This is a genomic window from Saccharopolyspora antiqui, from assembly GCF_052246905.1.
Classification (GTDB): domain Bacteria; phylum Actinomycetota; class Actinomycetes; order Mycobacteriales; family Pseudonocardiaceae; genus Saccharopolyspora.
On sequence record NZ_JBQQBO010000015.1, the window covers coordinates 56,456 to 171,798 of the forward strand.

Consider the following 115,343-nt stretch of genomic DNA (forward strand, 5'->3'; position numbering starts at 1 on the left):
GTTTCGGCCGCCGTCGATCCCATCGGCCACTTCGACGGTCCGGTCATCGGCCAGACCCGCCCGGCGCACGGCGCGTTGCCAACCGGCGCGCCGGTCGTCGCCGGAACCCGACCCGGCCGGCCAGCCCACGAAGGCGATCCGCTCGTGCCCACGTTGGATGAGGTGGTCGGTGGCGAGCTCGGTCCCGGTGGCGCCGTCGACGTCCACCCATGCGTGGTCTTCCCTCGCGCCCCAAGGTCTTCCGAACGTGACGAACGGGAGCTTGTGCTCCCGCAGCCACTGGGTTCGGGCATCGCCGTGGTGTGTTCCCGTGAGCACGAACGCGTCGACGCCCACGGTGTCGACCAGTTCGCCGTACGCCCGGACCTCCGCGTCGTCATCAGGTGCGGTGAACAGCATGATGTGGTGGTCGTGTTCTTCTGCCGTCGCCGTCAGGGAATGCAGGAACCGGTCGAGCACGACACCGCTGATCCCGTCGCCGATGGCCTCGATGCGCAGGCCGATGACCTGCGAACGGTGGGTGCGCAGCTGACGCGCGGCGCGATGCGGGCGGTAGCCCTGCTGCTCGATGACCGCCCGCACCCGATTCCGCGTCTCCGGGTTGACCAGTTCGGGCGCGTTGAGCACGTTCGACACGGTCTGCCGCGATACCTTCGCCTGCTTGGCCACCGAGTTCAGCGTCGCCCGAGCCGAACTGTCTGCAGTCACCGCTTTTCTCCTCGTGATCAGGCTTGATCGTTCAAAGAAAAAACGATTTTGAACGTTCAAGGCGGCGTGTAGCGTGACCTGTTGAACCCGCCGCCGTCAAGACCCGGATCGAAACTTGACAGCGGGATGGTTTGAACGATCAAATCCGCTGGCGCCGTCTCGGTCGGGCGTCGGGGCGCGAGTTGTTTCGAACAAGGGAGTCTCGACACATGGCCGCACGGCAACCCCTCCTGCACGATCTCGCCGTAGCGCTGCGCACACCCACCGTCGCCCTGTCCGGAGTGGACGGACAGATCCGGGACATCGGTACGCAAGGCGTGCTTTTCGCGGATGTTCGCGTGCTCAGCCGTGCTGTCCTGACCGTTGCGGGAGACGAGCCGGAACCGATCGGCCATGACGCGATCGACGCCGCGAGCGAGCGGTTCACCGCGCTGCTGCGCGGCCCCTGGGATGTCGGAGCGGACCCGACCGCATGGCTTCACCGGCATCGCACGGTGGCTCCGGACGGGGTGTCCGAGACGCTGGAGGTGGTCAGCCGGGCCGAGCGCCCGGTGCAATGCACGCTCACCCTGTCGCTGGCGGCGGACCTGGCGCCGATCGAGGTGATCAAGTCGGGCAACCGGCACGATCCGCTAGCGCCCCGCATCGAAGGGGACTGCTTGGTCTGGGAAACCGGCGGTGTGCTGATCAGGCTGGCCGCCCCGGACGGCGAGTTCGAGCTGCTTTCCGACGGCACCGCCGCCGTCCGGTGGACGGTGGATCTTGCGGGCCCGGGGATGCGGCGCTGCGACTGGACGTTGACGGTGCAGGATTCCGGCGTCGTCGTGCATCCCGCACGGCAAATGTTGCCGCATCCGCGCAAGGTCCGCGCCGGGGACTGGCGGTTGGCCGAACTGGTGCGCCGCTCGGTGGACGATCTCAACGGACTCCTCGCTCGCCACGGCGACGACGCGTTCGCGGCAGCCGGGGCGCCGTGGTACCTGACGCTGTTCGGGCGGGATTCGATCTGGGCCGCGCGGTTGCTGCTTCCGCTGGGTGTCGATCTCGCCGCTGGAACACTGCGAGCGCTGGCCCGATTGCAGGGCACGAAGCTGGATCCCGAGACGGGCGAGGCGCCGGGCAAGATCCCGCACGAACTCCGCCGAAGCGCATTCGAACTCGGCACCGCCAAGTCGCTCCCACCGCTTTACTACGGCACGATCGACGCCACCCCGCTGTGGATCTGCCTGCTGCACGACGCCTGGCGATGGGGCATGCCGGACTCCGAAGTGGCGGCGCTGCTACCGAACCTGCTTGCCGCACTCGACTGGATCCGCGACCACTCCGACATCGACGGCGACGGATTCGCCGAGTACATCGACGAGTCCGGCCGCGGGTTGGCCAACCAGGGCTGGAAGGATTCCTGGGACGCGATCCGATTCTCCGGCGGGGACAGGGCGGATCCCCCGGTCGCCCTGGTCGAGGTGCAGGGCTACCTGCACGAGGCGGCCTGCCGCGGCGGCGACCTGCTTGAGGCGTTCGGCCGCGACGGCGCGCACGACTGGCACCGGTTCGCTGCGGAGCTGGCCGAGAAGTTCCGCGCCGAGTTCTGGGTCTCCGACCAGGCCGGGCCGTATCCGGCGCTCGCGCTGGACGGCGGCAAGAAACCCGTCGACGCGCTCACCAGCAATATCGGGCACCTGCTGGGCACCGGACTGCTGGACGAGACCGAAAGCCAGCAGATCGGACGGCGGCTGCTCGGCTCCGACATGGCAGGCGGTTTCGGCCTGCGCACCATGTCCGACGCGGCCGGTGGGTACTCCCCGCTGAGCTACCACTGCGGTTCGGTGTGGCCGCACGACACCGCGATCGCCATCCTCGGGTTGACCCGCTCCGGGCAACGGGACCGGGCCGCGGAACTCGGCCGCCAACTGCTGCACGCTGGCGCAGGTTTCGGCTGGCGGCTGCCGGAACTGTTCTCCGGCTACGGCACCCAGGACACCGGCACTCCCATGCCGTACCCGGCGGCCTGCCGCCCCCAGGCGTGGTCGTCGGCGGCCGCGATCGCGGTGCTGCAAGCCTTTCTCGGCCTGGAGGTCGACGTGCCCGCCCGGCGGATCGTCATCCGCCCACCGCACCCGAGCCCCGTCGGTGCCCTGGACGTCGAAGGCCTCGTCGTCGCCGGTGCCCCGCTGGACATCTCGATCGACGCCGAAGGCAACGTGCGCCACGTCCGCGCTCCAGAGGGCTTCCACGTGATCACGGATTCCCCGGCGTCCTGATTTCAAGCCGCGAGGTGGGTTTCGTCTGGGGAGTTGGGGGAAGACTTCCGTCCGGTAGAAACGCCGCGGCTGGTGGCCTTCGCGGGTGGGTGCGACGTGCACATGGCCAAGCCGACCAAAGTTTCGATCGTGCGTCGGAGTTTCTGTTGCGGCATGTGGGGTATCCGAGGCGGTGATGGTTTCCGACTGGGGGGATGGTGACCACGATGAGGAAATGCGCTGCGGCAGCGTTCGGTGGCGCGGCCGTGGTGGCGGCGTTGGCTGTGCCCGGCGTTGCCACCGCATCGGCTGAGCAGGACAACTCCTTCATGGCGCAGGTCGCGCAGGTGAATCTGGCGGAGATCACCATAGGCAAGCTGGCACTGCAGAAGGCCACCACGCCGCAGGTGCGGTCGTTGGCGCAGGAAACGCTGGCCGACCACCAGAACGCGCAGAGCGACCTCGAACAGTTGGCGGGGCAGAAGGGCGTGACGCTGCCGTCGTCGCCGAACGAGCAGCAGCAGAACATCGGGAGCCAGCTCGAAAGCGCGTCCGGCGCCATGTTCGACACCATCTACCTGCAGGCGCAGATCGCCGGACACCAGGAGGCGAGCGCGCTCACGCGGACCGAAATCGACTCCGGTGGTGACCCTGACGTGCAGGACTACGCGAAGGGCTTTCTCCCGGTGGTCCTCAAGCACCTCAGCGATGCCGAGGCCGATGCGAACGCCCTCGGGATTCCGCCGAAGGGGGTCAACTCGGGTTCCGGAGGCCTGGCGGAGCGGGCGCAGTCCCACGCCGCCGACCTCATCGTGATGGCGGGTGGTCTGGCGATGGCCGTGGGTGCCGGTGCGGTGCTGCTGCGTCGGCACCGGCGGTCCGGGTGAGATCACGGCGACGCGGGGCGCTGGTGACTCTGCTGGTGCTTGGCCTGGCGATGGTGGCAGCGGGGGTTGGCCGCGCTCTGGTCAGCGGTCCCGCCCTGCCGAACATCGGAACCATCCCGCCCGCCCATTCCGGAAGCCCTCCCGCATCCGCTTCGGCGCAGGAAGCGGTGTCCCCGAGCGAGGTGCCGCAGCGGGTGCGGCTGCCGACATTGGGGGTCGACGCGCCGGTACAACCGGTGTTGTCCGGATCGGACCAGCAGCTGGGCGTGCCCGAATCGCCCTTCGAGGTCGGCTGGTGGAGCGCGGGCGCGGCACCGAGTTCTCGGCGCGGCACCGTCGTGCTGGACGGGCACGTCGACACGCGCAGCGCTGGCCCGGGTGCCTTGTTCCGAGTGGCTGATCTTCAACTGGGTGATCCCCTCGAAGTCACCGCCACGCACGGCACGACGCGATACCGGGTCGCGGCATTGCGCAGCTATCCCAAGGCATCCCTGCCAGCGGAGCTGTTCGACCGCACCGGCCATCGCCGCCTGGTGCTGATCACCTGTGGAGGCCCCTTCAACGACAGCACCCAGGAATACGACGACAACATCGTCGCCTACGCCGTCCCGACATAAGCGACGAGCACGTGCGCCGCGTGCCGGTCGGGTAGTAGCTTCGAATGAGGCCGTTCTTGACGCTGGTTGCGCCCCGGCGATCACTCCACTGTGGCAGGAGCGGACATCGCGGGGATCCGAACAGCCAGGAACAATCGCAGTCCTTTTCGCCGAGCCGCTGGATGACGGGGACGGCCCGTATCCTCCTTTTCTGGCGAGGCTCGGTATTCATCGAGGCGCGTCGCGCAACGGTGTCGGCAGGGGTGCGGTGATGTGGGTGGAACCGCCCGCAGGCCGTGTGCGACACTCGACCTTTCGGCGAAGAAGTACGTTGAACGGTAAAAAGCCCCTTGCCGAGATGGAAGTACGCGCCGTCACCGCCGCTGATGCGCACCTCCACGATGACCGTCGGCGCCGTCCACAAAGCACGACATCGCCTCGAAAACGACGATGAGCCCTGGATTCGTCAGCCGCGCATCGTCCCCCTCCACTGCGAACGGTGCGCATTTCGGGCCCGCCCATCGTCGCCCCCGGCAGCCAGAGCCGCGACTCGCTAGCTGGCTGCTCCGAGGTAGCGACGGGAGTGTGCGAGGACTCGGTGTATGCCGTCCTCCAGCGCATCGGCGTGGAGTTGGGGGAGGGTGCGGAGCAGGAGTCGGCTCAGGACGTCTCCCGGCGGCAGCTGCACTGCGTAGGTGGCGCCGAGTTCGCTCATCAGCCGGGTCGCGTCGTGCCACTGCACCGGCCGCGCCACGGCGCGGCCGAGGTCGTCGAGAACCGCGTCGCTGTCGGCGCGAACGCATCGGCCACCGGTGTTGGTCAGGTACGCGGCCCGCTGCGGACGACGTGGCAGACGGGCCAAGTGCTCGGCGAGGCGGATGGCGGTGCGTTCCTGGAGGGGGCAGTGCGAAGCGACGGTCACGTCGATGTGCTGCACGCGCCCGCCCCCGGCATCGCGCACGGCCGGTTCGGCTCGGCGGAGTGCGGTGCTGGTGCCGCTGACGACGATCTGGTCCTGGGCGTTGATATTGGCGATCCACAGTGGATCGTCGTGGGTGCTGACCTGTTCGGTCAGCGAGCGGACGGTGGGCAGGCGCAGCCCGATGATGGCGGCCATGCCCCAGCGGCCGTCCGCGCACACCTCCCGCATGAGATCGCCGCGCAGCCGCACAGCGGTGAGTGCTTCGGGGAGGGTGAGCACGCCCGCGGTGACGGCGGCGGCGAAGGCGCCAACGGAGTGCCCGGCGACGAATTCCGGCGACAGACCGTGGTCGTCGGTGAGGGCTCGGGCGGCGGCAACTCCGGAGAGCAGCAGTGCCAGTTGGGTGTCGGTGCTCGAACGCAGCGCTTTTTCGGTGTCGAGCCGGTCGAGATCGATGTGGTCGCCCGCGTCGGCGAGGGTACTTCGAACGGCGGGGCTGTCCGGTAGGGCGTGCAGCATTCCGGGACGCTGCGATCCCTGTCCGGGGAAGAGCAGCGCCAAACTCATGTCAAGGTCTCCGTCCACACCAGCCGAGGGCCGTTCGGGGTGCGCAGGAGCACCCGGTCGGCGCCGGACAAGAGCTCGGCGAGCGCGACGGCACCCCAAGGCGCGTCGAGTTGGCAGTCGACCCGGACGGACGGGTCTTGCAGCGACGCTTGGACGGCCGCCAGTTCGGCCAGCGGTGGTGGGTGCTCGACCCGCAGCACGATGTCCAGGTCGCTGTCGCGCGTGATGGTGGGCAGCCCGGTTGCCAGCTCGAAGCCCACGCTGCCACCGGGGCCCCAGCGCAAGCCCGTCCTGTCGAGGCACGGCCGTATCGCGTGCAGTGCGCGGACCGCAGGTAACTCCGCGCGCAGCGCGTGCGCGCGAGCGGTCAGCGCTTCGGGCGGGAGCACTGCGGCCACGGCGTCGAGCGGGACGTCCAGAGCGAACCGTTGTGCCCGATGCGGGCCGCGCACACCCACCGCGACACGGCCTTCTGCCGCGAGTGCGCGGCGGGCCACGACCCAGGGGGTCCGGCACAGGGCCAGCACCACCCACCTCGGGGCGGTCACCGGGTTGACCGGCCGGTTCAGCCGGAGCAGGTCGTGCGGGCGAATCATGTGTTCGACCACTGCTGGCCGAGCCGATCCCGGGCTGTTCGAGAGGCGGCGCGGGTGCGCACGGCCGCTGGCGAGTCGAGCCTGGTGGACAGGTCGCTCGGCCCGCGGCGGGCTCGGTCGACGGCGGCGGCGACGGCGTCCCGAACCGTGCTGGCGTCCTTGGTCGTGGGGGCGTCCGCGTCGTCCACGGACAGGAGTCCGTCGCAGAAGCCCAACCCCGCCCAGTCCCGCACGTCGTAACTCAGCGGGGCGATCTTCTTGGCGAGTTCGTCGAGTTCCTCGACGGTGCGCATGGTGATGCGCGCGGCGGCGGGTTTGTGCATGGCGTGGATCTCCACCTGCGGATCGTCCAGGGCCAGGATCTGCTGGGCTTGCAACCCGTGGGCGAGGAATCCGCCGGAGAGCGCGGTCCCGACCACGACGGCCACCACGGGGTGGCCGACGGTGCGTGCGGTCCAGTAGGCGTCCACGGTCGTGGCGATGGCCTGGTGCAATCCGGCCATTTCCTCGATCCGCCCGTATGCCTGGCTGGCCAGGTCGACCACGGCCACGATCGCCCGGCGCCGCTCGGCGTCGGAATCCTCGCGCACCACCTCGCGGATCGTCCGAGCCAGCGCCAGGCATTCGGTCAAGCCGACCTCACCGCGCCGCGCCCGGTAGAAGGGATTGTCCGGATCTGGCACGACGCACAGGTGCACGGCGTCGGCGGTGTCTGCGCGCAGCACCGATGGGATGACCGCGACGGGATCGGCGTCGGCAACAGTGCGGAGCCACGTGCGGCCGCGGCTGGGGGGCGAGGTGGATTTCGTCCTGGTGGAAGGCGATTCGGTCCCGGTGCGCAGGGGCGCGTAGTCCTGGCCCCACGAGGCCCGCAGGTCGCCCGGTGCGGGAGGGTGTGCGGGGTCGAGGGTGGCCAGCCGGGTGGCGAGCACGTCGAGCCGTTCGCTGCGGTGCGTTCCCGGCTCGCGCGGGCCAGCGGCTACGGCCGCGCGCACGGCATCGCGAATCGCGTTGGCGTCATCCGGAACCAGGGTGTCGGCCAGGCCGAGGGCGCGGCGCTGTTCGCCGCCGTCCACGGCCCAGATCAGCGCCCGGTCGGAGGAGTCGAACTCCGCTATTCCGGCCTCCTGCTCGATCACGGCCGGTCCGTTGAGCCCGATCCGCGCCTGCGGGGTGACGATCAGGTGGGTGCACAGTCCGGTGGCGATGCTGACCCCGCCGAAGGAACCGACCTCGCCAGCGACGACGCCGACGACCGGAGCCAACGGGCGCAGTTCGAGCAGCGCGGAGCAGATCTCCGCCACCGCGTTCAACCCCAGGTTGGCCTCTTGCAGCCGAACTCCGCCGGTTTCCAACAGCAGCAAGGCGGCTGTCGGCGCCCCGGATCGGGAGTCGGCCGCGGCCAGCCGCAGGGCCTGGCTGATCTTGGCGCCAGCGACTTCACCGGTGCCGCCGCCCTGGAAGCCCTGCTCGATCGAGGCGATGACCACTGCGGCTCCATCCACCGCGCCGCGCGCGATGACAACACCGTCGTCGGCCTGCGGCACGATGCCCTGGGGTTGCAGCCAGGGGGACTCGATGCGGTCGAAGGGTCCGCAAAGCACTCGCATCGACCCGGTGTCCAGCAGCGCCTCGGCGCGGGCGCGCGCATCGAGTTCGAGGAAGCTGCGGCGCTGGAGCAGCGACTGCCAGCGGGATTCGGCGAGCGTGGTGGGGGTGATCATGCCGGTTCGCCTCCGGTCGAGTTGTCGGTCCTCGTGGCGGACTCCGCCGCCTGCCGCAGCCGCAGCGCGACCACACCCGGTGTGGCGCCGAAGTCGTTGAGCTCCCACCGCCCGAGCAGGGAAGTCCGGGCGAAGAAGCGCTCCAGCACGGCCTGCCAGAGCACCTCGAAGCCGTCGATGCTGGTGCGGACCCGCACCTCGGCCTGCCCACCCGGCTCGGCCTCCGGCGCGGGCAGGTCCAGCAGGATCTCCAGGTCACCGGAGGCGACCACGCCGACGTGGACGCGCCGCAGGGGTACCCGATCAGCGGGAAATCGGTAGGTCAGGATCTGCATGGCGATCGGGGTGTCCTTTCTCGACGGGCAACGAATCGAGGAACACGGCCGCGGACAACAGATCGGCGCTGCCCCCGGGCGAGAGCCGTCGGGTTCGGGCGAGCCGGTCGAGTGCGGCCAGCCGCAGCCGACCGGCGACTGTGCCGCAGCCCCCGGCGGCGAGCACACCGGCCGCCGCGCCGCGGATCGCGGCCAACCCGCGCGGGCCACCTCGGTGCAACAGGCACGTGTCCTCCAGCGACGCCATCACCGCCAACAGTGCGTCCAGGCGGGCCGACGCCTCGTCCGCGCCACGGGCCCGAGCGCGCCGCAGGGCGGGCAGGGCATGGTCGGTGACGTGCGGGAACTCGGCCCGAGCCTCACCCGCTGCGCCGACGGCGCCGTAGCACTGCCGGGCCCGAGCCCCGTGCGAGAGCGGCCGGAGCGATTCCGGCGGCAGTCGATGATCGGGCAGCCGGGCCAGCTCCGCCGCGGCACCAACCGCTTCCCGCGATCCGGGCCCCTGCGCTATTCCGGCGCTGAGCAGACCCAACGCCCACAGCGCACCGCGGTGGGTGTTGACGCCGCCGGTTACCGCCAGCATCCGGCGTTCCCCGTCCCGGCCGATCGCGCCGAGCTCGGCGCGCAGTTCGAGCCCCAGGGGCAACGTCGTGGCGACCTCCGCGCATCGTTGGAACGCCACGCGCAGCGCCTCGGCCGAGTGGATCAGCAGGTCCAGCGTCATGTCGCGGTGCGCTCCGCCACCACGACGATCGGTCAAACCGGGCTTCGGCGTGAGTTCGGCTTCGGCTCGCAGCGCTGCGACGGCGAACTCGGCGATGCGCCGGGGTGCGAGCCGAGCCCGCACGCGGGTGGCCGTTGACATCCGGGTCACCAATCCCGGAACTGGGCTGGCGGTTCGTACAGCCCACCGGACCAGGCCACCAGGTCATCGATGCTGCGGGCCGCCAGCAGGGTCCGTTGGGCCAAGCCGACCTCGACACCGAGATCCTCGGGTAAGGCGACCAGGCCGTCCTTGCGCAGTTGCTCGACCTGGTCCGCGGTCATTCGCCGACCGACCGACGTGACCCCGGCGACCGCCGCGAGCGCATCCCGGCGATCGGCCAGCGAGTGGGCTTTGTAGAGGTAGGCCACGCCCTCTTCGGTCACCACGTGCGTCACATCATCGCCATAGATCATCACCGGTGCGACGGGCATCCCGGCGTGCTCGCCCACCTCGACGGCGTCCAACGTCTCCAGGAACGTGGGAGTCGCTCCGGTGCGGAAGGTCTGGGCGATCTGGACCACCAGCTTGCGGCCGCGCAGGGCAGGAGACTCGCCGTGCAGCATGCTCAACCACGCGCGAGAAGGGTGGCGTCGACCGTGCGGATCGTGCCCCATGTTGGGTGCACCACCGAATCCGCTCAGCCGCCCGTCGGTGACCGTCGAGGAGTTGGCGTCGCCGTCGATCTGCAACGACGACCCGATGAACATGTCGATCGCGTACTGCCCGGCCAGCTGGCACAGCACCCGGTTGGAACGCAGCGACCCGTCCTGGCCGGTGAAGAACACGTCCGGCCGGGCGGCGGTGTACCGCTCCATGCCAGCCTCGCCGCCGAAGGAATGCACCGACTCCACCCACCCGGACTCGATCGCCGGGATCAGCGTCGGATGCGGGTTGAGCGTCCAATGCCGCGCGATCTTGCCTTTGAGCCCGAGCCGCTGCCCGTAGGTGGGCAGGATCAACTCGATGGCAGCGGTGTCGAAGCCGATCCCGTGGTTCAGCGAAACCACCTGGTGCCGCTCGTAAATCCCGCGCACCGCCAGCATCGCCTGGAGGATCTCCAGATCACCGATGTGCCTGGGATCCCGGGTGAACAACGGTTCCAGCGCGAAGGGCCGGTCCGCGGCGACCACCAGGTCCACCCAGTCCCCGGGGATGTCCACCCGGGGCAGTTCGGCTGGGTTGACGATCTCATCGGCCTGCACCAGCACCACCCCGTCCCGGAATGCCGTCGCTTCGGCGATCGTCGGGGTGTCCTCGGTGTTCGCCCCGGTGTAGAGGTTGCCCAACCGATCAGCCTTGGCCGCGCACAGCAGCGCCACCTGCGGAGCGAGGTCGACGAACATGCGCGCGTACAGCTCGACGTAGGTGTGGATCGCGCCGACCGTGACCGTCCCGTCGGTCACCATCTGCGCCATCCGCACGCTCTGCGGACCGGCGAAGGCCAGATCCAGCTTGGCGGCGATACCGCGCTCGAAAAGGTCGAGGTGCTCCGGCCGGGACACGGACGAGATCAACATGTGCAACCCGTTGACGCGTTCCGGATCGCAGGTGGCCAACGTCCGCGAGAGGAAGTCGGCCTGCTTCTGGTTGTCCCCTTCCAACGCCACGCGATCACCCGGCCGCAACAGGGCCTGCAGAACATCCCGAAGACGTCCCTCAACGACAACCTTGCCCGAGGTCAACGCTTCCACTGCAGCGAGCCTGTCCCGCTTCGCCGCACGCCGCCGATCCCACACCCCAGAGCAAGTGCCCGCAGTCGCGCCCATAATCCCCCCACACCAACCAGCGCGCCGACACCAAGCGGCGACTGCACCCAGTCCCGGCTCCAGAGCCTGTCCTCGAACCTGGCCCGTACAACAACGGGTGGCGGCCCTGCGGGAGTTGCTGTCGCCGTCTCGCTGGTGGAATCCCCGACATCGAGCAGGCCCAAACACCACGTCGAGGGCTGCCCCCGCAGGAGAGCCGGTGGGCAGAGCCCGAGAACCCGCGCCGGTGCCAGCCGCGCAAGTGGGCCAAGCGGCTGCGCCGAGAGAAAGAAGAAGATCAAAGACACCCGACCAAGCAGCTCTGCTCCGACAACCGATCGACGGGCTGAGGGCCTCGCGATGGCCGAGCGAGATCCGAGGAGGTCAAGCCTGGCGCCCCCGGTGGGGCTCGTGCTGCATCTACACGAACCCGTACCCGCCGTGAGCTGCTGGTCTCCGCCAGCGTTGACGTTGTGCGCAACCGTCGCGGTTCGGGTGGTGGTTCCCGATGAACCCGAACGAGCTTGTCGAAGGTCTGTCCGCCTTGCAGGCTGATGGCCTGGTCTGAGTGGTGTGCGAAGCGAACGACCTGCACGTCCCGGGTTGCCGCAGTGCCTGTCGGCCGCTCGGTTACATATGTACTTGGCAGGTACTCGATTCCTTGGAAGAAGAGCCCGTTTCGCGCAATCGGCGCATGGATGTACCTGACAAATCGTCGAATTTTGCTTGTTCCGGAGCTTCATGATGGATCAGTAGAGCTTTTCAATATAAACCAAGTAGAATTGCGAAAGAGATCAGGATGTGGATTTCTTCGCAATACGGACCGCATTTCCGAAGCCGTTCAGCTGTCGACGACTAGGTTCTCCCGCGGCTTGGAGCAGCAGAGGAGGATTTTGTCGGCTGCGATCTCGCGGGGGCGGATGCCGCCGTTGTGGTGCATGTCGACTGAGCCTTTGAGCAGGGTGGTCTTACAGGTGCCGCACATGCCCTGCCGACAGGAGGAGGGGAGGGTGATGCCGGACAGCGAAGCGGCGTCCAGGATCGGGGTGTCGGAGTCGCATTCGACGGTCCGCCCGGTGCGGGCGAATTCCACTGTGAATGTTCCCACGTCGTCCATTTTGGGCACGCTCTGCGTTGGGACGTCGAGGGTGAAGCTCTCCTGGTGGTAGCGGTTCCTGGGCAGTCCGGCTTCGGTGAGCATCAGCCGCACGGCGCTCATGTAGCCGGATGGTCCGCAGGTGAACACTTCGCGCTCTGGAAAGTCGGGAGCGATTTGCCGCAGCATCTCCGGTGTCAGGCGGCCGTGGTAGCCGCCCCACTGTTCACTCGGACTGTCGTCCTCGCAGACGTGGACGACCCTGATGTTCTGGCAGGTCGCCGCGATGAGTTCGAGTTCCTGTCGGAAGATGATGTCGTCGGGCGTGCGGGCGCTGTGCACGAAGACGACGTCGGTGGGGTGCGCCAGGTCGTGCAGTGTCCTGGTCATCGACATCAAGGGCGTGATACCGCTGCCGCCGGAGAGGAAGAGGTATTTGGTGGCCGGGTGCCGGGCGATCGAGAACGTGCCGAGCGGGCCGCGTGCGCGCAGCGTGTGCCCGGGTGCCAGGTGATCGTGCAGCCAGTTCGAGACCACTCCGTGCGGTATCCGCTTCACGGTGATCGCGGCGACGTGCGGGCGTGACGGTGGGGACGAGATCGTGTAGCACCGTTCGATCTCGCACCCGTCGATGTCGAGCGTGACCGTGAGGTGTTGGCCGGGATCGTGGCGGAATACGCGGGGTTCGACGGGTTCGAGGACGAACGTTTTCACGTCGGCGGTGGTGTTCTGGGTCTGCTTGCAGACCAGGACACCGTCTTGCCATTCGCGCTGGATCGCCCAGGATCGGTTCATTGGTGCAGGTGCTCCCAGAGACGAGTGATGTACCAGTTGCAGAAGGCCTCGACCTGGTACTCGGTCGGGGCGTACGGGCCCGGCACGTAGGCCGGGCTGGCGACCCCTTGCTGTGCGCGGGCGACGAGGTCCGCGTCCTGCTCGTTCGTGGCCGTCCAGACCTTGGTCAGCGAGTTCAGGTCGTAGTCCACCCCGTCCTCCGCGTCCGGGTGGACGAGCCACGTGGTGCGCAGCAGCGTCTTGTCCGCGGCGATCGGGAACACGGAGAAGGTGATGGCGTGATCGCTGAGGAAGTGGAACCACGCGTTGGGTTGCAGGTGCAGGGAGAGGTGCCCGAGCCGCGCTGTCGGGAAGTCAGCCAGCAGGCGTTGGCACGCGGCCGTGCCGTCCGGGGTGAAGGATTCGCCAGCGAGGTCGAGCGGTTCGCGTTCAATTCGGAACCCGGTCGGTCGGGTGTCCAACTCCTCGATGGTCTCGTACGGGAGGCCGAGTGCCTCGTACGTTTCTCGCACTTCCGCTTCGACCCGGCGATACCGGTCGTACGCCGGGCGCAGCGGTGTCGGGAGGTTGTCGTCGGTGTAGCCGTAGGTCGGGAAGAACGAGCGCACCAGTTCTGGGTGGCCGTCGCAGTGGTAGCACTCCCGGTTGTTCTCCATCGTCAGCTTCCAGTTGCAGTCCTCGACGAGATCGACCCGCGCGGCCACCTTTGCCTCGTGCAGCCGGTGCGGGAGCAGGTATGGCTCGATGCGGGCCGCGACCTCGGTGAAGTCGGCGGGCGGTTCCTCGGCGAGGCAGACGAAGACGAGCCCGGCGACGCCGCGCACGTGAACGGCCTTGAGGCCGAAGCAGGTGGGATCGAAGCCGCTGTCCTGGGACGGTGCGTGCAACAGGCTGCCGTCGGTCCGGTAAGTCCATTTGTGGTAGCCGCAGACGATGTTGCCGACCGAGCCGCGCTCCTGCGGCAGGATGCGAGCGCCGCGGTGGCGGCACACGTTGTGCAGCGCCGCGAGATTCCCGTCGTCGTCGCGTACCACGATGATCGAGTACGGTCCGATCGCCGCGGTGATGTAGTCGCCCGGTTCGGGAAGTTCCCCTTCTGCTGCCACGAAGATCCAGTGCTGGGCCCAGATCGCGTCGATATCGAGGTCGAAGAACTCCCGGCTGGTGTAGAACGGTGCTTCCAGGCTGCGGCCAGCGACCCGCCGGGCGACCAGGTGGCTGATGCCGGAAGTGGCTGCGAGCACGGTCATTTCGCTTCCCTCCGCTGATCAGATCGGCAGGCACAGCCGTAGGGCGTCGAATGTGGCGGCGTGGATGTTGCGGCTTGTCACGGCATCGCCGATGCGGAACAGCTGGAAACGCCCTTCGGGATGGCGGACGATTCGCTGCGGCTTGAGCGCCAACAGGGCGCGATGGTCGACCTCGCCAAGGTTGGTCGAGCTGGGAATCAGGGCGCGGTAGAGCTCGTCATTGGGCAGCGTCCCGTGCTCCACGACCACCTGGTCCACGACCCGCTCGATCTCCGAATCGGCGTAGTCACTGCACAAAGTCGCCGTCAGATAAGCGTTTTCGGCGCGTCGCACAGACCGCAGTCGGTATGCCAACGTGACGTTCACCCCGTGCTCGGCGAGGACCTTCAGGTAAGCCGGGGAGTTCATGCTGCCGACATCCGGGGCGAGTGTCCGCTCCGGTGTCACGTACTCGACCGATGCCCCACCTCGGGCGAGCACCTCCACCGCATCCATACCCGGGTAGGCGCCGTTGTCGTCGTAGACCAACACAGACCCCCGGGGCCGCACCGCGCCGGTGAGCACGTCCCACGTGTCGACCACTAGGTCGCCGCCCCCGGCGAGGAACGTCAGGTTGGGCATGCCGCCTGTGGCGATGACGACGACGTCGGGAAGCTCGGCGAGGATGTCCGCTGGCTCGGCGAGCACCCCGCATCGCAGGTCGACACCGTGCCGCTTGCACTCGTCGACTCTCCAGTCGACGATCCCGAGCAGGTCACGTCGGCGGGGATTCGAGGCGGCGATGCGCACTTGGCCGCCGGGCGCGTCGCTGGCTTCGAACACGACGACCTCGTGCCCCCGTTCACCGAGCACGCGTGCCGCTTCGAGCCCGGCAGGACCGGCGCCGACGATCACGGTTTTCTTCCGGACGGCCGCTGGCGTGATGGTGTGCGGTAGCCATTGCTCCCGACCGGTGGCGGGATTGTGGATGCATTTGGTGTCGCCGGAGTCGTAGATCGCGTCCAGGCAGTAGCTCGCTCCGACGCAGGGACGGATGCGGTCCTCCTCGCCAGCGGCGACTTTGGCGACCAGGTGCGGGTCGGCGATCTGGGCGCGGGTCATGCCGACGAGGTCGAGCAGGCCTTCCCGAACGGCGTGCCGGGCGGTGGCGACGTCGGCGATGCGAGCGGCGTGCATCACCGGGACGTCCAGTCGACGCTTGATCTCGGCCGTGAATTCGAGGAACGGCGCTGCCGGTGTCCCCATCGACGGAATCGCCTTCGCCAGGGTCGCGTCGCTTTCGATCGACCCCCGGATGGTGCTGACGAAGTCGATGCCGTCGTCGATGAAGCACCGTGCCGCGACCAGCGCCTCGTCGAAGGTCAACCCGCCGGGACGGTCCTCATCCATCATCATGCGGATGCCGACGATGAACTCCGGACCGACCGCGTCCCGGATCGCCCGGATCACCCGGCGCGGGAACGCCATGCGGTTCTCCAGGCTCCCGCCGAGCTCGTCGTGTCGCTGGTTGGTCGTTGGGGACAGGAAGCTGTCCAGGAAGTGCCCGTAGGACTGGATCTCGATGCCGTCGAGGTGACCGGCCTGGCACCGGGCGGCCGCGTCGGCGTAGTCCCGCACGATCCGGTCCAGATCCCAGTGCTCGGCTTCTTTCGGGAACGCGCGGTGCGCGGGTTCGCGCAGCGGGGACGCGGACAGCACCGGCAGCCAGTCACCGGAGTAGTTGCTGGTGCGGCGGCCCAGGTGGGTGATTTGGGACATCACGGCGGCGCCCTCGGCGTGGACATCGTCGGCGAGTCGGCGCAGCCACGGCACCACGTCATCGCGGTAGAGCAGCAGGTTGCCGAACGACGGCGGGCTGTCCGGTGAGACGACCGCCGAGCCACCGATCATGGTCAGCCCGACCCCGCCGCGCGCCTTTTCGAGGTGGTAGAGCCGGTAGCGGTCCTGCGGCAGGCCGTCGTCGGCGAACGCGGGCTCGTGCGACGTGCTGACCACGCGGTTGCGCAAGGTGAGATGTTTGATGGTGAACGGCTGAAGCAGCGGATCCGTTGTGCGCATACCGCTCCTCAAGAAGTCGTGGGGGGCTGCGGGCGACACCACCCAGAGTGCGGCCCCCGCTCCTTGCAGGGCAATCAAACGTTCATGCAGAAAACCGTGCAAAATTGTTGCATGATTGACAGTCGACTCCGGGTGCTCCAGCTGGTGGCCAAGCACGGCACCGTCACCGCCGCTGCGCAGGCGCTGCACTACACGCCTTCGGCGGTCTCGTACCAGCTCCGCCAGCTCTCAGCGGAGCTCGGCGTGGAGCTGGTGGTGCCGCAGGGCCGGAGGATCCGACTGACGTCGGCCGCTCGCGCGTTGTTGCGCCACGCGGAGTTGCTTTACGCGCAGTGGGAGCGTGCGCAGGTGGAGCTGGCGGCGCTGGCCGACGAACCCGGCGGGTCGTTCACGCTGTGCGGTTTCTCGACCGCCGCAACGCATCTCCTGCCCCCGGCCGCTGCGGAACTGCGCGACAGCTTCCCGAACCTGACCGTGCGACTGATCGAAGCCGAGCCCACCCGCTGCTTCGACTTGCTGCTGGCCGGGGACGCCGACCTGGCGTTGGTGATCGTCACGGCCGACACCCCACCTCTATCGGACCAGCGGTTCGACCAGCAGCCGCTGCTCGACGACCCGCTCGACTTGGTCACGCCCACCGGGCATCCATTGACCGAACGCCCGACCGTGACCCTCGCCGACGCCGCGAACGAACCCTGGATCCTCGGCAGCCCGGGCAGCACCTACCACCACCTCGTGATCACCGCATGCATGGCCGCCGGATTCTCCCCCAACATCGCGCACTACGCCGACGAATGGGACACCGGCACGGCGTTCGTCGCGCACGGATTCGGCGTAATCCTCGTCCCCCGGCTGGCCCGGCTGCACAGCCGCTGGCCGGTCGCGCGCATCCCGCTGCGCGGCGAACCCGCACCAGCCCGCCGAATCCTCGCCGCCACACGCATGGGCGCCCGAGAGAGCCCCACCATCTCCCGCGTCCGCCAAACGATCACCACGACCGCAGCCCACCTCCTCCCCACCACGGACACCTAGTGATGGGTGACCGTCCATGATCAGGTGGATCTTGCGGTCGAGATGGCGAACCAGCCGGTTGAACGTCTCCTGACGTCGTTGCGGCGGCCGTTCTCGACCTGCCTCTACAGCCAGTCGTGTTCGCGTGCGTATCGCGCCGCCGCGTGGCGGGTTCGGGTCTGGGTCTTCTGCATCGCGTTCGAGAGGTAGTTGCGCACCGTGCCCTGCGCGAGGTGGAGTTGGGTGGCGATGTCGGCGACCGAGTAGCCATCGCCGGTTGCTCGCAGCACGTCGATCTCCCGGTCGGTGAGCGGGCAGTCGTCGACGACGGCGAGCGCGGAGACATCCGGGTCGACCCATCGCTTGCCCTCGTGCAGAGTTCTGATTACCGAAGCGATGTGCGCCGGTTCCGCCGACTTGCTGACGAAGCCCTGCACCCCGAGTTTCAGGGCTTTGCGGAGCACGCCGGGCCTGGCATGGCGGGTCAGCATGAGGATCGCCTGGTCCGGCAGCGCCCGGCGGATCTCCGAGACAGCACCGAGTCCGTCCACACCGGGCATCTCCAGATCGATGACGAGCACGTCGGGCCGGTGCCGCTGCGTGGCCTGCACGGCCGCCTCGCCATCCGCCGCTTCGGCGAGCACGGTGATCTCCCCCTCAAGGGGGAGCAACGCCGCCAGCGCCTTGCGGAGGAGGGCTTCGTCGTCGGCGAGCACCACGGTGGTCATCGGTCGTCCTTCCACGCTTTCAGCGGTCAGTCTCCGAACGGCGGTGCGGGAATGCCGCGGCCGTCAGGAAACGCCCGTCCTTCTGCTCCACCGTCAGTTCGCCTCCGCTGCCCGCAACTCGTTCCTTGAGGGCGGAAAGCCCACCGAGCTCGGGAAGTCCACTGCGCTCAGGAAGTGGAGCCTCTCGCACGCCGTCGTTGACGATGGTGATGCCCGTCTGCGAGAGGGTGATCCGCACCTGCTCGGCTTGGGCGTGCCGCAGGATGTTGGTCGTCGTCTCCCTGAGGACCTGGCCGAGCAGCTCGCCTGCGCGCGGGTCGACCTCGGCCTCGCGGTCGATGCGCACGTGGATCCCGGCGGCTTCGAAGAGGTTCTTCGCGTTCTCCAGCTCCGCGGAGAGGTTGAGCCGCCGCTGTGCGTAGGCGAGCTCCTTGGTCTGCGCGATGGTGTCGCCGACCAAGTCGTGGATCTCCCGCAATTCCTGCTCCACTCGTTCGATGTCGCTGTGCACCAGCTTCTGGGCCAGCGCGATCTTCAGCTTCACCACGTGGAGCGTGTGGCCCTGGATATCGTGCAGATCGCTGGCGAAACGCACCCGCTCACGTATGACGGCGAGCTCCGCGTCGCGTTCTCGTGCCTCCTCCAGCTCCGCCACGAGGTCGTAGAACCCCTGGTTGGGGAACATCAAACCGGTCACCACCACGGTGACGCCCGTGGGGATGAGGACGTATGCGAGCAGAACTGCGGGGACGTTCTCCTGCGTTACCAGCAGCCTCGCCGCGCCCACCGCGGCGACGAAGACGCTCAGCCCCACGGCTGCCACGCCTCGGTGGCGCGGCAACCGGGGGATGATGTGCGGGCCCACGATGGAGATGCCGTAGAACGCCGTCCCGGTACCTGCCACCAGCGCTCCGAAGACCCACACCGCCGCAGTGATGACCAGGCAGGGGAGTGCGACGCGGAAGAGGTCGCCCGCTGCCCACCGCGCGAAGGCCACCAGGGCCGCCACCACGCCGAGGCTCAGGACTACCGCGTCCCGCCAGGTATGGGCATCGATCGCCACCAGCACCGCTCCGACGACGGCGAGCAGCGGGAGCAGCGTGATGAGATTGAGCCTGCTCAGCCGTCCCCTCGTCGCCTCGGTGTACTCGGGCACCCTGCGCGCCTCGCCCCGGGACCGCCTCACTAGCCCTCTGCCCGCTGGGTTTTCGGGCTGAGCAGCGCGCTCGTGGCGGTGCGCAGAATGCGCAGGGGCGGGGTGTCCATGTGGCTCTCCGGGGTCGAACAGCAGGGTCTGCGCGTCCAGTATTCGCCAGGCTCCGCGACGCCACCAGTGACACTGCGTCATGACTTCACCTGCAGGAACGTCATGGTGAGGTCATGACGTGGCCGCACTGGTGGATGAGCGCGGCGACGGCTGAGATCAGCGTGGTTTCTGATTTTGCCCGGAGCAGCCCGACCAGAAGCGATGCAGCGCCTACCCAAGCGCCGCATGTCGATTGTGGACTGCTTTGGCAGCCTAGGAGGAGCACACGTGCGGAAAACCGTTTTAGCCGTTCTCGTCGCCGCAGTGGTGGCGTCGTTGACCCCGGCGGGGGTGTCGCTGGCGACGACCCCGGACACCCTGAACTGGGGCAAGTGCCCGGCGGACGTCCCCGGTGCCGGTCTTGAGTGCGCGACGCTCGACGTTCCGCTGGACTACCGCGACCCCGACGGGCAGACGATCGAGATCGCGGTCTCGCGCCTTTCGAGCACGAACCCGGAACAGCGCCGAGGCGTGCTGCTGACCAACACCGGCGGGCCGGGCGGGGTGGGCCTGAACTTCCCGGCCACCCTGCGGGACAACGGGCTGCCGCAGAGCGTGCTGGACAGCTACGACGTGATCGGGATGGACCCGCGCGGGGTCGGCCACAGCACGCCGGTGACCTGCGACCTGCCAGCGGAGTACTGGACCAACATCCCGGAGTTCGCGCTGAACGCCGACGATGTCGCCAAGCGGGCCGCAACCGTGAAGAACGCCGCCGAGCGGTGCGGCTCGTCTGCGTCGGCGCCGGTTCTGCCGCACATCACCACGGCGAACACCGCGCGCGATATGGACCGGGTCCGGGAGGCGCTGGGCGAGTCGAAGGTGTCGTACTTCGGCATCTCCTACGGCACCTACCTCGGTTCGGTGTACACGACGTTGTTCCCGCACCGCAGTGATCGGATCATGCTCGACAGCGCGACAGGCCCCGGCGGCTGGGACGCCGCGTTCTCGCGGATGTTCGGCCGGGGCCTTGAGGACCGGCTCCCGGACTTCGCGGAGTTCGCCGCCGCGCATCCGGAGTACGGCCTGGGGGAGACGCCGGAGCAGGTGCGGGCGAAGTACTTCGACCTCGCCGCACGGCTGGACGCGAAACCGAGCCCGGAAGGCTTCGACGGCAAGCTGTTCCGCCACATCACGTTCGCCGAGCTCTACTACGACAGGAGAATGCCGGTCCTGGCCGAGCTCTGGCGTGCGCTCGACACCGGCAACCCGGTGCCGACGCCGCCGTCCGGTGCCGCCGAACAAGCGCCCGGCGCCGCCGAACAACCCGCGGACAACTACCTGGCCAGCCAACTGCACGTGATCTGCAACGACTCCGACTGGCCGGAAGCGGTCGCGACCTACCAGCGCAACGTGGCGATCGACCGGATCCGCCACCCGATGTTCGGCGCGGCCGGGGCCAACATCACGCCGTGCGCGTTCTGGCCGTCCGAACCCACCGAACCCCAGGTGGAGATCACCGACCGCGGCCCGTCGAACGTGCTCATCCTGCAGAACCTCCGCGACCCGGCCACGCCGCTGGTCGGCGCCCAGGAACTGCGCAAGGCCTTCGGCGACCGGGCCCGGATGGTGACCGCCGACCAGGGCGGTCACCTGGCATACCTGTACCTGGACAACCAGTGCGCCAACGACATCGTGACGAACTTCCTGGTCACCGGGCAGCGCCCACGGCACGACTTCGCCTGCGGGCAGGCCTGACCCGGCGAAAGCGCCGAAGTAGCCGAGCACCTGCCTCGGGGATCTGCGCCCCAGCGGATTCCCGGAGCCAGGAACAACCACCGGGAGAAGAAAGACATCTCACGGTGGTTAGAAGTCAAGCGGCGGCTGTGAGAGGGGGTGGAAACGCGTGATGTTCGTCGAAGAGCTGACCGGTCTGGAGGCAGTGGTGGAGTTGGCCGAGGAATTTGTTGAACAGGTGCCGTTGGGCTTGGTGGTTCCAGTCTCCGGCGGCGCGGCGGGTGTCGAAGTGGCGGCGTGCGCCGGGGCTGGCCTTCAGGGAGGCCAGTGCCCAGATGCTGCCGACGGCGGCCAGGCGCCGGTTTTTGATGTGTCGTTGTATGACCACGGTTTTCTTGCCGCTGGCGCGGGTGATGGGCGCCGATCCGGCGTAAGCCTTGAGGCCGCGTGCGTCGGGGAAGCGGGCGCGGTCGTCTCCGATCTCGGCGAGCACCCGGGCGCCAGCCAGCAACCCCAGCCCGGGGAAGCTGGTGATGATCGCGGCGTCTGGGTGCTGCTCACAATGGGCTCGGGTGGCTTCCGCGAGCTGGTCAGCGGCGGTGTAGGCGGCGGTGAACTGGGCCAGCAGGGCGGCGAGTTGGGTGCCCATGGCCGCTTCGACCACGCCCGGCTGGCGCAACTGCTCGGCGCGGAAGATCGTGCGCAGTCGCTAAGCAGTTCCAGCAGACGGGCGAAACCGGCCGCATCATCGGTGATGCGGGCCTTAGCCACGACTGTGCCGACCTCGTCAACGATCGCGGCATCGTGGGTGCGTTCTCCCCAGTCGATACCGCAGAACAGGCTCACCACGTCATAGTTCCTTTGCTGTCACTGGGGAAACGCCCAAGCGGGGTCACGCAGCGCCCTAATCGCGGGACTCGCAGGTCCGTCATCTCACTAGCCGTCCGTGACTCCAGCGCACCGCAGGAACCCCGTGCTATCGAAGAGCTCACGGGCTCGGGAAACATCGGGAGGTCACCTCCTGCGGTGGACTCAAGCAACGCACATTCCAACACCACCGACCGGCCGGTCCACTGGCAGGCGCGCCGTTCTTTCTTAAGACGTCGAAGCGTCTGGGAGAACACAGGCGTCACCCGCCGGTGGACCAACCGCAACCAGCCGCCGCATCGGTCTTTCTGAAGACGTCACACGTCCGGAAACACCGCAAGAGCATCAACGCACGGCTGGAAGATCAACAACTAACCCAACTACCCGATTAGGGAGAACATGCAGAGCGAAATGTTGATCGTCGAGGATCTGATGCTGCTGATGCTCGACGACGAGACGGGGAGCATCGCCGGAGCTGGCACCCTGCACTACGCCCTCGGCGGCGCTGTGCTCGTCGAACTCGCGCTCGGCGGCAGGATCGAGACCGACGGGAGCCGCCCGGGGCTCAACGGTCCCAAGGTCCTCGCGGTTGGGGATGGTCCACTCCCGGACCCCCTGCTCCAGTCCGCCTACGAGAAGGTCGCCCAGCGACCCCAGCGCGTCCAGCCTCTCCTCCTCGGCATCGGCGGCGGCCTCTGGAAACCTGTGATCGACCGACTTGTCGAGCGCTGCCTCATTCGTCGCGAGAGCAAGCGGGTGCTGCGCGTGTTCCGCACGACCAGGTTGCCAGCCGACGACACGCGGCACGAGGCAGAACTTCGGCGGAAGATTCGCGCCGTGCTGGAAGACGGCGAGCGTCCCGACGCCCGCACCGCGGCGGTGATCGCGCTGCTCTCCTCAAGCGGCACCCTGCCGACTCTCCGGCCAGCCCTCCCGTGGTCCGCCGAGGTCCGCAAGCGCGCGAAGGAGCTTGAGAACGGCAGCTGGGGGGCCGTCGCCGTGAACACTGCGGTGACCCGAACCGCTGCGGCGATCGCCGCAGCGAGTACCGCCGTCAGCGTCTCCGTGATCACGACAACCACCTAGCCCGGGGTTGCGAACGCGGGAAAACGCGGTCCGCCACCGCGAGTGTGGCGATGTGCGTCGACTTCGGTCTGCCACTCGGAGAACTGACGCCCGGTCAGCCTTTTCAGGAGATGCGGGATGTTGTTCGCCGGAACCCCCACCCAATGCATTCCCAGCACTGCCAGCAAGTCCGAGGCTTCCTGGGACGACCAGCCCGCCTTTCTCGGGTTGATTCTGGTGGTAGGAGGTGTGTCGTTTCATCGTGGCATGAATGCGTTTGGGCGCCTTCGATGTTCGTGTCGTGCGAGGTGTGGCGTCGATAGTTTCGCGTTGCTCGGTGGGACCGAACCTAGATCACCAAATACCGAAAGATCATTAACCGATACAAGGTTCACAGATCACTTGTGGGAGATCGGCGTGTGGCGCCGGACCGTTCGTTTCCGCTGTTGCTGATGGTGGTGCGGATTCCTCATCGCGCCTTTTCCTGATCAAGGGCTTGGTGCGAGCGATTGCCGTGCTGGCCCGTGCCCACCAGGACGCGATCTGGCGCCGCCCCGCGCCTCCAACGAGCTGCGCTTCCTGCCGCGTGAATGCTTCCGTTCCTCGACGCTTTCGCGTCGATCTTCACTCCAGCCACACCAGTCTCAATCCTGCCAACTCAATATCCGTGCGCACGAATCAACATCACTGGGCCAGCGGCGGGATTCTGGCCATGCATTCCCCAGCAACACGGGTAAATTCTGTCTCCTTAAACACAGTCCGCCAGGGATTACCGATTGGATCGCGGCGGTTGAGACGGCTACGAGATCGGCATGCGGGTCTCGTGGCCCTAATGATCCAACTCAATGAGGTGCAGTTCCGATTCACAAGATCAATCGTGTTCTGGTGGCCGGAGCGCTGTCGCTCCCGCTCGCACTCGGGATCGCCGGTGTGGCCTCCGCCGAGGCTCAGGACAGCAACATCAGCGCCGAGAGTCAGGCATCCGCCCAGGTCAACGGGGGCGGCTCGGCAGAGGCCAGCAGCCAGGCCTCGGCCCAGGTGGACGGCCGGGGCTCGGCATCGGCCAGCAGCCAGGCCTCGGTGCGGGTCCAGGACCGCGACGGTCGCTGGAACGACAAGGGGCACAACGGATTCTGGGGAAGCGACCAGTACTGGGGTCGCTTCCACGAGCACCAGGGCTACTGGTGGTGGTTCCTGCCCCAGCACCACAAGTGATCGGCGGCGTGCACATCGCTCGCTGATCCTGGGGTATTGACGCGTGGTGGGTTCTCGCCCGGCAGCGAGAACCCACCACCACGTGGCTTCTCTCACCTGATTTCCTGGCCGATGCGACTCATCCGCACTCCCGGCAGCCAGACGACGAGCACAAAACGATCCAGCACGACGAGGTGTTATACGGATGCACAACATCAACCGCATTCTCACGGCGGGAGCAGCGTCGTTTCCAGTTGCCCTCGCCAGCCTGGCAACCATGTTCCTCAGAACACGCAAACCTGCACCGAAAGCCAAGCACCGGCGTGAGCCTGAGACCAGGTTTTGGCGCGCCAGGAAGGTCCGCAAGAACATGCGTGCCGTCGGCACGGCGGACCTTCGAAGTGGTATGAGTCAGCCTGGCGCGACAGCGATTCGCCATGCCAGCAACGATCCACTCGGTACGACTGACGTGGCGAGTCGTCGGCCTTCAAGATCAATTACGACGTTCTGATGACAAGAGCGTGCGGCGGGACGCTACCCTTCTTGGCTGCCCGACGGTTAAGCATAGTGCCCGACATGCTGCTAGACTGTCGGGCATGGCAGATGCGTCGGTACGGCCGCGCGAAACGGACAAGGGCCACCACGGGAGCCGCCGTCGCGGCCGTCGGGGCGGGGACGACATCCAATCCGTGACCATGCGGGAGCTGGGCAAGCTCACCGCGGAACAGGTTGACGGACTGGAGCACCCAGTGCCGGTGACGAGCAACGGTCTTCCGGTCGCCTGGCTCGTACCCCTCACGCCCGGTGAACGTCGCCGCGCCGAGATGATCGCAGAGGGGCGTCTGCGTCCGGGACGTCCCCAGGGACTTGAGGGATGGTCGCCGCTGCCGCAGGTCGCGGAGGGTCCGACGCTGTCGGAGCTGCTTCTGGAGATGCGTGAGCAGGAACGTGCATGATCTACCTGGATTCGTGCGCGCTGGTGAAGCTCATCATCGCGGAGAAGGAGACCGAAGCACTTGAGCGTCGCTTGGACGGTCAGCATTCCGCGATCGTCACGTCGGAGCTGGCGGTCACTGAAATCGTGCGCGTGGTGCGTCGTTCCTGCTACGACTCACAGCGCCAACTTCACGTTGATCAGAAAGTGCTGGATGAGCGCCTGACGGCTGCGGGCGAGCTTCTTGACCGCATCGACCGCATCGTTGTCGACACGGATACGTTGCTTCGCGCTGGCATGTACGCAGACGATCCGCACTTGGGGTCGTTGGACGCGATCCACCTCGTCTGCGCGCTCGAAATCGGTCCGGAACTGAAATCATTCATCACTTACGACAGAACCATGGCACGTGCGGCAACGCGTGAAGGCCTTCCCCTGGAACAACCCAGTTGAGCAGAAATCCCTGGGCATTCGATCGCATGGGCTGATTCGTGTCTGTCACTGATCGCTCCGGCCTGGACGGATCACCGCCCTACACACGTAGATCAGACCGGTTGCGTCCTATATGGACCCTTGGTCTGCAAAGTCATACGCCGACGTGCTCGGGCACCGGATGGTGTACGTCGAGGAGGGCGAGGGCGCGCCCATCGTTCTCCTGCACGGGAACCCGACCTCGTCCTACATCTGGCGCACCGTCATCCCCGCCCTGGACGGCCTGGGCCGCCACCACTAGCGGCCAGCGAATCTTCCGGTAGCGCCCCGATCCCGGGCCTGCTCGATGACCTCTGTCCGGTCAATCTCCGCATAGGAAGCCAAATCCGCCCGGAGGGAGGCTGGCGTACACCCAGCGCGACGAACCACCTTTGGCGATCGCTGGAGGCAGCCAGAACCGCTGATACCCGGCTTGTGTGCGATCCAACGGGACCTTCGAACACGGTCAACGCCGCCTGCTCGGACAACCGCAGTCCGGTGCGCACCATCAGGTCACAGAAGCTGGTGTTTCGCGCAGCCCACCGGCCGCGAAACCGCGGGTCCGGCAGCCCTTCCGGGGTTGAACCAGGTTCTGCCAGAGGTGAAACCGGTCAGCGACCTGGATCGCCTGCGGCGCGCCCTGACGAGCGCCCTCGCCGTACCCGCCCGCGCGGTCACGGCAGATGGCCTTCACTTCGGAATGCTCGCGTGACCAGGCCGCCAACACCTCGCCGTCACGACCGTCAACATCGGCGACGACCGCCGCGACCACCGGGCGCTGGAGCACCGCGACCGCCGCAACCGGCCGCTGTCGGTCGGGACGTTGTCTCCACCGACGGGCGCTTCTACGCCTGCTGCGCCACCGGCTGCGGGTGCACCACACCCCGGTATGTCACCTCGGTGACGCACCGGGGGTGCAGAGCGCTGGTCGTGGCGGGCCGCGACCTCGGCACGCGGACCGGCTACGGGGTCTGCACCTCGGTGGCGCCCGACCAGTGCACCGGCAGGGCCGGGTTGCCCGCCGAGGACCCGCCGTCGACCCGGAGGACCGCGCCGGTGATCCAGTCCGCTTGCTCCGAGGCCAAGAAGAACACCGCCGAGGCGACGTCCGGCGGCTGGCCGATCCGGCCGAGCGCGTTGCCGGACACGGCCGCCGCGTACTCCTCGGTGATCGGGTTGACCTCCTGGCTGCTGCCGGCCACGAACCCCGGCGACACCGCGTTGACGCGGATCCCGTGCGCGCCGAGCTCCACCGCGCAGGACTTGGTGAGCATCTCCAGGGCCGCCTTGGAGGTCGCGTAGTGCGCCGCGCCAGGGCGCGCCCGGATCGCCGCGCCGGAGGCGATGTTGACGACGCTCGGGCGCCGGCCCGCCGCCACGGCCAGCCGGGCCAGCGCGACCGTGGCCAGCATCGGGGCCCTGGTGTTGATCGCCATCACGTTGTCCCACATGGCCGCGGTCAGGTCGAGCAGCGGGGTGGCCGGCCAGATGCCCGCGGCGTTGACCAGCACGTCCACCGGGCCGCCAGTTTCCCACGCCCGCTCGACGAAGCGGTGTGCGTCGTTTTCCCGCAGGTCCGCCACAATCGCTTGGGCGCCCGGGATGTCGGCCAGGGCGGCGACCAGCGGCTCGGCGCGGGTGTCCGCCCCGGTGATCCGGTCGCCCGCCTCGGCGAAGCGGCGCGCGATCGCGCTTCCCAGTCCGCCGGCGGCGCCCGTCACCAGCACATGACGAGACATCACAATCCTCCTAGTGTCGCGGCCTCAGCCTGTGATCCAGGTGCGGGCCGCTCACGCGACGGCCCGGTCCAGTTCGTCCAGGTTCTCCGGCGACATCGGCCGCCGCCCGTCCTCCAGCTCGCCGATCATCCGTATCACCGCCGACACCCCTGGGCAGGCCAGCCCGTGCTCCTCGGCCAGCCGGAACATCGGGGCGAACATCGCGGGCACCTCGGTCTTGCGGCGCCGGACCGCGATGTCGCGCCAGATCCCGGTCCGATCCTTGGGCTGGGTGCGCAGCCACGCGCAGAACCGGTCCAGCGCGGCGTAGGTCGCCTCCTGGCTGGCCGAGGGAGCGAAGGCGTCGGACTCCCATGCGTCGAAGGGCTCCGGTGTGACGCCGAGCGCGGCGGCGACGGCGTAGACCTCGCGGGCCAGCGCCACCGCGAGCGCGCGGTGCTCGGAGATCGTCTGATAGATCGGCTGGTCGACGGTCGCGCTGGCCGCGCCGATCGCGCTGTAGGCCTGCTTGGACCACAGGTGCCCGGCGACGTTCGTGCTCGCCTTCGCCGGGCCCCAGGCCTGCAGGTCCGCCACGATCTGCCGGACCCGGGGGCCGATCGTCCCGTCCAGCTCGCCTACCACCAGCGCGCCAGGGCCGCCGTCGGCGATCACCCCGGGCTCGACCAGGTCCGCGAACAGGTTCACGAACGCCGAGATCGTGCGTTCCGGGCCGATGGCGGCGGCGATCTCCGCCTCGCACAGCCCGTTCTGCAGGCTCACCACGAAGCCGTCCGGGGTCAGCCGCGGCCTGATCCAGTCCACCGCCGTGCCGGTCGCCTGCGCCTTGACGGCCAGGATCACCCGCCCCAGCGGGCCGTCGAACTCCGCCGGGGTCACGGCCCGCAGCCGCTGCGTCTCGACCCGGCCGTCAGGCCGGCGGATCGACAGGCCCCGCTGGGAGATCGCGTCGACGTGCGTGGTGTCGGTGTCCACCAGCAGCACCTCGTGGCCGACTTTGGCGAGGTGGAACGCGATCGTGCCGCCGATGGCGCCGCCGCCGACAATCGTGTAGATCATTGCAACTTTCCTTCCGCCCCGGGCCGTTGCGGCAGCGCACCGCCGCGGATCAGTCGTTCGAGGACCGTTACCGCCACCGGCAGCACCGATTCGTCCACATCGAACACACGGGAGTGCGGCGGGCCGGGGCTGTCCGAGCCGACGACCGCGTACCCGGCGACGCCGCCGGCCTCCTGCACCGCGAGCATCAGCAGGCTGGCGTCGTCGCTGGCGCCGAGCGGGTGCTCCGGCACCACCGTGGCCATGCCCTCGGCGGCCGCGGTCATCGCCGCCGCCACGGCCTCGTCCGTGCGCGCCACCTGCGCCCAGCCGGTGCGCAGCAGCTCGCTTTCCACCTCGTGCATCGCCGCGGCGGTCCGCACCACCAGCTCAGCGCGCCGCGTCAGCTCCGCCGCAACCTCGGGGGAGTCGGCCCGGGTCTCATAGGCGAGCTCCGCGTTCTCGGCGATCACGTTGGTGGCCGTGCCCGCGTGCAGCATCCCGACGTTGACCCGGGTGACCGTGCCGGCGAAGGGCGGCAGCGCGTGCAGGTTCACCGCGGCCGTCGCGGCGGCCAGCAGCGCGCTGCGGCCCTGTTCCGGAGCCTTGGCGGCGTGCGCGGCGCGGCCCCGGAAGCGCACCAGGTGCTTGTCGGTGGCGATCAGCTCGGTGGCCGACGGCGCGATGTAGCCGCTGGGCAGCCCGAACGCCAGGTGCACCGCGAGCAGCGCGTCGACCCCCGAGCAGACGCCCGCGCGCACCATCGGCTCCGCGCCCCGCACGCCCTCCTCCGCCGGCTGGAACAGCAGCCGCACCCGGCCAGGGAAGTCCCGATCGGACAGCGCCGAGGCCAGGGCCAGCCCGATCGCCACGTGCCCGTCGTGCCCGCAGGCGTGCATCACGCCGGGGTGCCGCGACGAGAAGCCGAGCCGGGTCGGTCTGTGACCGTCCTGTATGGACTCCAGGATCGGCAGCGCGTCCATGTCGCAACGCAGCGCGACGGTCGGGCCGGGGTGGTTGCCAGCGAGTTCGGCCACCACCGCGGTGTTGCCCCCGCGGAGCTGCTGCACCAGCGGGCTCGGCACGCCCTCCTCAAGCGCCCGCTGCTCGGCAGCGTCCAGCACCTGGGCGTCCGGAAGGCCCGGCAGATCGGTGATGTCGAAAACGTCGCGGCCGCAGCGGGCCGTCCAGCCGAGCCGCTCCAACGCGGTCAGCACCAGCGCGGCGGTGCGGATCTCGGTGAAGCCGAGCTCCGGGTGCGCGTGCAGGTCCCGCCGCACCGCGACCACGTCGTCCACATCGGATATACCGTCCAGATAGGACGGACGCGGGGTCGGGCTCATTGCGGTAGGTCCGGTCCGCTGGTGGCGAACTCCTGCCGCGCGGCCGCGAACAGCCCCGGGTCGGCGAGCAGGTCCGCGCCGGTGCAGGCCAGCGCGGTGGCCATGGCCAGCATCGCGGCCTGGGCCCTCGGGGTCGCCACGGCCTCGGCCATCGCGATCGAGTGCGTCGGGGTGCCAGTGTCCATCACCTGCAAATAGGGATGGATCGCCGGGAGCACGAGGCTGACGTTGCCGATGTCGGAGGATCCGGTGCCGCCGCGCAGGATCGGCTGTTCCACGGCGACCCCCTGGTTGCGCAGGTGCTCGGCGACCCGCTCGGCGATCACGTGGTTGTTCTTGCGTTCGGCGTAGACGACGCCGCGCGCGATCCGCACGGAGGTTCCGGTCGCGCTGGCCGCGGCGCGCGCCACCGCCTCCACCCGCTCGGTCAGGTCGCCCAGCACGTCGCTGGTCAACGCGCGGACCATGAACTCCGCCCTGGTGTAGGCCGGGATCACGTTGGCCGCCTCGCCGCCGTGCGTGATGATCCCGTGCATCCGGCTGGTTTCCGGGATGAACTGGCGCAGCGAGTCCACCCCGGTGAAGAACTGGAGCACCGCCGCGAGCGCGCTGCGGCCCTCCTGCGGGGCGGCCGCGGCGTGCGTGGCCACGCCGTCGAACTCCAGCACGATCTTGCGGGACGCGGTGGCGTGCCGGATCGGCATCGTGCGGTCGCCGGGGTGGAACATCAGCGCCGCGTCGATGCCCTCGAACACGCCGGCCTCCAGCAGCAGGACCTTGCCGCCGGCCCCCTCTTCCCCCGGCGTGCCGATGCAGGCGATGGTGCCGGGAAGTTCCGGCGCGGCGCGGCGCAACGCCAGCGCGGCACCGAGGCCGCCGGCCGCGATCAGGTTGTGCCCGCACCCGTGCCCGATCCCCGGCAGCGCGTCGTACTCGCACAGGAAGGCGATCGTCGGGGCGCCTTCGCCCGCCGTGCCGCGAAACGCCGTCTTCAGACCGCCGAGCTCGTTGGTCACGGCGAAACCGTTGTCCGCCAACAGGGTGCTCAGCCGCCGCGCGGCGTACTCCTCCTCCAGCGCGAGTTCGGGGTTGGCATGCAGGTCGAGGCTCAGCCCAACCAGGGTGTCCGACAGTGCCGAGATCTCCTCGGCGATGCGCGCGTGGACCTCGCTACTCGCGCCGGTCACGGATCCTCCTCCTCGTGTGTGAACCTGCTACCGCAGCACGGATTCCAGTACCCGGGCGGCGTTGGCACCGAGCACCTTGGCGATGTCCGCGTCGGACCAGCCGCGCCGCACCAGCCAGCCGGCCGCGTTGCGGGGCGCCTCCGCCGGGTTTTCCATACCGGCCACGTAGTCCGGCAGCGTGAGCCGCTCGTAGCCGGGAACCGGCTGCGGCGACCACCCGGCAGCGGAGTAGAGCTGGGTGTGGTCGCCGAAGAAGGTGTCCGGGCCGAGCCCGACGTGGTCGACGCCGACGAGTTCGGCGACGTACTCCACGTGCGCCATCACCGCGTCGAGGTCGTGGGCGGTGTCGGCGGACACCCTGGTCGACCCGGGCGCGGCCTCGATGCCGATCACGCCGCCGGTGTCGGCCACCGCGCGCAGCACGTCGTCCGGCTTCATCCGGGCGCTCGGCCACAGCGCGCGGGCCCCGGCGTGGCTGATCACCACCGGCGCGGTGCTCAGCGCCGCTGCCTCGATGCTTGTCCGGTCGCCGACGTGCGACAGGTCCACCAGCATGTGCAGCTCGTTCAGCACGGCCACTGCTCGGCGCCCGAGCTCGGTCAGCCCGCCGTCGGTGCTCTGCCCGAGGCCGCCGCCGAGGGCGTTGCCGGTGTTGTAGACCAGCCCGGCCGAGCGGAACCCGGCCCGGTGCAGCTCCTCGATGCCAGCGAGGTCGGTGCCGATGCTGCCGAGGTCCTCAAGCGCCAGCAGCACGGCGGACCCCTCGCCGCGCACGGCCGGCGCCAGGCTCTCCGCCCCGGACAGCTCCGGGCCCAACAGCTGCGGCCGCATGGCCGCCGCCCAGGACAGCAGGCGGCGCTGGTCCGGCTCGGCCAGCGCGCTCGCCAGCACGACGTTCAGTCCGGACCGGACGATGGCGTCGCCGCCGAACACGTCGGCACACTGTCCACTGTGTTGTTGCCAGGTCTCGGCGGTGAGCGGGTCGGGCAGGCGGATCGGGTGGTCGTGCAGCGAGATCACCGTGCCCGCCAGCAGGCGCTCAACGCGTTGCGACTGCGCGGAGTCCAGCTCCATCGGGTATTCGGGAAGCCGCCCGCTGTCGGCGGCGAGCGTCACAGTTCCGCCTCTCCGCGATTTGCAGTGGTGGTCGCGTTCCACTCGATCTCCCGTTTCGTGGTTTCTGGTGGCTGGTTTACGTCACGGTCCCCTGAGGTGCGGTTGAGGAGGACCGGAGTTGACACCTCCCGTTTCGCGGTTTCTGGGGGTTGGTTTGCGTCACGGTCCCCTGGGGTGCGGTTGAGGAGGACTGGGGTTGACACAGGGCTACTCATGCCCGCATCTCCACATCGTCGGTGTCGACCTTCTTGGTTTCCTTCATGAAGTAGAAGAACAACCCGGTCACCAGCGCGCACACGCTCACGTACAGCGGAACCGCCCAGAGATTGCCCTTGGAACCGAAGAACTGCATGACGTTCGGCGCGGTGCCGCCGAAGATGGCGTTGGAGATGGCGTACGGGAAGGCGATGCCGATCGTGCGCACCTGCGGCGGGAACAGCTCGGCGAACACGGTGGCCAGATTGGAGTGGTTCAGCGACAGGAACGCCATGCCGATGACCGAGACCAGCAGGACGCTGCCGAAGCTGCCGCCCATCGTCAGCAGCAGCGGGAAAGGCAGGATCACGAAGGCGGTCGCGTAGACCAGCATGGTCGGCCTGCGCCCGAACCGGTCGGACAGCAGCGCGGCGAACGGCAGGACCACTACGAAGAACGCCAGCGCGATCGTGTTCGCCAGCTGCGCGTCCGCCTTGTCCGCGCCGACCGTGAGCACCGCGTACGTCGGCAGGTAGGTCAGCCACATGTAGGTGATCACCGAGCCGGCGATCGAGATGCCGAACACGAACCAGGCGCCGCGGCGGTGGCCGGCGGACATCGAGCGGAACGGCGTGGCCTCCCGGCGGCCGGTGCGCTCAAGCATCTTGAACGTCTCCGGCTCGGCCATCCTGCGGCGGATGTACATGCCGATCAGTCCGATGACGGCGCCAATCGCGAACGGGATCCGCCAGCCCCAGGCTGCGAGCTGGTTGCTGTCCAGCACCTGCGTCAGCACGGTCGCGCTCAGCGAGGCGAGCAGGATGCCCAACGACACCGAGACCTGCTGGAAGGAGCCGGCGAACGCGCGGCGGTTCGGCTTGGCCCATTCCACCAGGAACGACGCCGAGGTACCGAACTCGCCGCCGGTCGAGAAGCCCTGCAGCAGCCGGCCGATCACCAGCAGCACCGGTGCGAGCCAACCGATCGTCGCGTAGTTGGGCGAGATCGCCAGCAACAGCGAGCCGCCGGCCATGAGCAGGATGGTCAGCGTCATCCCATGCCGGCGACCGTGCCGGTCCGCGTAGATGCCCAGCACCGCCGCGCCGACCGGGCGCATGAAGAAGCTGATCGCGAACACCAGCAGCGTGAGCAGCGCGGCGGAGCTGCCGCTGCCGGGGAAGAACTGGCTGGCGAAGTAGGGGGTGAAGAAGCCGTAGATCGACCAGTCGAACCACTCGACGAAGTTGCCGATGGTGCCAACGACCAGGGCGCGGCCGGTGCCCGCACCCGCACTCGCTGCCGGAGTTCCGGGTGTGGCCGTGCTGGAGGAGGTCATGATCTGCTCCGCCGGGAGAGGTACCGAGCAGCCGATCCGCTCGGTATGACGCGGAGTAGTTCAGACTGAGCAACGGCGAACAGGCAATGTTTGACGGATATGTGCAAGGATCTATCAATGCATGGCACTACTTTGATGGGCAATGTTTCCGATGGATGACCTGGACCGGCTCGTCGTCGCGGCGCTGATCGCGAATCCGAGGGCGAGCTGGCCGGCGATTGCCCGTGCTGTGGAGACCTCGGAGGCCACGGTGTCCCGGCGCGCCACGAGACTGCTGGCCTCCGGCGAGGTGAACGTCGCCGCGAACCTGGACGTGCTGGCGACCGGCCGAGGCGTTCCCGTGTTCGTCCGGGTGCGCTGCGCACCCGGCGCCGCGGTCGCCGTGGCCAACGCCATCTCGGACTGGCCGAGCGTCCGGTTCGTCTCGCTGGTCTCCGGCGTGGCGGACTGCCTGGTGGAGCTGGTGGCGGTCGACCGGAGCCACCTGCTGGAGCTGACCATGCTGCGGCTTCCCAAGCTGCCAGGGGTGACCGGCGGGAGCAGCGAGGTGGTGTTGCGCCGGTTCACCTCCGGCGTGCGATGGAACCCGGGACTGCTGCCCCCGGAGAAGGTGGCGGCGCTGCGTGCCGAGCGGATCGACCGTTGGGAGCGGCCGCACCCGACCGACCTCGCGCCGCCGCTGACGGAGCTGGACGAGACGCTGGCTGCCGCGCTGGCCTCGGACGGCCGGATGCGGTGGAGCGAGTTGGCCGCGCACCCCGGCGTCATGCAGAGCACCGCGCGCCGCCGGGTGGAGAACCTGTGTCGCAGCGGCGCGCTGCGGCTGCGCACAGTGGTCGAGCCGGAGACGATCGGGCTGACGGTCACCGCGTTCCTCTGGCTGCGGGTGAATCCGCAGCGGGTGGACCAGGTCGCCCAGCGGCTCGCCGACCACCCGGCCGTGCTGCTGCTGTGCGCGACCGCCGGTGAGCACAACATGTGCGCGGAGGTCGCGGTGGCCGACTACCCCGGCCTGCACCGGTTCCTGACGGGCACGCTCGGCGGCATCGCTGGCATCCAGGGCGTCGATGTCACGCTCACGCTGCGCACCCTCAAGCGCGCGTCGATCGTGCGGCCCTGGTTTCCTGAGACGCTCGGGGAAACCGACATCAGCGGCCATTCCTGACCGCGTTTGCCGCCGGGTTGGGTCGTTCCTGGACGAGCAGTTCCGCGAGCAGGCCGGTGACCTCGGCGACGTCCGCGCCCGAGCATGGGCGGCCCTCGTCGATGCCATTCGCCACGCGGTCGCGCACGAGGCCACCGGACCACGCAGCTGCTCCTGGTCCGGCAGGCTGCGCAGGTCCGGAAAGTGCCGTCCCGTTCGGCGAACCCGGACCTTCAGCAAGCCCAGTTCCCTTACCGCACAAGCACTTTCCCCCCGCCCTCCGGCGATCCAACCGACTGACCCTTGTACGGTCCAGGTCGCTGGCCTAACCTCTTGGGATGCAGTCTCCAGACCAATCAGGGGCATCATCCCGGCCGCAGCGACGGTACTTGCGCATAGCGCAAGCGCTGCTGAGCGAGATACAGCAGGAGGGATTGGCCGCCGGCGCTCGACTGCCGTCAGATCGGGAACTCGCGACCAGGTTCGAGGCGTCCCGGGTAAGCGTGCGGGAGGCGCTCTTCGCGCTGGAGCTAAGCGGCGCCATCGTCGTGCGGCACGGGGACGGTACGTACGTTGCTGACTTGAGTCGCGGGCTCTCCAAGCGCTATGGACATGAGATCGGCTCAACGCCCGAGCACGTAATCGCAGCTCGACTCGTAGTCGAGCCACCGGTTTCCCGTCTTCTTGCGGCAAGCCCAGGTGATCTCGACCTGGATGAGGTTCAGCGTGATCTCGACGTGGCCACCCGCTTGATTGACGAGCCGGCACAACTTCCCGACTTTGTCAATCATTCAATGGCATTCCATGCGAATCTGGCCGCCATGTGCCCGAACCACATCCTCAATCACTTCGCGTCGGAATTGGTTGAGATTGACCGGCAGCCCTTGTGGGTCTTGATAAACCAGATCATCCTCCAGGACCGTGCGAACCGAGTCCAACTGATTGAAGATCACCAACGCGTCCTCGATGCAATACGTAGCGATGGCCCCCAAATGGCCGAGGACGCCATGAAGGATCATCTCCAGCGAAACAAAGAACAACTCTTCCCCGGACAGCGGGGGAGCGATTGGCCAGATTTCTGACCAAGTCGCAGTTCCTCCACTTGCTGAGCGGTGTCCACATGCAGAAGAAGGATCATGACTGACATCATCACAGGGAAGTACGTGCAGGTCATTCCAGACCCCGCGAATCCACCGGCTGACGGTTTGTTGTTGAGCGGCAACAACGTTCCCGAGATCCAGAACTGCCTCGGAGCGGTGACGATCCCACCAGGAGCCCCGAGAACGGAAATGGTTGCGCATGCCACTTCTGAGGTTATGTACGTTGCCCAAGGGTCTGGTCGACTGCGCACTGACCAAGGAGACCTGGATTTCGAGCGAGGTCAAGCCATCTTCATCCCAGCAGCCTCATGGCATGCTCTGGAGAACACCGGCGCCGAGGATCTCGTTTCCGTGTTCTCCTTTCCAATGCCCACGCGGCCGCCAACACGCACCAAAGATGCCTCTTTAGAACCCATCGACAACACCGGAACATAGGAAGCGGAATCATGGCATTCGACGCTGGAGCTGCCATGAGCAGCAAGCCCAGATCGCTCGGCGAAATCATCGATGGACTAGGGCTCACGCGGACCCATTACCTGGCGCTCGCCTTGGTGGTGATGGGCGGCCTCTTCGAAGTGTTCGAACAACTCATTCTCTCGGCGCTCGGCCCTTCCCTCGAAAAGGAACTCGGGGTCGATGCTTCAGCCTTGGCGTTACTCTCCACTGTTAGCCTACTAGCAATTGTTGCTGGCGGCGTCATTGGGGGACTGGTTGCGGACATATTCGGCCGCAGGAGCCTGCTGGCCGTTAGTCTGGGAATCTACTGTCTCGGCTCGGTGCTGTCGGCCATGGCACCGAACTCCGTCATTCTCGGGGTCACCCGGATCGTGACTGGCCTGGGCGTTGGCGGCGAGATTGCCGTCGGGCTCACCTACCTCTCGGAGCTGACACCAACCAAGTTTCGGGGCGTTTTCGTGTCTCTCTTCAACACGATCTCCGCGGGTGTTGGCATGTTCCTCGCCTACGCCTACACCTTGGTCGTAATTGGTCCATTCGCCTCCGCAATCAACGCCGGCGACAACGCCTGGCGGTGGGCCTTTGGCCTGCTTGGGGTTCCGGCCGTCTTGATCTTCTTTTTCAGGCGGTATCTACCTGAGACACCAGCTCATCTCTTGAGTCGAGGCAAGATCCAGGAGACGAACGAGGCCCTCACACGGCTAGCAACTGGAAAGTTGCGCTTGCGAAGTGGCGACGACGTCCACCAATACGTTGACCGTCAAACCGCCGCTGCCTCGGAGAGCGCCCAGCACAACGAGTCCACGGGTCAGACGCTGAAGAGCGTACTCGCCAGGCCACTTCGCCGTCGCACCATTGCATTGGGGGTCGCGGCATTCCTGGCGTGGGGTGCGCAGTTCAGCGTCGTCCTGCTAATGCCCCTAATCCTGGTCAGCCGAGGATACTCAGTGCAGGGTAGCGTGACATTCACCATGCTGCAGAACTTCGGCGGTCTCATCGGGTGTGCGATAGCCTCGTACGGCGGATTCGCTATTTCGCGCCGCACCGTTGTTTCCTCAGCTGCGGTCTGCAGCGCAATCTCCGTTCTCGCCTTCGCCTTGTTTGCTGAGGGCGATGCGCTCATCTTGGCACTAGGATTTGTGTTCCAAATCTTTGTGCTGCTCGTCAACACCACCATCTGGACCTGGGCACCCGAACTGTACCCCACCCGAGTTCGGGGTTTCGGAACGGCCGTCATCGTAAATACCGGGTTTGTTGGCGGAGCGCTTCTACCACTGATCTCCAGTTCACTCCTCCAGGGCGTTGGAGAGTTCTGGGTGTTCGGCGTCGTGGCGGTGATGTATTTGGGCTTGGCGCTAGCGGCGTTGTTCGTGCCAGAAACCCATCGGGTCCCCCTGGAGGTTCTCCACGGGTCTGATAAGCGAACGGGTGCCGCAGCATAGTTGATCAATGATGATGTCTTGCCCGCCAGATTTTGGCACGACAGCGATTTTATTAGTTGGGAGATGGTGTCGATGCACGATATTTCACGCAACCTCAGCCGCGATCTGGTTGGCTACGGCAAGGACGTTCCGGTTGTTCGGTGGCCCAACGATGCCAATGTGGCTGTCAATATCGTGGTAAATTACGAGGAGGGATCTGAGTACTCCCACGAGATGGGAGACGGAGAGAATGACAGCCTGGCCGAAGTGGAGTACGCCTTTCCGGGTCACTTGAGGGATCTGGCCAAGGAGTCGATGTACGAGTACGGCAGCCGGGTCGGTGTATGGCGGTTGCTCAGACTCTTCGACGAGTACGACATCAAGGCCACGTTCTTCGCCTGCGCCGTAGCCTTTGAACGTAACCCCGAGGTCGCGTCAGTGGCCCGGGCAGCAGGGCACGACCTGCTCGGGCACGGGTGGCGCTGGGAAGAGCAATGGCGCTTAACGCGCGAGGAAGAGGCGAACCGGATTCGGCAAGCTGTTGCGTCTTTCAAGGAGACGTGGGGAGAAGCTCCGAGCGGCTGGTACTGCCGTTATGGTCCCTCGATCAACACCCGAGAGTTGGTCGTGGAAAACGGCGGGTTCCTCTACGACTCGGACGCGTATAACGATGATCTTCCGTACTACGTTGATGTGAAGGGCGTGCGGCATCTCGTAGTGCCTTATTCGTTGACGTACAACGACATTCAAGGCACACGTTCACCGAGCCTGTTTCTCGATTACTTGAAGCGCGGATTTGACGAATTGTGGCTTGAAGGCTCAAGGGGTCGTCCCAAGATGATGTCTATCGGCCTTCACCCCCGACTGGTGGGGCAGGCAGCACGCACGGGAGCGTTGCGGGAGTTCATTGAGCATGCCCAGGCCAAGGGTGGAGTGTGGTTTGCTCGCAGGTTGGATATCGCCCGGTGGTGGGCCGAGCACTCGGATGACTTCGTAAAGGGGGCCAACAAGTAGCGATACCTCCTTGGCTCATCCAGCCTTACCGGCCGGGGCGCCGTATGCGCACTGGGTGCCGCGTTCAGCTGCCTCGGGCTGGTGCTGTTTACGCCATCGGTTCCTCGCGCGCTCCTCTCGACAACCCCGATCGTGGTGACACCGTCGAAGCGGTGAAGATGTCAACCTCGACTGGCCCCGGAGTGACGGCCTGAGGTGGACCCGCGCGAGCTCTCTTCAGACTGACGGTTGTTGGTCGAGCAGCCCGACGGGGTCGGCGCTGTAGGCGACCATCCAGCTGGGGTCGATGCGATACCACACGTTCTCGTCCCAGAACGGTTCGTCGCCGTCGTCGTCGTAGTGGTTGACGAGGTAGTCGCGGACGGTCGGCCAAGTCGGGTCGCTGCTCGTCCCCTCGGGGTTCAGCGGAACGGCGTGTCCATGCGTGAAAATGCCGAGCTGCTCGCCGCGCATGAAGGTCGCGCTGATGCCGGGCCGCGCCGCGAGATGACGGGCTTTAGCGGCCTGGCGGTGGGTGCCGACGATCCAACGGCCGTGCAGGAGGTGCCCGTCGGCGCCGCTGATGCGTGGCTCACCGCGCCGGGTGACTGTGGCGATGGCCAGGGTGCACATGCCTTGGCAGACTCGGACAACCTGCTCGGCGTCCAAGGTGCTTTCACCTGGCCGGATGATCGATTTGAGGTGGCTGCTGGAGCCAGCCCAAGACGTGTCGAGCAGGACTTGGAGGCTGTGGAGCTCGTCGGGAGTTTCGAACATTCGGCTAGTTAATCAGCTCCCACCGACAGTGTCGGCTCAGTGCGCAGTCGCTGACCGGGCGTGGGCGAGTCGGTAGGAGGTGGTGCCGGTCTCGTAAACGTAGACGTACTGATTGAGGACGTTGATCGAAGGCGACGGATGGCTCTTAGTGGTGCCGTTGGGGTGCACCCAACGCGACAGATGTGTCGCAGGCGTGGGGCCCACTTGGATGTACCGAGGTAACGATCACTCCGCTGATCTGGGGTTTTTGCGCTGGTTGGCCTTGAAGCGCGCTTTCTTCTGACGATTCCCGCACGTGTTCATGTCACACCATTTGCGGGTGCGACTTTGGCTGGTGTCGAAGAAGGCGGCTTGGCAGGTTGGTGATGCGCACAAGGCCAATTTTCCGTCTCGTTCGCCTGCGATGATGCTGATCGCGTCGGCGGCGATCACGCTGAGGGCATCTTCCACGCAGGAAGCCGAGCTGAGTCGCCATTGACGATTGCCCTCGGGCGTCAAGATAGCCGCGGCCCGACCCTGAATGCTGCAGTCATTGATGATTCGGATAGCAGACGCAGGGAGAGCGTCCTGGATCGCGGCCGCTGTCGCGGCGGCGTGAATCGACTCCCTCAGTTCCCGAGCGAGGTCGAGCTGGGCAGTGGTGCAGGAGTCCACGGCGAGGCCGTTCACTGCCAGCCAGTCGATGAGTCGGTGCGGCGTGGGAATGCGCTCCACAGCGTCGCCATGACGCTCCGTCAGAGTCGCCGTGAAGCTGGTCGCTAGCACGTTACCGAGGCGAAAGTCAGGGAACTCGGCACGCATGGAACCACCTTAGCAGGTTGCACGCAGGCATGAAGACATGCTAGAACCGTCTAAGCCGGTTCGCGATAGGTTGTAGCCGGTTCCACGATGGCCAGGAGGTCTCATGCCCCGTCTAACCAGCGACGTGCAAGCATTTGAAGCCCACGCAACTGACGCTGACCTCGACGATCTGCGCGCGCGATTAGCCGCGGCGCGGCTACCGGAGGCTGAGACGGTCTATCGCGCCGCGCCCGACCCTCGCCGATGGGAACAGGGCGTTCCTCTCGCCGACCTCGTCGATGTCGTGAACTACTGGCGCACCGGGTACAACTGGCGGTCGTTCGAAGAGCGCCTTAACCGTATCGGCCAGTTCCGCACGACCATTGATGATCTGGGAATCCACTTCCTGCACCGCCGATCCGCGCGCGCAGATGCCACTCCTCTGATCTTGACGCACGGCTGGCCAGGCAGCATTGCTGAGTTCATCGATGTAGTAGACGAGCTGGCAGATCCGAAAGATGCAGACGCGCCAGCGTTCCACGTCGTGGTCCCGTCGTTACCAGGCTTTGGTTACAGCGACAAGCCGGCCACCACCGGGTGGGGAACCGAAAAGATCGCGGCCGCATGGGTGGAACTGATGGGAAGGCTCGGCTACAGCAAGTTCGCAGCCCACGGCGGCGACTGGGGAGGTAATATCACCACGGTTCTCGGCGGCAGGTTCCCGGCGCATGTTCTCGGCATCCACACAACGTTCGCGGAGGGACCGCCCGGGTTGACAACGGACGGGCTGACGGCTGTCGAGCGCAAGTGGACCGAGGAAACCCGCGATTTCTGGCGCCACCGCGCGGCGTACGCGAAGCAGCAGGCGACCCGACCGCAGACCATCGGCTACTCGCTCGTCGACTCACCGGTCGGGCTTCTTGCCTGGATCCTTGACAAGTTCGCCGAGTGGTCAGACACCGAAGATAGCCCGTTCGAGACGATTTCCAGAGACAGCGTTCTTGACGACGTCACCCTGTATTGGCTGACGCGGACCGGCGCATCGTCGGCCCGCATTTACTACGAAAGCCACAACTCGCTGGACCCCGAACTTCGGGTCGACGTCCCGTCAGCAATCAGTATGTATCCCCGCGACATCGAGAAGTGTCCGCGCGCCTGGGCACAGGAGCGGTACCGACAGATCGTCCGATGGAGGTCGCCTGAAATCGGGGGACATTTCCCGTCGCTGGAGGTTCCCGAGTATTTCGTCAAGGACCTGCAAGAGGGCCTCGCGGCAGTGCTGGCCGCTAACCGGTGAACGCGGCTGGGTACCGGGACTCGATCACCGGCTGATCCGGCTCAAGGCGTTGCCCGACGGCTTCCAGACCGAGTTCATCGAGACGGCAGAACGTGGTCAGACAGGGCGCGGCGAAGATGGCGTGGAGCATGTCGAGGTCTTTCGGATGGTAGACCTCGACGCCTAGCCGCCAACACCCCCGACTACACCCTCAACTGCGAAGAGCCGCAAAAGTACTGCCGCAGAACAGATGGACGATCGTCGATGCCGCGCTCGATGGTGCAGCCCGCGTCGGTGGAGGATGCGTTCGAACTCGTTGATCGACACCGTGGAGCAGCTCCTGGTGCAAATCCTGTGGGGGCAGCCCGGCATCGAGGGCGCGGGCGGTGAGCCCGGCCAGGAGGTGGTGGGAATTTGTGGACGATGCGGAGTAGGTGCGCCCAGCAGCGGTCGGGTCGGCGGTCGGCGCGATGTCCTGCAGAATGCTGTCTTCCGGCGCCGAAGCCCTGCGAAGATGACGTTGTGATGCACGGAGCGGACTCCTCGACGTGGCGCCGGGTTCGTTGGCTGCGCGGCTCCAGGTATGCCTTGCGAGTCGTCTATTTGCTCACCGGCTCCGCGCTCGCGCTGTCGTTCGGGTCCATCGATCTGGTGGTTGCGGACGCGTTGTGGGACCGGGCGCCGGTCGCGTTCAACAGGCTCCTCGTTGCCGCGGTGGTGGTCGTCCCGCCGACTCTGCTGGGATTTCTTCCCCAGCTGCGACATCTTGAGGGTGCGGCGGCGACTTCCCTGCTGGGGGTGGACTTTCGGGGGCATCCACCTGGGCCGCCGAGGACCTGGGACCAGCGGTGGCGCACCGTCACGTGGTTCTGGGCGCATCTCCTCGCCGGTGGTCTCGCCGGGGCCGCCGTCGTTGGCGGCATCCTGGCGGTGGACCACCTGGTCCGTGCGGTCGCGCCGCACGAGGCACATCTGACCGGGCTGTCGCTGTGGGGTTTCACGGGTGTTTGGGGTGGGGCCGTCCCGGTGTCGGTCGTGTGGCTCCTCGGCGTCGCGTCAGTCTTTCTCGCGCTGTTCGCCTGCGGCGCGTTGCTGGCGCGGCTCGCACCGGCGTTGCTCGGTCCGTCCGTCTCAGAACTCCTGGCCGAACTTGAGACGCGGACGACGCATCTCGTCGAGCGCACCCGACTCGCCCGGGAACTGCACGACAGCGTCGGCCACGCGCTCACGGTCGTCGTCTTGGAGACGGCGGTGGCGCGGCGCCGCGTACCGCCGGAAAGCGAGGCTCTAGCGGGGTCGCTGGAGACCGTCGAAACCGCGGCCCGGCGCGCGCTGGAGGATTTGGATGCCATCCTCGGCTTGCTGCGGGAGGACCGGGAGGCCGCGCAGCGCCAGCCCGTTCACGATCTCAGCAGTCTCGACGGTCTCGTGCGCGCGTCACGCGAAGGTGGTCAGCGAATCGTCGTCTCATCGGAGATCAAGGACCTCGCGACGCTGCCCTCGGCCGTCTCCCGCGAGGCGTACCGGATCGTGCAGGAAGGTGTCACGAACGCCCTGCGGCACGCACCAGGCCAACCGGTGCGGATCAGCCTGGGGCGACGCTACAAGCGCCTCCACATCCAGGTGACCAACCCGGTGGCCGGTGCTGGGCCGGCGGCTGGTGGCGGCCGTGGGGGTGGACGAGGGCTTGCCGGAGTCCGCGAGCGGGTCCATCTCCTCGGCGGGAGGATGCGGTCCGGCCAACGCGACGGCACCTGGCATCTGGACGTGACCTTGCCGGTCCCGGAACAGGAGGAACCGTGAACGCCGTCAACCAGATCAGGGTCCTGCTCGCAGACGACGAAGACCTCGTGCGCGCGGGGCTGCGCGCCCTGATCGACGGCGAAGACCTCTGCGTCGTCGGCGAGGCGCGCGACGGTGCCGAGGCGGTGTCCGCCACAGCATCTCTGCGACCGGACGTGGTGTGCATGGACATCCGGATGCCGCGGGTGGACGGGATCCAGGCGACCCGGATCTTGCGCGCGCGGCATTCCGACACCAAGGTGCTGATGCTGACGACGTTCGAGAACGATGAATATGTCCAGGAGGCGCTGCAGACCGGAGCACAGGGGTTCCTGCTCAAGAGGTCGGCTCCGGAGTCGGTCCGCCACGCCATCCGCACCGTTCACCACGGCGACTCCTTGCTGTTCCCGGACGTCCTCCGAAGGCTCGTCTCCCGCCACGTGGACGCCGCAGCTGGCCGCCCCGGCCTGCCGATGCTGAGCGAACGCGAGGGCGAGGTGCTCCGACTGATCGCCTCCGGACTGTCGAACGCCGAGATCGCACAACGGCTCCACCTGACGGTCGAGACGGTGAAGACCTACGTCGCGCGGATCCTCGCCAAGCTCGGTGTGCGCGATCGCGTGCAGGCCGTCATCCGCGCTTACGAGAGCGGGTTCGTCCCCTTGGACTGACCGAGCCGGTGCCGAAGCTGGTAGTTGCGCGTAACGATGGCCAGCAGCGGGGCCCACAACAGCAGGGGCACGTACCACCGCAGGACATCCCAGCCCGGCTGGTGGCACCCGGGCGGCAGAGCTCGAAGCGGAGCCTGGTGCGGACCGCCACGCAGCAGCCACACCGCGATGACAGTCGCGAGCAGCGCCGCCAGGGCGTACGCCGCACCCGTGACGACACGCGCATTCACCGCCCGTCCCCCGACAACGGGCAACCAGTGCGGCAACACCTCACCCCACGGACGCACCAGACCGATCGCAAGCAACCCCAGAGCCATGGAGCCGAACGACAGGCTCGGCACGTAGATCACTTCGAGGACGTTGTGGCTTGAGCACGGGTTCACATTCGTGACCAGCGTGCGGGCGGCACTGAACAGTCGCCACAGCGCCGACGGCAGGATGCACAACGGTATGGCGTAGGCGCAGATCCTGATGCCGACGGGGGGCCGAACTCCCGCCCTGATCGCGTGCTCTCTCATCGAAGACCCTCCTATTGCGACTGTCCGTCCGACCTGCGTACACGGTGTGACGACACCGGACGCGGCAAACGTAGCTGCGGTGGGACGGCTTCCGAGTCCCTCGCGAGAGCGACAGTTGTCCCTCTCCGGAACGAAGCACCGGACTGCGCGGCAGGATCACGATGCGATCATGCTGATCATCAGCCGCGGCTCGGACGTCGTCAGACGCCCGGAGCCGGGCGCGCGTCCCGGCCTCATCCAACGCATCGGTGCAGCGATCGTCAGCGTTGGTGCCAGCGTCTACCTGGGGCTGAAAGTCACCTGGGTGCTGGGCAACGCGGTCGGGTGTTCGCGATCGTCTACTTCGGATTCGTCGCGGTGGATGAGACTTGAACTCCGTTGCTCGGATTGGGAGGTCAGATGGATCGCTGGGATCGGGCCGGACGGGTCGCGGCATATGGGGCAGCGCTGGCGCTGACGCCGTACTTGCTGATCAAGGTGTCGTGGGTGATCGGTTCACTCTTGGGGCTGCTGCCGGTCGGGACCGGCTTCGGCAAGGTGGAGTGGGTGGTGCTCAACAGCGCAACGATCGCTATGGCGGGGATCGGGATCGCGGTGGCGCTCGCGCTGGTGCGGCCGTGGGGGATGCGCATACCGGGAGCGCCGTTGGCTTTCTGCGCCTGGGTTGGGACGGGGTTCCCCGTCCCGGTGTTGCCTTACGCCGTTCTCAGTTCGCTGCTGGGCTCGGCGGATGGCAATCCGGATAGCGGGCGCGACGCAGGCCCGTCGATGCCGATCTGGGAGGCCGCACTGGTTCAGATCGGGTTTGTGGGCATGGGGCTGGGGCTGGCCGTCGCGCTGCCCACGTACTTGCGGCGGCGCTGGCCGGACGTGTTCGCGGGTCGGCTCGGGGACGGTGGAGGGGGCTCGCCAAGGGTGCCGCCCTGGATGGTCGTGGTCGGTGCCGCAGTCGGTCTCATCTGGCTTTACTGGGCGGTGGGCGGCACCGCAGGTGTCGCCCACCGCGGCGAGCGGGACCTCAACTGGCATGTGCTGTCCGGCGTCTTCGGGCTCTGGGCCATCGTGGCTTCCGCCGCCACCTGGACCGCCGTCCGAGGGCGGCCCGCAGGAGTCCCTCGATGGATCCCGATGGTGCTCGGCTGGCTCGGCTCGGGCTCGCTGTTCGCCTGGAGCGGCTGGAAGCTTCCGTTCACCCTGTACCTCGCAGTCGCGCAACCGGCCGATGCAGGCTTGCCGGAAAACCTCGCACTCGCGGCAGTCCTGCACCTGGCAGCAGTGGTGGCGGGCGCCACGATGCTGGCGGCGCTCGTTCGTACGCGGCTGGTTTCATCGAACCCGTAGGTCGATCGGCAGCGAATCATCAGCGTGGCGCAGTGCAGTGTCCTGCTCATGTGAAAGAGGTCAAGTTCGGGCGAAACGTCAGCGTTCTTCGGCGGGGACGGTGACGTTCAGCGTGGTGGTGGGGTCGGATAGCGGGATGCCGCGGGTTTCCGGTAGCGCGAGTACCGCGACGAATCCGGCTGCGGCGACGATCGCCATCGCTGCTGCGAGGAGGATCGGTGAACCGGAGGCGAGCGTGACGAGTCCGACCGCGATCACCGGTGCGGGGCCAGCCAGCGCGGCGCCGGGGATCTCGCGGGCGAGCGCGAAGCCGCTGAACCGGTAGGCGGCGGGGAACAGTTCGACGTAGTAGGCGGCTTGCGAGCCGAACATGGCCAGGCAGCTGCCGAACGCGAGCCCGAACGCGATCAGGATCAGCACCGCGTTGCGGGTGTCGAGCAGCCAGAAGAAGGGGAACGGTACGAGCGCGCACACGGCGCTGACCACGAGGTACGCGGGTTTGCGGCCGCTGCGGTCGGACAGCTTGCCGATGATCGGGATGGCCGCGGCGCCTACCGCGCAGCCGAAGAGCAGCGCCACCAGTGCGACGCTTTTCGAGACGTGTTTGCTGGCGAGGTAGCTCAGCGAGTAGGTCTGGACCACGTAGATGTTGAACGCGAGCACGCCGTTGGCGACCATCGCCAGCAGGAACCGCCTCGGGACGGCCTTGAGCATCGTGGCGAGCGGCAACCGGGTGCGGGCCCTGGCTTGCTTGATTTCGGTGAACACGGGTGATTCGGGGACTCGGAGGCGGATCATGAGTCCGATGCCGACGACGATGAAGCTGAGCAGGAATGGGATTCGCCAGCCCCAGGCCAACAGTTGCGGCTCGGGTAGCGCGGATACCGCGGCGGTCACGGCGGCGGCGAGGCCGATGCCGAGGAACACGCCGCTGGCGGGGAGTGCGGCGAAGTAGCCGCGGCGTTTGTCGGGGGCGAACTCGGCGACCATGATGACCGCGCCCGCGTATTCCGCGCCCACGCCGAGTCCCTGGACGAGTCGGCAGGCCACGAGCAGTACCGGCGCGAGCAGTCCGGCGCTGTGGTAGGTCGGTAGCAAGCCGATGACGACCGTGGCCGCGCCCATCAGCACCAGGGTGCCGACGAGGGACGCACGGCGGCCGTGCTTGTCGCCGAGGTGCCCGAAGATGATGGCGCCGAGCGGTCGTGCGAAGTAGCCGACCCCGAAGGTGGCGAATGAGGCGACCAGTCCGGCGGTGGTGGAGAAGCTGGGGAAGAACAGGGTGTTGAAGACGAGTGCGGCGGCCTGGCCGTACACGGCGATGTCGTACCACTCGATGAGGCTGCCGACCACGGCGCCGGGGGTGAGGCGCCGCCTGGACTCAGCCCAGATCGCCTCTCGATCGAGGTTCGCATCCATGGTCGCTCCTCCTTGAGCTGAACCAGAGCGGGATCAACGTGCCGATCTCGCCCGCACGAGGTTGCGTGGCGGTTGTCCAGCCACGAGCCGGTTGATGTTGTCCGCGATGACGGCGTAGCGCCGGTGCGGGAGCTGGTGGGTCCAGGCGCTGGAATGCGGGGTGCACCACGCGTTGGGCAGATCCCAGAACGGTTGCGTCGCGGGGGCGACGACGTCGTTGGACGAGGCCGGGTAGCGGTACCAGACGTCGAGGATCGCGCCGCCGATGCGTTTTTCGCGCAGCGCCGCGTAGAGGGCGTCCTCGTTGATGATCGGGGCGCGGGAGATGTTGACCAGCACCGCGTGCGACGGCATCGCGGCGAGCGCGGCGGCGTCGATGAGACCGGTCGTTTCCGGGGTCAGGGGGCAGGCGACGACCACGTAGTCGCTGCGCGCCAACAACTCGGGCAGCGATCCGGTGGGCAGTAGCTCGGTCACGTCGTCGGGTCTGGCGAAGTCGTCGACGGCGGCGACTCGGACACCGAAGGCCGCCGCACGGGCGGCGATCGCGCGGCCGATGCGTCCGTAGCCGATGATGCCGAGCGTTTTTCCGTGGATCTCGCCGTGCGGGGTGCGGTGTCGGTACTGTTCCGGCCAGTCGGCCGACGTGAACGATGCCTGCATCGTCGCGGCCCGGATTTCCCATTCGAGGAGCCGGGCGAGGACGAACTCGGCGATCGGGATCTCGTGCTCGAAGACGTTGGCCACCATGGTTTCGGGGTGCAGGGCCGCGAGGTCGACCCCGTCGAGTCCGGCGCCTGGCACGTGCAGCAGCCGAAACGGCGGCACGTCGCGATCTTCGCGCGACCAGCGCAGCGTGATCACGACGTCGTCGGGTTCGATTTCGGTGTCGTGGCTGGCCGAGTTGGCGGTTTCGCGGGGCCACGAAACGATCCGATGTGGACTGTCCAAGCCGGAGCGCAGTTCGTCCTCGTGCTCGGCGGCTTCGCCGATCATGATGATCTTCATGACCGGCCTCCTGGCCGGGCTCCGCGCGTCGCCGCGTCCAAAATGGACTCGACGACGTCCTTGGTCACCGGGGCGGGGTTGCCCGCGAGGCGCGGGTCGTCGTGGTCCTCGGCGGTAGTAGCGATTTCGACGGCGCGTTCGAGGTCGCCGGGTCCGAGTCCGGCGTCGGTCAGGTTCACCGGCAGCCCGGCGTCGGCGGCGAGGTCCCAGATGGCGCCGGGGAGATCCGGCGTGCCCATCGCGTCGGCGATGCGACCGAGCTGTTCGGGCGCGCGGCGCACGAGGTGGTCGGTGACGTAGGGCAGCACGACCGCGTGTGCGACCCCGTGCTCGACGCCGAAGCTGCCGCCCAGCATGTGCGCGATCGCGTGCTGGAGCGCGAAACCGCCGGTGAGCGCCGCGCCGCCGAGGTAGGCGCCGTAGAGCAGTTCGTTGCGCACCTCCAGGTCGTCCGGGGCGGCTGACAGCCGGGGCAGTGCGTTCGCGACGACGCGGGCGCCCTCGACCGCGGCCGGGACGAGCAGCGGGCTGATGGAGGGCAGGTAGACCGAGTCGACGCAGTGCGCCAGCGCGTTGAGCGCGCTCGCGGCGCTGATCGGCAGCGGGAGCTGCTGGGACAGTTCGGCGTCGTAGACCACTGTGGACGGTCGCATGGCGAGGCTTTCGTGCATGCGCTTGATGCCGTCGATGGTCATGCCGCAGAACCCGGTCATCTCCGAGCCCGAGTACGTGGTGGGCACCGCGATGATCGGCAGGCCGGACTCGTAGGCGATGCCCTTGCACAGTCCGGTCGCCGCGCCGCCGCCCACCGCGACGAGGCAGTCGGCACCGGCGCTGGCGGCCTTGTCGCGGCCGCGCCGGGCCAGCTCGATCGGCACCTGGGAGATCGCCTCGGGCAGCAGGCCCGCGCAGCGGTCCCCGATCTGCGCGGCGATCCGGTTGCCGAGCGCGACCCGGCCCGGTGTCGTGACCACTAGGGCGCGCTGGGCGCCCAGCCGCTCCACCTCGTCGCGCAGGCCAGCCGCGCTGCCCGGACCGAACACGACGCGCGGTGGGGTCGCGTTGTGCACGCCGCCCGGGTAGTCGAAGGTCCGCATCACCAGTCCACCACCGTTCCGTCGGCGAGCACGGCGGAACCGCTGTGCGGCACCTCGGGTTGGTAGGGGTGCTTCGCGGCCTCCCGTTCGTCGACCTCCACGCCGAGTCCAGGTTCGGTGGGCACCTGCCAGTGACCGTCGACCCGGCGCATGGGCGTGCGGACGACGTCGTCGTACCAGCTCACGGCGCCGCTCATCTCTTCCTGGATGAGGAAATTCGGCGTGCTGACGTCGAAGTGCAGCGCCGCCGCACCAGCGATCGGCCCGTTCGGGTTGTGCGGCGCGATCCCGACCAGCTCGGTGTCCGCGACTGCCGCGATGCGCTTGCCTTCCAGCAGACCGCCGGTGTGGTTGAGGTCCGGCTGCGCCACGTGCACGGCCTTCGCCGCGAGCACCGGCAGGAACTCGCGCAGGCCGACCAGCCGTTCGCCGGCGGCGATCGGCGTCCGGGCGCGGCGGGTGATCTCGCGCAGCGCCTCGGTGTTGCCCGGTTGCACCGGTTCCTCGCAGAACAACGGGTCGTACGGCGCCAGCACGTCGATGTACTGCAGGGCGGCGGCGATCGACGCTGTCCTCCCGTGGAAGTCGATCATGATGTCGACGTCCGGTCCCACCGTGTCGCGCAGCGCGGCCATCAGCTTGTCGACGTGCCGACGTTCGGCGGCGACGGTCAGGTGGTGGCCGTACGGGATGAGCACGACCTTCAGCGCGTCGTAGCCCTGCTCGACCACGGCAGCGGCCTTCTCCCGCGCCTGTCCGATGTCGACGGTGTCGTAGACCGAGCGCATGTCGCCCAGGCCCAGATGCGTGTAGACCCGCACCGAGTCGCGGACCCGGCCGCCCAGCAGTCGCCAGACCGGCTGGCCGAGCGACTTGCCGAGGATGTCCCACAGGGCGTGCTCGATGCCGCTGATCGCGGTCGCGCCGATGATGCCCAGCTGGTAGTAGCTGTGCTTGGTCATGATCCGCACCAGCTGCTCGATGTCCCGGGGGTCCCGGCCGACGATCATGCTCGATAGGTCCTCGATCGCGCCGAGCACCGCGCGGGTCTTCCAGTTGAGGCTGGCCTCGCCCCAGCCGTGCAGCCCGTCGGTGTCGGTGCGGACCTTGACGAGGATCCAGTTGCGCATTTCCGCATTGACTACGGTCGTCTCGACCGCGGTGATGCGGATCGGGAGACCCTCGGGCACGGACATCCGGGCGACTCCTTCGTGACGTGGTGGGCTCACGCTAGGAGTCGCGCGTCGATTACGTCCAATTTCTTGTTCGCATGTATTGATTCGGTGTGATTATCAGACGAGCATCGGGGGAGTGGACCGATCCTCGCTCGAATGTTTCGTCGCCTTGGCCGAGGAGTTGCACTTCCACCGCGCCGCGGAGCGCTGTCACATCAGCCAGCCCGCGATGAGCCAGCAGATCCGCAAACTCGAACGGCAGCTCGGACTGAGGTTGGCGCACCGGACGAAGCGGACTGTGTCGCTGACCCCGGCGGGCGAGGTGTTCGCGGTGGAGGCGCGCAAGACGCTGCGCCAGATGGACGTCGCCGCCGAGCTGGCCTTGCGCACCGCGCGCGGGGAGATCGGCCAGCTGACCGTCGGCGTGACCTCGCCCGCGCTCTACGTGGTCTTCCCCGAGGTCGCCGCCCGATTCCGGGAGCGGCTGCCCAAGGTCGGGCTGGTGGTCCGCGAGCTGACCACCGCCGAACAGGAGCGTGCCCTGATGCACGGCGACATCGACGTGGGTCTCGTGCACCCGCCGTTGGAGGAGTCGGCACTGGCCACTGAGCAGATCGGCCGCACGGCGTTCCAACTCGCGCTCCCGGACGGACACGAGCTCGCCGAACGGGACGAGGTTCGGTTGAGCGACCTGGAGGGCGAACCCGTGGTGATCTTCCCCCGGCAGATCGCGCCGCACCTCTACGACACCGTTCTCCTGCTGTGCCAGAACGCTGGGTTCAGCCTCAAAATCGCCATGGAGGCGCATCCGGCGCAGTCGATCATCGGGCTCGTCGCGTCCGGGGTCGGACTCGGCTTCATCGCGTCGCGAACCCAGCGGCTGGCCCGCGACGGCGTGCAATACCGGCCGATCAGCGGTCCCCGGCCGTACCTGAGCATCGGCGTGGCGTACCACGCTGACAGCAGCGCCCCGGCCACGCGCGCCTTCGTGGCCGCCGCCCATGTGGCTGGCCGGGACATGCAGTAGCTACCCGCCGAGCTCAGCCTCGCCCGCCACCCTGGCCAACCTGCGGGCAGGTTCGGCCAGGGTGCGCCGCCTGCCGGTCAGTCCAGTTTCAGGACGGGTTTGCGCAGGTCGAGCCAGGTGGCGAAATCGAGGATTCGTTCGAGCCCGGACCGCTGCGCGTTGGTGATTCCGGAGATGGTCGCGGTGCTGGCGGCCTTGACCGCGTCCCGGTCGTAGAAGTCCAGGACCTGGTGGTCGCTGTGGAGGAGGTCGTGGACGTGCCCTTGGATGGCGGCCAGGTAGTCGGGGTCGAAACTGCCCGGGTAGCCGCTCTTCTTCCGGTTGGCCACCGATTCCGGCAGCACGTCGCGCGTGGCGCCGCGCAGGATGCTCTTCTCCCGGCCATCGTAGGTCTTCAGCGACCAGGGTGTGTTGAACACGTACTGCACGAGCCGGTGATCGCAGAACGGCACCCGCACCTCCAGACCGACTGCCATCGACATGCGGTCCTTGCGATCGAGCAGGCTCTGCACCATCCGGGTCAGGTGCAGGTAGCACACTTCGCGCATCCGCCGTTCGAGCCCGGTTTCGGAGTCCTTGTGCGGCACTTCGCGCAGCGCCTGCCGGTAATGGTCGGCCTTGTAGGTGTCCAGGTCCAGTTTCGCGGTGAGCTCCGCGTTCAGCAGTCCGGTGGTGTTGATGGGTGAGCGCGAGTTCGCCAGCCACGGGAAGGTATCCGCGTTGCGCTGGACGTCGTCGTGGAACCAGGGATAGCCGCCGAAGACCTCGTCCGCGGACTCCCCGGACAACGCCACTGTGGACTTCCCCCGGATCGCCTTGAACAGCAGGTACAGCGAGTTGTCCCGGTCTCCCATGCCGACCGGGATGTCGCGGGCGCCCACTGCGGCGGCCCGCACGGCCGGATCGGCCATCGCGGCACCGTCCAGCACGATGTCCTCGTGCTCGCAGACGATGTGCTCGGCGACCGCGTGCACGTAGGGGGTGTCCTGGGTTGGCGCGATGTCCTCGGCCCGGAAGTTCTCGGCCTGGTTGGGGAAGTCCACGGCGAAGCTGCGCACCACCTCGCCCTGCTCCTGCAATTGCCCGGCGGCCAGGGCGGTCATGGCCGAGGAATCCAGCCCGCCCGACAACAGCGTGCACCGCGGCACGTCGGCGACCAGCTGCCGCCGGACGATGTCGTCGAGCAGCTCACGCACGTGCGCCACGGTGGCCTGCTGGTCGTCGGTGTGCTCGCTGACCTCAAGTTTCCAGTAGCACGTTTCGCGCAGGCCGTTGCGGTCGACCACGGCCAGATGGCCAGGACGCAGCTCGCGCATGCCCTCCCAGATCGCGTGGCCGGGCGTCTTGGCGAACGCGAAGACTTCCCGCAGCCCGTCGAGCCCGACCACCTGCTCGGCGAGCGGGTTGGCCAGGATCGCCTTCGGCTCGGAGCCGAACAGCACCCCGTCCCCGGTCTCGTAGTAGTAGAACGGCTTGATCCCCATCCGGTCCCGGATCATCACCAGCTTGTCGCTGCGCGTGTCCCAGATGGCGAAGGCGTACATGCCGTTCAGCCGCTCGACGAGTGCCTCGCCCCACTCCACGTACCCGCGCAGCACCACCTCGGTGTCCGAATCGGTGTCGAACCGGACACCACGCCGCCGCAACTCATCGCGCAGCTCGGTGAAGTTGTACGCCTCGCCGGAGTAGACCATCGCGACCGCGCCGTCCGGCGTGTCCACCACCATCGGCTGAGCGCCACCGGGCAGGTCGATCACCGCGAGCCGACGGTGCCCGAGCGCGGCGTGCCGCGCATACCAGGTGCCCGACGCGTCCGGCCCGCGGCAGGACATGGTCTCGGTCATCGCGTCCACCTCGGCCTGCTGCGTGGTCAGGTCGCGACGGAACGAAACCCACCCGGCGATGCCGCACATTGTTACCACCCCATCACTAAAAAATGTTTTCTATGCTAACTAACTTTCAGCCTAGGCTTCTCGGCTGCGGCCGCCACCCGGCAGACGAGTGACCGACCCGATGCGGCCGGTGACCTACCTCACTTGGCCCGTCGGATATGTGCGAGGTGGGCGAAAGTGCCTGAAACCGCAGGTCAGTGCCGATGGGTGGGTATCCGGGCGACGCGGCGGAGGACATCGGCGAGGCGTTCGCGGTGTTCGTGCGAGGTTTCGGGAGCGTCCAAATGGTCGCGAGGTAGTCCCGAAGGTCCGTGCCACCAGCCTCTTCGAGTTGGCGGGGATCCAGCTACTGGGTGGACCAGATGAGGATCGCGCACTGTCAGGAGGCAGTTGCCGCCCGCCTAGCTGGCGAGTATCTCAACCAAACGGGGTCGATCTCGACGGCGAGCAGGAACGGGATTCGCCAGCCGACTTCTCCGCGATTAGCCCTTAGGTTTGTAGGCTGCGTGGAGCGCCGATGCGACGGCCGGGTTCCTTACCCCGCGTCCCATGTATGCGTTTTGGGTCATAGCACGGTTGGCGTGCCCGAGCTGGTCAGCAATTTCGCGGGCGGTCTGCCCGGACATGTCCAGGATTGTGGTGACAGTTTTGCGTCCGACATGCGTGGTGAAGTCGGGGTACTCGATCCGCTCACGCATACGGCGCACCGACCGCTGCATGTTGCTGGGGTGGCGCCAGCCAAGTGCCGGACGGGAACACGGGCTCGCTTTCGTGGGCGTCGAGCGGTTTGCGCACTAACGGCAGCGTTTACAGGTAGTCAGGGAGTCCGATGACGCGGTTGGCCCTGAATGTCTTGCGGCCGTCGTGTCCGCGGTAATTGGTCATGGCACGCCAGCCGTCGATCTTCGCGCCTGCAGGGATCAATGCCTGGACCCACTTGCCGTCGACTCGGCCGTAGGTACGGATCGCACCCCAGGTGCCGAGGGGGGGAGCGGAGGGCGAGCCGTGATCATCTCCCAAATCCATGGATTTTACATAGACGATCTACGGTAGCCCAGCAACGGCAGGTCAACTCCACATGTGCTGACCTGCCTTGATAAGTGCCCCCGGTCGGGTTCGAACAGCATCTACACGAAACAACTCCCGCTGCCGTGAGCTGCACGTTTCCGCCACCGTTGGCGTTGTTCGCAACCGCCGCCGTTCAGGCGGTGGTTCCCGAATGAACCCGAACGAACTTATCGAGGGTCTAACCGCCTTGCAGGCTGATGACCTAGCTTGCGTGGTGTGCGAGGCGAACTACCTCCACGTCCGGGTTGCGGCAGTGCCCGTTGGGCGCTCGGTAACTCGTTCCCAGGTGCACGCCTGTGTCGGGCGGTGTGCCGAGTTGGCCACGGCCGATTTGCGGCAGGAACGCAGGCAATACGGGTGGACTCAAGTTCTTCAATATCTACATCCCTTGCAAGAAATCTAGTTTCGACTGATGACTGCAAACGTTGAAGCCATCATTCATATAATGTAGAATGATCTTCATCCCACCGAGGGACACCTGAAAAGCAGAAACATTTGCAGGAATACCGTCGATCCCATTTAAAAGAAACGGAGACGGTGTGCTATTACTTGACAACCTCACATTGCAGGGTGCATTTCGGATACTATCGCCCGAGTGCTACCGCTCGCGACTAAGCGACAAACAGAAAGAATTGTCGCAGAACAAATGGGACTATCAATTCAACGCGCATCTTCAGAACACGGTCGACATCACGTGTCTGGCCCAACTCGTCCAAGCTGTCGTATTGCACGAGCAGATCGGCCTGAGTCCAAATCTGCTCGATAGCTGGTATCCAGCCGAAAATGGCTCGACACATGTAGATCTCGACCCGTGTGAGATACCGGAGGAATTGGACGGCCTCGCCAACATCGTCAAAATTCTCGACAACAACGAACAACGGTCAAAGTATCTATTGGTGGAAAGCGCGGCCCGCGCTACTGATGATGCAAATAGTGACTCATTTTGCTCCTATCTGCAACTTCTGGAGAACGAAGCCGCTCTGGGCACATTCCTTGGAATCAGCAATTCATATTTTGGAACAGGATTCTCTGACCGCGATCTGTTTAAGGATCTCGACGCGCACGACTACAGTGGGCTGGCGCGAGCACATGCAGATCAGGCTGCGAAGCTCAAACCGAAGACAAAGGATCTCTTGACTGGACCGTTCACTGTGTCTGGCCTCTATAAAAAGTGTCAACAAATGAAACGTGATAATCGTGAGGCAAACGCGCATTTAGCGTTGGCTGCCAGCTACAATGACATCTTCAAAAAGATTCGCCATTGGGAGGAATGCGCATCGCTAGAAGAGGGCCCGTTTGCAAAACTCGAACCGGCAAACGATCCCAGCTATTACTATTCCAAGAAATACGCTGCGGTCGACGTGGTGAAAAACGCTGCGGCGACATACTACTACTGCGACCTGGCTAACCTGCACTCCGCATCGTACATGCCCCATCCATTAAGGGCGGCACTTGCAGTTTTTGACGGGATTGTCGACCCGTCCTCGGGCGGCGTCTTCGAATGGGGCGAGACGCCTGTCATGAGCAGGACACAGCTGGAGCAAGTTATGAATTACCTTCGGTATACTCGACTTTCCAAACTACGCCCCGGCAACATTCTCGATACCGACAAGACAGCACAGCTTGACACACGTCAGTATTATTTTGACGCACCGATTCCTTTGATGCTTTCGGTGATCCTAGAAGAGGCAACCTCTCCTGCAGATTTGATCGAGAAAGCAATCATTCTCCGCGAATCCAAGGCAGCTACAAAGCTGCGGAAATGGTTCGGCGAGCTTGAAGAATGCGCTCACCAGCGACGTCTTTCTAGCCGTGATCTCGAACGGCGCCAGAACGCCCTTCGCGATGCGCTGCAACGCTGGTTCGAGGATTTTTCGGCAGGCCATGAAATAACCTTCGGTGTCAATGCCGGCATCGTCTCCCTACAGCAGAGATTTCGACTTCCTGAATGTGATTGGCCGATTTCGAGATCATTCAGGCTTCGACTTATCTATGATGTTGCCAGCGTAGGGCTGGCGACCTATCGTCTTGCCCCATTACTATCGCGAGTATTTGGTAACGATCTCGCTCGATCATGGACAATAGCGCAGGATACGTTCAACCGAATTAATCCTCAAAGCACGATAACGCTGCTAGAGGTACCGAAGAATGACCAAAATTTACGGCACACATGATGTGCTCTCCGGTAGCCGCTGGCTGCGCAACCTCGCGGATGTGCCGGGCATGTCAGCTCCTTCAGCGCGATCGACGCGCTGGGCCATCCCAATACCTCCGGCTAGACCACGTGACGGCAAGTCCGCGACGGCCACACCCTGCCCGACCTCGGTCCCACAACACGACGCGCTACAACACGGCATGCTGACCTTGCCCTGGTGCCGAACGACCCGTTCGGCACCGCCACCCAGAAAGATCGCCGGGGCCGTCGCTGTTCCTTGCGCATGCAGGAAGACTCCGAATGCGCCTACGCGTACTGCCAAATACCCCACGGCCACGGTCCGATTCCTATAACATCCTGACGTGACTTATGTTGTCGTCCTAGGTGAGCGCGAACTCCAGAGTATCGACGAGAAACTGGAAATCGAGCTTCGGCTTACGAAAGCTCTGCCATCGTCGATTCATGCACCAGACGCGTCTCCGCAGCTTGCCTTGGTATGTTCCCGATCGAAGGCTACCCCTCACTCTAGGTCGCCCAGCTCCGATGATTCGACCCCGCACAGACTCGTTTGGCTCGGCATGGTCATGCGTCCTGGGGGCAACAGTGTGGGAGCCGTTGACAAGAGCATCACGATTGATCCACTTCGCCGCTGCAAGGAAGCCGTGCCGCTCGACGGCAGTCACGGACTACTGAAGGCACTAGGCGAATACCATTCGAACGCGTTTAACGATGCGTTGAGAGGCAATTCGACCACAATACTTTCTCGCGGAACCAGCGACGCTTTCGTCGACGTAGTACGTCGTACTTACCCATCGCTGGGTAATCTCATGGAATGGCTCTTAGCTATGGCCGAACCCAGCCCTCTTGACAGCAACAGCATCGAGGACCGTTCATGGCAGGAACAACAAGATAGCCTCGGCACACTGTTTCGAGCGGCGAAATTTCCCGTCTCAGCAATCGCCGCATGGAAACGGCCTCCAGACCGCAACGCCCCCTATTTGGCTGGACTCATTCCAGAACCCGTAGAACACGCCCTGATCGATCACGATACCCGCACGACCGGAGAATTTACTCATTTTTTCGGCGATTTTCTCAATTCCGCAGTGAGTCGCTGCGATATCCAGGAATTTTTTGATGATAACGGGCGACGACTTGAGGTAGCCAATATCAACGCAACACCTGTCGAGAGCCGACTCGGCGCGGACATGATCTATTATCATGAGGCCACCAAGAGCTTCGTTTTAGTCCAGTACAAGCGCATTTCGTCAGATTTCAAAAATATTCATGTTGATTCTCGCCTGCTCGACCAGATGGACCGCCTAGATGAAGTTGCAAGACTCAGCCGAGAACCGCAAACACCGAGCGACTGGAGGCTCAGCAGGGATTCTTGCTTCCTAAAGCTGGCACGCTGGCCAAATAATAGACCTAACGATCCGAGACTACCCGCAGAGGGCATGTATTTGCCCGTCTCGTACGCCCGCATGCTTCTTAATGATGAATGCACGCGCGGCCCTCGAAATGGAAGGATACTGGGCTACGAAACGGTCGAGCGGTACCTCGTGACGACACAGTTTACTGAGCTTGTACAGCATGGCCTCGCCGGGACTGTTGGAACTACGGTGGAGCAGCTTCGCGAACTCGTAGTCAATCGTGCACTGGAGGGCTACTCTGTTACAGCTGGCATCGAGCACGCTACAGAGACCGAGCGGGAGCGCCAAAATCGAGTGAGAGCACGCGGAAAAAGCAAGAAGAAAGGCAAACGAACCGCGCGCCGTGCTTGATTGACATCCGGGGCGCCTAAGCACGATGACGCCTGTAAGCACCTGTCCCATCCGAGTTCGAGGGTGATCGCATTTGACCTACACGTCGGAGAGCTTCTTCGACAGTATCCTGGTCGAATGCGAACTTGACACGCTTGCCCCGCCAGGAAAGCAGACCGAGCCAGTCGCCTCGACCCTCAAAGCTCGCCTCGTTGAGCATGGCGGTCAGCCGAGTCCTGTCATTCCACCGACTGAACCGAGCAGCGACGAGCCGGGACGTGACCCACATCACCAAAATTTCGAGTTTTCCCAGTTCATACATGCAAGAGAACCAAGGGGTGTTTTGTAACGAACTTCTGCGACGTTTTTGCCGAGTCAGGAACAACTGAGCCACACTCGCCGCTGTCGCGTCAACTGATGGAGGCCCTCATGGCACGTAAACCAACACGAGCAACGCAGCTTGATCCCGACCTGATTGGCGCCGTGCTAGAGCATATGACGGCGGTCGACCAAGTGATCGTGGTCAGTTCAGCGGTGTGTGGCCTTAGCGACATCGCCGTAGCGCGGCTCACGCCGGAGGCGTCCTGGCGCTACGACCACCGCAACATCCCGAAGCCCGGACGCCGCATCAGGCACGCGCACGAACGCTACTGGCGGAAAGTCCGAGAGTTGCAAGGTTTCGACGACCTCGACCGGCCTCTGTTCACCCTCGACGCTCGGGCCTACTACACGTCGTCGCATGTGCGGCAGCTCTGCGCACTTTACAGAATCGGGCCGAACCAGACACGTCAATGCGCCGCCCCTGGATGCGATGAGACTTGGCCGGAGTGGTGGAACTTCACGGGCGGACAACCTCGGCGGACATGCTCCAACGCCTGCCGCCAACGGCTATATCGGCGCAGGAAGGTGGGTTCAGCGATTGCGGGTATGCTCTGGCAGTACCTTGAGATCCGATGACGCGACGCCTTGCTGCTATTTGAGCAAAGACTAAACGAACTCTCATGTTCAAGCGGAAGCTGCAGCAGATGTGAACCGCAGGGCACGCAAGGGCAACGGTAAAACCGCGCCAACCCGGAAAGCGAATGGGTGTGGAGCCCCGAACCGGTCCACGAACCGCTAGTAAGTTTGGAAATCTTCGTCCAAGATCAGTAGATCGCCGAAAAGCGCGAGCGCTCGCGCAGCGTACCGGTGGCATCCAAGCTCTACAGAGCAAACGTGTGTATCGCTTGCGAAGCTATATCTTTTGCACGCTATGCGGCCGGCGAATATTCGGCAACACGGTCGGGCGCAACTCGTATTACATTTGCCGCCCGAAGAAAGAATGGCGCCCCGAGGGACACCCGAGTCTCTTCCGCGTTCGTGAAGATCGTGCTGGTGGGCCGGTTGCTGACCGGTTCGCAGATGTTCGCGTGTGTCGGTCGCTGTAGTGAAGCGGTTGGAGCCGATCCGACGATGGGCCGCCGCGCGGGCGGTGGTCGCTGATGAGTACCACGGCGACGAACGATCTGGTGGCGACGGATCCGAACGAGAGAAGTGCGAAGATCCCGGTCAAGGTCGTTGAGAGCGAGGAAGCTGAGACGCATCCGTGCGGCTCAGCGCCTTACCTGCTTGCGCGCTGGCCCGCGGACATGGGGGATATTGGCGAACTCGAGCGTGGTGTTAAGCGACCGTAGGGTGCGGTCGAGCCGCAGCAGGCTTACCTGCGAGAGCGTGAACAACTGCTGCGGGTCCCAGGAGCGTCCCGCGATGGCGAGCACGACCTTGGAAGGCTGCGCATCGGGGCGGCCCGGCGAGAGTTTCTGGATCTTCTCGTTGAGCTGACGAGCCGCGTCGGGTTCATCCCGCAACGCTTCGGCGGACACCGCCGCCTGAGTGTAGAGATGGCTCGCGGCCGTTGCCGCGCCCAGCCACTTGATGTGTACGAGTTCGTCGTTCGGTCCCACAACGTCGCAAAGCTCGAACTTCGGGTGGAAGGGAGTGTGCGCGAAGTTCCGGTCGAGACACAGGTAGCCGTCGCGCTCGGCGACCTGATGGCAGTAGCTGTGCTCGTCACCGCGTTCACCCCCGCGGTTCCACACTGGGAACGTGAGGGTCGTGTTATTCCGCGTGAGCAACTTTTCGACTTGGTCCCGGATCCGTTCGACGTACTCTTCGCCGATGCGGAACCATTCCCCCTGGAAATAGCAGTATCGGACGTGGTCGATTGTTGTCTCGAAGACGATCCACCGGCGCAGCGACGTCGACGCGCCGATCTCCTCTGCGCCGGCGTCGTCGGCACAGGGCACGACCCGCGCGGTGCGGAGACGATGGAGCCGCACGTCTGCGGGCATGCCGCGGAATTGCTCGGAGAGCACATCGAGCTCCGTGCTCGGTTCCAGGACCAGCGCGCCGCTACCGCCGAGGCTTTTCACCTTGAACGACCACGCTTCCTCGGCTGCGCGGAGTTCGTTGGCGGGCCACGCGATTCCGAGCGGGTGGTGTTCGGCTCCGTTGGCGAGCGCCTCCGCCAGGCGTCCTTCGAGCCGAGGTCGTTCGAGGTCACGGGATTTAACACGCCGGACCAGGTGCGCGAACCGCAGCGAGGAGTCGTCGTCAGGCTCATCGACGATCTTGGTGATGGTGTTCAGGTCGGTCAACAGAGCCGTGCCGAAGCGGGGAAGTGGAGCCTTGAGGTTGTCGCCGGCTTCGATCTGAGGGGCCCTTCCGGTTTCCGCACCGTAAGTGAGGTCGTTGAGATCGGCGGGGCCTTTGAAGCGGCTGACGAACTCGCCGTAAGGCTCCATTCCGAAGGAACCGACGTCGCCTCCGCCAGGGATCGAGGTCTGGGTCGTCCGCGCGGTGATGTCCATCGCGGAGCGAGACACCGTGCGCAGGTGCGCCGGATCGAGCCGCCGGATGCCGAAGAGAAGCCCGAAGTTCTGCTCGACAACCTCGGCGTCGAGCAAACGATGTCCGTGACCCCAGATCAGCGCGTAGGTCCAGGGTGGCAACGGGACGAGCAGCACGCCGAAGGGTTGCGAACTCGGGAGGCGCACCGGCACTCCGGTGAGCGAGTTGACGTGTGCGGCCCAGGACGGCTTTTCGGAGTGAATCCGTCCCATGACCAGTCGGCACGTGACCTCGTCGAGCTGGACTTCGTGCTCTTCGAGGCCGTCCGCGGACGACGAATCGAGCAGGCAGTCGGCAAGGTCCAGGTCCCCGTCGAGGCGGTAGAGCGAGACCGTGCTGCACGAGGTGCGTCGTGGCATGGGTTTTCCCTTCGGGTTGGAGGGGCAGCTGGGCGCCCGTGCTGGAGCCCCAGGGTGTGCGGGCTTGAAGAGCGGGAGACGGCGCGTGATCGCGCCGACCTATGAAAGCATCAAAATCACACCATGAAGTGAAAGCAGTGTCAAACACGCTTTCGCAACTAGGCGGTGGTGTAGCATTCGGTCCATGCGACGGATCTTGGGGCGGGCGTCGTGACGTCCACATACGTCACCGCAGCCGACATCTCACGTCTCGCCGGGGTTACTCGCGCCACTGTGAGCAACTGGCGTCGGCGGCACGCGGACTTTCCGGCGCCAGCCGGAGGTACTGACACCAGCCCGGCCTATGACCTCGATGAGGTGCGGGAGTGGCTGGCGGCGCGCGGGCAGTTGCCCGGGTCGTCTCCGGCCGACGAACTCCGTGTCGTCTTGTGCACGAATCCAGATGCGGCGCTGGTGCTGGCCGAGCTGGTTCCGTCACTCGCGCGTGCCGATGCGAAGTGGCTCGCCGAGCTTCATGAGATGCCGGAGGCGACGCTGGTCGGTGACCTCGCGAACCGTATCGGCGCGTCGGCGGTGCTCGACGTGGACGTCAAATCCCTGCGTGCGCTTGCCCACTGTGTGGCGGAGGACGGTGGCCGGGCGACGGTCGAAGTCTTTCGTGAGGTGCTGGTCCCGGACACCGCCGGTGCTTATGCGACGCCCCAGCCCGTCGCCGGGCTGATGGCGAATCTCGCGTCCGATTATCCGGAGTGCGTGTTCGATCCGGCGTGCGGCGCAGGCGGGCTACTGTCCGCCGCTGCGGGCCGGGGCGCGAATCGCCTGTATGGCCAGGATGTCAACGACGTTCAGGCCACGTTGGCCGAGGTCAGGCTCAAGGTCGAGTCCGTTGGGGATGCTGCGGTGGCCTCTGGTGACAGCCTCCGCGCGGACGCGTTCCCCGATGCCCTCGTGGACACGGTCCTCTGTAACCCGCCGTTCGGCGTGCGCAACTGGGGGCACGACGACCTCGCCTACGACCCGCGCTGGGTGTACGGGCTGCCGCCCAGGTCGGAGTCGGAGCTGGCATGGGTACAGCACTGTCTTGCGCACCTCGAACCCGGTGGGCTGGCGGTCGTCTTGATGCCGCCGGGCGCGGCTGAGCGGTCGTCCGGTCGCCGTGTGCGGGCCGAGCTGATCCGCCAGGGCGCGCTGCGTGCGGTGATCGGGTTGCCACCGGGTGCCGCCCAGCCGTTCCACCTCAGCCTCCACATCTGGGTGCTGACCTGCCCGGATGAGGCTCTCGCGACAGGCAAGTCGGTGCTGTTCGTCGACGCCTCCTCCGGAAACGTGTCCGATCAACGCATTGTGGAGCTGTGGAGGGACTTCGACGAGGCCGAGGACCGTTTCGAGGTGGTTCCCGATGTGGCACAACGCCTCTCAGCCGTCGATCTGCTCGATGCCACAGTCGACGTCACTCCAGCTCGCCGAGTGCATACAAGGACTGTGATCTCTCCCGCTGGGCAGGCCGACTTCGCGGAGGAGCTACGGAAACGCCTAGGCCACGCGTGTGATGAACTGGCCGGGCTGGCGAGTGCGCCGACGATTGCCTCGAAGCAACGGTCTGACACACCGACTACAGCGGCATGGTCGGTCGCCGAGGGCGAACCGATGACATGGCGGACCGCGACCGTGGCAGACCTGCTGCGTGGCGGTGCGCTCACGCTATACCGGGCGACGCCTACGCAGCGCACCGGATCCACGCGAAATTCTGACGTCGATTCCAGCGATGTGCCAAGGTTGACGCTGAGTGATCTTCGCGGCGAGTCACGCCCGTCGGGATCGCTGCGGGACAAGCCCGTTGAACCCATCCGGATCGAACGCGGGGACGTGATCATGCCTGAGACGCTGCAGGGCTTGAAGAGCGTTCCCGCGCGCGTGGCTGGCGGGGACGATACCGGGAAACTGCTGGGCGCCCACCTTTTTCTGCTCCGGCCGGACCCAGAACGGCTGGACTCATGGTTCCTGGCGGGATTTCTGTCGGCCGACGAGAACACCCATCGCGCCACGACCGGCTCGTCGATCGTGCGGCTCGACGTCAAACGGCTCCGGGTTCCGCTTATGCCACCGGAACGGCAGCTCGACTACGGCAGGGCCTTTCGGCACTTGCACGCGACCCGGAGGGCAGCCGCACTCGCCAACGAACTCGCCGCCGAGACCGCCCGGCAGTGGACGACCGGCCTGACCAGCGGAGCCCTGTTGCCGCCAGAAGACCAGCCCTGAGTACTGCACACCACAGAACCACCCTGATCGCGAGCGCACCGCCCCCGATCAGGCACCATTGTCGATCTTCGATGACCACCCAAGGACAACGTTGAACACGAACAAGCACACCGAGTTGGCGAACCACGCCTGGTCGGTCGCCGACCTGCTGCGCGGTGACTACAAACAGTCCGACTACGGCAAGGTGATCCTGCCATTCACGGTGCTGCGACGCCTCGAATGCGTGCTGAAGCCGACTCGGGACAAGGTCCTGGAGACAGTCGAGAAATACCGGAACCGGGACCTCGACCCGGACACGTTCCTCCGCAAGGCGTCGGGCCACCGCTTTTACAACACCACGCCCCTGACGCTGAAGTCGATCGTCGCCGACTCGTCGCACGTGGCGCGCAACCTCACGCAGTACATCGGCGGTTTCTCCGCGAACGCCTACGCGGTCCTGGAACGCTACGACTTCGCACAGCAGATCAAAAAACTCGACGGCGCGAACCTGCTCTACAAGGTGACCAGCACGTTCGCCGATCTGGATCTGCGGCCGAAGGTCGTCGACAACCACCAGATGGGCTACATCTTCGAGGAGCTGATCCGCCGGTTCGCCGAACAGTCCAACGAGACCGCAGGTGAGCACTTCACGCCGCGCGAAGTCATCGAGCTGATGGTGAACCTGCTGATCGCCCCGGACGACGAGGCGTTGAGCAAGCAGGGCGTGGTCCGCCGGGTGCTGGATCCGGCGTGCGGGACGGGCGGGATGCTCAGCGCCGCCTACGAGCACATCATGCGCATGAACCCGGGCGCGACCGTCGAGGTCTTCGGACAGGAGTTGAATCCGGAGTCGTGGGCTATCTGCCGGTCCGACCTCATGATCAAAGACCAGGACCCGGACAACATCAAGTTCGGTAACTCCTTCAGCGACGACGGCCACAAGCGCGAAATGTTCCATTACCTGCTGGCCAACCCGCCCTTCGGCGTCGAGTGGAAGAAGGTCAAGGAGGACGTCGAAGACGACCTGGCGCGGCTGGGCGAGAACAGCCGGTTCTACCCGGCGCTGCCGCGCATCAACGACGGGTCGCTGCTGTTCCTGCAGCACATGCTGTCGAAGATGAACTCTGTCGAGGACGGCGGCGGCCGGGTCGCGATCGTCTTCAACGGCTCCCCGCTGTTCACCGGAGCCGCCGGATCGGGCGAGTCCCAGATCCGCCAGCACATCCTCGAAAACGACTGGCTTGAAGCCGTCGTCGCGCTGCCGGACCAGCTATTCTACAACACCGGAATCTCCACCTACTTCTGGATCCTCACCAACCGCAAGAGCCCCGACTACAAAGGCAAAGTGGTGCTGCTCGACGCCCGCGAGTACTGGCAGAAGATGCGGAAATCGTTGGGCGACAAGCGAAAGTACATCGCGCCGGATCAGATCGCCGAAATCACCCGGCTCTACGCGGAAGCGCTGCAAGTCGCGAAGGACGAGAGCCACCCGCTGCACGGCAAGGTCAAGGCCTTCGACAACGATGACTTCGGCTACCGCAGGATTACTGTCGAACGTCCACTGAAGCTGCGGTTTGAGATCACCGACGAGACCCTTGCCGCACTCCGGGAGGCCAAGCCGATCCAGAAACTCGACGACCCCGACAAGTTCGTGGCCACACTGCGCCCGCTGCTCGGCAAGACGTGGTGGACGAAGGCCGAAGCCTGGAAGGCGATGCGGGAAACCATCACCGACACCGGACACCCATGGCCCACCGGCGCCCCCTTCAGCAAAGCCCTGCGGGACGCTGTCGGCGTCCGCGACCCCGAAGGCGAAGTCCAGATCGCCAAGGGCGCAACCGAACCCGACCCCGAACTCCGCGACTACGAGAACGTGCCCCTCGACGAGGACGTCAACGACTACCTCAAACGAGAAGTCCTCCCGCACGTCCCCGACGCGTGGATCGACCACACCAAAACCAAAATCGGCTACGAGATCCCGTTCACCCGGCACTTCTACGTGTACGAACCGCCGAGACCTCTCGCCGAGATCGACGCCGAGCTGAAGCAGCTCGAGACCGAGATCCAGGAGCTGCTGGGGGAGGTGACGGAATGAGCGTCGAGTACGTGCCGCTTCGCTACGTCACGTCGGTGCTCGCACGTGGGACGGCTCCTAGCTATGTGGACGACGGCCCGGTCCGCATGGTGAGCCAGGCGGCGAACCAAGACGCGGGACTCGATTGGGAACGCACACGATTCCACGAGTTTGCCGGTGATCCGCGAAAGCTCAAGGGATACTTGGAGTTCGGAGACACGCTCGTCAACTCAACCGGAACCGGAACCCTTGGTCGCGTGGGTTGGTTCGAGGAGTCTCCGGATAGCCGTCCTTGCGTGGCCGATGGGCATGTGACTGTGACCCGCTTCGATCCGACTCGTGTGGACAAGCGGTTCGGCTTCTACTACCTGAAATCGGACGAGTTTCAGGAATTCATGTTCGAGACGTTGGTGAACGGCTCGACGAACCAGATCGAGCTGAGTCGTGAACGCATGAGCGCGGTCTCGATGCCGGTCCCTCCGCTGGAGGAGCAGCGCCGCATCGCCGACTTCCTCGACGCCGAGACCGCCCGCATCGACAAGCTCAGCACGCTCCGCGAGAGGCAGCTCGATGTCCTGGAAGAAAGGGCTATGCGGCGCGTGTACGACGCGGTTCGTGGAACGGGTGTCGTCGATGATCGGCGCCCCAGCGGACTGGGTTGGCTCGGCACGGTCCCTGCCCACTGGCGAGTCGCGGCGGTTTCGCACTATTTCGAGGTTGAACTCGGGAGAATGCTCAACCAGGATCGATCGCATGGCGATCATTTGCGACCTTACCTGCGTGTCGCGAACGTGCAGTGGGGCGAGGTCGACACGAGTGAGCTCGCGATGATGGACTTCCCACCCGGAGAGCAAGAGCGTTACCGGCTGCAAGCTGGCGATCTTCTCGTCAACGAGGGTGGAAGTTGGCCCGGCCGAGCCGCGGTATGGGGCGGCGAGATCGAAGAAATCTACTATCAGAAGGCACTTCACCGGATCCGCCCGCGAGGGGCGGAATTGACGTGGTGGCTCTACTTCTGTCTGCTCGCGGCCGAGCGCATGAAGGTTTTCAAGGTCCAAGGGAATTCGAGCACGATGACGCACCTGACTCGTGAACAGCTTCGTCCCCAGCGCTTTCCATTTCCTGATGTGGTTGAACAGGAACAGGCGGTCAAGTACCTGAGAGATGCCGAGGCCAAGGATCGTCAGATTCGAGACGTGTTGTCGCGTCAGCAGGAGACTCTCACTGAACGCAGCCAAGCCCTGATCACTGCCGCCGTCACCGGCGAGTTCGACGTGTCCACCGCCAGCGGGCGAGGAATCGAGGAGTAGACCGATGAGCCCGATCCATCACGAGGCCGTGTTCGGGACAGCGATCGTCGACGCGATGCTGGAGCGTGGGTGGGAGCAAAGCGCCGGGAGCGACTACGACGCCGAACTGGGCCTGGACACCGCGCAGCTGTTCACGTTCATCGGGGCGACTCAGCAGGCGGAGTGGGACGAGCTGCTCGGCTACTACGGCGGTGACGCGGACGCGGCGCAGCGCGGATTCGCACGGCGGGTCGCGAAGGCGATCGACAACGACGGGGTTCTGGAAGTACTGCGTAAGGGTGTCAAGGACCGCAGCGTCCGCATCCGTCTCGCCTACTTCAAACCCTCATTGGTGGTCTCGGACAGTGCGCTCGACGACTACCGCGCCAACCGGCTCACTGTCGTCCGCGAGCTGAAATACGCCGCCAAGCAGGCGGATCGCAACAACCGCCTCGATCTCACGCTATTCGTCAACGGGATCCCCGTTGCCACGGCCGAGCTGAAAAACCCGTTGACCGGGCAGGGCGTCGAGCACGCGAAGAAGCAGTACCGGGAGGAGCGCGATCCGACCGAGCTGATCTTCCGCAACCGGGTGGTCGCGAACTTCGCCGTCGACCCGGATCTCGTGTTCGTCGCGACCGAGCTGCACGGCGAACGCACCCGGTTCCTGCCGTTCAACACCGGCTCCGACGGCCCCGGCAATCCCGGCGGCGCGGGTAACCCGTCGGCGCTTCAGTTCGGGAAATACGCCACCTCGTATCTCTGGGAACAGGTGTGGCAGCGGGATAACTGGCTTGACCTGCTCGAACGGTTCGTCCACGAGCAACGTGAGAAGAGTGCGAACGGGCGGATCAAGAAGTCGCTGATCTTCCCGCGCTACCACCAGTGGGACGTGGTCAAGAAGATCACCGCCCACGCCGCCCGCCACGGCACCGGTCACGACTATCTGGTGATGGCCTCGGCTGGGTCCGGTAAGTCGAACACGATCGCATGGCTGGCATATCGACTGTCCTCATTGCACACACCGACCGATCCGGCGGAGCTGGACGCGGACGCGCGTGCGAAGGGACTCAAGCCGGGTTCACCTGTGTTCGACAAGATCCTCATCATCACCGATCGCCGCAACCTCGATTCGCAGCTTCGCGCCACGGTGGGCAGTTTCGAGCAGACCGCGGGCACGGTCGTCGCGATCGACGAGAAACACGGGTCGAAGTCCGAGCAGCTCGCGAAGCGGCTGTCGAGTGCGCAGGGCAAGATCATCACGGTCACTCTGCAGACGTTCCCAGCACTGCTGGACTTTCTGCGGAAGAACCCGACCGAAATCAAGGGCTCGCGGTTCGCGATCGTCGTGGACGAGGCACACTCGTCGCAGTCCGGCGACGCGGCGGGCGATGTGCGTAAGGCGCTGCGCAACCTCGCGTTGGACGCCGACGACGACAGCGACGAGCCGGGCGCGACCGAGGCGAAGATTCCCGCGGACGATCTCGAAGTCAAGCTCAAGCGACGTGTCGCCGAGCGCGCGAAGAACCCGAACCTGTCGTACTTCGCGTTCACCGCCACGCCGAAATCGAAAACCCTGGAGTATTTCGGCACGCTCGGCGAGCGCGACGGCAAGGCCGCATTCGTCCCGTTCCATACCTACTCGATGCGCCAGGCGATCGAGGAGGGGTTCATCCTCGATCCGTTGCGGAACTACGTCACGTACAACACCTACTGGAAACTGATCAGCAACAACCCTGACGACCGAGAGGTCGATCCGGCGAAGGCGAACCCACAGCTCGCGCGCGCCGCGGTGATGCACCCGTCGACGGTGTCGCAGCACGCGCAGGTGATCGTCGACCACTTCCGCGCCCACACCCTCGGGCGCCTCGGCGGTCGGGCGAAGGCGATGGTGGTGACCGCGTCGCGGCAGAGCGCAGTGCAGATGTCGCGGGCCATCAAGAAATACATCGCGGACCTGCAGGAGAAAGGCAAGCTCAGGGACGACATCGGGGTGCTCGTCGCATTTTCGGGGACGCTGACCTACGAGAACGAGGAGGTCACCGAGTCCAAGGAGAACGGTGGTCTACTGGAGACCGCCCTGGAGAAGGCCTTCGCCTACACCCGCGCAGACGACATCACCACGAAAACCGGCGGTGCCGGGCGGCCCGAGTACCGGATTCTGGTCGTTGCGGAGAAATACCAGACCGGGTTCGACCAGCCGCTGCTGACGACGATGTATGTCAACAAGAAGCTAGGCGGGATTTCGGCTGTTCAGACGCTGTCGCGGCTCAATCGGACCGCCGACCGCAAGATCCAGGCCGACCTCGCGGTGCTGGACTTCGTCAACGAGGCCGGAGAGATCCAGGAGTCGTTCCGCCCGTATTTCGAGAATGCCACGACGCTGCCTTCGGACCCGAACCTGCTCTATAACGCGCAGGGACGTGTGATGTCCCCGCCGATCCTGGTGGACGCCGAGATGATCGCGTTCGCCGAAGCGTTCCTGGCCGCCGAACAGGCTTCGGGCGGCAGCGAGGCGAAATGGGCGAAGCTGCACGCCGAGCTGTACCGGCACATCGCCCCTGCCGTGCGGCGTTACGAAGAGCTGCTGAACGACGAGACGCTGCAAGAACTCGCGGAACAGTTCCGTTTCGATCTGGGGGACTTCATCCGGAAGTACGGGTTTCTGTCGCAGATCGTGCCCTATCAGGACGCCGAACTGGAGCGGCTGTACCTGTTCGGGCGGCACCTGCTCAACCGACTACCACACGGAAAGGACGGCGGCGTCGACATCGGCGAGGTCGACCTCAGCCACCTGCGTGTCGAGAAGACCGGGGAACACGACCTCGGACTCACACCGGACGGCACGGCGGAGCTTAGGGGCTTCGGCGACGGGTCTGGCGCGAGCAAGGATCACGACAAGTCGCTGCTGTCGGAGCTGATCGAGCGGTTCAACGACCGGCACGCCACCACGTTCACCGAAGACGATGTCGCGCGACCGTTCCGGGAAACCGTCCAGGACGAGAAAGTGCGTCAGGCCGCGATCGTCAACAACGAGGAGAACTTCGGGTCGGTCTTCGACGATGTCTTCGAAGACAAGATGGCCGACCACATCGACACCATCTCCGACCTTGGCGACCAGTACTTCGGTCGCGACAACACGTTCAAGAAGTCTCTGAACCGCAGTGCCCGCTCTGCGGCGTGGCGACTTATCCGCAAACAGGAGGGAATCGCCGACGACGTGGCGTAAATGCCCGATCTTGCGCGATTCGGTGGACGAAAGATCACCCGGGCGGGATCATGTATCGCTGTCGGGAACGATCGAGCCATGGGGGTGTGTCGTGGCTGACTCGGTCGGCGGCCGGTACGAGCTGCGCGACGAGATCGGCTCGGGCGGGATGGGCAGCGTCTGGCGCGCATTTGACGGCGTGCTTGACCGCGAAGTCGCCGTCAAGCGGATCAGCCCGGAGACGATCGCTGCCAGTACGGCGATCGACGTGCTTGCACAGCGATTCCAGCGCGAAGCGCGGGTGACCGCCCGGATCCAGCACCACGGCGTACCCCAGGTCTACGACGCCGGCCTGGACGAGTACGCCGACGAGCTGTTTCTGGTAATGGAACTCGTGCGCGGGGTTTCGCTGCGCGCATTCATCAGTCCCGACGAGCCGTTGCCGGTGAGCTGGGCTGCGGCGTTCGCCGCCCAGATCTGCACCGTGCTATCCCATGCGCACGCCGTACCGGTCGTGCACCGCGATCTCAAGCCGGGCAACGTGCTGGTCACTGCGCACGGAGCGATCAAGGTCCTCGACTTCGGGATCGCGGCGATCCTCCGTCCCGATGCCACACAGTTGACCGCGACCGGCGAGCGGATAGGCACGAGCCAATACATGTCGCCGGAGCAGGTGCGGGGCGACCGCGTGACACCGCAAAGCGATCTCTACTCACTCGGGTGCATGCTGTATGAGCTACTCAGCGGGTATCCGGTGTTCCAGGGCGAATACGACGCGCAGCAAATGTATCGGCACGTCGAGGTGGCACCGTGCCCGTTGCGCGACGTGCGGTCGGAGGTGCCGGCCGAATTGGATCGGCTCGTGCTCGACTTGTTGGCGAAATCTCCGGACCAGCGGCCCGTTGACGCCTACGAAGTGCATGAACAGCTGCTGCCGTTTCTTCCGGCACCGGGAAGCGTCCCGGAGACCATTGACTCGATCCCGGGCGATATGCCGGATCCGACGCTGGTATTTCGTCGCCCCAACGCGCCCCGAAGCAGGCATGAATCCAGACCTGTGCTGGACGGGGTCACGAGTGTGGAAGCGGAGTCGTCGGCATCGCGCGCACCGCGAACCGAGCTCCGGAACGCCATCAACGAGGCGTTCCAGCAATCGGGCATCCTGTTGCGGGAGGATCGGCATGCCCAGGCCGCCGACGTACTCGAAGCTGCGATCCGGCCCGCCGGCGAGGCGCTTGGCGCAGAGAACCCCGAGGTGTTGGAGCTGCGCCTGCGCAGAGCGATAATCATGGTCCTCGGCGGCGACCACCGCGCGGCACTTCCGGAATTCGACGCGCTCGAAGCCGCCTACACCCGGACCGCGGGACCGTCGAGCGAAAAAGCAGTCGAATGCCTGCGTCAAGCTGCAGACTGCCGAGCTGAGCTGGGCCAGGTGCCGCTGGCGCTGCGGCAGTTCCAGGACGCGCTCTCCCGCGTCAGAGCCACCGGCGGAGACGTATCCGACATGGCCATTGAGATACGCCTCGACATCGGCAAACTCCACTTGCTGGAGAACAACCTGACCGCGGCCTGCGAAATACTGCAGGCGCTCCACGATGACGTGTCGCTTGTACACGGTGACGACCACGCGGCCGTGCGAGAGACCGCGGAACTGCTGGAACGGGCCCGTATGTGAGCTAAGCTTGAGTCTTAACGCTGTGGGCGGGATGCGTGGCCAGTTGATCAGGGGGGCTTTGACCGGATCGCAGGAACGAACAACTACGGACGCCGCGTTCTGTGCCGGTGGTGAACACCCGGCGGGTGGTCAACCGGTACTCTGGGCTGCTCGGGACGAACGCACAATGACCGAGTAGGCACGTAAACAGGTGGCGGGACCTCTTTCTCGGACGGCAAGGAGGTCCCGGCCGTCAGATGCGGCAAGTAGATCTCGATGTTAATCGATAAGCCTCGTCCAAGCAATTGGTCATGAAATTGGGATCGTCTCCCAGCGCTCTCTCGACGGCTTTTAGCAGCCTGTCAACGGCACCGGTTCCTGTCTCCGGCCAGTCCACAGTAGCCTATTGGGCTGGAGCTAGCGCGGGCGCGTTGATCTGTTTGGTGTAATCACAGCGCGAAGCTCCCGCGCTGTCGGTTCCTGGCTTTACCGTGCCATGTACAGGATTTCAGCACGGATGAAGGGTCTGGGGCGTGCCACAGCGACGCAGCAACCGGCAGCACGAAACGTGGATGCGTCAGCAAGCCGCCCGCGAAGCGCGGGAGCGGGCGTCGCAACGGAAAGAGGAGGAGCGGCAGCGCAAGGCCGACGAGCGGCAGCGCCAAGAAGACCATGTCCGTGAGCAGCACGAGTCGGCGAAGCGGCAAGCCGATGCCGTCGAGCAGCGCGTAATCGAACTTACCGGCATCCTTTCTGCGGCGCTGTGGAAACCCGTTGGGCCTCTGGACTTCAAGACGCTGAAGGACAAGCCGTCCCTGCCGACGCTGGATCTCAGATCTGACGCGCAGCCGACTTCGCCGCCTCGATGGGAGCAGTTCGCGCCGGATACTCCCGGCGCTGTGAGCCGGATGTTCGGTGGCCAGGCGCGGTACGAACGCGAGAAGGCGATCGCCGAGAAGAGTTTCGAGGCCGCGCTCGAAAGTCATCGTCAGGATGAGACGGCACGGCAACGGCGGGTCGTCGAAGCTCGTGCAAAGCACGCAGAGCAGGTGGAAGCAGCAAAGAAACGCGTTGCAGCCCAACACCAATCCATCGAGGATTTGCAGCGCAAAGTCCATGGGAGGGATCGGCACGCGGTAAGTAGATACTTCCAACTCGTTCTCGACCGCATCCAGGACCCTTCTGGGCTTCCCAATACGCGGCGAGCCGCGTACGTGCCCGAGTCTGAACTGCTGGCCATCGAATGGGAACTGCCCTCGACCGAGGTCGTTCCGCGGGAGAAGGAGTTCACCTACGTCAAGTCCCGCGATGTGATCGACGTCCGCAAGTCTCGGCCGCTCAGCGAAATCCGGCAGATCTATAACGGAATGGCCGCGCAAATCGCACTGCGTGCACTGCATTTGCTCTTTTCTGCTGATCCGGCGAAGCTGGTTACGACTATCGTATTCAATGGCGTCGTGGAGGCGATCGACCCGGTGACCGGTCACGAGATCCGCCCAGAGTTGATCACTATGCGTGCTACCCGGGAACAGTTCGATCAAGTCAAACTGCATGGGGTCAATCCCGTCAAGTGCGTACAGAAGTACTTCGGTGCGGAGGTGTCGGAGCATCCTGACGAGCTAGCTGCCGTGGCACCCATCCTAAGTTTCAACATGGCAGACCCTCGTATTGTCGACCCCATCGACGTCATCAGCGATATCGACAAGCGCCCCAATCTGCTCGAACTCACACCCAAAGAGTTCGAGGCATTTGTGCAGAACCTCTTTACTCACATGGGATTCGACACGAAACAGTTCAAGGCCACCGGAGACGGCGGGATCGACTGCATTGCCTACGACCCCACCCCCATCACCGGCGGGAAATATGTGATCCAGGTTAAGCTCTACACCAAGACCGTCGCACCCACACACGTTCGGGACCTCTACGGCGTGGTCGTCGACGAGGGGGCCACCAAGGGAATCCTCATCACCACCAGTGGATTCGGCCCCACCAGTCAGGACTTTGCAAACAATAAACCGCTCCAACTTATTGACGGCACCGGATTGCTCTACCTCTGCCACCAGCACAACATCCCCGCCCGCATCCTGAACCCACGACGTAAGACGTGATTTTTTGTTTAATAGCATCAAAAGATGCGCTGGCCCCACGGGAAATCCACGTAGGGATTCTCGCTGCCGCTAAACCTAGTCTTCGACGCTAACCGGAGTACTCCAGCCGAATTTTGTAATCTTGGCTGGTGGACCGCATCGGCGGAACGATCAACTACGTCCGCTGAGTGCTGCGGCGATGAGAGGAGGCAGGGCGGGTCACTGATACCGAGGCCAACACCGACGCTGGTCGCCGGAGGGGCGTGGTTGACGGCTGGTCGGGCTTCGCGCGAGTCGATCTGAGGGCCGTGCATGATCTGGAGTTTCTGTTTGTGGATGTTCGAGGTCGCGACGGCGCTGTGGCCATCGAGATGCTGGAGAACGACGGTTTTGGCGCGCCCTTGCTCGCCTGTGAAGCCGCCGAAGGAGCAGTCTGGTGGGACGTTCCGGTATGACGGCAAGGACGCCACGGTCGTGCTCAATCCCGAGGGCAAGGTCGTGACAACATGGGCTCGGAACTCGAACGGATGGAGACACCCGTGACCAGCGTCGTCGATGCGCTGCCCTCCGAGGTGCGGGACGTGTTTGTCGAAGTCATCGGCGAACACGACGCCGCTCTGCTGTCTTCGCTGCGTACGCAGACCGAGCCGACCCGAGAGAACGGCTGGCTGTCGAGGATCTTCTCTCGGACGAGATGAGCAGGAATCTCGGTCTTGATTACGAGCCGACCGAGTGGGGTCGGGCGATCGACGATGCTATTGGGGCGTTTCTGCTGCGCTGGCCGATTGAGCACGAGTAAGGCCGGGCGAGGGCGGTCACGCCGTTGTTGATAACTCGTGTTCTCGTGTTGGTGACCAGGCGAGTCGTGTCATCGTGGCGTGGATGATCTGGGTGGAGGCAGTGCCGTCACCGTAGGGCGATGGCAGCTTGGCGAGTCGGGCGTGGAGCGCGGTGAGTTCGGAAAGCCATCTGTTGGTGATGGTGCTGATTTCCGGGCCTGGTTGCAGGCGTGTTCCGAAGGTGGCTTCGACTTCGGGGCGTTCGTTGCTGCGTCGGATGACGATAATGGGGCGTTTGAGGACGGTTGCTTCTTCTTGGATGCCGCCGGAGTCGGAGATCACCACGGCCGCGTGTCTGATTAAGGTCAGGAGCGTGGTGTAGTCGAGCGGCCCGGTGAGTCGCAGGTCCCGAGCTAGATCGCCGAGTTTGGACTCCATAATCTGGCGCTGGGTTCGGGGATGTAGCGGGAGAATCACAGGCACGGGTAGGGCGGCGAGTTCTCTCAGGATGGCTGCCAGTGCGGCTGGGTTATCGGCGTTTTCGGGCCTGTGAACAGTTGCGAGCACGAACGGCTCAGCACCGAGACCGAGCTGGCCGAGGAAATCGGTTCGCCGTTCGGCGTTGGGAAGGGCGCCATGCACGGCTTCGACGATGGTTGCCGGTGACCACGATGCGCTCGGGTGGAATGCGTTCGGCCTGAAGGTTGTTGCGTGCCAAGGGAGTGGGGGCACAGCAGAGGTCGGCAATGTGGTCGATGAGGACTCGGTTGTGTTCTTCGGGCATGGTGCGGTCGAAGCTGCGTAGCCCGGCTTCAACGTGAACCAGAGGAGTGCCTGTGGTGTTGGCGGCAAGGGCTCCGGCGAGGGCGGAGGTGGTGTCGCCCTGCACGATGGCCGCGTCTGGCTGATGTTCGCCGAGTACACGGTCAAGTGCACTGACCATGGACCCGAGTTGATGGCCGGTGCCGCATCGTGCTGGGTGTCGAGCACGAGGTGTGGGTGGAGGTGGCCGGTCATTCCAGCGGTGTGGTGTTGGCCGGTGTGGATGATGAACGCGGCCGGGCCAAGCCGTTCGGCAACGGGCGCGAGTTTAATGGCCTCGGGGCGGGTGCCCACCACGATCGCGATGCGCACGAGATCTCCGCAGGTGGTTACCAGAACAGATGGGTGCGTTCACCCGTGCAGTAGCGGCGTGCGGTGACGAACAGGCGTAGGTACAGCTGGTCGAGCCCGAGGTAGTTGGGCACGAGCTCGGTGCGGGACAGGGTGCCTTCGGTGTAGGTCAGGCCGTGGTCGCTGCGGGTGGCGAAGCGACTGGGGACCGATTCCACGTCTCTGTCGGCGAGAGCGATGGCGTCGTCGAGGTCGAGCTCGACGAGTCCGGAGACTTCGGCGTCCGAGAACGGGATGGCGTCGAGGTCGATGTCGAGGGGGAGCAGGTGCCAGTGCTGGAATTCGCGTTCGATGTAGTCCGGGGCGAGGGTGATGGCGGTTTGGCGGAGGCCGATGGGGTGTAGGTCGGTGTAGGGAACGGGGAGTCCGAGTTCTTCGTGGACTTCGCGGATGCCGTCGGGGATGGTTTCGTTTGCGTGGTAGTGGCCGCCGACGGTGATGTCGGCGTAGTCGGGTCGGTCGAAGGAATAGCGGCCGGGGGCCTTCTTCTGTAGCGGGACGCGGCGGGTGGTGGGGTTGAGGGCGAGTGCGGAGAAGGTGCGGTGCCAGAGCCCTTGGCGGTGGGCTTCCTTCTTGTTCTCGGTGCCGACGTGTTCGTAGCGGTCGTTGAAGATGTCGATCAGTGTCACTGGTGCCGATCTCCTGTTGTGGCTGGTTCGCGGGTGTTGAGGTTCCAGTAGGTGTGCAGGGCGTCTAGGTAGTGGCGTGGGTCGCCGACGGTGACCCAGTGTCCCGCGATCCCGTGCACGGCGACGCGGGCCTCGGTGGCGAGCTGGCCTGCGGCGACGCCGAGGTCAACTTCGCCTCGGGCCAGCTCGGTGGGCCGGAGCCGATCGAGGATGGAGGGGCGCAGGATCAGCCGGGAGACCACCGCGAGCGGCTCGTCCACCGTCTCGGGATCGGGTCGTTGGCGAATCCCGATCACTCGCTGCACCTGGTCCGGATCCGTGTCGAGGATGCCGAACGAGCGGGTGTCATTCGGATCGATGCGTTGGGCCGCAATGACCGCCTCGGTTCCGGGACGCATCTGCTCGCGCATGGTGGCGAGGTTGCGGCCCTGTGGCTGTTCACCGAGCAGAACGTCGTCGCCGAACGCGACGGTGAACGTCTCGCAGGCCGCGAGGCGGTCCCGCACCGTGAGCAGGGGTGTGGCGTTGCCGTAGCCGTGGCTGAGGTCTTCCTCGACGGTCTCGACCGGCAGCCCGTCGGCCCGCAGGCCGCGCACATGCATGGGAATGATGTGATCCCCGGGGCGGGTCACGACGATGACTTCGGAGGCTCCGGCCGCCAGGCACTCGACGATCACGTGCTCGACCGCGGGGATGTGGCCCAGCGGGAGCATTTCCTTCGGCACGGTGCTGGAGAACGGTTGGAACCGAGTGGCCGCTCCGGCCGCGGTGACGACCGCCGGAAAACCTGTTGTGGTCATTGCGGTTTCCTGTCGAAATCGAGGAGGGCCTTGTCGAGCTGGTCCAGTGGGTTGCGGATGCCGAACCTGATTTCGAAGCACGGGATGTGTCCGGCGAGTTCGCGGATGAGCTGGTGGGCACGGCGCTGCAGGTCAGCATCCGGCGTTGTGCGGGGTACGAGCCAGGGCTGTTGCCAGAACTCGTCGTGCGGGGTGAAGCAGTTGGCCTGCAGAACCTGTTGGGCTTCTGCTGGCGGGATCGCTCGGACTCGTGGGGGCTCGGTGGTGTCGGTGAGGCGCGGCACGAGGATGGTCCGCAACCACGAACCCGGCGCCAACGAGGTGCCGAGAGCGGTGGTGTACTCGCGGGCGCTGAACTCCGCCTTCTCAGTGGCCCCAAAGGTTGTGGGTAGTTCACTGATAGTCCGTTGTGGACGAGACAACGCCGGTACGGCGTTGGCGAGTTCAGGGATGGCTTCGAGGGTGCCTCGGGCCACCGGGACGGGCAGTGGAACGGCGATAAGCCGTCCGTGTCGGTGCATGATGAGTCGATCATTGGACAGCAGCGCACCCCTCGTTGCGCGGAGCAGACAGGTCAGCAGAGTGGTCTTTCCCGCCGCGCGGGGGCCGCAGATCATCACGCCGTGCCCGCCGAGGTCGGCTCCGGCCGCGTGGAAGAGGACGCCGCCGTGGTCTTCGTAGGTGCGCAGCATGGCTTCGCGCATCAGGCGCAGCGGGTACCCGTGCGGTTTGCGGGCGCCGTGGTGCAGGTACAGCTCGATGTGCCTTTCGTGCACGCGGACGGAGTAGGCGCGGGCTTGGTGCTCCAGGCCATCTGCCGCCACTGCGTAGCAGCGCATACCCGAAGGTGTGCGGGTCTCAAGCAAGACCACGCCGGGAATGGGCTCGATGCGCCTGGCAATCGGTGGGTGGGTGGCCTGCCAGACGACTTCGTGACACGTCGCGTCGTCGGGATGCACGGCCAGGTGGAACGTGCCTAGATTTCGGTCACCGAGACGACCGGGCAAGTAATCGGCCAGGTACTGGCGCTGGTCCTCGGCCCATGTTGCGGGCGCGATGATCGTGAATGCCAGGTCTCCGGCGTGGGAGGTCCAGATCTCGTAGGGCTGTCGGATCATCACCACTCCCGGATGCGTCGTGCGACTTGGTCGATACGCAGTCGCCGCCCGGCTTCGTCGAGTTGCCGGAAGCCCAAGACCGAGGTGAGTGCGAAAAGGTCCTGAACCTCTTCGACGGCTGCCTTGCCCATCGCTGCGCGCACCGCGAGGGCGCGTCGGGCACGGAACCACGCCGCGGGGAAGGTCTCGTCGGCGGTGTTGGTGGGGAATTCATATGCGAGGTCGAGAAGTTCTTGCGCGGCAGCCGGATCCGTGACGCGCAAGAGTGTCCGCAGGGCGTAACCGACGAGGGCATCGAGAATGACCGGCGTGTCGAAGCAGAGCGCGCCGAACAATTCGTCGAACAGGTTGGCCGGTGTGGAGCGCAGGCTCGGGATCAACGGTGGTAGCACGTCGATCAGAACCGGCTGGTTATCTTCGAGGCAGAAGTTCGCGAGATTGGTGTCGATCCGGGCGTTTGTGCCGTCGAGGTCGCGTACCCAGTGGGCGATCTGGGCGATGGCGGCGGCGAACGTGGCGGGATCGGTGTCGGTGGTCGCGTCCAGCAGATTCGGGCCCGCCACCCAGCGGTGCCGGACGGTCAGCGGCTCGGCTGCGACAAGACGCAGGTCGCTGGGCAGCCTCACTTGGGCGGACCGCAGGACATCAAGGTAGGACTGCATTCCTGCCGCGCCGGTTGTCGTCATGGCGGTGACGAATCTGTCCCCGGCGGGGTGACGTCGGTTGAGGTGCTTGGTGACGTGATCGCCGTCGCGGCGATGGATGCTGAACTCGCCCAAGTGGCTCATGAGGCGTCCCCTCGCTGGTCCAGGAAGGAGTCGGCATCGGCGACCATCGACCGAAACTCGGCGATGAGATCGAGCCCAAGCTGGTCCGCCAGCACGTCGCACGCGGCGATGACCACTGCGGCGGCCCCCGACAATGACGGCGGCCTGCCCTCGGGCCGGTGCCGGTAGTGATATTCCACCAACGCAGCTTCCGAGAGGCCGCCTGCGGCCACTAGCAGTCGGAGAAACGCCTCCACCTCATTTGCCGACTGCGGTTGCTCGGTGGCTTCTGCGGGCTCGGACTGCGCCAGGACGTTGATGCTGAAGGCAGCGAGGACGACGTCGGCCAGCTCGTCGCCGATGTTGGTGATCGGCCGTTGCGGATCTTCCCAGGCGGAGACGTCGGCCCCGTGCTGCCGGAGCAGACATATCGCCAAGTGTCCGACTTGGACAGACAGTTCGGCTGCCGCGGTGATGGGGTCCCATTCTTGGGGTGCGGTGGTGGCGAAGCGCTCACGCAGGCGGCGGACGTTGGTGAGTACTTCGTGCAGGTGGTCGCTGAGCGGGGTGCGGTTCATCCCAGGATCACGGGCGTGGCCCCAGCAGTACCGCTGCTCCAATATGGTCGGCGTCATCGCGCGCCACACGCACCCGAATACCCAGGTCCTGGGTCAAGGCAGCAGCGAGGTTCGTGTCGACCGCTGCGTCAATGATCAGTTCGCGACCGTCCTCGGCCAGCGTAAACGGCGCCTCGGCCAGATCCCGCCGGACCAAGGCAACATGCACATCGTCTGCGGTGGGCGGCGTGCGTTGAGCATTGGCGACGGTGCATAGCTCTCGCTGGGCAACCGGGCAGTTGTTCCGCACCCGACACACCTGGCTGCCGAATACGCCAAAGGAGTCAGACCGGCCGAGGGCGTAGGCCAGGGCGCACGAGTTCGTATGAAACAGCGGATACCCGGGATGCCGCTGCCAGGTACGGTGAATGAACTCCCAGAACCCACGCGGATACACGCCCTCCGCCTCGGTCACACCTGCCGTGGTTGCCAACTCGGGCCACACCTGCGCCAGACGAGCGAGCGCGCCCTTCTCCACCTTCAAACCGGCTGCGACGGTGCAGCGGGCGTAGCGCGCCGCATGGTCGAGCACGTGGCGCATCGTGTCCAGACCGGCGGATTCCGGGAATGCGGGCCGCCAGTAGTGCACGATCGGAATCCCGGCCTCAGCCAACCGTGGGAAGTTCTCCGCGATTGCGTCGTGACGGATGCCCCGCTCGATATCCCGCCCTAGCCCCGAGTAGCTCAGATACACCAACACAGTCACACCTCGGTGCCGAGCGGCGTTGATGACCTCGATCATCTCGTCCGGAACATGGCACTTCGTGATCAAGACAACTGGGTTGCACAACTGCCGCCGAACCAGCTCCTCCAGTAGGTCGGTCAGGTGAGCACGTGAGGCAGGCAAGGCCATCACGTCCGTCCACGTGTACAAGGCCACCGGACGCAGCGGTCCGTAGAACGAGGAGTTCAACAGCAACTCCACCGACTCTTCGGCCGACACCAGCTGCTTCGGCGGTACGGCGGTTTGGCCGCGCTCGTTGAGAAAGCAATACGTGCACTTTTTCGGACAACCCTGTACAGGATTGACTGCGATCCAGGTCGCGTGCTGATCGACGATCGGAGTCCAAACGCGACTTGGCTCAACAGCCCCAGAGTCAGATGCTCGCCTTCCGGACGATGCCTGGTCAGCCATCGTTGTCCCTCCCTCACTTTGACCGTGCGGAGGGAAACTACGAGCACTACTCGCGAGTAATCCGAGCTGTCAGTCAGGGCAGCCTAGTGGTGCAGGACGGCCACCTTCTCGACGCCCACGCACGCAACCGATGGTCGCAAATACGCCTGGACGCAGTCCCGAGATCGCCGAATTTACTCAACAGTCGTTCGTGCGCTTTCCCAGGCATTCGAGAAGATCCTGTTCGCAAAGTCGTACATCGCACTAGGGCGACGAAATACGAAACATGGCGAGTTTCTGCCATGTTCACGATCGGTATAGGTGGTCAGATAAACGACCCTGTCTGTTGAAATGATTCGACACAAGTGTGGAAAATCATATAATCGTAGCTCGGCTTCAGATGACTCTTTGATTCTTTCTGATATGTAGATGATGTTACTTTCGATCTGACTTCCGAGTAAACCTGAGCGGAAGCCAGGGTCGTGCAGTGACACCTCACCCTCCCTTTGTGCGAGCCATGAATCTGATTCGCTTGCACTCGGGTCCGGGAGGAGAATTCGGATTGATTCAAAGGCTGACGGATTGCGCCATACGCTAGCGAAACTTTCCCGAGTTAGTTCATTTCCACGGCTCGTAAATACGTCCACCCACCGAGCGCGAGCGAGCTCGCTCGCAAGCTCATTATTTGCATCCGATTGGGTCGCATGTATACGAACAACTCCTACACCAGTCAGCCTTGACAGTACGGCGATCAGCCACGCACGTATGAGGGTTGAGCGGAACCATGCCGCGCTGACGAACAGGACACTCGCCACGAGAGAACTAACGACACCTAAGAGGAAGGCTTCCATCCAGTTACTCCTGTCCGTGTTCGACTGGGCACACGCTGTATCGATATCGCCTGAGGATAGGACAGCGGTTCGAGCGATCTATGTCATACCGGACAGTAACCAGCGAAGCGCGGCATCATGCAGTCGTGCCGGAGACTTCAACTCCAGAGGGACCATCGTTCGGCGAGCTCCTCTATGCAGCGCGAGCGGTTCGCCAGGCTGAGCATGGTCGACAGTCGATCAACACGATCCGCCCGCGGGAGGCCACCGGCCTCTACCGATCACGACCGCCGTTGCCTTTGCTGCTCTACCTTGCGCGTCGTGAGGGTCGATTGGTATGGCGCTCAACTGATGCGTTCGCTGTTGTCGACCCTCCCAGCCGCAGCCAACTTCGTCGTCCGGGTGGTCGACAGGGCACCGTGTGGACGAAGCTGTTAAATGGTTATTGGGATTTATTGGTCTGTTTCGGGCCGTCTGGCGCCGTACTCTGCCTAGCTTTTGCGTTCGTCTTCTTTCCTGCGATCCACGGGCTTGCACTGATTCTTGTCGGAGCCGTGCTTTTGTATGTAGTCGTCTTGTACTCGATGGTGCTGGTAAAGCTCGTTTGCTGGCTGTATCAGCGTTTTTCGGGAAATGCCCGGAGGTATAAATTTGCGAGCGAAGCGGTGTGTGGCCAGCACTGGTCAATGCCGTTATGTCACATCGTTGACTCAGGCCAAAGTGGAGAAATCCTCGAACACGCTCGTTTCCTTGCATCTTACTTCGCTCGCGATACTAATGATCCCGAACAAACGCGAAGTTCAGATGAGGTTCTGATCTGCGTTGAATCGGGGATAACTACGGATTCAACGCGTTTCGCAGTTCGAGCGAACGCTAACGTGATTCCCTTGCCTAACTCTGCGCCAGGACTGCTCGTCATTCGAGGACGCGGCGAGTTCCGAATGTCGCAGCCTGAACCGACTGGCTCCGTGGGGGCAATCCTCTTACTACCGATCGGTGCAGTTGTCATGGCCGCAATCCACGCGCAACACGTTACTGAAATCGAGCGCAGCGCTTGCGAAGCGGCCGCATGCGGCGCGTATCTCACGGGCTATATGGATGTCCTGTACTGGCTCCTTGCCCAATTAATTCCGTTCACTGAGACGGACGGGCCAACTCCCGCCACCTGGCAGGCCCGGGTTAGCGGACCGCTTATGGCCCTCATAGGACTGACGACGGCCGCAGCCGTGACTATGGAAATCTGGCGACTGATGAAGTTCCAAAAGAGATCCATTCAAAATATATACGAGGAGTTTGAGCGGTCAGTGAGAACGGCAACTAGAATTCTCGTGCTCGTCGTCACGGATGCTGAGCGAGACGCGATTATAGCCAGTGTCAGGGCGGAGTCCGACATGGCTCAATTCAAGCGTGAATATGCGGGCGACCACACCATTTTTCGACTCGGGACCGTCGGAACGGTGGAGATCTTTCTCGCTCAAAGCCAGCAAGGAACGGGTTCTCCTGGGGCGATGACACTAACCGCTGTGGATCTGATTGATGCGGTTCTGCCGGATTACGTGATACTCGCCGGAATTTGTTTCGGCCTGAAGGAAGACGAGCAAGAAATCGGCGATATACTTGTTTCTGAAAACGTTCAGAACATGGACCATAAGAAGATTATTGATACTGGCCCAAGGACTACACGCGAGATTCAGAGAGGCGCTCGCCCTGACGTATCAGTGAAGCTCCTCAACCGATGCCGCAGCGCCACGGCTGATTGGACTGGAAATAAGGTCCATTTTGGATTGATCATTTCAGCCAACACTTTGGTTAACTCGGCATTGACGAGGGCAAAGCTCAAGACTCTCGCCCCAGATGCGCTTGGGGGCGAGATGGAGGGAGCTGGACTGTATGCAGCAAGCTTCAAAAGAAAGATCGATTGGATATTGATCAAGGGAATTTCTGATTGGGGCGAGAATAAGACCGATGAATTTCAGAAGGCGGCAGCGGGAGCGGCTGCTGACTACGTCGTCCACGTTGTCAAGACTGGTGGGCTGAGCAAGTCAAGCCACAGCGGGCCAGCAACGCGCGAAGCGTACGACGACCTGTCCGGTCGGAGCGTCAATTGACTGGCACGGACAGCTTGTCCGCCAGTCGCGCCGCTTCCCTCGCGGTAGTGCGACCGGCCCTCTGGACGACCTCGCGCAGGATGCTGTGCGCCAGGGGCCGGTAGGCGACGTCTTCGGGTGCCTCACGCTCGGCGCTGTTCAGGAGAACCAACGCGCTGCCGTAGTCCTTGCGCTGCTGATAGGAGCGCGCCTGTTCGAGCAGGAACGCGACGCGGCGCTCGATCGACGGAGATCGCTCGTGCTCGATCTCTTCCGCCAGGTGGCACGCTTGGCTGGTCTCGCCCGCCTCGACCTCGATGCTCACCGCGTGCATCGCGACGTTGGTCGGGCCGAACGCGGTCCAGAGGGTGTTGCACTCGCCGGTCTTCCACGCCACCGGCATCACCGAGCGAACGCGATCCCGAGCTGTCCACGTATCCCGCCGACGCGCGGCAGCGACGCCTGCGACAAGAATCAGCGAGCCGTACACAGCGGCAGCATCTGGGCCGGAATGGTCTCGTAGCTCGTGCGCCGCGTTCATCGCGATATCTTCGGCCACCTCATGATGGCGCTCCGCCAAAGCAACGTGGGCCAGGTTCCAGCGCGCCGCACCAACCCGCAGGGAATCATCGCTCGCCTCGGCCGCGCGCAATGCCCGGTCTGCGGCGAGAAGCGCCAGGTCCACGCGGCCCGTACGCTTAGCGACAGTGCGCGTGAGCCCGTAGAGATCGGCCGCCGCCCGGTGCGCCTCGCCTCCGGTGCCAGTGGCGTCCGCGGTGTGCAGGGAACGCTCGACTTCCACGATGAGATTCCCGAGAAGGCCGCTGACCTGGCTATATCGGGTCGGCGACGACTGCCACAACCGCCACGCTTCGTTGATTTGATTGCGAAGGTCGGCCAACGGCAGCGGTTCTCCCTCAGCCGCTGGCGGCAGCGTTATCGCCCGGTGCAACTCCTCGCCCGCAGCACGACTCTGTCGCGGCACAACCTCCTGCGATTGCGTATTGATCAGGGATGCGGGCGGGACATCGAGTGCAGCAGCGATGGCGACCAGTACCGGCACGGTGGGCAGCTTCTTACCGCGCTCGATCTGGTACAGGTAATCGGTGGTGATTCCAGCGAGGCCAGCTACCACGTTCTGGGTTTTCTTCGCCGCGAGCCGGTGAAACCGGACCCGCTCACCCACGTCCAGCGCCAGTTGCTCAACCATCGCTCGCCGCCCCAGCCAGAATGGGTCTGCGGGGTTGATGCTACGGCATCGATCACCTGCGACACTGGCATTTATGGCAGCCGACGGCCTGACGCACTTGGTGCTCTGGGACATCGACCACACCCTGATCGAAACACGCGGGGTAGGACGCGAGATCTACGAACGCGTGTTTCCCCAAGTGACCGGCCAACCTCTACGAGAACTTGCCACCGTGCACGGCCGCACCGAGCTCGACATCATCCACAACACGCTGCAACTACACGACCTCGAACCCACCGAACAGGCTGTCAACCAGCTCGCCGCCGCGCTCGCCGACGGCTACCGCGACGCGATCGACAAACTCACAACACGAGGTCGAGTACTTCCCGGCGTATGGGAAGCACTCAATGCCCTCGCAGGCGAGCCTCGCCTTCACCAGAGCGTGCTCACCGGCAATACCACCGACGTCGCCCGCATCAAAGTCGAAGCCTTCGGACTCGACCGCTACCTCGACCTGTCTACCGGCGCCTACGGCGACGACCACCGCGACCGCCCCGAACTCGTCACCATCGCCCGCAAACGCGCAGCGCACCGACTCGGTAACACGATTCCCGCAGAGCAAGTGGTCCTCATCGGAGACACACCCAGCGACGTAGAGGCTGCACTCACAGCAGGCGCCCAGATCATCGCCGTCGCCACCGGCAAATACTCGATCGCCGACCTACGCGCGGCCGGAGCCACTACCGCCTTCGAGAGCCTGACCGACGTTCCCCACTTGCCACGAGCGATCACAGGCTGACCCCCCGTCGCGCTCAAACCGGCAGCCGAGTAGAGCTTGACGGGAGTGCGTTTCGGAGCTATCTTGCTGCTTCCTAGTGTGTTGACTGGCCTGGATAGCGCACAAGCGGTCTGGGAGTTGAGGTCCACCGGGGCGTCCAGCAGCCCGTACTGATCAGTGATTTTTGTCACATTTCCTTGATCGATGGCCGATGAGGGCCTGTTTTCGCGGACTTCAGGGTCGCAAGGATTTCCAGTACGGCGGGCACGAATGGCACGTTCGTTGATCGCGGATTCGTGCCGCCGGTGAGCGAGGGAAGGTGTGATCATGCCGGTAGGAGTCGGCTACGCGCCTGTGGCGTGGACAAGATCGGTCCGCGAGGTTCCTACTCATGTGCTTGTTCATCTGCCTGTTCATGCGCCTACTCATCTTCTCATCAGAGTTGCTGCCCCGGAATGCCGGAACAAGACGGCCTTGTCGCAGGTCAGCGCGGTGCGGCGGGCTCGGCGAGTGTGCCAGCTTCAATGGGTAACCATTGGTTATCACCACCGCCGGGGGCGAAACGGTCGCCAACGCCGGGTGGAGAGTCCCACGTAGACAGTTGGTCCTAGTGCCTCGTCTATGAACCTTGATGGGGTTATTGATCTTTTAGTTCGGGTTGTCGGGCATGCTGTGGACACGAGTTGATCAGTGTGTGGGGGTGGTGGATGCCTCGTCGTCCGGAGGTGTTCGTGCGTCCGGTCAGCATGGCCGAGGGGCAGCGGTTGCAGCGCATCGGCAGGACCGCGAAGGACCCGGTGAAGCTGCGACGGTCGATCGTGGTGCTGGCCTCGGCTCAGGGCCAGTCGGTCTCGGATATCGCGCACCTGCTGGCGTGCTCGCGGGACTATGTCCGCGATGTGATCCACTCCTTCAACGAACGGGGGTTTGCCGCGCTGGACCCAAAATGGAACGGGGGCGCACCCAGGACGATCGATGATCCGGCCAGGACCCGGATCTGCGCGATCGCCGGATGTGACCCCCGTTTCCTGGGGCAGCCGTTTTCGACGTGGTCGCTGTCGAAGCTGCGTGACTACCTCATCGACAGCCAGATCGTGCAACGGATCAGTCGGGAAACGCTGCGACGGATTCTGCGCGATGGCGGGATCTCCTGGCAGGCCACCAAGACCTGGAAAGCCAGCAACGATCCCGACTTCACCGCGAAGCTCGCCCGCGTCCTCGACCTCTACGACCATCCACCCGTGGACGGGAGGGTGGTCTGCGTGGACGAGTTTGGGCCGCTGAATCTCTTGCCTCGTAAGGGAAAAGTGTGGCGACCGTTCAAGCAGCCGGCGCGGTTGCGTGCGACCTACACCCGCACCGAAGGGGTGCGGCACCTGTTCGCCGCGCTGGATCTGGCCACCGGCAAGATCACCTACCGCATCCGGGAACGCAAACGGTGGCGGGAGTTCCTGGACTTCTGCAAGACCCTGCGACGTCGCTGGCCGGGCCAACGGCTGTATCTGATCCTGGACAACTACGGGCCACACAAGCGACCCGACGTGCTGTCCTGGTGCCAGGCCAACAACATCGAGCTGGTGTTCACCCCGACCAACGCCTCCTGGCTGAACTGGATCGAAAGCGAGTTCGCCGCCCTGCGCTACTTCGCGCTGTCCGGCACCGACCACCGCAGCCACACCGAGCAAAACGCCGCCATCGCCGCCTACATCCGATGGCACAACGCCCGCACTCAACCCAAACAACACTTCGCGATCAACTCACCCATCCGAAACCTCAATTACAAGATCAACATTGCTTGACGAGGCACTAGCTGCTCTCTCATCTTATCTTCGTCATGTTGGAGACGGTTTTCTCTTTCACTACAAGGGAGTCTGCTGTGCCGTCGCTTGCTCTGGTGACCAGCTTTCGGCGTCTCGTGATGGGCGGCAGCAGCACGCGCTAGACGACGCTCGTGGCTGGCGCGGCGCGCTGTCGAGGAATCCATTTGCTGCGTGGTGAGATCAACAAGTTCGGGTTCCGTTGGGGGTTCATCTTGGGGTACCAGCGGGGGTTCCATTGCGGGTTCTGCCCAGAGCTGCCGCCCCGACCTGCCGGGACAACGCGGTCTTGTCGCTGGTCAGCGGCCTGTAGTAGTGGCGGCGGAGGTGCCAGACTTCCATGGGTAAATCCATGATGCCATCAGATCTCGGCGGCGGGCGGCGGCTGTCGCCGGGCGAGGTGTCTGCTGTGGACGCTCGCCTGACCGAGCGGGATCGCCGCATCCTGGTGTTGTTGGAGGAGCATTTCACCTTCACCACGTCGCAGGTGGCGTTACTGGCGGGGCTCTCGTCGCTGATCACCGCGCAACACCGGCTTGCGACGCTGTATCAGCGGCGGGTGCTGGAGCGCGCTCGGCCGTTTCGTGCCGGTGGTGGCTCGTATGAGTGGCAGTGGATGCTCGGCCCCGCTGGAGCGAAGATCGTCGCTGCCGGGCGTGGAGTGACGCCGATGCGGCCCGCGAAGATCGCGGCACGCTGGCGGAAGCTGTTCAACGGATGGCGCTACACCGAGCTGGCCGCCCAGCACGCCTGGTTTTGCGCCCTGATCGCCTCCGCGTGCGGCGAAACTGGCGCGGGTGGGAAGTTGGTTCGTTGGCGGTCGGCGTGGCGGGTGAGCAAGGCGTGGGCGGCCACCACGGACGGCTACGGCGTGTGGCGCTTGCCCGATGGCCGTGAGTTGCCGTTCGTGCTGTTGCTGGATGATCCGCCCCGTGTCGGGGCGCATGAACTCCGCGAGCGCATCGGCAGCATCCCCGACCCCGCTCTGTCCTTCACCCACAAAGCCGGGTTCCCCGAGGAAGCGGTGACGTTGATCTGGTGCCCCACGCTGGGCCGCGAGCAGATCATCCGCCGCGCGATGACCAAGCACCTCGGCAGCACGACTGGAATGCCGGTCGCCCTGGCTTGCGGCGAATACGCCGAGATGGTGGAGGGAGGGCCGCATGGTCGTGTGTGGATACCACTCGGCGCGCTGTGGCGAGGTGTCGCAGGACGCCTGACGCTGGCCGAACTCGCCGATGCTGTCGGCGCGGCCCCCGCAAGGACGGAAGCTACCTACACCGAAGCGGAAGGCGGTGGTAACGACGAGCTGATCCTCTACGACGATCCAGAGCCCGATGACGAGTACGACGAGCGGATCGCATGAACCCCTCGTGTTGAAATCTGGACTCCCGCGTCGACCGTCCTGTGTGGTCTCCCTCGGCGAGACCACGCCGAGACTGCGAGTGAGACCGGCGAGACCGATCGAGGCGGCCAGTCTCGGCCTGTGTCTCGGTGGTCTCGGAGCAAGTCTCGGCAGGACAACAAGGAGTTCAGTCGACCGGTGATCGCTGGCCCCGACGGGTGCTCGAAGGACAGTCGGGGAGTCGAAGCCCACCGGCCGTAGCACGCCGACACCGCCAGCCACCACAGCGCGCGTCATGGCGCGTGCCCGCAACCCGATCAAACCCACGCGGGCAAGGGAATGCGGGTGCTCCGGCTGGTGCGTGTCCGCTGCGTCGACGGTTGCACCGTGACCACGACCAGCACCCGCGACCCGGTCCCACCGTTGTGTGGGCGTCGCGGGCAGGAGGTATCCCATGTACCCCCACCACCGCACACCAGACGAGCCCGACGACCAGCCCCCGAGCACAGACGACCACGCCGCACCGATCGTCCCGCTTCCCTGCACAGCCCCCGACGACCACATCGAACAGCTGCCGGAGACCGGACCTGACCAGCCGGTTTGGCAGTATGATCCGAAACGCACGCGCGGCAACGCCCGCCACTTCACCGGCCATGTCACCCGAGTTGGCGGCGCGGAAGGCCAGCGACTGCGCGGCGAACTCGCCGATGTGATCGGTGACCTGCTGCGCTGGGCCAGAACCCAACACCACGGCGAAGACCGTGACGCGGATGATCCCAGGGAAGGCAAGGCCGCATGACTCACTCCCGCAGTGGTTCGCCCCGTCCAGGGGGACGTCCGCCCCGCCGTCCAGGACACCGTTGGTGCCCCGTCCTCCAGTACGGGTGTCAACGGCCCCTTTGCACTCCGCATTCCCGCAGGACATACCCGTGACCGGGGAAACCGACAGGAGCCAGACTGGTTCCCATAACCAGCGTGTGTGCGGCGCATCTCAATATGCGAACAAGCCGAATATAACAGTCAAGAATCGACGCAAGATCTCTTTGCTGCTGAGCGCCAAAAATCGCGCTTTAGAAGAGCGTGCAGGGACAGCTCGCCCATGAGCCCGAACATGTCGCAACCAGCCGCAACGATGCCGCGAAGCCACCCGTCGGCCCGCCTGATCCGGTCGGGGACCCGCAGCCCAGAAAATCGCCCGAAAATAGCAGAACAGGGGGCGATAAATCATCGACCAGCTACATCGATTGGAGGTACCATAATCAGCAGAAACGGCACGGAGCGCGGGAATATCCAAGCGAATCCGTGGGGAGTTCTCCGCGTGGTTCGGGACCTGCTGGAATGGGCGCGGAACACACAATTCGGAACATTTGACCACGAGGAGGTGAGGCGTCGTGACTACCGATGATGATGGGCCTGCGGTGAATCCTCCGGCTCCGGCGGTGCTGCGGCGCACCGCCGAGGTTTCCGCAACGATGCCGGTGCGAGCGTCGGGACCGTCGGGGTTGTCGGACTACGCGGTGTCGCCGCTGGGGATGTCCACGGCAGCGCTGCTGCGCGACGAGGTGCGCGTGGCCTTCCTCGGCCGCACATCGACCGAGGATCAGCAGGACCCGCGTCAGTCGCTGGTGCGGCAGTTGGGCAACTGCAAGACCCCGATCCCGGAATCGTGGGTCATCGTCGCGCATTTCTATGACGTCGAGTCCGGGCGTATGGAACTCGACCAGCGCGGCCACGGCGAGAACTACGAGCGGTTCGACATCCCCATCGCCCGCGACGGCGGCATCGCCGATCTGCTCGACGAGGCGGCCCACCCTGGACGTCGGTTCGATGTGGTGATCTGCGAAAGCATCTCCCGCGTCGCCCGCCGCGCCTACGAAGGACTCTCCGTCGAGCGCGAGTTCGAGAAGGCGGATGTGCCGCTGTTCGCGGCCGACGAGCCGATCACCCTCAGCGGTAGCCGTGCTCAGCGGGTGTTGCAGCGGCGGATCAACCAGTCCATCGCCGAGTACGAGGTGATCAACACTCTCGAACAGTCCTGGGGCGGGTTGTGCACTCATGTCCGTGAGGGTTGGAACATCGGCAAACCGCCCTACGGCTACAAGGCCAAGACCTACCGCCACCCCAACCCAACCAAGGCCGACAAAGGTCAGACCAAGACCAGGCTGGAACCGGACGGGCTGTGTGCTGAGACGGTGGCGCAGATCGCGCAGTGGCGCTACCACGAGCAGCTCGGCTACGACACCATCGCCGAACGCCTCAACGCCGACCCGCAGCGCTACCCACCACCCATCCCACCCGGCAAAGAGCGCGCCCGTGGTGCGTGGGGCAAGACAAGCGTGTACGAGATCCTGCGAAACCCGAAATACACCGGGTTTCAGGTGTTCAACCGCCGGGCTTCGCGGTCAAAGCGAGGCAAGGTTAACGATCCGGTCAAGTGGGTGTGGTCACCGAAGCCTACGCATGAGCCGTTGATCCCGAAGTGGATGTTCGACGAGATGACCGCCCGCACACAAGCCAAGCGCGGCTCCCGCGCGGGCAACGACCGCAACACCCACCCCGAAGCGCGCCGCACGTACCTGTTCCGGGGCATGGTGTTCTGCGGCTGCGGTCGACGGATGTTCGGCGGCCAACGCCACAACAAGCCCTACTACCTATGCTGGCCCCGCAATAACAACCGAGGCCGCCCGGACAAATACGACGGCCACCCCAAGACCGTCTACCTCCGCGAAGACCACGTACTCGATGCGGTGTCGCGTTTCTTCGCGGACCGTGTGTTCGGTCCGCATCGGCGGGAGATCCTGGCCGCCGACCTCGACGGCATCGACGACCGCGCCACCCGCCAACGCCAAGCCGAACGCGAACGGCTCCAACGTGTCTTGGCTGATATCGCCCGCCGTCAGAACTCGATCCTGCGGCAAGCCCAGGACGGAGACCCCGACGACCCCTTCACCAAGGGACTGCGCGGCAGTTACAACGAACTGGAAGCCCAGAAAAAGGCCACACTCGCGAGTGTGGCCGAGCTGGACGCAGCCGACGAAGCCGAGCCAGGCAGACCCAGCCCAGACGACGCTGCGCTACTCGACTCGCTGCCCTACCTAGCGCTGAACCTCACGCACGCCCCCGAGGCACTGCTCCGGCGACTGTTCGAGATCACCCACCTCACCGTGCGACTGCGCGACGACAGCGACGAAGCCACGATCACGATCAAGCTGCACGCCGACCAACTACCCCAAATCGCCCTAGCGGCAGAAAGGATCACCGAAGTCATGCCATCTACACGAGACGTGCCTGTTCAACAGGCACCAGCCGCTTGTGTAGATGCGGTACGTGCCCCCGGTGCGACTCGAACGCACACTGGACGGATTTTGAGTCGGCAAGAAGTTCTTGCTCCGGTGTAACCGCAGGGCTAACGGGACAGATCGGTGGCAAAAGTGTTGCTGCAGAGGCGCTATCGGCCGCAGTTCACACCCAGACTCGCACCCAGCTGGTGGCTCATCGGCGTTAGCCGGATTTGGCAGTGGCGCACCGGTGCCACAGGCTGGGGAGCCGCGCGTTGAACGCCACCATCTCAGCCACGGCGGCCTGCCCCCATAACCGCTTTCGACCGGGCTTGTTGATCTTCTCCAGGGCTGAGCTCACGGCATCGGAGGTGATCACTCATATGTCCATCCGTCCGACCTTTGCCTGACGCGTCAGGCTGAACACGCCGTTGACGTGGCAGCACCGCTGTGTTGACTGCAAATAGGTGAGAAGTCCTATTGGTCAGGTTGATCATTCGGTAGCATTCGTGAGCGAATGCTCGCTCCGTGTAGCAGTGCTGGGGGGTAGATGAGAAAACGACCTGTTGTTGCAGGTAGGAAGAGATCTAATCAACGCGCTTCGATCGAGGTCGGAGATTCCCGCAAGCGGGTGCGCTCCAGTGCAGGCTTCTGGACAGTGGTCGGGGGTGCGGCTGCGGTGTTGGCCATCGTGACCTCGTTTATGACCGCGCCTGTTAACGACGCTCTCAAGGATATTCAGCTGGAAAAGAAGCCGGCGCTGATCGCGGAGGATGTCCGGTCGGTGCCTGGCGACGATGACGCGATTTATGGGTGGTACTTCCCGAAGGCGTTATCAACGCAACAGGTGGACCATCTAAGGAGGGTCTATCGTGATATGCGAGCAGATCAGAGTTACTCTGGCGAGTCGATAGATCAGGAAATGATTCATGAGGGTGGTATCCGAGTTGGCTCTGAGGGTTCTTTGGATTCTCCTTTTGTAAGTCGGCACAGGGTCAATCTTGTCGGCAACCGTAGTCAACGAGTGCGCGTCAATGACATGCGGGCAAGGGTGCTGGAGCGAAAGTCGCCTGATGGGGGAACGTTTATCTTCAAACGCCAGGCGGGGGGTGGGGTTGCGGACCTGCTTACGGTGAATCTCGACAGCGATGACACTCGACTGTATTCTGTCAAGGAAGACGATAATGGTGAAATTAAAGTCGGGAGTCCTTTTCTGGACGAAGAAAGCAGGTTTGCCGAGCTAGGGGAGCCTTTGCCATTCGAGATTGTGGCAGCTACCCTTAACTGCTTTTGTACCTGGGAACTCGTGGTCGAAGTCTCGTACGAGAACGAGCATGAAAGTGTGGTTGTTCGTAGTGACGGAACGTCCGCTGGGAAGCCTTTTGAGACAGTTGCGGCAGGCCAGTGGTGGGAATACGAAAGTGCGTATCAGATTATTCCCGGTTCTGATGAATTGATGGACTGTAATGATCCTGCGGTTGTGAATTCGTATTCGGCATGCTAGCTCGCGTGTGTCCGGAAGCCGCGGGTTGGACCATTTTGGCCGTAAAGTCACCTGTCGCACGGCCGGTCATGGCTGACGCCTTCGGGGAGAAGCCGTAGTTCCTGCTCAGTGAAGTCGCGGTTCGAGAGGCGGCAGAGATCACGGAACCACTCTTCGGGATCAAGGGAGAGTGGTTTGCGATAGCCTGGGAAACCGTTGGGGAAGAAATTGCTCCCGTCGATCGCCGGTTCGGCTTCTTTCTTTATCGATGCGATAAGACGTGACTGATCCCATCGCCAGATATGTACTTGTTCTTCTGTCGTGGTGAACAGGTAGTTGCCAGAGAATCCGACGAGCTCTTCGTCTTCTTGGTCCGGCGATTGCAGCACGGGAAGCACGCGCATCTCATCCAGATCCACAAGGCCGATGGTGCCGGTCTCCATTGCTGCAGTCGAACCATCCGGCGAGGTCATCGTATCGCTGTCCCAGAGGCTGGCGTACATGTCTTCCAGAACTGTCGAACTCAATCGGGTCTGTGACCGGATATCCAGAATTGACAGTTCTTCTTCGGCGCGCACAATAAGCTGGTCGGGGTGCCCGGGACGACGGCTGGTCAGCGGGCCTTGCGGTGCAAGCGAACCAGTCTGGGCAGGGGTTACGGTCACGGCCCGCCCTATCTGCCGCCCGGTGTTCGGGTTCCATTTTGAGAGTGTTCCGAACTGCCCGATGAAGATCGATCCATCTGAGGTGGCCGTCACTGATGCGGTTCGTTCATCGCCGATCCCGCTCATCGTAGGAGTCGGCAATTGCACCTCGCGCTCGAATGTGAGTCCATCGGTGCGGAAAATGCTCACTATGTTGTCGGTCACCACGAAGAGACGTTCTCCGGTGATGTCGAACCCCAACGCGTCTGGTGACTGCGGAACAGGCAGGATGTTCAGCACAGCCCCGTTGGCATCCAGCAACGCCAGTTCTAGTCGTTCGTCCTCGTACCAATAGGTGTATGCCGCCCATAATCTGCCGTCCGATGACTGCGTGAGTATGTCCGCTCTGGGGAGACGCGGAATCGGTCCGAGCCGGGCGGCGACCTGGCTGACTTGTACGACACCCGCTCTGTCGGAGACCGACTGTCTGATGGAGATCGCGGTGAGCACTTCATTGTCGCCGGGGATGAGCACGACCGGTGAATCTCCCCAGGAGACGGGCGCCGGAGAATCGCCGAAGTCGAACCAGCGTCCGGTGTCGAGGCGTATCGCGCCGATTGGCTGGTACGGGCTTTCGTCGCTGCTGGGCAGCAAGTATTGCCCAGCGTCATCGACATTGTACGAACAGTCGTCGCTGATCGGGAACGAATGCTGAACCGAGCCGGAATACGCGTCGTAGATCGTCGCGGTGTTGCCTACGCAGCCGATAATGCGTGTTCCATTGCTGAGGATTGAAGGTGATGTGCCTTGATCCTCGGATAAAGGAAATGACCGAAGTACCCGGTTGGTGGAGAGTTCCCGTACGACAGCAGCGATTCCGGAGTCCGTGTCAGGTGTGGGTTCTGTGCTCGTCAGCAACATGCCGTCCGGCGACACGTACGGTTGATACCTCGGATTGTCCGCCATTATCGGCGTTTGCGCTCCACTCTGGACCTCCTGTCCGGTCTGCACGTCCCAGGCTCGGATGTGTTGCGGTTCGCCCTCTCGTTCCAGGCTGAACCGTGCACCGGCGGACAAATACCGACTGTTCGCGCTAAACGTGGGTTCGCCGAACACTCCGTCCGAACCCAATACGATGGGATCACCGGGCCGGCTCAGATCCCAAACCTGGAGGCCGGATTCCCCGGTCGCGGCCAGCCACCGGCCGTCCGGGCTCAGCGAGAACGCCCCGCTTTCTGTGCGGATCTCGCGGTGCCGCGTGTCCGGACCAGGTAGGTTCCACCAAATCGTGATGGTAGAAGCATCCCAGGATGCAAAGGCCACGACTTTGCCATCCGCGCTTGACCGGAGCGTATTCACGTTGCGCAACAACGGATCGGCCGGCAGGCGATCGACGCCCAACCAGTAAAGCCGCTGCCTGAGCAGGGCTCCGTAAGCCTCTGGGCTGTCCGGTTTCTCACGGTAGGCTGCCAACGCCAGCTGCAGGGCGTCTGTCGGATTGACATCGGCGACGTGGTCCTGGAGCTCGTCCAGGCCGGCGAGTCGGTTCGATTCCTCGGCCAGACTTACGGCGTTGGCGGACTGGATCCGATCGTTGAGTTGGACGTTGTTCGTATAGGCGACAATGGCCAGTACCAGCGCCAGCACGCTCACCACCGCAGTGCTGATCCGCCAGCGAAGCAGGCTTCGGCGGCTGGAGTTCTGCTGCCGGTCCAAGTCCGCCATCCAGCACTCCCCGCGATCGATATGTGAGTCAGATCTCTTATTCGAGGTTAGCGAAGACCGTCCGAGGGCGGGTCCGTTTTGGATAAGTGGCTCCGGCGATTGGATCATTTGAGGCGTCGGGTGGTGGGGCGGGTGTCCCAGCGGTAGTGGGTTCGGGCGTGGTGGATGAGTTGACGGACGGTGATGATGGCGGCGGCGAGGTAGAGGTAGAAGTCGACGGTTGTGGCGTTGCGGTCGGTGCAGCGGCGGAGCTTGCCGAAGTTGTTCATCCATGAATGGCCGCGCTCGACTACCCACCGTGTGCCGGCCTGGATGGGTGCGAAGAGACCTTTTCGGGCAATGACGCCGGTCAGGCCTTCGTCGTCGAGTAGGTCGCGGGTTTTGCCGCTGTCGTGACCGCTGTCGGGGTGCACGCGGGCAGTGCGGGGCAGGCCACCGGCGGGTAGGTCGGTGATCTGTTGCCGGGTTTGTCGCAGGGTGGGTTCCAGCAGTGGCCAGTCGTGGCGGTTGGCGCCTGCGGAGACGATTCCCAGTGGCACACCTTGTTTTTCGGTGGACATGGAGCGTTTCAGTTCACCTTTTCGGCGGTCCACTGGTGATGGTCCGGCTTTCTGGCCACCGCAGGGTGCTTTGGTGATACACCCGTCGACGGACAGATCATCGAGTCTCAGGCCGATCATCCGGTCGAACGCGGCCAGGCATAACGCGTTCAGTCGGGTGGCGATACCCAGTTCGGCCCATTCGTCCAGCCTGCGCTGGATGGTGCGGTCCGAACATTTCCTGGTGGCGATGCGTTCGTAGCCACTGCCGTGCACCAGTGCGGAGATGATGTGGTCGAAGACCACACGGTCGTCGATACGGCGGCGGTGACAGCCCAGCGGATGCTTGGGGTCGAACTCCGGGCGCTGGGGCAGCAACTCGGCGAATTGGCCCCAGACCGGCTCGATAAGCAAAGATGGCAGCAAGGGCATGGTCGTTCCTCGTGATCACGAAGCGTCAGCAACTTCATGATCACCAACGGCCATGCCCGCCCTACTCCCGGCCCTCGAATCAAGATCAGCTACGCCCTACTGCCGGAACCTCTTAGTCAGCCGCCAGAACCCGCGGCCGACTGGGTAGTGCTGTGCACCAGCACCGCCTTGTTACCGCGTAACCTCGCGGCGTGCGGTGACGAGCTCGATCGGCGGCACGTAGCCGGTGATGCTGTTGATCGTGCGATGCAGGTCGTGATTGAGAGCGTCGATGTCACAGCGGGCCAGCCCACCGGCGGTGGCGATGACAGGCATCGGTGATGCCCGCCAGGTCGTTCATGGTGCCCACGACGCGCAGCTCGGCAGTCTTGCCCACGGTCACGTTCTGCCTGGCAAGCGCATCGGGCGGGAGACCCTCGCTGCGCAACGTCCCCTCGATCGCCGAGACGACAAACGGTCCGACTGGGCGCAGCTCGGCGACGGTCGCATCGGGCACGAACGGCGAGAAAAGGGTTCCGGCATGGGTGAGCAACAGGCATTTTCGCCGCTGGACCCAGATTAGATGGGCATAAAAATCCTCCGTGGAAGCCTTACCGGCGACCGGAGTGGAGATCCGCAACAGCGCCACACCTTGCCGGTGCACCGCAATATCACGCCCCGATCATAGGACCTGCCACTTGCTGGACATGCCCGACGCACCCGACCCAGCGCAGCGTAACCGGCGATCGATCCAGACCAGGGTCCGTCGACCGGTCCTCCATAGCTGGGTGTCGATCGGCGTGTCGCCAAAAGCGGTGCTGGCTGATGCCTCGAGTGCGACACCTGGCGCTTGCTGAGTATCTCGTTGCAACAAACTCGCACCCAGAAATCAACTAAAGATCAACAGTTTGCTTCATTTTGCCTGATCAGGCCAGTGCCCCCGGTGCGACTCGAACGCACACTGGACGGATTTTGAGTCCGCTGCCTCTGCCGATTGGGCTACGGGGGCTGGTGTGCATGTGAGCATACTCGCCCCTTGATCAACCGCTGCCCGGAGGGTGTTGCGGGATCTTTCGTCTGGTTCATCCCGGTTCGGGACCCTGGTGGTTGTGGATCACTGGGGGTTAGGTTCGCAACCTCTGCACCGAGGTTTGCCGGATGAGCACCGGGGGGCTGTTGTGGTCGATGAAGCCAGGGTCGGGTCCGCAGCCGATGCCGACGCTGTTGGGCTGCGGCGGAGTTTGAAGAACCGCCACCTGCAGATGATCGCGCTCGGCGGCATCATCGGCGCCAGCCTGTTCATCGGTAGCGGCGCGGTGATCTCCACCGTTGGCCCGGCGGCGGTGCTGTCGTACGCCGTGGGCGGGCTGATCGTCGTGCTGGTGATGCGGATGCTCGGCGAGATGGCCACCGCGGCTCCCGCGCTGGGGTCGTTCATGGAGTACGCGCGGATCTCGTTGGGCAACTGGGCGGGGTTCACCATCGGCTGGTTGTACTGGTACTACTGGGTCGGCGTGGTGGCTTTCGAGGCCGTGGTCGGTGCCGAGTTGTTGAACCCGCTGGTGCCCGCGGTGCCGCAGTGGGCGATCTCGCTGGTGTTGATGCTGCTGCTCACCGCGACGAACCTGGTTTCGGTCCGGTCGTTCGGGGAGACCGAGTTCTGGTTGGCGTCCATCAAGGTGATCACGATCGTGATCTTCTTGGTGTGCGGGACCGTTTTCGTGCTGGGGATTTGGCCGGGGGCGGAGTTCTCGGTCGGCAACATCGCACTCGACGGGTTCGTGGCCAAGGGCGGTTTCGCCGTGCTGCACGGCGTGGTCATCGTGATCTTCTCCTACTTCGGTACCGAGATCGTCACCATCGTGTCGTCCGAATCGGACGAGCCGGAGAAGTCGGTGGCCAAGGCGACCAAGGCCGTGGTGTGGCGGGTGCTGCTGTTCTACGTCGGCTCGGTGACGTTGCTGGTGATGATCACGCCGTGGCAGGAGATCCCCTCCGATGGCGGCAGCCCGTACGCCGCGGCTTTCACCCGGTTCGGTTTGCCCGCGGCGGAGGTCGTGGTGAACGTGGTGGTGTTCACCGCCGTGATCTCGGTGCTCAACTCCGGGCTCTACACGGCCTCGCGGATGCTCTTCGCCTTGCAGCGGCGGGGATTCGCGCCGAAATGGGTTCGGGATGTCAACGGTCGTGGTGTGCCGTGGAAGGCGATTGTGCTGTCCACGCTGATCGGTTACGTCGCTGTTGCGGCCAGTTACGTCTCACCCGACACGATCTTCTACTTCATCATCAACTCCGCCGGGGCTGTCGCGTTGTTCATCTACGCGATGATCGCGCTCTCGCAATTGCGGATGCGGCGGCAGCTGGAACGGGAGGCGCCTGAGCGGCTTAAGTTGCGGATGTGGTTCTTCCCGTATTTGACCTGGGCCACCTTGATCTTGATCGCCGCGGTGATCGTCACGATGGGCGCCATCGAGGAGATCCGTTCGCAGCTCACGCTCAGCCTGATCAGCCTCGCCGCGATCGTGCTGATCTACCTGCTGTTCGTGCGGCGGCGGGCGGTGCGGACATGATCCACCTGATGTCGCAATGGTCACGTCGCGTGTTTACCTCGGCGTGAAGTTGTACCCGGTAAGCTGCGGTTTCCGATGCAATCCGCATCGGCGGACCCGAGTTTTACTGGAGGACCCCGGTGACGACGCCGGCTGTCGAGGACACACGCGAGGCCAAGCCCGTCGAACGTCGCGTACTCGTGGCCGAGGACGAGGCGTTGATCAGACTCGACCTGGTGGAAATGCTCCGCGAGGAGGGTTACCAGGTGGTCGGTGAGGCCGGGGACGGGCAGGAAGCCGTCCGGCTCGCCGAGGAACTGCGCCCGGATCTGGTCATCCTGGACATCAAGATGCCGAAGATGGACGGCATCGAGGCGGCCTCCAACATCGCCGGTGAACGGATCGCGCCGGTGGTGATCTTGACCGCGTTCAGCCAGCGCGACCTGGTCGAGCGGGCGCGGGACGCGGGGGCGATGGCCTACCTGGTCAAGCCCTTCGCCAAGCGCGACCTGGTGCCGGCCATCGAACTGGCGGTGTCCCGGTTCACCGAGGTGCAGGCGTTGGAGGCCGAGGTCGCCGACTTGACCGAGCGGCTGGAAGCGCGCAAGACCATCGAGCGGGCCAAGGGCCTGCTGATGAGCCAGCACAACCTCTCCGAGCCGGAGTCGTTCCGCTGGTTGCAGCGCACCGCCATGGACCGCCGGACCACGATGAAGGCCGTGGCCCAGGCGGTGCTGGAGAACCTCTCCTAGGCGCGGACGATCACTGCCCGGGTGGCTGGTCGCGCAATGCGCAGGTCAGCCGCGCCGAGCAGGTCCGCCGCCCCTGTTCGTCGGTGATCGTGATGTCGTAGGTCGCGGTGCTGCGTCCCTGGTGCAGGGGTGTGGCGACGCCGGTCACCACGCCTTCGGTGACCGCGCGGTGGTGGGTGCAGGACAGCTCCAGCCCGACCGCGACCCGGCTCGCCCCGGCGTGCAGGGCCGCCGCGATGGACCCGACGGTTTCGGCCAGCGCCGCGTTCGCCCCGCCGTGCAGCAGGCCGTAGGGCTGGCGGTTGCCAGCGACCGGCATCCTGCCGATCACTCGATCGGGGCTCCATTCGACGAGTTCGATGCCCATCCGCTCGGTGAGCTGCTCGTCGGCGGCCCGTAGCAGCCGGTTCGACCAATCGTTCTCGCTGGTCGTCGCCTTTCCGCGGTCGAGCGCAGCCACCGCTGGGTCCTCCTCCGCCTCCGGTCACGTGGTGTCAGGGCTTGAGCCTAGACTCGCCGCCGTGACGGATTCCGAGGACCGACGCCTGCTGCTCATCGACGGCCACTCGATGGCCTACCGCGCCTTCTACGCCCTGCCGAAGGAGAACTTCCAAACGGGCACCGGGCAGCACACCAACGCGGTCTACGGCTTCACCTCGATGCTGATCAACCTGCTGCGCGACGAGCAGCCCACCCACCTCGCGGTCGCCTTCGACGTCTCGCGCAAGACGTTCCGCAGCGACGCCTACGCCGAGTACAAGGCCAACCGCGGCGCCACCCCGGACGAGTTCCGCGGCCAGGTCAGCCTGATCCAGGACGTCCTCGGCGCGCTGCACATCCCGGTGCTGAGCAAGGAGAACTACGAGGCCGACGACATCATCGCGACGTTGACCACGCAGGCCGCGGTGGCGGGTTTCCACGTCTCGATCTGTACCGGTGACCGGGATGCGCTGCAGCTGGTCACCGACGACGTCACGGTGCTGTACCCGACCAAGGGGGTTTCGGAGCTCACCCGCTTCACGCCGCAGGCCGTCGAGGACAAGTACGGCCTGACGCCGCAGCAGTACCCGGACTTCGCGGCGCTGCGCGGCGATCCGTCGGACAACCTGCCGAAGATCCCCGGGGTGGGGGAGAAGACCGTCACCAAGTGGATCCAGCAGTTCGGGTCGCTTGCCGAGCTGGTGGACCGGGTCGACGAGGTCAAGGGCAAGGTCGGCGACGCGCTCCGCGAGCACCTGTCGTCGGTGCTGCTCAACCGGCAGTTGACGGAGCTGGTGCGCGATGTGCCGTTGGAGGCCACGCCGCAGGAGCTGGCAGTGCGGCCGTGGGATCGCGACGCGGTGCACCGGTTGTTCGACGACCTGGAGTTCCGGGTGCTGCGGGATCGGCTGTTCGCGACGCTGTCCACCGTCGAGCCCGAGGTCGAGGAGGGCTTCGAGATCTCCGGTGGTGTCATGCAGCCCGGCCAGCTGGTCGGATGGCTGGACAAGCATGCCCGCAACGGCAACCGGGTCGGGCTCGCGTGCACCGGGCAGTGGGCGCGCGGTCGTGGCGACCTGACCGGCATCGCGCTGGCCACCGCCGACGGCGCCGGGGCGTTCATCGACGTCACCGAGCTGAGCGCGGAGGACGAGCAGGCATTGGCGGACTGGCTGGCCGACCCGGCGACGACGAAGGCGGCGCACGACGTCAAGGGCGCGCTGCACGCCATCCGCGACCGCGGCTGGACGCTGGCGGGCCTGACCAGCGACACCGCGCTGGCCGCGTACCTGGTGCGGCCGGGGCAGCGGTCCTTCGAGCTGCCCGACCTGGTGGTCCGCTACCTGCAGCGCGAGCTGCGCGCCGAGCAGGGCGATGACGACGGGCAGCTGTCGCTGCTGGAGGACGAAGCGGAGACCAAGGAGAAGGCCGCCGCGTCGGAGCTGGTCCGGGCGCGGGCGGTGGCCGAGCTGGCGGACGCGCTCGACGTGGAGTTGGACCGCATCGACAGCCGCGGTCTGCTCACCGAGCTGGAGCTGCCGTTGCTGGTGGTGCTCGGCGAGTTGGAGGGCGCGGGCATCGCGGTGGATGCCGACCAGCTCGACGAGCTGGGCGCGCGCTTCGCCGCGCGGGTCAAGCAGGCCGCGCAGGACGCCTACGACGTGATCGGCAAGGAGATCAACCTCGGTTCGCCGAAGCAACTGCAGGTGGTGCTCTTCGACGAGCTGAACATGCCGAAGACCAAGCGCACCAAGACCGGTTACACCACCGACGCGGAGGCGCTGCAGACGCTCTACGAGAAGACCGAGCACCCGTTCCTGCAACACCTGTTGGAGCACCGGGACGCCACCCGGTTGAAGACCACTGTGGACGGTTTGGTGAAGTCCATTTCGGACGACGGGCGGATCCACACCACGCTGAACCAGACCATCGCGGCCACCGGGCGGCTGTCGTCGACCGAGCCGAACCTGCAGAACATCCCGATCCGCACCGAGGAGGGCCGCCGGATCCGGGAGGTGTTCGTCGTCGGCGACGGCTACGCGGAGCTGATGACCGCCGACTACAGCCAGATCGAGATGCGCATCATGGCGCACCTCTCCGGCGACGAGGGGCTCATCGAGGCGTTCCGCAGCGGAGAGGACTTGCACAACTACGTGGCCTCTCGGGCGTTCGGGGTGCCGATCGAGGACGTCGACCACGAGTTGCGGCGTCGGGTCAAGGCGATGTCCTACGGGCTGGCCTACGGCCTGTCGGCCTACGGGCTGGCGCAGCAGCTGCGGATTTCCGCCGAGGACGCCAAGGAGCAGATGGACGCCTACTTCGCGCGGTTCGGCCGGGTCCGCGACTACCTGCGGGAAGTCGTCGACCAGGCGCGCAAGGACGGCTACACCTCCACGATCCTGGGGCGGCGGCGTTACCTGCCGGATCTGACCAGTGACAACCGGCAGCGGCGGGAGATGGCCGAGCGGATGGCGCTCAACGCGCCGATCCAGGGCAGCGCAGCCGACATCATCAAGGTCGCGATGCTGGGTGTGCACCGCGCGTTGCGGGACAACGACCTGCGGTCGCGGATGCTGTTGCAGGTGCACGACGAACTGATCATCGAGGTCGCCGAGGGTGAGCGCGCCGAGGTGGAGAAGCTGGTGCGCGACCAGATGGGCTCGGCGCACCAGCTTGATGTGCCGCTGGAGGTTTCCGTCGGCGTGGGCCGGTCCTGGGACGCCGCCGCGCACTGAGCCACCTCGGCTGGGGTTGGGCGGCGGGTAATCGCGTGACTGCGGAGTGCAGTCATCGGGTGGGATCCGGCCCGGTGAAGCCTTTCTGGATGGTCGACATCACCGTCGGCGGGCCCGCCTGAACGCGCCGCCGATCGGTGCGGATAGCCTGCCTAGGCGCTACCGGTCGCGACTGCGCGCGGCACGGCTGTGCCTTCCGACAGGTGCGCAGCACGGGACGGATATCCCCGAATCCGCTTCCGCGCCAACCCCGAGGAGGAGCATGATCAGCATCGACAGAGTGGACCACCTGGTCCTCACCGTCGCCGATGTCGATCGGGCAGTGGAGTTCTACGAGCGGATCCTCGGCATGACGCCGGTGACCTTCCCCGGCGATCGGCGGGCGGTGAGCTTCGGTCGGCAGACGATCAAGCTGCACGCGGCCAGCGAGTTGGTGGAGCCGACCGCCACGCACCCGGTGCCCGGCTCGGCCAACCTGTGCTTCGTCACGGCCAATCCGCTCGCCGAGGTCCAGGAACACCTGCGCGCCAACGACGTGCGCATCGAAGAGGGCCCGGTTTGCCGGATCGGCGCGCAGGGCGCGATCACCTCGCTGTACCTGCGCGACCCGGACGGGAACCTGATCGAGATCGCCCGCTACGACGAGCCGACCGGCGAAACCGCCGCGCAGTAGCGACATGCCCCAAATGTCCAAACTGGACGCTCCGGAACCCGCCAGCTCGATCAATCGTGCGTGCCGCACCGGCTGCACAACGCCGAGGACTAGGTGAAGGGCACCTTTCACCAAGTAACTTGGTAGAAGGTGCCCTTCACCCACCGCCCGAACGGGGCGCTGTTCACGCCGTGATGCGAGACGGGCACAGCGACAGGATCAAAGGGACAGTTCGGGTTTGAGGCGGCTCGGGGTCCAGATCCGTTGCCGCCATGCCGCGACGGTGCTCAGCAGCAGTGCCGCGACCAGGTAGCACAGCAGGACGCCGACCGCGTTCGGCACCGCGGCCGTACCCGCGCCGCCGTAGAGCAGGTGGCGCAGGCCGTCGACGACGTAGCCCAGCGGCAGGACCTGGTGCAGCGGGTGCAGCGGTTCCGGGATCGTCTGCCACGGGAACGTGCCGCCAGCCGTGACGAGTTGCAGCACCAGGATGACCAGGGCGATGAACTTGCCCTTCGGTCCGAACGCGGCGTTGAGCGAGTGCACCACGGCGGTGAATGCGAACGAGGTCAGTACCAGGAAGCCGAGCGTCCACCAGGCGTGCGCCGGGTGCACGCCCACCCCGAAGACCACGACGAGGTACAGCAGCACCGCCTGCACCAGGCCGACGGCTGCGGCGGGTAGCCAACCGCCCAGCGCGACGCGCCAGGGCGCGACACCTGCGGCGAGCGCGCGGCTGGACAGCGGGCGCATCAGCAGGAACAGCACGAAACCACCGATCCACAGCGCCAGCCCCAGGAAGAACGGGGCCAGCCCGGCGCCGTAGGTGTCGGCCTTGACCTGGGCCTGGGTGTCGACGGCGACCGGGTCGCCGATGGCTGCTGCGGTGGCGGTGCGGGTCTGCTCGTCCGGGTTCGGGATGTCCTGGGCGCCCTTGCCCAACTCCGCCGCGAGCGTGTTCGACCCGTCCGCGAGCTGACCGGAACCGTCGGTCAGTTGTTCGGCGCCACCGGCGAGCTGATCGGCGCCGCTGCTCAGTTGCCTGGTGCCGGTCAAGGCCTGCTGCTGGCCGTCGCGGAGCCGGTGCGCGCCGTCGTCGACCTGGGTCGCGCCGTCGGCGAGGCGGCCGATGCCGCTGGCCATGGTCGGCATCGCCTCGGCGAGCTTCCGGTTGCCGTCGGCGACCTGTCGGGATCCGTCGGCCAGTGCGCGCAGCTGGCCGACCTGCGTCTGGACCTTGCCGTTGGCTTCGGTGATGGGGCTGTTCACTTGGTCGAGGCCCGCGGCGATCCGCTGCACAGTCGCCTCGTCCACCCCGGCCTGGCGGAGCTGGTCGGTGATTCGCGCCTTGGTCCCGTCGAGGTTGTCCGCGATCGCCTGCGAGACTCCGCCGAGTTGCTGGGCTTTGGCCGCGAGTTCTTCGTTTCCGGCGGCGACCTGTGCCGCGCCGTCGGCTAGAGCGGCGGTCTGCTCGGGCAGTGCCGCGGTCGACCCCCGGAGCTCATCCAGTCCATTGTGGAGCTGCCGGGTGCCGTCGGTGAGCTGGTTCGCTCCTGCGGCGAGTTCGGATTGGCCGTCGAGCAGCCGGTGGGCGCCGCTGGACAGCTGCGCGGTGCCGCGCTGGGCTTGGCCCAGCCCGTCGTGCAGCTGCCCGGCTCCGTCGGCGAGTCGTCCCGCGCCATCGGCGGCTTCGACGGTTTTGTCGTGCACCGTGCTGAAGCCGAGCAGGAACTGGTTCGCGGCCTCGGTTCCGGCACCCGCCGCTACCCCGCCGCGCACCTCGGATGCGACCTTGTCGGCGATGGTGCCGACGAGGTAGTTGTTGGCGTCGTTGGTGATCAGCCGCAGCTTCGCCTGTCGTGGTTGGAAATCGGCGGGGGAGAGCAGGGCGGCGGAGAAGTCTCTCGGCACCACCAGTGCGAACGTGTACCGGCCGCTGGCGACGCCTTGCCGGGCCTGCTGCTCGTCGGTGCGGTTCCAGTCGAAGGTGCCGGATTCGACGAGTTCCCGGTACACGTCCTGACCGGCCCGCAACTGGCTGCCGTCGTCGCGCCGCGCACCCGCATCGTCGATGACCACGGCCGCGGGCACCGAGCCGAGCTTTCCGTAGGGGTCCCAGTTCGCGTAGATGTACATCGCGCCGTACAGCAGCGGCACCAGGGTGACGGCGAGCAGCGCGAGCCTGGGCAGTTTGCCGGAAGTGAGGCGGCGCAGTTCGGTGGCGGCGAGGCGGAAGGTGGTCATCGCAGACCTTCGGGGGAATCCGGAGTGGACGTTTCGAGGTTGTTCGCGCCGATCCGAGCGGGTGTGATGCCCAGCTGGTCGGCGGAGTGCGGGTTGCAGAGGACGACGACGGCCATGCCGCACTCGGCGCGGCGGGCGGCCAGCGAGTACCAGCCGGTCGGGTCGCCGCCGTGCCGGTCGGGGCAGTCCAGCACCAGGGCTTTGGTGGAGCGCGCCGCGCAGCCGAGTTCGACCAGCAGCCGGGTTCGTTCGAATCCGGCGAGGTTCTCGAACCGCTCCTCGCCCGCCGCTGCGCAAGCCGACAACCACTCGCGGACCCTGCGGTGGCCGGACCTGCGGCCAGCCAGGCTCAAGCCTTCGGCGACCACGTCGCGCACCGGCAGGGCGCCGTCCGGCTCGGTGATCTGCGGTACGTCGACGACCGCGACGCTGCGGCGCAGCGCGTTGCCGTCGGTGGCGCCGTCCAGGCGGACGGTGCCGCGGCTGGGACGCAGTCGTCCGGACAGCGCCAGGGCCAGCGCGGTGCGCCCGGAGTTCGGGTCGCCGGTGACGAGCAGGACATGACCGCTGCGGGCGCGCAGCGAAGTGGGCGCCAGCAGCGCTCCGTGCGCTCCGTTCACCTCGACACCGGTGGCGACGATCTCCACGCCGACTCCTCGACTCTCACGGCCGGTGCGTCGGCCGGGCGAGCGTCAGCGCAGCGCGGTGGCCGGGCGCACCTCCCACATCGTCCACAGTGGCCGGTAACCCTGGCGGGGCCAGAACACCGAGGACAGCGGGTTGGGCGGGTTGTAGTACAGGAAGCTGCCGACGACTCCGGCGCGCGCGAACTCGTTGTGCGCCAAGGTCATCAGCTGCTGGCCGACGCCGGTGCCGCGGAGCTTCTCCTGCACCGACACGCAGTTGACGTACGCCCACGTGCCGGGCCGGAGCCGGTAGCCGCTGGGGGACTTGGCGGTGTCGACCCAGCCGCATTCCGCGACCGCGACCGGCGTCCCGTCCTGCTCCGCCAGCCACACCGGATCGCTGGAGTGCAGGCGCACGTGCGCAGCGGTCCGCTTCAGCCGCGGAGCGTCGGGGCGGTACGTCGACGTACCAACCTGGGCGGCGTATTCGAGCTCGGCGAGGGTGAGTTCGACGACGGCGTCCAGGTCGGCCGGTCCGGCGCGACGCACCTTTACGGTACCAGACAGTTTCGTATCTGTTGCCGGGCCGGGTGGGCGCACGGCCAGGCAGGACAGCGGGAGGAAGCCGTGGTCCAGCAGCGCCCGCGTCACCGCGACGTCCCGGCTCGGCCACACGACCACGCAGGACGAGTTGGGCCCCGGCGCGGCGTGCGCCATCAGCCACCCGCGCCAGGTCCGCAGCAACGCGTCCATGCCCGCCTGGGGCTGCTCGCCGAGGATCGGGAAGAGCTCGAAGACCTCACCGGCCTGCCACAGGCTCTGCGCCGAACCCGGCGGGTTGGTGTTGCGCACCACCAGCCCGGCCGCCGAAGCACCGTCGGGAGTCCGGGCCACTATCGGCTCGCCGTCAGCTGGCAGGTGGTGGGTGTCGGGTAACTGCGGGTCCAACGCCGCCAACCGCGCGAACTGCGCCCGCATCAACTCCTGTGCCGTCGCCACAGCCCCATCCTTCGGTGTTCTCCCTGAAGCGTCCGCCTGAGGTTCCGCTGCCCGAACGAGTCCACGGACCGGCTCTTCCCTAGGAATCCAGGACGCAGACGAAGATCGCCGTGCCCGGGAACAGGCGGCCGCGCAGCGGGCTCCACTGACCCCAGACCTGAGTGTGCCCCTCCGGCCACTCCGGTTCGACCAAATCCCGCAGCCGGAATCCCGCTGCGGTCAACTGGCGGACGTAGTCGCCGAGGGTCCGGTGGTGCTCCACGTAGGTGGCCCGGCCGGTGCCGTCGACCTCCAGGTACGGCGTCCGGTCGAAGTAGGAGTGCGTCGCGGTCAACCCGGTCGGCCCCGGATCGTCGGGAAAGATCCACCGCATCGGGTGGGTCACCGCGAAAACCCACCGGCCGCCCGGCCGCAGCACCCGCGCGACCTCTCGGAACACCGCCCCGGCGTCGGCCACGAACGGCACCCCGCCGAAGGCCGAACAAGCCAGGTCGAAAGACCCTTCGGCGAACGGCAGGCAGTCCGCGCTCGCCTGCACCAGCGGCACCGCGGTGCCGCTGTGCTCGCCGCATGCGACGGCATTCCGCAGCATTCCGGCCGAGATGTCCAACCCGACCGGCCGCGCACCATGATCGGCCAACCACCGGGAGCAGGACGCCGCGCCGCAGCCCACCTCCAGCACCCGCTTGCCGCGGATGTCGCCGAGCAGTCCGGCGTGCTGCTCGCGCAGCCGCTCCGGGCACCAGACGAAGTCGCTCTCGCCGAGGAACGCGCCGTGCTCGGCCTGGTAGTCGTCGGCATCGGCGTCCCACCACAGTCGGCTCGCGGCCCGCGATTCCGCCGCGCCCACGGTGCGTTTGGTCACATCGGTTGTGCCCAACAACCGTTCTGCGGAGCTACCCTGGACTTCGTCGTCTTCGGGCTCGTCGGCTCGTGTCAAGGATTCTCCTCGCCGATAGTGGGTACTGCTCGGACGTGAGCATTGTCCTCGTCCGGGACCCGCTGGTCGTCGAGGAGCACGGCAGTTTGCCCGACGATCGAGAAAGCGCGTACGATACCGCCCGCGCCGTGGGTCTTTTGTCGGCGGCTCTTCTGCACCGGGTCACCCGGCGATGGGGGCCGGTCGGGAAGCGGAATCTCCTGGTCCAGCAAGCCAGCTGGTCTTGGCCGGATGCCCGGGGCGCGGCAACAATGTAGATCCAGCGACCAACCTATCCGTACCGGAGCAACCCACCTGATGTCCACCGACACCACCACCGTCCCGACTGCAGCCGCCACCAAGCCGCAGGTCGCAGTGAACGACGTCGGGACGGAGGAGGACTTCCTCGCCGCCGTCGACCAGACCATCAAGTACTTCAACGATGGGGACATTGTTGAGGGCACCATCGTCAAGGTCGATCGCGACGAGGTGCTGCTTGACATCGGCTACAAGACCGAGGGCGTCATCCCCTCCCGCGAGCTGTCGATCAAGCACGACGTCGATCCCGCCGAGGTCGTCACCGTCGGCGACTTCGTCGAGGCGCTTGTTCTCCAGAAGGAGGACAAGGAAGGCCGACTGATCCTCTCCAAGAAGCGCGCCCAGTACGAGCGCGCCTGGGGCACCATCGAGGAGCTCAAGGAGAAGGACGAGCCCGTGCGCGGCACCGTCATCGAGGTCGTCAAGGGCGGCCTCATCCTCGACATCGGGTTGCGCGGCTTCCTGCCCGCCTCGCTGGTCGAGATGCGCCGCGTCCGCGATCTGCAGCCCTACGTCGGCCGCGAGCTCGAAGCGAAGATCATCGAGCTGGACAAGAACCGCAACAACGTGGTGCTGTCCCGTCGCGCCTGGCTGGAGCAGACCCAGTCCGAGGTCCGCAGCGAGTTCCTCAACCAGCTGCAGAAGGGCCAGGTCCGCAAGGGCGTCGTGTCCTCCATCGTCAACTTCGGTGCGTTCGTCGACCTCGGTGGTGTCGATGGTCTGGTGCACGTCTCGGAGCTGTCCTGGAAGCACATCGACCACCCGAGCGAGGTCGTCGAGGTCGGCCAGGAAGTCACCGTCGAGGTGCTCGACGTGGACATGGACCGCGAGCGCGTGTCGCTGTCGCTGAAGGCCACCCAGGAAGACCCGTGGCGGCAGTTCGCCCGCACCCACGCGATCGGCCAGATCGTGCCGGGCAAGGTCACCAAGCTGGTGCCCTTCGGCGCGTTCGTCCGGGTCGACGAGGGCATCGAGGGTCTGGTGCACATCTCCGAGCTGGCCGAGCGCCACGTGGAGATCCCGGAGCAGGTCGTCCAGGTTGGCGACGAGGTGATGATCAAGGTCATCGACATCGACCTGGAGCGTCGCCGGATCTCGCTGTCGCTGAAGCAGGCCAACGAGGGCTTCAGCCCCGACTCGGAGTTCGACCCGACGCAGTACGGGATGACCGCCGAGTACGACAACGAGGGCAACTACATCTACCCCGAGGGCTTCGACCCGGAGACCGAGGAGTGGCAGGACGGCTACGAGAAGCAGCGTGAGGAATGGGAGCGGCAGTACGCCGAGGCCCACACGCGCTTCGAGAAGCACATCGCCCAGATCACCAAGGCCCGCCAGGCCGACGCGGAGGCCGCTGCGGCCGCCGCTGCAGGTGGCGGTGAGGAGCCGCAGCCCAGCGGGGGCGGCGGCAACTACTCGTCGGCTTCCAACGACGAGCAGGACAGCGGCTCGCTGGCCAGCGACGCGCAGCTGGCAGCGCTGCGCGAGAAGCTCTCCGGCGGCGCGTGACGCCTGAGCAGTAGCAACAACGACCGGCCCCGCACCTTCCGAGGTGCGGGGCCGTTGTCGCACTCCCGCCCCATCCAGGTGAGCAGTGAAGGGCACCTTTTACCAAGTAAGTCGGTAAAAGGTGCCCTTCACCTACCACCCAATCGGTACGGCTGCGCCTCGGTGGTGCGTTGGTCATCTGGACGGGGCATGGGTGAAGGGCACCTTTGACCGAGTAAGCCGGTCGAAGGTGCCCTTCGGTCCGGGCCGTGGGGGCGTTCGCGCAGCCTGGCAAGATGGGTTGTGTGTTGTGGGTGGGACTCAGCGGTGGCATCGGTTCGGGGAAGTCCACGGTGGCTCGGCGGTTGGTGGAGCGCGGAGCTGTGCTCATCGATGCCGACGTGCTGGCCCGGGAGGTGGTGCGGCCGGGCAGTCCGGGACTCGCCGAACTCGTCGAGCGGTTCGGGCCGGAGATCCTGGACTCCGATGGGGCGCTGAACCGTCCCGCGTTGGCGGACAAGGTCTTCGGCGACGGTGCGGCGCGCGCCGCCCTCAACGCCATCACGCACCCGAAGATCCGCGATCTGACGGCCGAGCGGATGGCGCAGGCACCTCCCGATGCGATCGTCGTGCACGACGTGCCGCTGCTGGTCGAAGTCGGCTACGCGCCGAACTACCACCTGGTGATAATCGTCGACGCGCCGGTTTCGGACCGGGTGCGACGGCTGGTGGACCGCGGCTTGACCGAGCAGGACGCCCGCGCCCGCGTCGCCGCGCAGGCCACCGACGAGCAGCGTCGCGAGGTCGCCGACGTGTGGCTGGAAAACAGCGGTTCGGTCGATGCGGTCCTGGCCCAGGTCGACGAGCTGTGGCAGCACCGGCTGGTGCCGTTCGAGGAGAACGTGCGATTGCGGAGGCGTCCGCCGAAGCGGTCGCCGAAGCTCGTCGAGCCGGATGCGCAGTGGCCGCGGCAAGCGCGGCGGTTGATCGCGCGGATCGAGCGGGCCGCGGGGGACAGGGCCGTGCGGGTCGACCACATCGGATCCACTTCGGTGCCCGGACTGCCCGCGAAGGACATCATCGACCTGCAGTTGACCGTCCGGTCGCTGGCCGACGCCGATGCGCTCGCCGAGCCGCTGGGCGAGGCCGGTTTCCCGGTGCTGCCGGACATTCTCGGCGACACCCCGCACAGCTTCGCCCCTGACCCCGCGCTCTGGGAGAAGCGGATTCACGTCTCCGCCGATCCCGGCCGCTACGCGAACCTGCACGTGCGCGTCGAGGGCACGCCGCCCTGGCGCCTGGCGCTGCTGTTCCCCGCCTGGCTGCGCGCCAACCCGGCGATCCGCGACGAGTACCTGAACCTCAAACGCGAAGTCGCGGCGAAGCACGCGGCCGACCCGAACCACGACGCCTACGCCGAAGCCAAGGAACCCTGGATGGCCGAAGCCCTCCCCAGGGCCAGGCGCTGGGCCGACGAAACCGGCTGGACACCGCAACGAGCGATCTTTTCCGAGTGAAGGGCACCTTTTACCGACTTACTTGGTAAAAGGTGCCCTTCACTGCTCGCCCGATTCGGTGATCACCAGGCTTCGAAGATGCCTCGGTGGGCCAGCCACTGGTTGATGTCCCGGTGTCGGCTGACTTCCTCCAGCGTGCGGTGGACGGTGCGCAGCGCGTAGTCGGCCTCGCTGAGGCGGATCATGCCGCTGGCCACCGCGGCGGCGAACTCGGCGGCATGGGTGATCCGCGCGCGGCCGTAGTCCCCGATCTGCAGGCCGAGCAACAGGTCGGTGGTGGTCCACGAGCGGGTTTCGCGCTCGATGTGGACCGCGGTGAGCGTGCTGGGACCCGGTAGCGAATGCCTGCTGCGCGGGCGGAAGCGGGTCAGGCGCAGTCCGAGTTCGGGCAGCAGCCAGGTGATCTCGGCGTCGTGCTCCTCGGCATCCGGCGTCGAACACTCCACGGCGAGTCCCCAGCGCTCGACGTGGCAGACGTCCAACTGCGCAACGAAGCCGGAAGGCTGCCTACGCCGCGAGCTGAAGACGTCGATAACTTCCACCAATTGGGGAGAGATCGCAGCGCTCACGGCGTCAGACATTAATGGCAAAACTGCGCTTTAAGATCAACAGTAGCGGTTTTTAACGTAACTTTTTGGAGCGCGTCGAATATCGATTCGCGCCAGACGCCCGCTGTCACCGGGTTGGCGGTAGCATTCGCTGCTCAGGCACGAGATCCTCGACCGGTTGCCCACGCCAGGACAGCTCGATTTCGTTGTCCCGCAACCACTTCGCCAGATCGTATTGGTGCCGGGCGAGTCCGTCCACGGCTGCGCAGGCGTGTCGCATCGCGCGCTGCGCGGTCTCGGCGTCCAACAATTCTGCCTGCACGGCGACCACGAATTCGTCGATGTCCAACAACTGCGCGGAGTGCCGATCCCGCACCGCGAGGTCCAGGTAGTGGTCAACGGTGCGCCACTGCTGCTCGCCGGGCTCGACGTCCACCACGTCCAGGTAGAAGTCGAAGTCCTCGGCATGGCCGGGATGCCAGTACCAGCGGGTCACGCGCAGCCCCAGGTCAGGCAGCAGCCAGGATTCGAGGGCCGCGATGCGGGGGTGCCCCGGCGTGCTGCGGGCCAGGTAAAGACCGAACTGCGTGCGGCGGAATTCCGCTACCATGCGCACGCGGCCTTTGGGGTCGGTGTTGGTACCTGCGGAAAGGTCGAAGATCTCGACCTTCGGCGGGTGGACGGGCAGACCGAGCCGTTCGGCAATCTCGTGCTGCGTGGTCACCCTGCCACTGTATGCGGCGGGCGCGACGCTCGAAGGGCGTCGCGCCCGCTTTCTGTTCGCCACTTCTGATGCGTCACCTCCGATCAGTCGGGGTCAGGTCGTCGCGCGGGAGACCATGGCCGGGGCCATGACCCCCAAACCCGCGAGGATCAGGACCGCCCCGCCGATCACGTTGCACAACACCGTGCTGAGCGTGATGGCGGTACCGCTGAGCACGAACACGGCCACGATCGTCCACACACCCAGCACCGGACAGGTCCAGGCGATGCCGTGCGTGCGGTGGTAGGCGGCCGCGAACGCCAGTCCGAGAACGGTGGCGGTCAGGCCGGTGATCAGGTTGTTCAGCGCCAATGACGGGGTCAAGGCGGCGAACCCGGTGATCCACGGCGACAGTGCGACGAACAGGCCACCGAGCACGGTGAAGCCGTTCGCCACCTGAGCGGTCGGAGTTTCCGAGGCCCGCTCGTAGCGCAGGCGCATCTCGGTGAGATCCGGATGCCCGGCGATAGGCGTGCTGCCCGACATCACACCACCTCCAGCACTGGGGTGACGCAATCCATTATCTGCCCTGGTCGCCGTTTGGGCACCCCGTGACGCAGCACGATGTCGGGGTGGGCTCGTACATTGGTTGTCGTGGCATTTGCGACTGAGCACCCCGTACTGGCGCACTCCGAGTTTCGGCCGGTCAGCGACATCCCGCGGACCGATGCCCGGTTCCGCATGGTCAGCGACTACCAACCGGCCGGTGACCAGCCGCAGGCGATCGAGGACCTGGAGCGGCGCATCTCCTCGGGGGAGAAGAACGTCGTGCTGCTCGGCGCCACCGGCACCGGCAAGTCGGCGACCACCGCCTGGCTGATCGAGCGCGTCCAGCGGCCCACCCTGGTGCTGGAGCCGAACAAGACCTTGGCCGCCCAGATGGCCAACGAGCTGCGTGGCTTCTTCCCGGACAACGCCGTCGAGTACTTCGTCAGCTACTACGACTACTACCAGCCCGAGGCCTACGTCCCGCAGACCGACACCTACATCGAGAAGGACTCCTCGATCAACGAGGACGTCGAGCGGCTGCGGCACTCCGCGACCTCCAACCTGCTCAGCCGCCGCGACTGCGTGGTGGTCTCCTCGGTGTCCTGCATCTACGGCCTGGGCACCCCGCAGTCGTACCTGGACCGGTCCATCCCGCTGGAGATCGGCGGCGAGGTCGACCGCGACGTGTTCCTGCGCGCGCTGGTGGACGTGCAGTACACCCGCAACGACATCGCGTTCGCCCGCGGCACGTTCCGGGTGCGCGGGGACACCGTGGAGATCATCCCGGCCTACGAGGAGCTCGCGGTGCGCGTGGAGTTCTTCGGCGACGAGATCGACCGGTTGCACTACCTGCACCCGCTGACCGGTGAGATCGTGCGCGAGGTGCAGGAACTGCGGATCTTCCCGGCGACGCACTACGTGGCCGGCGCGGACCGGATGGAGAAGGCCATCCGGGGTATCGAGGCGGAGCTCGAAGAGCAGTTGGCGATGA

The 115,343-nt window shown here is 65.5% G+C and carries 96 protein-coding genes, 1 tRNA gene and 4 pseudogenes (2 of these 101 running past the window's edge); 47 read left to right on the forward strand and 54 right to left on the reverse strand.

The features are described 5' to 3' along the window. Positions 1 to 708, reverse strand: the 5' portion of a protein-coding gene (locus ACTWQN_RS22935) for a LacI family DNA-binding transcriptional regulator (RefSeq protein ID WP_443205602.1). It extends 303 nt beyond the left edge of the window; only the first 708 of its 1,011 coding nucleotides appear in the window; it begins with the start codon at positions 706 to 708; its stop codon lies off the left edge, out of view. Positions 709 to 917: 209 nt separating this feature from the next. Between ACTWQN_RS22935 and ACTWQN_RS22940 the strand changes: the two genes are divergently transcribed. The 3 genes from ACTWQN_RS22940 to ACTWQN_RS22950 all read left to right on the forward strand — a co-directional run bounded on the left by ACTWQN_RS22940 (position 918) and on the right by ACTWQN_RS22950 (position 4,452). Further along, positions 918 to 2,969 carry an amylo-alpha-1,6-glucosidase gene (locus tag ACTWQN_RS22940; protein ID WP_443205603.1) on the forward strand — a complete coding sequence of 684 codons (2,052 nt, stop codon included), beginning with the start codon at positions 918 to 920 and terminating at the stop codon, positions 2,967 to 2,969. A gap of 206 nt (positions 2,970 to 3,175) precedes the next feature. Then, positions 3,176 to 3,835: a DUF4142 domain-containing protein gene (locus ACTWQN_RS22945; protein WP_443205604.1), complete on the forward strand. Its 660-nt coding sequence runs from the start codon at positions 3,176 to 3,178 to the stop codon at positions 3,833 to 3,835. Positions 3,836 to 3,858: 23 nt separating this feature from the next. Then, entirely contained in the window at positions 3,859 to 4,452 is a 594-nt protein-coding gene (locus tag ACTWQN_RS22950; RefSeq protein ID WP_443205605.1) for a class F sortase, read from the forward strand. A gap of 532 nt (positions 4,453 to 4,984) precedes the next feature. On the opposite strand, the gene ACTWQN_RS22955 is transcribed toward ACTWQN_RS22950, so the two are convergent. The 9 genes from ACTWQN_RS22955 to ACTWQN_RS22995 form a co-directional block, all read right to left on the reverse strand. Continuing rightward, entirely contained in the window at positions 4,985 to 5,920 is a 936-nt protein-coding gene (locus ACTWQN_RS22955) for an ACP S-malonyltransferase (protein WP_443205606.1), read from the reverse strand. Then, positions 5,917 to 6,516, reverse strand: a complete 600-nt coding sequence (locus tag ACTWQN_RS22960) for a malonate decarboxylase holo-ACP synthase (protein ID WP_443205607.1) — start codon at positions 6,514 to 6,516, stop codon at positions 5,917 to 5,919. Before ACTWQN_RS22960 ends, ACTWQN_RS22955 begins: the two co-directional genes overlap by 4 nt. Then, positions 6,513 to 8,240, reverse strand: coding sequence for a biotin-independent malonate decarboxylase subunit beta (gene mdcD, locus ACTWQN_RS22965; RefSeq protein ID WP_443205608.1), 1,728 nt, complete (start codon positions 8,238 to 8,240; stop codon positions 6,513 to 6,515). The genes ACTWQN_RS22960 and mdcD overlap by 4 nt, the downstream gene beginning before the upstream one ends. Next, positions 8,237 to 8,575 carry a malonate decarboxylase acyl carrier protein gene (mdcC, locus tag ACTWQN_RS22970; RefSeq protein ID WP_443205609.1) on the reverse strand — a complete coding sequence of 113 codons (339 nt, stop codon included), beginning with the start codon at positions 8,573 to 8,575 and terminating at the stop codon, positions 8,237 to 8,239. The genes mdcD and mdcC overlap by 4 nt, the downstream gene beginning before the upstream one ends. Beyond that, entirely contained in the window at positions 8,544 to 9,440 is an 897-nt protein-coding gene (locus ACTWQN_RS22975; protein WP_443205610.1) for a triphosphoribosyl-dephospho-CoA synthase, read from the reverse strand. Before ACTWQN_RS22975 ends, mdcC begins: the two co-directional genes overlap by 32 nt. A gap of 5 nt (positions 9,441 to 9,445) precedes the next feature. Continuing rightward, positions 9,446 to 11,107, reverse strand: a complete 1,662-nt coding sequence (gene mdcA, locus ACTWQN_RS22980) for a malonate decarboxylase subunit alpha (RefSeq protein ID WP_443205611.1) — start codon at positions 11,105 to 11,107, stop codon at positions 9,446 to 9,448. An 820-nt stretch (positions 11,108 to 11,927) separates the two neighbouring features. Next, positions 11,928 to 12,977 carry an FAD-binding oxidoreductase gene (locus ACTWQN_RS22985; protein ID WP_443205612.1) on the reverse strand — a complete coding sequence of 350 codons (1,050 nt, stop codon included), beginning with the start codon at positions 12,975 to 12,977 and terminating at the stop codon, positions 11,928 to 11,930. Beyond that, the gene (locus ACTWQN_RS22990; protein ID WP_443205613.1) at positions 12,974 to 14,227 is read right to left on the reverse strand and encodes an aromatic ring-hydroxylating oxygenase subunit alpha; all 1,254 of its coding nucleotides are present in this window, start codon (positions 14,225 to 14,227) and stop codon (positions 12,974 to 12,976) included. The genes ACTWQN_RS22985 and ACTWQN_RS22990 overlap by 4 nt, the downstream gene beginning before the upstream one ends. A gap of 18 nt (positions 14,228 to 14,245) precedes the next feature. After that, positions 14,246 to 16,285 carry an oxidoreductase gene (locus ACTWQN_RS22995; protein ID WP_443205614.1) on the reverse strand — a complete coding sequence of 680 codons (2,040 nt, stop codon included), beginning with the start codon at positions 16,283 to 16,285 and terminating at the stop codon, positions 14,246 to 14,248. 111 nt (positions 16,286 to 16,396) lie between these two features. Between ACTWQN_RS22995 and ACTWQN_RS23000 the strand changes: the two genes are divergently transcribed. Then, entirely contained in the window at positions 16,397 to 17,317 is a 921-nt protein-coding gene (locus ACTWQN_RS23000) for a LysR family transcriptional regulator (RefSeq protein WP_443205615.1), read from the forward strand. A gap of 104 nt (positions 17,318 to 17,421) precedes the next feature. Here ACTWQN_RS23000 and ACTWQN_RS23005 read toward each other — a convergent pair whose 3' ends face one another. Together ACTWQN_RS23005 and ACTWQN_RS23010 are read right to left on the reverse strand one after the other, a co-directional pair. Beyond that, positions 17,422 to 18,024, reverse strand: a complete 603-nt coding sequence (locus tag ACTWQN_RS23005; protein ID WP_443205616.1) for a response regulator — start codon at positions 18,022 to 18,024, stop codon at positions 17,422 to 17,424. Between the two features lie 19 nt (positions 18,025 to 18,043). Then, positions 18,044 to 19,180, reverse strand: a complete 1,137-nt coding sequence (locus ACTWQN_RS23010) for a sensor histidine kinase (RefSeq protein WP_443205617.1) — start codon at positions 19,178 to 19,180, stop codon at positions 18,044 to 18,046. Between the two features lie 378 nt (positions 19,181 to 19,558). On the opposite strand from ACTWQN_RS23010, the gene ACTWQN_RS23015 reads away from it, so the two are divergent. After that, positions 19,559 to 21,028, forward strand: a complete 1,470-nt coding sequence (locus tag ACTWQN_RS23015) for an alpha/beta hydrolase (protein ID WP_443205618.1) — start codon at positions 19,559 to 19,561, stop codon at positions 21,026 to 21,028. A 115-nt stretch (positions 21,029 to 21,143) separates the two neighbouring features. Here the strand turns inward: ACTWQN_RS23015 and ACTWQN_RS23020 are convergent. Continuing rightward, positions 21,144 to 21,716: pseudogene (locus ACTWQN_RS23020) on the reverse strand (transposase); the annotation flags it as partial. Between the two features lie 59 nt (positions 21,717 to 21,775). Further along, a pseudogene (locus ACTWQN_RS38075) lies at positions 21,776 to 21,856 on the reverse strand (hypothetical protein); the annotation flags it as partial. A gap of 429 nt (positions 21,857 to 22,285) precedes the next feature. Between ACTWQN_RS38075 and ACTWQN_RS23030 the strand changes: the two are divergent. Beyond that, positions 22,286 to 22,960: a GOLPH3/VPS74 family protein gene (locus ACTWQN_RS23030; RefSeq protein WP_443205619.1), complete on the forward strand. Its 675-nt coding sequence runs from the start codon at positions 22,286 to 22,288 to the stop codon at positions 22,958 to 22,960. On the opposite strand, the pseudogene ACTWQN_RS23035 reads toward ACTWQN_RS23030, so the two are convergent. Next, positions 22,957 to 23,160, reverse strand: a pseudogene (locus tag ACTWQN_RS23035) (GP88 family protein); the annotation flags it as partial. The gene ACTWQN_RS23030 and the pseudogene ACTWQN_RS23035 sit on opposite strands and share 4 nt — an antisense overlap. 664 nt (positions 23,161 to 23,824) lie before the next feature. Between ACTWQN_RS23035 and ACTWQN_RS23040 the strand changes: the two are divergent. From ACTWQN_RS23040 to ACTWQN_RS23055, 4 genes are all read left to right on the forward strand, one after another. Further along, on the forward strand, positions 23,825 to 24,154 hold the full coding sequence (locus ACTWQN_RS23040; protein ID WP_443205620.1) for a hypothetical protein: 330 nt from the start codon (positions 23,825 to 23,827) through the stop codon (positions 24,152 to 24,154). Between the two features lie 575 nt (positions 24,155 to 24,729). After that, positions 24,730 to 25,089 carry a hypothetical protein gene (locus ACTWQN_RS23045; protein ID WP_443205621.1) on the forward strand — a complete coding sequence of 120 codons (360 nt, stop codon included), beginning with the start codon at positions 24,730 to 24,732 and terminating at the stop codon, positions 25,087 to 25,089. Then, entirely contained in the window at positions 25,086 to 25,520 is a 435-nt protein-coding gene (locus ACTWQN_RS23050) for a type II toxin-antitoxin system VapC family toxin (RefSeq protein ID WP_443205622.1), read from the forward strand. Before ACTWQN_RS23045 ends, ACTWQN_RS23050 begins: the two co-directional genes overlap by 4 nt. Positions 25,521 to 25,632: 112 nt before the next feature. Continuing rightward, positions 25,633 to 25,800, forward strand: a complete 168-nt coding sequence (locus ACTWQN_RS23055; RefSeq protein ID WP_443205623.1) for a hypothetical protein — start codon at positions 25,633 to 25,635, stop codon at positions 25,798 to 25,800. Between the two features lie 246 nt (positions 25,801 to 26,046). Here the strand turns inward: ACTWQN_RS23055 and ACTWQN_RS23060 are convergent, their stop codons facing one another. The 7 genes from ACTWQN_RS23060 to ACTWQN_RS23090 form a co-directional block, all read right to left on the reverse strand. Then, complete coding sequence (locus ACTWQN_RS23060) at positions 26,047 to 26,421, reverse strand: transposase (RefSeq protein ID WP_443205624.1); 375 nt, start codon at positions 26,419 to 26,421, stop codon at positions 26,047 to 26,049. Between the two features lie 79 nt (positions 26,422 to 26,500). Then, positions 26,501 to 27,277, reverse strand: a complete 777-nt coding sequence (locus ACTWQN_RS23065; RefSeq protein ID WP_443205625.1) for an SDR family NAD(P)-dependent oxidoreductase — start codon at positions 27,275 to 27,277, stop codon at positions 26,501 to 26,503. A gap of 51 nt (positions 27,278 to 27,328) precedes the next feature. Continuing rightward, positions 27,329 to 28,336 carry a ketopantoate reductase family protein gene (locus ACTWQN_RS23070; RefSeq protein WP_443205626.1) on the reverse strand — a complete coding sequence of 336 codons (1,008 nt, stop codon included), beginning with the start codon at positions 28,334 to 28,336 and terminating at the stop codon, positions 27,329 to 27,331. Further along, complete coding sequence (locus ACTWQN_RS23075; protein WP_443205627.1) at positions 28,333 to 29,658, reverse strand: amidohydrolase; 1,326 nt, start codon at positions 29,656 to 29,658, stop codon at positions 28,333 to 28,335. The genes ACTWQN_RS23070 and ACTWQN_RS23075 overlap by 4 nt, the downstream gene beginning before the upstream one ends. After that, a complete protein-coding gene (locus ACTWQN_RS23080) occupies positions 29,655 to 30,845 on the reverse strand; it encodes an amidohydrolase (protein ID WP_443205628.1) in 1,191 nt (396 codons plus the stop codon). Before ACTWQN_RS23080 ends, ACTWQN_RS23075 begins: the two co-directional genes overlap by 4 nt. A 27-nt stretch (positions 30,846 to 30,872) precedes the next feature. Then, positions 30,873 to 31,961: a dipeptidase gene (locus ACTWQN_RS23085; protein WP_443205629.1), complete on the reverse strand. Its 1,089-nt coding sequence runs from the start codon at positions 31,959 to 31,961 to the stop codon at positions 30,873 to 30,875. 211 nt (positions 31,962 to 32,172) lie between these two features. After that, entirely contained in the window at positions 32,173 to 33,492 is a 1,320-nt protein-coding gene (locus ACTWQN_RS23090) for an MFS transporter (protein WP_443205630.1), read from the reverse strand. Positions 33,493 to 33,643: 151 nt separating this feature from the next. On the opposite strand from ACTWQN_RS23090, the gene ACTWQN_RS23095 reads away from it, so the two are divergent. After that, complete coding sequence (locus ACTWQN_RS23095) at positions 33,644 to 34,657, forward strand: Lrp/AsnC family transcriptional regulator (RefSeq protein WP_443205631.1); 1,014 nt, start codon at positions 33,644 to 33,646, stop codon at positions 34,655 to 34,657. Here the strand turns inward: ACTWQN_RS23095 and ACTWQN_RS23100 are convergent. Beyond that, the gene (locus ACTWQN_RS23100; RefSeq protein ID WP_443205632.1) at positions 34,641 to 34,784 is read right to left on the reverse strand and encodes a hypothetical protein; all 144 of its coding nucleotides are present in this window, start codon (positions 34,782 to 34,784) and stop codon (positions 34,641 to 34,643) included. The two genes, ACTWQN_RS23095 and ACTWQN_RS23100, sit on opposite strands and share 17 nt — an antisense overlap. 190 nt (positions 34,785 to 34,974) lie before the next feature. Between ACTWQN_RS23100 and ACTWQN_RS23105 the strand changes: the two genes are divergently transcribed. From ACTWQN_RS23105 to ACTWQN_RS23120, 4 genes are read left to right on the forward strand one after another with little or no spacing between them, the layout of a single operon-like run. Next, positions 34,975 to 35,718: a FadR/GntR family transcriptional regulator gene (locus tag ACTWQN_RS23105; protein ID WP_443205633.1), complete on the forward strand. Its 744-nt coding sequence runs from the start codon at positions 34,975 to 34,977 to the stop codon at positions 35,716 to 35,718. A 54-nt stretch (positions 35,719 to 35,772) separates the two neighbouring features. Beyond that, positions 35,773 to 36,171, forward strand: coding sequence for a cupin domain-containing protein (locus ACTWQN_RS23110; RefSeq protein WP_443205634.1), 399 nt, complete (start codon positions 35,773 to 35,775; stop codon positions 36,169 to 36,171). Positions 36,172 to 36,206: 35 nt separating this feature from the next. Beyond that, positions 36,207 to 37,634 (forward strand): MFS transporter, encoded by a 1,428-nt coding sequence (locus ACTWQN_RS23115; RefSeq protein WP_443205635.1) that lies wholly within the window; start codon positions 36,207 to 36,209, stop codon positions 37,632 to 37,634. Next, a complete protein-coding gene (locus ACTWQN_RS23120; protein ID WP_443205636.1) occupies positions 37,635 to 38,627 on the forward strand; it encodes a polysaccharide deacetylase family protein in 993 nt (330 codons plus the stop codon). Between the two features lie 216 nt (positions 38,628 to 38,843). Here ACTWQN_RS23120 and ACTWQN_RS23125 read toward each other — a convergent pair whose 3' ends face one another. Together ACTWQN_RS23125 and ACTWQN_RS23130 are read right to left on the reverse strand one after the other, a co-directional pair. Then, positions 38,844 to 39,383, reverse strand: coding sequence for a pyridoxamine 5'-phosphate oxidase family protein (locus ACTWQN_RS23125; RefSeq protein ID WP_443205637.1), 540 nt, complete (start codon positions 39,381 to 39,383; stop codon positions 38,844 to 38,846). 225 nt (positions 39,384 to 39,608) lie between these two features. Continuing rightward, positions 39,609 to 40,184: a CGNR zinc finger domain-containing protein gene (locus ACTWQN_RS23130; protein ID WP_443205638.1), complete on the reverse strand. Its 576-nt coding sequence runs from the start codon at positions 40,182 to 40,184 to the stop codon at positions 39,609 to 39,611. 103 nt (positions 40,185 to 40,287) lie between these two features. Between ACTWQN_RS23130 and ACTWQN_RS23135 the strand changes: the two genes are divergently transcribed. After that, positions 40,288 to 41,460: an epoxide hydrolase family protein gene (locus ACTWQN_RS23135; RefSeq protein ID WP_443205639.1), complete on the forward strand. Its 1,173-nt coding sequence runs from the start codon at positions 40,288 to 40,290 to the stop codon at positions 41,458 to 41,460. Here ACTWQN_RS23135 and ACTWQN_RS23140 read toward each other — a convergent pair. Next, complete coding sequence (locus tag ACTWQN_RS23140; protein ID WP_443205727.1) at positions 41,450 to 41,590, reverse strand: hypothetical protein; 141 nt, start codon at positions 41,588 to 41,590, stop codon at positions 41,450 to 41,452. The genes ACTWQN_RS23135 and ACTWQN_RS23140 overlap by 11 nt on opposite strands. A gap of 165 nt (positions 41,591 to 41,755) precedes the next feature. Between ACTWQN_RS23140 and ACTWQN_RS23145 the strand changes: the two genes are divergently transcribed. The 3 genes from ACTWQN_RS23145 to ACTWQN_RS23155 are packed head-to-tail and all read left to right on the forward strand — an operon-like array spanning position 41,756 to position 43,892. Continuing rightward, the gene (locus tag ACTWQN_RS23145) at positions 41,756 to 41,965 is read left to right on the forward strand and encodes a hypothetical protein (RefSeq protein WP_443205640.1); all 210 of its coding nucleotides are present in this window, start codon (positions 41,756 to 41,758) and stop codon (positions 41,963 to 41,965) included. Beyond that, the gene (locus tag ACTWQN_RS23150; protein WP_443205718.1) at positions 41,965 to 43,242 is read left to right on the forward strand and encodes a sensor histidine kinase; all 1,278 of its coding nucleotides are present in this window, start codon (positions 41,965 to 41,967) and stop codon (positions 43,240 to 43,242) included. Before ACTWQN_RS23145 ends, ACTWQN_RS23150 begins: the two co-directional genes overlap by 1 nt. Then, on the forward strand, positions 43,239 to 43,892 hold the full coding sequence (locus ACTWQN_RS23155; protein ID WP_443205641.1) for a response regulator transcription factor: 654 nt from the start codon (positions 43,239 to 43,241) through the stop codon (positions 43,890 to 43,892). The genes ACTWQN_RS23150 and ACTWQN_RS23155 overlap by 4 nt, the downstream gene beginning before the upstream one ends. Here the strand turns inward: ACTWQN_RS23155 and ACTWQN_RS23160 are convergent. Next, entirely contained in the window at positions 43,862 to 44,410 is a 549-nt protein-coding gene (locus ACTWQN_RS23160; RefSeq protein WP_443205642.1) for a hypothetical protein, read from the reverse strand. The two genes, ACTWQN_RS23155 and ACTWQN_RS23160, sit on opposite strands and share 31 nt — an antisense overlap. A 399-nt stretch (positions 44,411 to 44,809) precedes the next feature. Between ACTWQN_RS23160 and ACTWQN_RS23165 the strand changes: the two genes are divergently transcribed. Beyond that, entirely contained in the window at positions 44,810 to 45,751 is a 942-nt protein-coding gene (locus tag ACTWQN_RS23165) for a hypothetical protein (RefSeq protein ID WP_443205643.1), read from the forward strand. Positions 45,752 to 45,829: 78 nt separating this feature from the next. On the opposite strand, the gene ACTWQN_RS23170 is transcribed toward ACTWQN_RS23165, so the two are convergent. Genes ACTWQN_RS23170 through dgoD form a run of 4 tightly spaced genes read right to left on the reverse strand, consistent with a single transcriptional unit; the run spans position 45,830 to position 50,471 of the window. Next, positions 45,830 to 47,170 carry an MFS transporter gene (locus ACTWQN_RS23170; RefSeq protein WP_443205644.1) on the reverse strand — a complete coding sequence of 447 codons (1,341 nt, stop codon included), beginning with the start codon at positions 47,168 to 47,170 and terminating at the stop codon, positions 45,830 to 45,832. 33 nt (positions 47,171 to 47,203) lie between these two features. Further along, a complete protein-coding gene (locus ACTWQN_RS23175; protein ID WP_443205645.1) occupies positions 47,204 to 48,178 on the reverse strand; it encodes an NAD(P)-dependent oxidoreductase in 975 nt (324 codons plus the stop codon). Then, complete coding sequence (locus ACTWQN_RS23180) at positions 48,175 to 49,275, reverse strand: maleylacetate reductase (protein ID WP_443205646.1); 1,101 nt, start codon at positions 49,273 to 49,275, stop codon at positions 48,175 to 48,177. The genes ACTWQN_RS23175 and ACTWQN_RS23180 overlap by 4 nt, the downstream gene beginning before the upstream one ends. Then, positions 49,275 to 50,471 carry a galactonate dehydratase gene (gene dgoD / locus ACTWQN_RS23185; protein WP_443205647.1) on the reverse strand — a complete coding sequence of 399 codons (1,197 nt, stop codon included), beginning with the start codon at positions 50,469 to 50,471 and terminating at the stop codon, positions 49,275 to 49,277. The genes ACTWQN_RS23180 and dgoD overlap by 1 nt, the downstream gene beginning before the upstream one ends. Positions 50,472 to 50,586: 115 nt before the next feature. Here dgoD and ACTWQN_RS23190 point away from each other — a divergent pair, with 115 nt between their 5' ends. After that, positions 50,587 to 51,477 carry a LysR family transcriptional regulator gene (locus ACTWQN_RS23190; RefSeq protein ID WP_443205648.1) on the forward strand — a complete coding sequence of 297 codons (891 nt, stop codon included), beginning with the start codon at positions 50,587 to 50,589 and terminating at the stop codon, positions 51,475 to 51,477. A 77-nt stretch (positions 51,478 to 51,554) separates the two neighbouring features. On the opposite strand, the gene asnB is transcribed toward ACTWQN_RS23190, so the two are convergent. After that, positions 51,555 to 53,390 carry an asparagine synthase (glutamine-hydrolyzing) gene (gene asnB / locus ACTWQN_RS23195; protein WP_443205649.1) on the reverse strand — a complete coding sequence of 612 codons (1,836 nt, stop codon included), beginning with the start codon at positions 53,388 to 53,390 and terminating at the stop codon, positions 51,555 to 51,557. Between the two features lie 461 nt (positions 53,391 to 53,851). Beyond that, entirely contained in the window at positions 53,852 to 54,088 is a 237-nt protein-coding gene (locus ACTWQN_RS23200) for a tyrosine-type recombinase/integrase (RefSeq protein ID WP_443205650.1), read from the reverse strand. A gap of 981 nt (positions 54,089 to 55,069) precedes the next feature. Here ACTWQN_RS23200 and ACTWQN_RS23205 point away from each other — a divergent pair. From ACTWQN_RS23205 to ACTWQN_RS23215, 3 genes are all read left to right on the forward strand, one after another. Continuing rightward, positions 55,070 to 56,611 (forward strand): hypothetical protein, encoded by a 1,542-nt coding sequence (locus ACTWQN_RS23205; protein WP_443205651.1) that lies wholly within the window; start codon positions 55,070 to 55,072, stop codon positions 56,609 to 56,611. 343 nt (positions 56,612 to 56,954) lie between these two features. Continuing rightward, complete coding sequence (locus tag ACTWQN_RS23210; protein WP_443205652.1) at positions 56,955 to 58,373, forward strand: hypothetical protein; 1,419 nt, start codon at positions 56,955 to 56,957, stop codon at positions 58,371 to 58,373. A 408-nt stretch (positions 58,374 to 58,781) separates the two neighbouring features. Beyond that, on the forward strand, positions 58,782 to 59,309 hold the full coding sequence (locus tag ACTWQN_RS23215) for a hypothetical protein (protein ID WP_443205653.1): 528 nt from the start codon (positions 58,782 to 58,784) through the stop codon (positions 59,307 to 59,309). Between the two features lie 635 nt (positions 59,310 to 59,944). Here ACTWQN_RS23215 and ACTWQN_RS23220 read toward each other — a convergent pair. Continuing rightward, a complete protein-coding gene (locus ACTWQN_RS23220; protein ID WP_443205654.1) occupies positions 59,945 to 61,600 on the reverse strand; it encodes a TIGR04141 family sporadically distributed protein in 1,656 nt (551 codons plus the stop codon). Between the two features lie 273 nt (positions 61,601 to 61,873). Here ACTWQN_RS23220 and ACTWQN_RS23225 point away from each other — a divergent pair, with 273 nt between their 5' ends. From ACTWQN_RS23225 to ACTWQN_RS23260, 8 genes are all read left to right on the forward strand, one after another. Further along, positions 61,874 to 63,859, forward strand: coding sequence for an HsdM family class I SAM-dependent methyltransferase (locus ACTWQN_RS23225; RefSeq protein WP_443205655.1), 1,986 nt, complete (start codon positions 61,874 to 61,876; stop codon positions 63,857 to 63,859). Positions 63,860 to 63,950: 91 nt separating this feature from the next. Then, positions 63,951 to 65,933 carry a type I restriction-modification system subunit M gene (locus ACTWQN_RS23230; protein WP_443205656.1) on the forward strand — a complete coding sequence of 661 codons (1,983 nt, stop codon included), beginning with the start codon at positions 63,951 to 63,953 and terminating at the stop codon, positions 65,931 to 65,933. Beyond that, positions 65,930 to 67,222 carry a restriction endonuclease subunit S gene (locus ACTWQN_RS23235; RefSeq protein WP_443205657.1) on the forward strand — a complete coding sequence of 431 codons (1,293 nt, stop codon included), beginning with the start codon at positions 65,930 to 65,932 and terminating at the stop codon, positions 67,220 to 67,222. The genes ACTWQN_RS23230 and ACTWQN_RS23235 overlap by 4 nt, the downstream gene beginning before the upstream one ends. Positions 67,223 to 67,226: 4 nt before the next feature. Next, a complete protein-coding gene (locus tag ACTWQN_RS23240) occupies positions 67,227 to 70,430 on the forward strand; it encodes a type I restriction endonuclease subunit R (protein ID WP_443205658.1) in 3,204 nt (1,067 codons plus the stop codon). Positions 70,431 to 70,521: 91 nt separating this feature from the next. Then, positions 70,522 to 72,084, forward strand: coding sequence for a serine/threonine-protein kinase (locus tag ACTWQN_RS23245; protein WP_443205659.1), 1,563 nt, complete (start codon positions 70,522 to 70,524; stop codon positions 72,082 to 72,084). Between the two features lie 551 nt (positions 72,085 to 72,635). Next, positions 72,636 to 74,171, forward strand: coding sequence for a restriction endonuclease (locus ACTWQN_RS23250; RefSeq protein ID WP_443205660.1), 1,536 nt, complete (start codon positions 72,636 to 72,638; stop codon positions 74,169 to 74,171). Positions 74,172 to 74,413: 242 nt separating this feature from the next. Continuing rightward, positions 74,414 to 74,605, forward strand: coding sequence for a hypothetical protein (locus ACTWQN_RS23255; protein ID WP_443205661.1), 192 nt, complete (start codon positions 74,414 to 74,416; stop codon positions 74,603 to 74,605). 84 nt (positions 74,606 to 74,689) lie between these two features. After that, on the forward strand, positions 74,690 to 74,848 hold the full coding sequence (locus ACTWQN_RS23260; protein WP_443205662.1) for a hypothetical protein: 159 nt from the start codon (positions 74,690 to 74,692) through the stop codon (positions 74,846 to 74,848). Positions 74,849 to 74,965: 117 nt separating this feature from the next. Here the strand turns inward: ACTWQN_RS23260 and wecB are convergent. Then, positions 74,966 to 75,902: pseudogene (gene wecB / locus ACTWQN_RS23265) on the reverse strand (non-hydrolyzing UDP-N-acetylglucosamine 2-epimerase); the annotation flags it as partial. On the opposite strand from wecB, the gene ACTWQN_RS23270 reads away from it, so the two are divergent. Then, positions 75,902 to 76,117 carry a hypothetical protein gene (locus ACTWQN_RS23270; protein ID WP_443205663.1) on the forward strand — a complete coding sequence of 72 codons (216 nt, stop codon included), beginning with the start codon at positions 75,902 to 75,904 and terminating at the stop codon, positions 76,115 to 76,117. The pseudogene wecB and the gene ACTWQN_RS23270 sit on opposite strands and share 1 nt — an antisense overlap. On the opposite strand, the gene ACTWQN_RS23275 is transcribed toward ACTWQN_RS23270, so the two are convergent. From ACTWQN_RS23275 to ACTWQN_RS23300, 6 genes are read right to left on the reverse strand one after another with little or no spacing between them, the layout of a single operon-like run. Further along, a complete protein-coding gene (locus ACTWQN_RS23275; protein WP_443205664.1) occupies positions 76,081 to 76,731 on the reverse strand; it encodes an NUDIX hydrolase in 651 nt (216 codons plus the stop codon). The genes ACTWQN_RS23270 and ACTWQN_RS23275 overlap by 37 nt on opposite strands. Continuing rightward, positions 76,728 to 77,531 carry a sugar phosphate nucleotidyltransferase gene (locus ACTWQN_RS23280; RefSeq protein ID WP_443205665.1) on the reverse strand — a complete coding sequence of 268 codons (804 nt, stop codon included), beginning with the start codon at positions 77,529 to 77,531 and terminating at the stop codon, positions 76,728 to 76,730. Before ACTWQN_RS23280 ends, ACTWQN_RS23275 begins: the two co-directional genes overlap by 4 nt. Beyond that, on the reverse strand, positions 77,528 to 78,649 hold the full coding sequence (locus ACTWQN_RS23285; protein ID WP_443205666.1) for a hypothetical protein: 1,122 nt from the start codon (positions 78,647 to 78,649) through the stop codon (positions 77,528 to 77,530). The genes ACTWQN_RS23280 and ACTWQN_RS23285 overlap by 4 nt, the downstream gene beginning before the upstream one ends. After that, positions 78,649 to 79,437 carry a hypothetical protein gene (locus tag ACTWQN_RS23290; RefSeq protein WP_443205667.1) on the reverse strand — a complete coding sequence of 263 codons (789 nt, stop codon included), beginning with the start codon at positions 79,435 to 79,437 and terminating at the stop codon, positions 78,649 to 78,651. The genes ACTWQN_RS23285 and ACTWQN_RS23290 overlap by 1 nt, the downstream gene beginning before the upstream one ends. Continuing rightward, a complete protein-coding gene (locus ACTWQN_RS23295; protein ID WP_443205668.1) occupies positions 79,434 to 79,994 on the reverse strand; it encodes a hypothetical protein in 561 nt (186 codons plus the stop codon). Before ACTWQN_RS23295 ends, ACTWQN_RS23290 begins: the two co-directional genes overlap by 4 nt. Positions 79,995 to 80,001: 7 nt before the next feature. After that, the gene (locus ACTWQN_RS23300) at positions 80,002 to 81,168 is read right to left on the reverse strand and encodes a radical SAM family protein (RefSeq protein ID WP_443205669.1); all 1,167 of its coding nucleotides are present in this window, start codon (positions 81,166 to 81,168) and stop codon (positions 80,002 to 80,004) included. 955 nt (positions 81,169 to 82,123) lie between these two features. Between ACTWQN_RS23300 and ACTWQN_RS23305 the strand changes: the two genes are divergently transcribed. Beyond that, entirely contained in the window at positions 82,124 to 84,085 is a 1,962-nt protein-coding gene (locus ACTWQN_RS23305) for a 5'-methylthioadenosine/S-adenosylhomocysteine nucleosidase family protein (RefSeq protein WP_443205670.1), read from the forward strand. Here the strand turns inward: ACTWQN_RS23305 and ACTWQN_RS23310 are convergent. Further along, positions 84,078 to 85,274: a helix-turn-helix domain-containing protein gene (locus tag ACTWQN_RS23310; protein ID WP_443205671.1), complete on the reverse strand. Its 1,197-nt coding sequence runs from the start codon at positions 85,272 to 85,274 to the stop codon at positions 84,078 to 84,080. The two genes, ACTWQN_RS23305 and ACTWQN_RS23310, sit on opposite strands and share 8 nt — an antisense overlap. 73 nt (positions 85,275 to 85,347) lie before the next feature. Here ACTWQN_RS23310 and ACTWQN_RS23315 point away from each other — a divergent pair, with 73 nt between their 5' ends. From ACTWQN_RS23315 to ACTWQN_RS23340, 6 genes are all read left to right on the forward strand, one after another. After that, positions 85,348 to 86,052, forward strand: a complete 705-nt coding sequence (locus ACTWQN_RS23315; RefSeq protein WP_443205672.1) for an HAD hydrolase-like protein — start codon at positions 85,348 to 85,350, stop codon at positions 86,050 to 86,052. Between the two features lie 710 nt (positions 86,053 to 86,762). Then, the gene (locus ACTWQN_RS23320) at positions 86,763 to 87,830 is read left to right on the forward strand and encodes an IS630 family transposase (protein WP_443205673.1); all 1,068 of its coding nucleotides are present in this window, start codon (positions 86,763 to 86,765) and stop codon (positions 87,828 to 87,830) included. 358 nt (positions 87,831 to 88,188) lie between these two features. Then, positions 88,189 to 89,214: a replication-relaxation family protein gene (locus ACTWQN_RS23325; RefSeq protein ID WP_443205674.1), complete on the forward strand. Its 1,026-nt coding sequence runs from the start codon at positions 88,189 to 88,191 to the stop codon at positions 89,212 to 89,214. A gap of 433 nt (positions 89,215 to 89,647) precedes the next feature. After that, complete coding sequence (locus ACTWQN_RS23330; RefSeq protein WP_443205675.1) at positions 89,648 to 89,992, forward strand: hypothetical protein; 345 nt, start codon at positions 89,648 to 89,650, stop codon at positions 89,990 to 89,992. Positions 89,993 to 90,695: 703 nt separating this feature from the next. Continuing rightward, on the forward strand, positions 90,696 to 92,591 hold the full coding sequence (locus ACTWQN_RS23335; RefSeq protein ID WP_443205676.1) for a recombinase family protein: 1,896 nt from the start codon (positions 90,696 to 90,698) through the stop codon (positions 92,589 to 92,591). Positions 92,592 to 93,150: 559 nt separating this feature from the next. Further along, positions 93,151 to 93,975, forward strand: a complete 825-nt coding sequence (locus ACTWQN_RS23340; protein WP_443205677.1) for a hypothetical protein — start codon at positions 93,151 to 93,153, stop codon at positions 93,973 to 93,975. A gap of 47 nt (positions 93,976 to 94,022) precedes the next feature. Here ACTWQN_RS23340 and ACTWQN_RS23345 read toward each other — a convergent pair whose 3' ends face one another. The 4 genes from ACTWQN_RS23345 to ACTWQN_RS23360 form a co-directional block, all read right to left on the reverse strand. Then, positions 94,023 to 96,323 carry a WD40 repeat domain-containing protein gene (locus ACTWQN_RS23345; protein ID WP_443205678.1) on the reverse strand — a complete coding sequence of 767 codons (2,301 nt, stop codon included), beginning with the start codon at positions 96,321 to 96,323 and terminating at the stop codon, positions 94,023 to 94,025. Between the two features lie 104 nt (positions 96,324 to 96,427). Beyond that, positions 96,428 to 97,294: an IS5 family transposase gene (locus ACTWQN_RS23350; RefSeq protein ID WP_443205679.1), complete on the reverse strand. Its 867-nt coding sequence runs from the start codon at positions 97,292 to 97,294 to the stop codon at positions 96,428 to 96,430. Between the two features lie 274 nt (positions 97,295 to 97,568). Then, positions 97,569 to 97,922: a DUF6933 domain-containing protein gene (locus tag ACTWQN_RS23355; protein WP_443205680.1), complete on the reverse strand. Its 354-nt coding sequence runs from the start codon at positions 97,920 to 97,922 to the stop codon at positions 97,569 to 97,571. A 286-nt stretch (positions 97,923 to 98,208) separates the two neighbouring features. Continuing rightward, a tRNA-Leu gene (locus ACTWQN_RS23360) sits at positions 98,209 to 98,282 on the reverse strand. Positions 98,283 to 98,451: 169 nt separating this feature from the next. Between ACTWQN_RS23360 and ACTWQN_RS23365 the strand changes: the two genes are divergently transcribed. Together ACTWQN_RS23365 and ACTWQN_RS23370 are read left to right on the forward strand one after the other, a co-directional pair. Continuing rightward, on the forward strand, positions 98,452 to 99,843 hold the full coding sequence (locus ACTWQN_RS23365; RefSeq protein ID WP_443205681.1) for an amino acid permease: 1,392 nt from the start codon (positions 98,452 to 98,454) through the stop codon (positions 99,841 to 99,843). A 119-nt stretch (positions 99,844 to 99,962) separates the two neighbouring features. Next, positions 99,963 to 100,574: an ANTAR domain-containing response regulator gene (locus tag ACTWQN_RS23370; protein ID WP_443205682.1), complete on the forward strand. Its 612-nt coding sequence runs from the start codon at positions 99,963 to 99,965 to the stop codon at positions 100,572 to 100,574. 10 nt (positions 100,575 to 100,584) lie between these two features. On the opposite strand, the gene ACTWQN_RS23375 is transcribed toward ACTWQN_RS23370, so the two are convergent. Beyond that, positions 100,585 to 100,977, reverse strand: a complete 393-nt coding sequence (locus ACTWQN_RS23375; protein ID WP_443205719.1) for a PaaI family thioesterase — start codon at positions 100,975 to 100,977, stop codon at positions 100,585 to 100,587. A 166-nt stretch (positions 100,978 to 101,143) separates the two neighbouring features. On the opposite strand from ACTWQN_RS23375, the gene polA reads away from it, so the two are divergent. Both polA and ACTWQN_RS23385 read left to right on the forward strand, forming a co-directional pair. Continuing rightward, positions 101,144 to 103,789, forward strand: a complete 2,646-nt coding sequence (gene polA, locus ACTWQN_RS23380) for a DNA polymerase I (RefSeq protein WP_443205720.1) — start codon at positions 101,144 to 101,146, stop codon at positions 103,787 to 103,789. 262 nt (positions 103,790 to 104,051) lie between these two features. Then, positions 104,052 to 104,462 carry a VOC family protein gene (locus tag ACTWQN_RS23385; RefSeq protein ID WP_443205683.1) on the forward strand — a complete coding sequence of 137 codons (411 nt, stop codon included), beginning with the start codon at positions 104,052 to 104,054 and terminating at the stop codon, positions 104,460 to 104,462. Positions 104,463 to 104,660: 198 nt separating this feature from the next. On the opposite strand, the gene ACTWQN_RS23390 is transcribed toward ACTWQN_RS23385, so the two are convergent. From ACTWQN_RS23390 to ACTWQN_RS23405, 4 genes are all read right to left on the reverse strand, one after another. After that, complete coding sequence (locus tag ACTWQN_RS23390; RefSeq protein WP_443205684.1) at positions 104,661 to 106,685, reverse strand: YhgE/Pip family protein; 2,025 nt, start codon at positions 106,683 to 106,685, stop codon at positions 104,661 to 104,663. Then, a complete protein-coding gene (locus tag ACTWQN_RS23395) occupies positions 106,682 to 107,332 on the reverse strand; it encodes an ATP-binding cassette domain-containing protein (RefSeq protein WP_443205685.1) in 651 nt (216 codons plus the stop codon). The genes ACTWQN_RS23390 and ACTWQN_RS23395 overlap by 4 nt, the downstream gene beginning before the upstream one ends. A 45-nt stretch (positions 107,333 to 107,377) precedes the next feature. After that, the gene (locus ACTWQN_RS23400) at positions 107,378 to 108,310 is read right to left on the reverse strand and encodes a GNAT family N-acetyltransferase (RefSeq protein WP_443205686.1); all 933 of its coding nucleotides are present in this window, start codon (positions 108,308 to 108,310) and stop codon (positions 107,378 to 107,380) included. Between the two features lie 79 nt (positions 108,311 to 108,389). Further along, a complete protein-coding gene (locus tag ACTWQN_RS23405) occupies positions 108,390 to 109,250 on the reverse strand; it encodes a class I SAM-dependent methyltransferase (protein WP_443205687.1) in 861 nt (286 codons plus the stop codon). Positions 109,251 to 109,547: 297 nt separating this feature from the next. On the opposite strand from ACTWQN_RS23405, the gene rpsA reads away from it, so the two are divergent. Both rpsA and coaE read left to right on the forward strand, forming a co-directional pair. Continuing rightward, entirely contained in the window at positions 109,548 to 111,056 is a 1,509-nt protein-coding gene (rpsA, locus tag ACTWQN_RS23410; RefSeq protein ID WP_443205688.1) for a 30S ribosomal protein S1, read from the forward strand. A 284-nt stretch (positions 111,057 to 111,340) separates the two neighbouring features. After that, positions 111,341 to 112,552, forward strand: coding sequence for a dephospho-CoA kinase (coaE, locus tag ACTWQN_RS23415; RefSeq protein WP_443205721.1), 1,212 nt, complete (start codon positions 111,341 to 111,343; stop codon positions 112,550 to 112,552). A 62-nt stretch (positions 112,553 to 112,614) separates the two neighbouring features. On the opposite strand, the gene ACTWQN_RS23420 is transcribed toward coaE, so the two are convergent. From ACTWQN_RS23420 to ACTWQN_RS23430, 3 genes are all read right to left on the reverse strand, one after another. After that, positions 112,615 to 113,121: a hypothetical protein gene (locus tag ACTWQN_RS23420; RefSeq protein WP_443205689.1), complete on the reverse strand. Its 507-nt coding sequence runs from the start codon at positions 113,119 to 113,121 to the stop codon at positions 112,615 to 112,617. Positions 113,122 to 113,227: 106 nt separating this feature from the next. After that, the gene (locus ACTWQN_RS23425; protein WP_443205690.1) at positions 113,228 to 113,824 is read right to left on the reverse strand and encodes a ribonuclease FAU-1 family protein; all 597 of its coding nucleotides are present in this window, start codon (positions 113,822 to 113,824) and stop codon (positions 113,228 to 113,230) included. A 93-nt stretch (positions 113,825 to 113,917) separates the two neighbouring features. Further along, a complete protein-coding gene (locus tag ACTWQN_RS23430; RefSeq protein ID WP_443205691.1) occupies positions 113,918 to 114,349 on the reverse strand; it encodes an SPW repeat protein in 432 nt (143 codons plus the stop codon). Positions 114,350 to 114,457: 108 nt separating this feature from the next. Here ACTWQN_RS23430 and uvrB point away from each other — a divergent pair, with 108 nt between their 5' ends. Beyond that, on the forward strand, positions 114,458 to 115,343 hold the beginning of the coding sequence (gene uvrB / locus ACTWQN_RS23435) for an excinuclease ABC subunit UvrB (protein WP_443205692.1). It continues 1,271 nt past the right edge of the window; the window shows 886 of its 2,157 coding nt (coding positions 1–886); it begins with the start codon at positions 114,458 to 114,460; its stop codon lies beyond the right edge, outside the window.

Coding starts and splice junctions, on each gene's coding strand:
- ACTWQN_RS23300 (WP_443205669.1), bottom strand. CDS start 81,168: ATGGCTGACCAGGCATCGTCCGGAAGGCGAGCATCTGACTCTGGGGCT.
- ACTWQN_RS23310 (WP_443205671.1), bottom strand. CDS start 85,274: ATGGTTGAGCAACTGGCGCTGGACGTGGGTGAGCGGGTCCGGTTTCAC.
- ACTWQN_RS23220 (WP_443205654.1), bottom strand. CDS start 61,600: ATGCCACGACGCACCTCGTGCAGCACGGTCTCGCTCTACCGCCTCGAC.
- ACTWQN_RS23285 (WP_443205666.1), bottom strand. CDS start 78,649: ATGATCCGACAGCCCTACGAGATCTGGACCTCCCACGCCGGAGACCTG.
- ACTWQN_RS23095 (WP_443205631.1), top strand. CDS start 33,644: ATGGATGACCTGGACCGGCTCGTCGTCGCGGCGCTGATCGCGAATCCG.
- ACTWQN_RS23055 (WP_443205623.1), top strand. CDS start 25,633: ATGGACCCTTGGTCTGCAAAGTCATACGCCGACGTGCTCGGGCACCGG.
- ACTWQN_RS23240 (WP_443205658.1), top strand. CDS start 67,227: ATGAGCCCGATCCATCACGAGGCCGTGTTCGGGACAGCGATCGTCGAC.
- ACTWQN_RS23150 (WP_443205718.1), top strand. CDS start 41,965: ATGCACGGAGCGGACTCCTCGACGTGGCGCCGGGTTCGTTGGCTGCGC.
- ACTWQN_RS23280 (WP_443205665.1), bottom strand. CDS start 77,531: ATGACCACAACAGGTTTTCCGGCGGTCGTCACCGCGGCCGGAGCGGCC.
- mdcD (WP_443205608.1), bottom strand. CDS start 8,240: ATGATCACCCCCACCACGCTCGCCGAATCCCGCTGGCAGTCGCTGCTC.
- ACTWQN_RS23070 (WP_443205626.1), bottom strand. CDS start 28,336: ATGATCTACACGATTGTCGGCGGCGGCGCCATCGGCGGCACGATCGCG.
- ACTWQN_RS23090 (WP_443205630.1), bottom strand. CDS start 33,492: ATGACCTCCTCCAGCACGGCCACACCCGGAACTCCGGCAGCGAGTGCG.
- ACTWQN_RS23135 (WP_443205639.1), top strand. CDS start 40,288: ATGCCCCGTCTAACCAGCGACGTGCAAGCATTTGAAGCCCACGCAACT.
- ACTWQN_RS23345 (WP_443205678.1), bottom strand. CDS start 96,323: ATGGCGGACTTGGACCGGCAGCAGAACTCCAGCCGCCGAAGCCTGCTT.
- ACTWQN_RS22955 (WP_443205606.1), bottom strand. CDS start 5,920: ATGAGTTTGGCGCTGCTCTTCCCCGGACAGGGATCGCAGCGTCCCGGA.
- ACTWQN_RS22995 (WP_443205614.1), bottom strand. CDS start 16,285: ATGCGCACAACGGATCCGCTGCTTCAGCCGTTCACCATCAAACATCTC.
- asnB (WP_443205649.1), bottom strand. CDS start 53,390: ATGTGCGGCATCGCCGGGTGGGTTTCGTTCCGTCGCGACCTGACCACG.
- ACTWQN_RS23290 (WP_443205667.1), bottom strand. CDS start 79,437: ATGAGCCACTTGGGCGAGTTCAGCATCCATCGCCGCGACGGCGATCAC.
- ACTWQN_RS23000 (WP_443205615.1), top strand. CDS start 16,397: ATGATTGACAGTCGACTCCGGGTGCTCCAGCTGGTGGCCAAGCACGGC.
- ACTWQN_RS23330 (WP_443205675.1), top strand. CDS start 89,648: ATGTACCCCCACCACCGCACACCAGACGAGCCCGACGACCAGCCCCCG.
- ACTWQN_RS22945 (WP_443205604.1), top strand. CDS start 3,176: ATGAGGAAATGCGCTGCGGCAGCGTTCGGTGGCGCGGCCGTGGTGGCG.
- ACTWQN_RS23140 (WP_443205727.1), bottom strand. CDS start 41,590: ATGCTCCACGCCATCTTCGCCGCGCCCTGTCTGACCACGTTCTGCCGT.
- ACTWQN_RS23215 (WP_443205653.1), top strand. CDS start 58,782: ATGGCACGTAAACCAACACGAGCAACGCAGCTTGATCCCGACCTGATT.
- ACTWQN_RS23105 (WP_443205633.1), top strand. CDS start 34,975: ATGCAGTCTCCAGACCAATCAGGGGCATCATCCCGGCCGCAGCGACGG.
- ACTWQN_RS23005 (WP_443205616.1), bottom strand. CDS start 18,024: ATGACCACCGTGGTGCTCGCCGACGACGAAGCCCTCCTCCGCAAGGCG.
- ACTWQN_RS23250 (WP_443205660.1), top strand. CDS start 72,636: ATGCGTCAGCAAGCCGCCCGCGAAGCGCGGGAGCGGGCGTCGCAACGG.
- dgoD (WP_443205647.1), bottom strand. CDS start 50,471: ATGTCCGTGCCCGAGGGTCTCCCGATCCGCATCACCGCGGTCGAGACG.
- ACTWQN_RS23030 (WP_443205619.1), top strand. CDS start 22,286: ATGTTGATCGTCGAGGATCTGATGCTGCTGATGCTCGACGACGAGACG.
- ACTWQN_RS23180 (WP_443205646.1), bottom strand. CDS start 49,275: ATGCGGACCTTCGACTACCCGGGCGGCGTGCACAACGCGACCCCACCG.
- ACTWQN_RS23045 (WP_443205621.1), top strand. CDS start 24,730: ATGGCAGATGCGTCGGTACGGCCGCGCGAAACGGACAAGGGCCACCAC.
- ACTWQN_RS23115 (WP_443205635.1), top strand. CDS start 36,207: ATGAGCAGCAAGCCCAGATCGCTCGGCGAAATCATCGATGGACTAGGG.
- ACTWQN_RS23175 (WP_443205645.1), bottom strand. CDS start 48,178: ATGAAGATCATCATGATCGGCGAAGCCGCCGAGCACGAGGACGAACTG.
- mdcA (WP_443205611.1), bottom strand. CDS start 11,107: ATGGGCGCGACTGCGGGCACTTGCTCTGGGGTGTGGGATCGGCGGCGT.
- ACTWQN_RS23315 (WP_443205672.1), top strand. CDS start 85,348: ATGGCAGCCGACGGCCTGACGCACTTGGTGCTCTGGGACATCGACCAC.
- ACTWQN_RS23165 (WP_443205643.1), top strand. CDS start 44,810: ATGGATCGCTGGGATCGGGCCGGACGGGTCGCGGCATATGGGGCAGCG.
- ACTWQN_RS23130 (WP_443205638.1), bottom strand. CDS start 40,184: ATGCGTGCCGAGTTCCCTGACTTTCGCCTCGGTAACGTGCTAGCGACC.
- ACTWQN_RS22960 (WP_443205607.1), bottom strand. CDS start 6,516: ATGATTCGCCCGCACGACCTGCTCCGGCTGAACCGGCCGGTCAACCCG.
- ACTWQN_RS22985 (WP_443205612.1), bottom strand. CDS start 12,977: ATGAACCGATCCTGGGCGATCCAGCGCGAATGGCAAGACGGTGTCCTG.
- ACTWQN_RS22975 (WP_443205610.1), bottom strand. CDS start 9,440: ATGTCAACGGCCACCCGCGTGCGGGCTCGGCTCGCACCCCGGCGCATC.
- ACTWQN_RS23350 (WP_443205679.1), bottom strand. CDS start 97,294: ATGCCCTTGCTGCCATCTTTGCTTATCGAGCCGGTCTGGGGCCAATTC.
- ACTWQN_RS23325 (WP_443205674.1), top strand. CDS start 88,189: ATGGGTAAATCCATGATGCCATCAGATCTCGGCGGCGGGCGGCGGCTG.
- rpsA (WP_443205688.1), top strand. CDS start 109,548: ATGTCCACCGACACCACCACCGTCCCGACTGCAGCCGCCACCAAGCCG.
- ACTWQN_RS22940 (WP_443205603.1), top strand. CDS start 918: ATGGCCGCACGGCAACCCCTCCTGCACGATCTCGCCGTAGCGCTGCGC.
- ACTWQN_RS23430 (WP_443205691.1), bottom strand. CDS start 114,349: ATGTCGGGCAGCACGCCTATCGCCGGGCATCCGGATCTCACCGAGATG.
- ACTWQN_RS23295 (WP_443205668.1), bottom strand. CDS start 79,994: ATGAACCGCACCCCGCTCAGCGACCACCTGCACGAAGTACTCACCAAC.
- polA (WP_443205720.1), top strand. CDS start 101,144: ATGGCCTACCGCGCCTTCTACGCCCTGCCGAAGGAGAACTTCCAAACG.
- ACTWQN_RS23170 (WP_443205644.1), bottom strand. CDS start 47,170: ATGGATGCGAACCTCGATCGAGAGGCGATCTGGGCTGAGTCCAGGCGG.
- ACTWQN_RS23390 (WP_443205684.1), bottom strand. CDS start 106,685: ATGACCACCTTCCGCCTCGCCGCCACCGAACTGCGCCGCCTCACTTCC.
- ACTWQN_RS22990 (WP_443205613.1), bottom strand. CDS start 14,227: ATGACCGTGCTCGCAGCCACTTCCGGCATCAGCCACCTGGTCGCCCGG.
- ACTWQN_RS23160 (WP_443205642.1), bottom strand. CDS start 44,410: ATGAGAGAGCACGCGATCAGGGCGGGAGTTCGGCCCCCCGTCGGCATC.
- ACTWQN_RS23075 (WP_443205627.1), bottom strand. CDS start 29,658: ATGAGCCCGACCCCGCGTCCGTCCTATCTGGACGGTATATCCGATGTG.
- ACTWQN_RS23125 (WP_443205637.1), bottom strand. CDS start 39,383: ATGTTCGAAACTCCCGACGAGCTCCACAGCCTCCAAGTCCTGCTCGAC.
- ACTWQN_RS23110 (WP_443205634.1), top strand. CDS start 35,773: ATGACTGACATCATCACAGGGAAGTACGTGCAGGTCATTCCAGACCCC.
- ACTWQN_RS23050 (WP_443205622.1), top strand. CDS start 25,086: ATGATCTACCTGGATTCGTGCGCGCTGGTGAAGCTCATCATCGCGGAG.
- ACTWQN_RS23385 (WP_443205683.1), top strand. CDS start 104,052: ATGATCAGCATCGACAGAGTGGACCACCTGGTCCTCACCGTCGCCGAT.
- ACTWQN_RS23235 (WP_443205657.1), top strand. CDS start 65,930: ATGAGCGTCGAGTACGTGCCGCTTCGCTACGTCACGTCGGTGCTCGCA.
- ACTWQN_RS23065 (WP_443205625.1), bottom strand. CDS start 27,277: ATGTCTCGTCATGTGCTGGTGACGGGCGCCGCCGGCGGACTGGGAAGC.
- ACTWQN_RS23200 (WP_443205650.1), bottom strand. CDS start 54,088: ATGCAGCGGTCGGTGCGCCGTATGCGTGAGCGGATCGAGTACCCCGAC.
- mdcC (WP_443205609.1), bottom strand. CDS start 8,575: ATGCAGATCCTGACCTACCGATTTCCCGCTGATCGGGTACCCCTGCGG.